This window comes from Prevotella sp. oral taxon 313 (assembly GCF_003043935.1).
GTDB classification, from domain to species: domain Bacteria; phylum Bacteroidota; class Bacteroidia; order Bacteroidales; family Bacteroidaceae; genus Prevotella; species Prevotella jejuni.
The window spans coordinates 692,058-807,400 of sequence record NZ_PYXE01000001.1; the positions used below are offsets into that span (position 1 = coordinate 692,058).

Annotated in this window: 76 protein-coding genes and 1 pseudogene (1 of these 77 only partly in view); 36 read left to right on the top strand and 41 right to left on the bottom strand. The window is 44.8% G+C overall.

Annotated elements, in window-relative coordinates:
* From AXF23_RS02725 to AXF23_RS02735, 3 genes are all read left to right on the top strand, one after another.
* Positions 1 to 2,070: the 3' portion of an endo-beta-N-acetylglucosaminidase gene (locus AXF23_RS02725; protein ID WP_107624209.1), read on the top strand. It extends 1,677 nt beyond the left edge of the window; the window shows 2,070 of its 3,747 coding nt (coding positions 1,678–3,747); the start codon falls outside the window, past its left edge; the stop codon is at positions 2,068 to 2,070.
* A gap of 200 nt (positions 2,071 to 2,270) precedes the next feature.
* Positions 2,271 to 6,050 (top strand): endo-beta-N-acetylglucosaminidase, encoded by a 3,780-nt coding sequence (locus tag AXF23_RS02730; RefSeq protein WP_107624210.1) that lies wholly within the window; start codon positions 2,271 to 2,273, stop codon positions 6,048 to 6,050.
* A 285-nt stretch (positions 6,051 to 6,335) separates the two neighbouring features.
* Positions 6,336 to 6,851, top strand: a complete 516-nt coding sequence (locus AXF23_RS02735) for a HutD family protein (protein ID WP_107624211.1) — start codon at positions 6,336 to 6,338, stop codon at positions 6,849 to 6,851.
* A gap of 1,951 nt (positions 6,852 to 8,802) precedes the next feature.
* Here AXF23_RS02735 and AXF23_RS02745 read toward each other — a convergent pair.
* Both AXF23_RS02745 and AXF23_RS02750 read right to left on the bottom strand, forming a co-directional pair.
* A complete protein-coding gene (locus AXF23_RS02745; protein WP_009010381.1) occupies positions 8,803 to 9,291 on the bottom strand; it encodes an S-ribosylhomocysteine lyase in 489 nt (162 codons plus the stop codon).
* A 255-nt stretch (positions 9,292 to 9,546) separates the two neighbouring features.
* Positions 9,547 to 10,263, bottom strand: a complete 717-nt coding sequence (locus AXF23_RS02750; RefSeq protein WP_107624212.1) for a 5'-methylthioadenosine/adenosylhomocysteine nucleosidase — start codon at positions 10,261 to 10,263, stop codon at positions 9,547 to 9,549.
* A 106-nt stretch (positions 10,264 to 10,369) separates the two neighbouring features.
* Between AXF23_RS02750 and AXF23_RS02755 the strand changes: the two genes are divergently transcribed.
* The 4 genes from AXF23_RS02755 (at position 10,370) to AXF23_RS02780 (ending at position 18,909) form a co-directional block, all read left to right on the top strand.
* Positions 10,370 to 12,874 carry a YfhO family protein gene (locus AXF23_RS02755; protein WP_107624213.1) on the top strand — a complete coding sequence of 835 codons (2,505 nt, stop codon included), beginning with the start codon at positions 10,370 to 10,372 and terminating at the stop codon, positions 12,872 to 12,874.
* A gap of 509 nt (positions 12,875 to 13,383) precedes the next feature.
* Positions 13,384 to 13,896 (top strand): hypothetical protein, encoded by a 513-nt coding sequence (locus AXF23_RS02760; RefSeq protein ID WP_146156727.1) that lies wholly within the window; start codon positions 13,384 to 13,386, stop codon positions 13,894 to 13,896.
* A gap of 1,576 nt (positions 13,897 to 15,472) precedes the next feature.
* Positions 15,473 to 16,345: a sigma-70 family RNA polymerase sigma factor gene (locus tag AXF23_RS02775; RefSeq protein ID WP_009010387.1), complete on the top strand. Its 873-nt coding sequence runs from the start codon at positions 15,473 to 15,475 to the stop codon at positions 16,343 to 16,345.
* A gap of 176 nt (positions 16,346 to 16,521) precedes the next feature.
* Complete coding sequence (locus AXF23_RS02780) at positions 16,522 to 18,909, top strand: TonB-dependent receptor (RefSeq protein ID WP_107624215.1); 2,388 nt, start codon at positions 16,522 to 16,524, stop codon at positions 18,907 to 18,909.
* A gap of 1,535 nt (positions 18,910 to 20,444) precedes the next feature.
* On the opposite strand, the gene AXF23_RS02785 is transcribed toward AXF23_RS02780, so the two are convergent.
* From AXF23_RS02785 to AXF23_RS02805, 5 genes are all read right to left on the bottom strand, one after another.
* Complete coding sequence (locus AXF23_RS02785) at positions 20,445 to 21,992, bottom strand: sulfatase family protein (RefSeq protein WP_009010390.1); 1,548 nt, start codon at positions 21,990 to 21,992, stop codon at positions 20,445 to 20,447.
* Positions 21,993 to 23,192: 1,200 nt separating this feature from the next.
* Entirely contained in the window at positions 23,193 to 23,495 is a 303-nt protein-coding gene (locus AXF23_RS15800) for a hypothetical protein (protein ID WP_146156728.1), read from the bottom strand.
* Between the two features lie 10 nt (positions 23,496 to 23,505).
* On the bottom strand, positions 23,506 to 23,970 hold the full coding sequence (locus AXF23_RS02795) for a hypothetical protein (protein WP_107624216.1): 465 nt from the start codon (positions 23,968 to 23,970) through the stop codon (positions 23,506 to 23,508).
* Positions 23,971 to 25,190: 1,220 nt separating this feature from the next.
* Positions 25,191 to 27,497, bottom strand: a complete 2,307-nt coding sequence (locus tag AXF23_RS02800; RefSeq protein ID WP_233251226.1) for a GEVED domain-containing protein — start codon at positions 27,495 to 27,497, stop codon at positions 25,191 to 25,193.
* A gap of 21 nt (positions 27,498 to 27,518) precedes the next feature.
* A complete protein-coding gene (locus AXF23_RS02805; RefSeq protein ID WP_107624218.1) occupies positions 27,519 to 29,048 on the bottom strand; it encodes an alpha-L-fucosidase in 1,530 nt (509 codons plus the stop codon).
* Positions 29,049 to 30,351: 1,303 nt separating this feature from the next.
* On the opposite strand from AXF23_RS02805, the gene AXF23_RS02810 reads away from it, so the two are divergent.
* Positions 30,352 to 30,828, top strand: coding sequence for a hypothetical protein (locus tag AXF23_RS02810; protein ID WP_107624219.1), 477 nt, complete (start codon positions 30,352 to 30,354; stop codon positions 30,826 to 30,828).
* Positions 30,829 to 31,130: 302 nt separating this feature from the next.
* On the opposite strand, the gene AXF23_RS02815 is transcribed toward AXF23_RS02810, so the two are convergent.
* The 4 genes from AXF23_RS02815 to AXF23_RS02830 form a co-directional block, all read right to left on the bottom strand.
* Positions 31,131 to 32,210 (bottom strand): DUF4876 domain-containing protein, encoded by a 1,080-nt coding sequence (locus tag AXF23_RS02815; protein WP_107624220.1) that lies wholly within the window; start codon positions 32,208 to 32,210, stop codon positions 31,131 to 31,133.
* Positions 32,211 to 32,342: 132 nt separating this feature from the next.
* Positions 32,343 to 33,749 carry a hypothetical protein gene (locus AXF23_RS02820; RefSeq protein ID WP_107624221.1) on the bottom strand — a complete coding sequence of 469 codons (1,407 nt, stop codon included), beginning with the start codon at positions 33,747 to 33,749 and terminating at the stop codon, positions 32,343 to 32,345.
* A 15-nt stretch (positions 33,750 to 33,764) separates the two neighbouring features.
* On the bottom strand, positions 33,765 to 35,222 hold the full coding sequence (locus AXF23_RS02825; protein ID WP_107624222.1) for a hypothetical protein: 1,458 nt from the start codon (positions 35,220 to 35,222) through the stop codon (positions 33,765 to 33,767).
* Between the two features lie 16 nt (positions 35,223 to 35,238).
* The gene (locus AXF23_RS02830; RefSeq protein ID WP_009010398.1) at positions 35,239 to 37,662 is read right to left on the bottom strand and encodes a TonB-dependent receptor; all 2,424 of its coding nucleotides are present in this window, start codon (positions 37,660 to 37,662) and stop codon (positions 35,239 to 35,241) included.
* 1,781 nt (positions 37,663 to 39,443) lie between these two features.
* Between AXF23_RS02830 and AXF23_RS16470 the strand changes: the two genes are divergently transcribed.
* A complete protein-coding gene (locus tag AXF23_RS16470; protein WP_255413676.1) occupies positions 39,444 to 39,575 on the top strand; it encodes a hypothetical protein in 132 nt (43 codons plus the stop codon).
* Between the two features lie 16 nt (positions 39,576 to 39,591).
* On the opposite strand, the gene AXF23_RS02845 is transcribed toward AXF23_RS16470, so the two are convergent.
* Both AXF23_RS02845 and proS read right to left on the bottom strand, forming a co-directional pair.
* On the bottom strand, positions 39,592 to 40,527 hold the full coding sequence (locus AXF23_RS02845) for a hypothetical protein (RefSeq protein ID WP_107624223.1): 936 nt from the start codon (positions 40,525 to 40,527) through the stop codon (positions 39,592 to 39,594).
* Between the two features lie 136 nt (positions 40,528 to 40,663).
* A complete protein-coding gene (gene proS, locus AXF23_RS02850) occupies positions 40,664 to 42,145 on the bottom strand; it encodes a proline--tRNA ligase (protein WP_009010400.1) in 1,482 nt (493 codons plus the stop codon).
* A 377-nt stretch (positions 42,146 to 42,522) separates the two neighbouring features.
* Here proS and AXF23_RS02855 point away from each other — a divergent pair, with 377 nt between their 5' ends.
* Positions 42,523 to 43,200 carry an OmpA family protein gene (locus AXF23_RS02855; RefSeq protein WP_107624224.1) on the top strand — a complete coding sequence of 226 codons (678 nt, stop codon included), beginning with the start codon at positions 42,523 to 42,525 and terminating at the stop codon, positions 43,198 to 43,200.
* A 1,185-nt stretch (positions 43,201 to 44,385) separates the two neighbouring features.
* Here the strand turns inward: AXF23_RS02855 and ettA are convergent.
* The 5 genes from ettA to AXF23_RS02885 form a co-directional block, all read right to left on the bottom strand.
* Positions 44,386 to 46,083, bottom strand: a complete 1,698-nt coding sequence (ettA, locus tag AXF23_RS02865; protein ID WP_089365920.1) for an energy-dependent translational throttle protein EttA — start codon at positions 46,081 to 46,083, stop codon at positions 44,386 to 44,388.
* A 286-nt stretch (positions 46,084 to 46,369) separates the two neighbouring features.
* Entirely contained in the window at positions 46,370 to 47,128 is a 759-nt protein-coding gene (locus AXF23_RS02870) for an NERD domain-containing protein (RefSeq protein ID WP_107624226.1), read from the bottom strand.
* 44 nt (positions 47,129 to 47,172) lie between these two features.
* The gene (locus tag AXF23_RS02875; RefSeq protein ID WP_107624227.1) at positions 47,173 to 47,991 is read right to left on the bottom strand and encodes a KilA-N domain-containing protein; all 819 of its coding nucleotides are present in this window, start codon (positions 47,989 to 47,991) and stop codon (positions 47,173 to 47,175) included.
* Between the two features lie 964 nt (positions 47,992 to 48,955).
* Positions 48,956 to 51,745 (bottom strand): hypothetical protein, encoded by a 2,790-nt coding sequence (locus AXF23_RS02880; RefSeq protein ID WP_107624228.1) that lies wholly within the window; start codon positions 51,743 to 51,745, stop codon positions 48,956 to 48,958.
* Positions 51,746 to 51,778: 33 nt separating this feature from the next.
* Positions 51,779 to 51,967 (bottom strand): hypothetical protein, encoded by a 189-nt coding sequence (locus tag AXF23_RS02885; protein WP_107624229.1) that lies wholly within the window; start codon positions 51,965 to 51,967, stop codon positions 51,779 to 51,781.
* 256 nt (positions 51,968 to 52,223) lie between these two features.
* Here AXF23_RS02885 and AXF23_RS02890 point away from each other — a divergent pair, with 256 nt between their 5' ends.
* Positions 52,224 to 52,463 carry a hypothetical protein gene (locus AXF23_RS02890; protein ID WP_107624230.1) on the top strand — a complete coding sequence of 80 codons (240 nt, stop codon included), beginning with the start codon at positions 52,224 to 52,226 and terminating at the stop codon, positions 52,461 to 52,463.
* Between the two features lie 58 nt (positions 52,464 to 52,521).
* Here AXF23_RS02890 and AXF23_RS02895 read toward each other — a convergent pair whose 3' ends face one another.
* On the bottom strand, positions 52,522 to 53,004 hold the full coding sequence (locus AXF23_RS02895; protein ID WP_107624231.1) for a methylated-DNA--[protein]-cysteine S-methyltransferase: 483 nt from the start codon (positions 53,002 to 53,004) through the stop codon (positions 52,522 to 52,524).
* Between the two features lie 3 nt (positions 53,005 to 53,007).
* Positions 53,008 to 53,676 carry a DUF308 domain-containing protein gene (locus AXF23_RS02900; protein WP_089365929.1) on the bottom strand — a complete coding sequence of 223 codons (669 nt, stop codon included), beginning with the start codon at positions 53,674 to 53,676 and terminating at the stop codon, positions 53,008 to 53,010.
* Between the two features lie 83 nt (positions 53,677 to 53,759).
* Between AXF23_RS02900 and AXF23_RS02905 the strand changes: the two genes are divergently transcribed.
* Positions 53,760 to 54,278 (top strand): histidine phosphatase family protein, encoded by a 519-nt coding sequence (locus AXF23_RS02905; protein ID WP_107624232.1) that lies wholly within the window; start codon positions 53,760 to 53,762, stop codon positions 54,276 to 54,278.
* A gap of 375 nt (positions 54,279 to 54,653) precedes the next feature.
* Here the strand turns inward: AXF23_RS02905 and AXF23_RS02910 are convergent, their stop codons facing one another.
* The 4 genes from AXF23_RS02910 to AXF23_RS02925 all read right to left on the bottom strand — a co-directional run bounded on the left by AXF23_RS02910 (position 54,654) and on the right by AXF23_RS02925 (position 57,361).
* On the bottom strand, positions 54,654 to 55,517 hold the full coding sequence (locus AXF23_RS02910; protein WP_089365931.1) for a hypothetical protein: 864 nt from the start codon (positions 55,515 to 55,517) through the stop codon (positions 54,654 to 54,656).
* A gap of 373 nt (positions 55,518 to 55,890) precedes the next feature.
* Positions 55,891 to 56,826 (bottom strand): HipA domain-containing protein, encoded by a 936-nt coding sequence (locus AXF23_RS02915; protein ID WP_107624233.1) that lies wholly within the window; start codon positions 56,824 to 56,826, stop codon positions 55,891 to 55,893.
* Between the two features lie 17 nt (positions 56,827 to 56,843).
* Positions 56,844 to 57,161, bottom strand: a complete 318-nt coding sequence (locus tag AXF23_RS02920; RefSeq protein WP_107624234.1) for a HipA N-terminal domain-containing protein — start codon at positions 57,159 to 57,161, stop codon at positions 56,844 to 56,846.
* Positions 57,158 to 57,361 carry a helix-turn-helix transcriptional regulator gene (locus tag AXF23_RS02925; RefSeq protein ID WP_042855817.1) on the bottom strand — a complete coding sequence of 68 codons (204 nt, stop codon included), beginning with the start codon at positions 57,359 to 57,361 and terminating at the stop codon, positions 57,158 to 57,160. The genes AXF23_RS02920 and AXF23_RS02925 overlap by 4 nt, the downstream gene beginning before the upstream one ends.
* 620 nt (positions 57,362 to 57,981) lie before the next feature.
* Between AXF23_RS02925 and AXF23_RS02930 the strand changes: the two genes are divergently transcribed.
* Positions 57,982 to 59,577, top strand: a complete 1,596-nt coding sequence (locus AXF23_RS02930) for a capsule assembly Wzi family protein (protein WP_107625775.1) — start codon at positions 57,982 to 57,984, stop codon at positions 59,575 to 59,577.
* Positions 59,578 to 59,611: 34 nt separating this feature from the next.
* Positions 59,612 to 60,061, top strand: coding sequence for a lipocalin-like domain-containing protein (locus AXF23_RS02935; RefSeq protein ID WP_107624235.1), 450 nt, complete (start codon positions 59,612 to 59,614; stop codon positions 60,059 to 60,061).
* 401 nt (positions 60,062 to 60,462) lie between these two features.
* Here the strand turns inward: AXF23_RS02935 and AXF23_RS02940 are convergent, their stop codons facing one another.
* The gene (locus AXF23_RS02940; RefSeq protein ID WP_107624236.1) at positions 60,463 to 61,569 is read right to left on the bottom strand and encodes an MraY family glycosyltransferase; all 1,107 of its coding nucleotides are present in this window, start codon (positions 61,567 to 61,569) and stop codon (positions 60,463 to 60,465) included.
* 247 nt (positions 61,570 to 61,816) lie between these two features.
* Between AXF23_RS02940 and AXF23_RS02945 the strand changes: the two genes are divergently transcribed.
* The 6 genes from AXF23_RS02945 to AXF23_RS02970 all read left to right on the top strand — a co-directional run bounded on the left by AXF23_RS02945 (position 61,817) and on the right by AXF23_RS02970 (position 67,902).
* On the top strand, positions 61,817 to 62,638 hold the full coding sequence (locus AXF23_RS02945; RefSeq protein WP_107624237.1) for a glycosyltransferase: 822 nt from the start codon (positions 61,817 to 61,819) through the stop codon (positions 62,636 to 62,638).
* Between the two features lie 138 nt (positions 62,639 to 62,776).
* Positions 62,777 to 63,829 (top strand): chain-length determining protein, encoded by a 1,053-nt coding sequence (locus AXF23_RS02950; RefSeq protein WP_107624238.1) that lies wholly within the window; start codon positions 62,777 to 62,779, stop codon positions 63,827 to 63,829.
* A 3-nt stretch (positions 63,830 to 63,832) separates the two neighbouring features.
* The gene (locus AXF23_RS02955) at positions 63,833 to 65,146 is read left to right on the top strand and encodes an oligosaccharide flippase family protein (protein WP_107624239.1); all 1,314 of its coding nucleotides are present in this window, start codon (positions 63,833 to 63,835) and stop codon (positions 65,144 to 65,146) included.
* The gene (locus AXF23_RS02960) at positions 65,146 to 66,294 is read left to right on the top strand and encodes a ligase (RefSeq protein ID WP_107624240.1); all 1,149 of its coding nucleotides are present in this window, start codon (positions 65,146 to 65,148) and stop codon (positions 66,292 to 66,294) included. Before AXF23_RS02955 ends, AXF23_RS02960 begins: the two co-directional genes overlap by 1 nt.
* A complete protein-coding gene (locus AXF23_RS02965; RefSeq protein ID WP_107624241.1) occupies positions 66,260 to 67,039 on the top strand; it encodes a glycosyltransferase family 2 protein in 780 nt (259 codons plus the stop codon). The genes AXF23_RS02960 and AXF23_RS02965 overlap by 35 nt, the downstream gene beginning before the upstream one ends.
* The gene (locus AXF23_RS02970; RefSeq protein ID WP_107624242.1) at positions 67,036 to 67,902 is read left to right on the top strand and encodes an alpha-1,2-fucosyltransferase; all 867 of its coding nucleotides are present in this window, start codon (positions 67,036 to 67,038) and stop codon (positions 67,900 to 67,902) included. The genes AXF23_RS02965 and AXF23_RS02970 overlap by 4 nt, the downstream gene beginning before the upstream one ends.
* A 472-nt stretch (positions 67,903 to 68,374) precedes the next feature.
* On the opposite strand, the gene AXF23_RS02975 is transcribed toward AXF23_RS02970, so the two are convergent.
* Together AXF23_RS02975 and AXF23_RS02980 are read right to left on the bottom strand one after the other, a co-directional pair.
* A complete protein-coding gene (locus AXF23_RS02975) occupies positions 68,375 to 70,996 on the bottom strand; it encodes an SLBB domain-containing protein (protein ID WP_107624243.1) in 2,622 nt (873 codons plus the stop codon).
* Between the two features lie 8 nt (positions 70,997 to 71,004).
* Positions 71,005 to 71,625, bottom strand: a complete 621-nt coding sequence (locus AXF23_RS02980) for a sugar transferase (protein ID WP_107624244.1) — start codon at positions 71,623 to 71,625, stop codon at positions 71,005 to 71,007.
* 149 nt (positions 71,626 to 71,774) lie between these two features.
* On the opposite strand from AXF23_RS02980, the gene dinB reads away from it, so the two are divergent.
* The 4 genes from dinB (at position 71,775) to pyk (ending at position 75,806) form a co-directional block, all read left to right on the top strand.
* Positions 71,775 to 72,875, top strand: a complete 1,101-nt coding sequence (gene dinB / locus AXF23_RS02985; RefSeq protein ID WP_107624245.1) for a DNA polymerase IV — start codon at positions 71,775 to 71,777, stop codon at positions 72,873 to 72,875.
* Positions 72,876 to 73,212: 337 nt separating this feature from the next.
* Positions 73,213 to 73,956 (top strand): hypothetical protein, encoded by a 744-nt coding sequence (locus AXF23_RS02990; RefSeq protein WP_107624246.1) that lies wholly within the window; start codon positions 73,213 to 73,215, stop codon positions 73,954 to 73,956.
* A gap of 21 nt (positions 73,957 to 73,977) precedes the next feature.
* Positions 73,978 to 74,322: a hypothetical protein gene (locus AXF23_RS16210; protein ID WP_233251227.1), complete on the top strand. Its 345-nt coding sequence runs from the start codon at positions 73,978 to 73,980 to the stop codon at positions 74,320 to 74,322.
* Between the two features lie 20 nt (positions 74,323 to 74,342).
* Entirely contained in the window at positions 74,343 to 75,806 is a 1,464-nt protein-coding gene (pyk, locus tag AXF23_RS03000; RefSeq protein WP_107624247.1) for a pyruvate kinase, read from the top strand.
* A gap of 832 nt (positions 75,807 to 76,638) precedes the next feature.
* Here pyk and AXF23_RS03005 read toward each other — a convergent pair.
* From AXF23_RS03005 to AXF23_RS03030, 6 genes are all read right to left on the bottom strand, one after another.
* Positions 76,639 to 77,085: an RpiB/LacA/LacB family sugar-phosphate isomerase gene (locus tag AXF23_RS03005; RefSeq protein ID WP_107624248.1), complete on the bottom strand. Its 447-nt coding sequence runs from the start codon at positions 77,083 to 77,085 to the stop codon at positions 76,639 to 76,641.
* Positions 77,086 to 77,148: 63 nt separating this feature from the next.
* Complete coding sequence (locus tag AXF23_RS03010; RefSeq protein ID WP_107624249.1) at positions 77,149 to 79,164, bottom strand: transketolase family protein; 2,016 nt, start codon at positions 79,162 to 79,164, stop codon at positions 77,149 to 77,151.
* Between the two features lie 561 nt (positions 79,165 to 79,725).
* Positions 79,726 to 80,394 carry an NUDIX hydrolase gene (locus tag AXF23_RS03015; protein WP_107624250.1) on the bottom strand — a complete coding sequence of 223 codons (669 nt, stop codon included), beginning with the start codon at positions 80,392 to 80,394 and terminating at the stop codon, positions 79,726 to 79,728.
* A gap of 226 nt (positions 80,395 to 80,620) precedes the next feature.
* Complete coding sequence (galK, locus tag AXF23_RS03020) at positions 80,621 to 81,781, bottom strand: galactokinase (RefSeq protein WP_107624251.1); 1,161 nt, start codon at positions 81,779 to 81,781, stop codon at positions 80,621 to 80,623.
* A 92-nt stretch (positions 81,782 to 81,873) separates the two neighbouring features.
* The gene (locus tag AXF23_RS03025; protein ID WP_107624252.1) at positions 81,874 to 83,157 is read right to left on the bottom strand and encodes an MFS transporter; all 1,284 of its coding nucleotides are present in this window, start codon (positions 83,155 to 83,157) and stop codon (positions 81,874 to 81,876) included.
* A 44-nt stretch (positions 83,158 to 83,201) separates the two neighbouring features.
* Complete coding sequence (locus AXF23_RS03030) at positions 83,202 to 84,293, bottom strand: aldose epimerase family protein (protein WP_107624253.1); 1,092 nt, start codon at positions 84,291 to 84,293, stop codon at positions 83,202 to 83,204.
* A gap of 1,339 nt (positions 84,294 to 85,632) precedes the next feature.
* Between AXF23_RS03030 and AXF23_RS03040 the strand changes: the two genes are divergently transcribed.
* Both AXF23_RS03040 and AXF23_RS03045 read left to right on the top strand, forming a co-directional pair.
* Complete coding sequence (locus AXF23_RS03040) at positions 85,633 to 85,938, top strand: Abi family protein (protein ID WP_370445503.1); 306 nt, start codon at positions 85,633 to 85,635, stop codon at positions 85,936 to 85,938.
* A 501-nt stretch (positions 85,939 to 86,439) separates the two neighbouring features.
* Positions 86,440 to 87,037, top strand: a pseudogene (locus AXF23_RS03045) (hypothetical protein).
* A 288-nt stretch (positions 87,038 to 87,325) separates the two neighbouring features.
* On the opposite strand, the gene AXF23_RS03050 reads toward AXF23_RS03045, so the two are convergent.
* From AXF23_RS03050 to AXF23_RS03070, 5 genes are all read right to left on the bottom strand, one after another.
* On the bottom strand, positions 87,326 to 88,594 hold the full coding sequence (locus AXF23_RS03050; protein WP_107624255.1) for a leucine-rich repeat domain-containing protein: 1,269 nt from the start codon (positions 88,592 to 88,594) through the stop codon (positions 87,326 to 87,328).
* Between the two features lie 302 nt (positions 88,595 to 88,896).
* Complete coding sequence (locus AXF23_RS03055) at positions 88,897 to 90,189, bottom strand: bifunctional folylpolyglutamate synthase/dihydrofolate synthase (RefSeq protein ID WP_107624256.1); 1,293 nt, start codon at positions 90,187 to 90,189, stop codon at positions 88,897 to 88,899.
* Positions 90,190 to 90,430: 241 nt separating this feature from the next.
* On the bottom strand, positions 90,431 to 91,591 hold the full coding sequence (dnaJ, locus tag AXF23_RS03060) for a molecular chaperone DnaJ (RefSeq protein WP_107624257.1): 1,161 nt from the start codon (positions 91,589 to 91,591) through the stop codon (positions 90,431 to 90,433).
* A gap of 6 nt (positions 91,592 to 91,597) precedes the next feature.
* Positions 91,598 to 92,179: a nucleotide exchange factor GrpE gene (locus tag AXF23_RS03065; protein ID WP_107624258.1), complete on the bottom strand. Its 582-nt coding sequence runs from the start codon at positions 92,177 to 92,179 to the stop codon at positions 91,598 to 91,600.
* Between the two features lie 62 nt (positions 92,180 to 92,241).
* Complete coding sequence (locus AXF23_RS03070) at positions 92,242 to 93,858, bottom strand: ABC-F family ATP-binding cassette domain-containing protein (protein ID WP_107624259.1); 1,617 nt, start codon at positions 93,856 to 93,858, stop codon at positions 92,242 to 92,244.
* Positions 93,859 to 94,738: 880 nt separating this feature from the next.
* On the opposite strand from AXF23_RS03070, the gene AXF23_RS03075 reads away from it, so the two are divergent.
* The 4 genes from AXF23_RS03075 to AXF23_RS03090 all read left to right on the top strand — a co-directional run bounded on the left by AXF23_RS03075 (position 94,739) and on the right by AXF23_RS03090 (position 98,988).
* Complete coding sequence (locus tag AXF23_RS03075; RefSeq protein ID WP_107624260.1) at positions 94,739 to 94,963, top strand: hypothetical protein; 225 nt, start codon at positions 94,739 to 94,741, stop codon at positions 94,961 to 94,963.
* Positions 94,964 to 95,016: 53 nt separating this feature from the next.
* Positions 95,017 to 96,564, top strand: coding sequence for a hypothetical protein (locus AXF23_RS03080; RefSeq protein WP_107624261.1), 1,548 nt, complete (start codon positions 95,017 to 95,019; stop codon positions 96,562 to 96,564).
* Positions 96,565 to 97,334: 770 nt separating this feature from the next.
* A complete protein-coding gene (locus AXF23_RS03085) occupies positions 97,335 to 97,958 on the top strand; it encodes a DUF6088 family protein (protein WP_107624262.1) in 624 nt (207 codons plus the stop codon).
* A complete protein-coding gene (locus AXF23_RS03090; RefSeq protein WP_107624263.1) occupies positions 97,951 to 98,988 on the top strand; it encodes a nucleotidyl transferase AbiEii/AbiGii toxin family protein in 1,038 nt (345 codons plus the stop codon). Before AXF23_RS03085 ends, AXF23_RS03090 begins: the two co-directional genes overlap by 8 nt.
* A gap of 958 nt (positions 98,989 to 99,946) precedes the next feature.
* Here AXF23_RS03090 and AXF23_RS03095 read toward each other — a convergent pair.
* The 3 genes from AXF23_RS03095 to AXF23_RS03105 all read right to left on the bottom strand — a co-directional run bounded on the left by AXF23_RS03095 (position 99,947) and on the right by AXF23_RS03105 (position 107,947).
* A complete protein-coding gene (locus AXF23_RS03095) occupies positions 99,947 to 101,299 on the bottom strand; it encodes a TIGR00341 family protein (RefSeq protein ID WP_107624264.1) in 1,353 nt (450 codons plus the stop codon).
* 284 nt (positions 101,300 to 101,583) lie between these two features.
* Entirely contained in the window at positions 101,584 to 103,368 is a 1,785-nt protein-coding gene (gene rpsA / locus AXF23_RS03100) for a 30S ribosomal protein S1 (RefSeq protein WP_107624265.1), read from the bottom strand.
* A 109-nt stretch (positions 103,369 to 103,477) separates the two neighbouring features.
* Positions 103,478 to 107,947 carry a translocation/assembly module TamB domain-containing protein gene (locus tag AXF23_RS03105; RefSeq protein WP_107624266.1) on the bottom strand — a complete coding sequence of 1,490 codons (4,470 nt, stop codon included), beginning with the start codon at positions 107,945 to 107,947 and terminating at the stop codon, positions 103,478 to 103,480.
* A 334-nt stretch (positions 107,948 to 108,281) separates the two neighbouring features.
* Here AXF23_RS03105 and AXF23_RS03110 point away from each other — a divergent pair, with 334 nt between their 5' ends.
* From AXF23_RS03110 to nqrF, 6 genes are all read left to right on the top strand, one after another.
* Positions 108,282 to 109,631: a Na(+)-translocating NADH-quinone reductase subunit A gene (locus AXF23_RS03110; protein WP_107624267.1), complete on the top strand. Its 1,350-nt coding sequence runs from the start codon at positions 108,282 to 108,284 to the stop codon at positions 109,629 to 109,631.
* 191 nt (positions 109,632 to 109,822) lie between these two features.
* Positions 109,823 to 110,974 (top strand): NADH:ubiquinone reductase (Na(+)-transporting) subunit B, encoded by a 1,152-nt coding sequence (locus AXF23_RS03115; protein ID WP_009010462.1) that lies wholly within the window; start codon positions 109,823 to 109,825, stop codon positions 110,972 to 110,974.
* Positions 110,975 to 110,992: 18 nt separating this feature from the next.
* Complete coding sequence (gene nqrC / locus AXF23_RS03120) at positions 110,993 to 111,706, top strand: NADH:ubiquinone reductase (Na(+)-transporting) subunit C (RefSeq protein WP_089365981.1); 714 nt, start codon at positions 110,993 to 110,995, stop codon at positions 111,704 to 111,706.
* A 26-nt stretch (positions 111,707 to 111,732) separates the two neighbouring features.
* Positions 111,733 to 112,362, top strand: a complete 630-nt coding sequence (locus AXF23_RS03125) for an NADH:ubiquinone reductase (Na(+)-transporting) subunit D (protein WP_107624268.1) — start codon at positions 111,733 to 111,735, stop codon at positions 112,360 to 112,362.
* 2 nt (positions 112,363 to 112,364) lie between these two features.
* Positions 112,365 to 112,991, top strand: coding sequence for an NADH:ubiquinone reductase (Na(+)-transporting) subunit E (gene nqrE / locus AXF23_RS03130; RefSeq protein ID WP_009010465.1), 627 nt, complete (start codon positions 112,365 to 112,367; stop codon positions 112,989 to 112,991).
* Between the two features lie 7 nt (positions 112,992 to 112,998).
* Positions 112,999 to 114,267: an NADH:ubiquinone reductase (Na(+)-transporting) subunit F gene (nqrF, locus tag AXF23_RS03135; RefSeq protein WP_009010466.1), complete on the top strand. Its 1,269-nt coding sequence runs from the start codon at positions 112,999 to 113,001 to the stop codon at positions 114,265 to 114,267.
* Positions 114,268 to 115,343: the final 1,076 nt, after the last annotated feature.

Here is a 115,343-nt window from a genome sequence, read left to right on the forward strand (position 1 = left end):
ACACTTGCACTCGTTGCGCTCAAGATGGAGAATGCTGCCGACTTGAATCTCTACCTCGGTGAGTTCTCAATCGTTCGTGGTAGCTTCGATGCTCCAGCACAGCCAATCGATGTAAAGACAACCTTGTTGCACGCTGCAAAGAATGGTGTTGATGCTAAGATTATCTTCAACATGCCTAACACTAAGGGTCAGGGCGAGCCTTGCTACAACACAGACGTGAAGACTTCTCTCTTCAAGCTCTGGGCTAAGCAGGAAGGTAAGGAGCCAATCCTCATGGGTGTAACTACTTCATGGGCAGGTATGTTCTATTCTGTTCCTGTAGACCTTAAGGGTCAGGGTAAGGTGAAGTTTGGTGTATCTGCAGTATCTCTCGATATGAAGAAGGAGAGTGCTATCGCTTGGGGCGAGGATCACGAAATCTTCAATAGCTACGAATATAGCGACGAAATCAAGGCAGACAAGTCTGTTATCAAGCCAAACGAGGCTTTCACTATCGCTTATGTTGACCCACGTCACGAGGCAGGTAACTGGAAGATTGAGCACAATGGTGCAACTGTAGCAAGCAGCAACAATGCTAATGAAATCAAGGTTGAGAATGGTTTGAGCCAGACAGGCTTCTACGATCTCGTTCTTACAGGTGCAGTTAATGAGAATGGTGCACGCGTTAATAAGGAGGTAAGATATGCTAACTACATTCAGATTACTTCTGATGCAGTAGGCGCTGTTCCTCATATCAACAAGCTCACAGCTAACGACAGCGAGACTTCTATCGAGGTTGTTGCTAACAGCGAAGTAACAATGAAGTACGAGGGTAAGAAGGCTGACGGTTCTGGTTCAAGAGGTATCAAGACTCTCGAGAAGCCAGTAGGCGTTAAAGTTTCTGAGCTCGGTTTCAACAGTACAAGCAAGAACAATATGGCATGGTCACTCGCATTCTGGGTTAAGTTCAATGGCTTCACTGGTGGTACTCAGATTATCGATATGCGTGACCCAGGTACAGGCTGGCCACAGAACAACTGGGGTACAATGTGGACTACATACGATCCTAACACAGGTGTTTATGAAGTGACACTCCGTGAGAAGAATGCTGGTGGTGCTAAGGAGTACAAGCAGCGTTGGGAGGTTGACTTCGTTCCAGGTGCTTGGACACACTTTGTATTAGCTATGGAGGGTAATGGTACTACAACCAAACCGATGGTTTATATCAATGGTAAGGCTGCTAAGGCTCATAACTGGGAGTACGATGGTCGTAAGGGCGATGGTATTAATCCAGATGGCTTTGCTAACAATGCTTGGTGGGATAATAATGTCCTCGGTATCAGTCTTGGTCGTGCCGGAGCAGCTGCTATTAATGGTACTGTTGATGATGTTAAGTTCTTCAACAAGGCGCTCACTGCAGCAGAGGCTGCTCACACAATGATGTCTACCGATGCTAATGAGGCTGGTTTGAAGGCTTATTGGGACTTCGAGACTGACGCTGATGCTAACCACTACTTCACAAGCAAGGTGGGCACTGCTAAGTTGGCTCACGGTGAGTTGAAAGCTGGTGAGGGTGAAGGCGTTACAACACTTGTTCCAGATGCTCCAACTTACGATGCAGGTAGCGCATTCGTTTCTGGTACTTTCCAGGTGAAGACTACTGCAGAGTGGACAGCTAAGAAGGCTACTATCGTTTCACAGGATGGTACTGATATGGCTGGTACAGCTAAGTTGAAGTATGCTAAGGCAGGTGACTATGAGGTTACATTGACATTGAAGAACGCACATGGTTCTGACACTCGTACCTTCCAAGTAATCAAGGTGAAGGCTGATCCAACAGGTATCAACGGCACTGAGGCTGCTGACATGAAGGTTTACGCTATCGATCGTGATGTCCTCTTCGACGTTGAGACACCAGGTAACTACCTCGTTCAGGTATTCTCTACCAATGGTCAGATGGTAGCAAGCAAGGCTGTTTCTGTCAATGGTGCAGAGTCTGTACGTCTCCATCTTGGTGCTCAGGGCGTTTACGTTGTGAATGTCAAGAAGGACGGTAAGACCCTCCGTACAGTTAAGTTTATCTGTAAGTAAATAATTCTTTAAGTGCTGGAAGGAGCTAATCTCCTTCTGGCACTTTTTGTTTTATCCTTTTATCTATTAAGAACATTTAATCTTTGAACCCGAAAGCATAGCTAAATAGCATAATTGCTAAACAGAGACAAACCTTATATAGTTATATGCTTATAGCTGTATAAACCTAAAATTATTTATAAACTAAACATTTATTATTCATGAAAAGGATTACTTTATTTGCATCCTTGGCATTGGCAAGCTGTCTCACTGTGAGTGCACAGCGTACGCCAACACATCCATTGGACATCCAGGATGCTAAGTTTGAGAACCTGCCTAACTACCTTGAAGCGTGGCTGAAAGGTGAGATGAAGCAACCACAGGGCGTCAGCGAGATTGACGACCAGTTCTTTATCTCACGTGTTCGTCCACTCGAGCGTATTAAGGATGGCGACTATCAGGTTCATTCAAATGTGAAGCGCGATCGTAAGATGTGTCTGTGGACACCGCTTGACGACCCTACCGCTCAGTGGAAGGCGCTTCCTCGTTATTGCTTTGAGGGCGATAACTTTAGTTTGTGGTCATACATTGACATCCACGGAAACTGGACTTCACCTTGGATTCGTTCTACTGCAGGTCTGACTGACGTTGCTCATAAGAACGGTGTTAGTGTGGGTTGTGTGATGTCTATACCTTACGGCAATACGGTTTACCCAAGTCGATGGAGCTATGACAACTATGGTCGAATTTTATACCAGCTTACTCAGAAGAAGAACGATAAGTTCGTCTATGCAGAGCCATTGGTTCGTATGATGAAGTTTTATGGTATCAATGGTATTGGTTTTAACTCTGAGTTCCATACCAGCTCTTCAGTTATGACACTGTTATCAGACTTCTTTGTGGCATGTCATAAGGAAGCAGAGAAACTCAACTGGAAGTTTGAAGTACATTGGTACGATGGTACAGGTGATGATGGACATATCCACTTTGATGGTGGTTTGGGTTATCATAACCAGAAGATCTTTGGTGATAAGGACAACATTGCTACCGATATGCTCTTTGCTAACTACAACTGGGGTCCAAATCATTTGAGTGGCTCAGTGAGTACAGCTAAGCGTTTGGGTCGTAGTAGCTTCGATTATTATGCAGGCTTTGACATTCAAGGTCGTGGTTTGCGTCAGGCAAGTTGGAGCGCATTGTTAGACAACGATATCTCTATCGGTTTCTGGGGTGCTCACAAGCAGAGTCTTATTCACCAGAGTGCTACCGACAATGGTACATCTGACATTGCTATCCAGAAGACTTATCTGAAGAAGCAGGAGCTTATGTTTAGTGGTGGTTATAACAACCCAGCTTTGTTGCCAGCCATCAATACGGATTGCAATTTGGCTAATGCAAGCTTAAAGAGCTTCCACGGACTTGCTACCTTCCTCACAGCGAAGTCTACTATCCAGCAGGTTCCATTCGTTTCACGCTTTAACCTTGGTAATGGTTTGAGCTTCCGCAAGGATGGTAAGGTTACCTTCAACCACAAGTGGTACAACCTCAACACACAGGATTACATGCCAACATGGCGTTGGTGGATTACTGATGGTGCTGATCAGGTAAACACAGGTAATATCAATAGCCTTGCAAAGGCAGAACTTACCTTCGATGATGCTTACTGGGGTGGTTCATGTTTGTCAATCTCTGGGCAGACAGCATTTTCACGTGTGAAACTCTTTAAGACAATGCTTGAGGTACAGCCAGACTATGAGTTCTCTGTTACCTATAAGACTATCGCAGGCAAGGACACACATGCTAAGTTCTTTGTAGCCCTGAAGGACCACGTCACCGAGTACAAGGAGGTGGCATTGCCAGCTGTTGAGGCAGTAGGCGAGTGGAAGACTTTCAGCGTAAAGGCTTCAGACTTAGGTTTGACTGCTGGTGATAAGGTAGCGATGATGGGACTTGTTGTTGAGAACACTCCAGCTAACTATGAGTTGCGTGTTGGTGAGATGGCACTCCGCGACAATGCAAAAGCCTTCGCTACAGTGGCTCCAACAATCAAGAAGGTTGAGATTCTCCGTGGTCGTTACAACGCTTGTGACTTCAAGATGCAGTATGCTTCTAAGGAAGAATCAGGCTGGGAGAAGACTTATAACGATGAGGTAGGTACATGGTATTATGAAATCTACTTCCAACAGAAAGACCAGCCAGTGCAGTTGCTTACCGCTACAACTTCTTGGGCTGCATACGTTGTTGATGCTCCAATGGTATCAGGTGCTGACAAGCGCGACTGCCGTTTCGGTGTACGTGCCGTATCTCCTGATGGTAAGAAGGGTTCTGACATTGTTTGGTCAGAGTATAAGGAGGTTGCTTACAACCAGCCATTGAGCGATGTCGTTGCTGACCGTCCTGTTATCAAGCCAAACGAAGAGTTCACACTCAAGTATCTTGATGACATGGTTCCTGCCGCTCAGTCATGGAAGTTGAAGAATGCGGTTACTGGTGCTGTTGTTGCTCAGGGCGAAAGCGGTACAAGTGCTAAGTTCACTGTTCCAACAGAGGGTACATACGACCTCGTTGTTATGGATAGCAACGGTAAGGAAGGTGTTATCCGTGGTAAGGTAAAGGTTACTCCAGAGGCTACTGGTGCTGTTCCTCAGATTACCGATATCACTGCTGACAAGACAACAGAAGTGACTGGTAAGAACGTAACTTACACTTACGAGGGTCGTCTCGGTGAGGGCAAGGCGTCACGTGGTCTTGAGATTACCGACCCTAAGATGTTCCGCATCCCTGGTGATGTTCAGCAGGGTAAGTCTTATTCATACGCTCTCTGGTTCAAGGCAGACAAGTTCAGCCATGATAGTCAGGGTACAAACCTTATCAATAAGAACTCTATCCATGACAAGTGGCCACATAACAACTGGGGTGACCTTTGGGTAACTATCCGTCCAGAGTGGCAGGGTCATAGAACGAAGCATGAGGCGAATGAGATTTCGTTCAACACTATGGGTTGGACAGCTCACGATAATCCTTACGAGGACATGATGTCTACTGGTTACAATGTTACTCCTGGTGTATGGAACCATATCGTTGTAACACAGGATGATGGAAATATGCAGAAGATCTACTTCAATGGTCGTAAGGTGGCTGACCACAGCTTCACTGAGTCTAAGCGTCGTGAGGATGTAGTACGTACCGATGGACGTATTGATATCAGTCAGGTAGCTGACATCTTCATCGGTGGTGGTGGTGTCTACAAGAGTGGCTTCAATGGTGTCATTGATGAGGTGCAGGTTTGGAACAGACCACTTACAGACGACGAGGTGTTACAGGCGATGAAGGGCTACAAGGAAGGCGAAGTTCCTGCTGACTTGAAGGCTTACTTTACCTTTGAGGAGGTTGACGGATTGAAGTTTAAGAACCTCGGTACTGCTGGTAGAAACTATGACGGTTCTGTTGTCGTTGTTGCTGGTAGTGGTGGCGAGAACACCTCTGGTGCTTCTTATGTTGACCAAAAGCCAAACAACGATGTATTAGGCTTCCCTGGTGTTGTAGGTACATACGAGATTAAGACTGTTCCTACTTGGACTTTGGGCGATGGTGTTATCTCTTCATCAACTGATAAGACAGCTGTCGTTACCTATGCTGCTCCTGGTAAGAAGAATGTAACCCTGAAGTTGAAGAACGGTTGGGGCGAGGCTGAGAAGACTGTAGAGGAGATTGTTGAGATTACCTCTGAGGCTAACGCTATCGATGCTGTCGATGCTCAGCTTGGCTTCGCTGTTTATCCTAACCCATTCGTTGAGAGCGTAAATCTGCGCTTTGCTGAAAATGGTCGCTACACAATCAACGTTCTCGGTACAACTGGCGCACTCCTCCAGAGCAATAGCTTTGAGGCTGCACAGGGTCAGATAGTAAACGTAGCTATCACTGGCACAAAGGGTATGTACCTCGTTCAGGTGCTTAAGAATGGTAAGGTTTACAAGACCGTGAAGGTTGTGAAGAAGTAGAAAAGCAACCACGACTGGCCCCTCCCCCTTGCCCCTCCCCCATAGGGAGGGGAGTGAAATGTGAGATACCCCAATAATAGGGGATGCGATTCTCCAGTGAACTAATCTTTACTGATAGATGGGAAGTACTGGGAACAACTTGCTTATGAATAGCAGAAAAACATTTCCTGACTAATAGGGGTATCATGCATTCTACTCTCCTTCCTTTGGAGGAGGGGTCGGGGGAGGGGCCGGTTGTGTTTATTTGTGGCTTGTTGTGACTTGTTATTCTCCTTTTATTATATTATGGAAATAATCACTCAATCAAATTACAAGACGACGACGTGGGAGGGTGGGGTCACACGTCAGGTGTTTATATCACCTGCTGATGGTGATTTGTCGGCACGGTGTTTTGACGTGCGTATCTCTTCGGCCATCATTGACAACGTGGAGAGCGAGTTCTCTGATTTCTCTGGTTTCACACGGTATATCCTACCTTTGGAAGGTGAGATTACACTGATAAAAGATAATCAACGTATTGTGCTGTCCCACAATGCTCTGTATGAGTTTGAAGGACACGAACGTGTCTGTTCGGAGAATACGCGAGGAGCAGTGGACTTCAATGTTATTGTGCGCCATGGTGTGACTGTCGATGCTCGTATCTTGTCAGACGAATCCTTCGTTGACAGCCGTCGAACGATCCTCTTTGCCCTTGAGGATTGCTGCGTCAATGCCATTCCCATCCACCGACATGATACTGTCCTCCTCGATGGCCCTTTCTCCTTAGAAGGTAAGGCGGTCGTGGTGAGGGTAGGGGGATAATGTAGCCTTACCCCCAACCCCTCTCCGAATGGCGAGGGGAGTAGTATGTGAGGTTACCCCTACTGGGCTGCTGATAGAAGGAGAAGAAATACTATACGTACACCAAACATGTAGGGGTATCTCGGTGATTACTCCCCTCTCCATTCGGAGAGGGGCTGGGGGTGAGGCCTCTGTTGGCTGTAATGTTCTGTGTTATCGGTTGATTTAATGTCTCTGTGAAACCCTGTGTGTTCTGTTCATCTGTGTTCTTCTGTGAGAGAAAGAACATTTTGAGACTCGCTGGGGAGTTTTTTCTCTCACAGAGCGCACAGAGTTCACTGAGCCTTTTTGCGCACGTTTCGAGCCTACAGAAGGCCTCCGGCATACAGAGTTCACAGAGGCCTTTCAACTAACATTAGCTGTAACGCTCTGTGATATCGGTTGACTTAATGTCTCTGTGAAAGTTTGTGCGTTCTGTTCATTTGTGTTTTTCTGTGAGAAATAGAAAACACCCTCTCTATGAGATGAGACGCATGTAACACGTTGGGGAGTTTTTTCTCTCACGAAGGACTTTTCTTTCTCTCACAGAACTCACAGAGCTAACAGAGCCTTTTTGCGCACAGTTTTGATTCCACAGAAGGCCTCCGGCATACAGAGGTCACAGAGGCCTTTCAACTAAGATTAGCTGTAACGCTCTGTGATATCGGTTGACTTAATGTCTCTGTGGAATGCTGTGTGTTCTGTTCATCTGTGTAAATCTGTGAGAAATAGAAAACACCCTCTCTATGAGATGAGACGCATGTAACATGTTGGGGAGTTTTTCTCTCACGAAGGACTTTTCTTTCTCTCACAGAACTCACAGATTTAACAGAGCCTTTTTGCGCACAGTTTCGAACCCACAGAACGCCTCCGGCATACAGATATCACAGAGCGTTACTGCTATTTTCAATACTAATAAGGGACAACGTAAAGCCTACATCCTTTCCATAGGGGTATCTCGGTAATTATGCCCCTTCGCTTTGCGGGAGGGGAAGGGGGAGGGAGTTAGTATCTTATCTGCGTGTTCCCTCTGTTCTGTGTCATCTGTGAGAGATGGCCCCTAACGACTTGTTGTGTGTTAACTGTGACGGTAGAGAGTCCCATGTGCTTTTCTTGTTTTTATGAAAAACCCTGACAAAATACTATGGAAGAATACTTAATTGATGAGGGGAATATGAATAAGAAAGGAGTCTACAATTGGCAGGAAATCACGGGGTTGTGATGGGGAAAGAAGAGGAGCCCTAATAAGCAGCAAGAGGGGCGTCTTCAAGCAGCAAGAAGGGCGTGTTCTCCATAGGAGAAGGGCGTGTTCTTGACGCATGAGGGGCATGTGTTCGTTAGGAGGGGATGAAAAGAATTTACATTCCCCCTCGTCTGCTACTACTTTTTACGCCTTGTTCTTTGGCTTGGAAGAAGTGCGGAAGCGGGTGTGTTGATAGCCTGCTATTTCCTTTTATATCCTGTTTTTTGGTAGGAAAGGGGTGCGGAAGCGGATGTGTTGATAGCCTGCTATTTCCTTTTATATCCTGCTCTTTGATAAGGAAGGGGTGCGGATGCAGGTGTATTGATAGCCTGCTATTTCCTTTTATATCCTGTTTTTTGGTAGGAAAGGGGGGCGGATGCGGGTGTGTTGATAGCCTGCTATTTCATAGAAACAGCTTGTTTACTCGTTTACTTGTAAACTCCTTTCCTGTTTGAACAATTAACTTGTTAACTCGTCTACTACCCAGTCAACTCGTCAACTGATACCATCAACTCGTTAACTTCTCCGCTTGTTAACTTGTCAACTGACTCTGTCACCTCGCCAACTGATACCGTCACCTCGCTAATTGATACCATTAACTCGTTAACTTGTCTGCTTGTTAACTTGTCAACTGACTCTGTCAACTCGCCAACTGATACCGTCAACTCGCCAACTGACGCAGTCCACCCTTTATTCCTCCTTCTCCGGATAATTGAGATTAGCGTCAGTGATATTATTGAGTACCTCGGTAAGGAATTTTCGTGACTCCCATTTAGCCATGGGGAGGTCGTGAAGGAGGTAGTTACCACAGTCGCGTGGCGCAGCACCAGGGATGTCGCCTTCGAAGTCGGCAACGAACTGGAAGGTGCGACGCATGAGGTCTACGATATCTTTTGAGGCCAAGTCACCACGTAGGATGAGGTAGTTACCCGTCAAGCAACCCATTGGTCCCCAGTAGATAACACGGTCTTTCCACTCGGGATCGTTGCGTAGGAAGGTGGCAGCCAAGTGTTCGATAGCATGGATAGCACCGACATGCAATACTGGTTCTCGGTTTGGTTCTTTCATTCGGATATCGAAGGTAGTAACGGTCTCGTTGCCCACCTCGTCCTTACGACTTACATAAATGCCACGCAGCAGTCGCTCGTGGTCGATGGTGAAGGAAGGAATTTTATTCATTGTCTTTTGTTTTTTGATTCTTAATTTGATTGTTGCTATTGGGCTAATAAGGCTAATGAGGCTAATAGGGCCAATAAGGTTATTGGGCTAATAGGGCCGATGGGGCTAATAGGGCCAATAAGGTTATTGGGCTAATAAGGCTAATGAGGCTAATAGGGCCAATGGGGCTATTGGGCTAATAAGGCTATTGGGCCAATAAGGCTAATAAGGCTAATGAGGCCAATAGGGGCAATAAGGCTAATAACACCCCATCACTCAACACCCATCACCTGCTTCAATCCCCTCTACAAACCGCCTCGTGACCTCGAAGCTACCGTTAGCGATACGCTCCCAGAAGTCGTAGTACTGGCTGGCTTTATGGTCTTTGAGCGGCACATCACTGATGACACGGAAGGAGACGAACGGTGTCTGATAGATATGGCATACCTGCGCAATGGCACAACTCTCCATGTCGACGGCCGTTGCCTCAGGGAAATGCGCCATTATCTCACGCATCTTCTCACGTGAGTTGACAAACCACTCGCCACTTACGGTTAGTCCGGCCTTGATGTGAAGGCCCTCACCGTCCGTCTGACTATTCAGTGACAATGCCCGTTCGATGAGCTTCGAAGGAGCCTTGAAGTGTGCTGGCATACCGATAATCTGACCGTAGGCAACCTCGTTGCCACAGTAGGCATCGTGGTAGGCACACTCCTTCGCCACCACAACATCGGTCACCTCTAACGATGGGTCAGCCCCACCAGCACAGCCACTGGAGATGATTAAGTCGGGATGAAAGCGGTTAATCATCTCGACAGCACCGATGGCTGCGTTCACTTTACCAATGCCACACTGCTGAAGGATGACAGTCTTCTCTCCCAACTGGCCTGAGACGAAGTCTTTATGATTGAAATGCTCCGTCTGAGAATGAGCCAAAATAGCTTTAAGTTGCTCGAACTCTTTGTCCATCGCAACGATGATTCCTATTTTCATAGTGCAAAGGTACGAAAAAGTTATAAGCTGAATATTGTAAGTTATTAGTTTTTTGTATCTTTGCAAACATTATCTTGTACATCCGACAAAAGTAAAATAAATAAGAATGAAAACTTGGAAAAGATATCTACCCGATGTAGTGGTAGTGGTGGTGTTTGCGCTCATCTCATTCGCATACTTCTTTGTTCCCGTCACTCAGGGTAAGATTCTCTATCGCCATGACGCCTCAGCTGGTGTCGGCTCGGCGCAGGAATTGACAGAGTATCAGAACCGTACAGGGGAGACAACACGCTGGACAAACTCTATCTTCGGCGGTATGCCTACCTATCAGATGTCGCCTTCTTACCAGTCGACCGACGGCTTGTCGCAGGTGATGAATGCTTATCACCTGTGGTTACCAGAGAATGTATGGTTCCTCTTTGTCTATCTCTTGGGCTTTTATATCCTCTTGAGAGCCTTCGATTTCCGCCAGTCTCTGGCCGCATTGGGCAGCGTCATGTGGGCTTTCTCGTCCTATTTCCTTATTATCATAGCTGCTGGTCACCTCTGGAAGGTAATGGCTTTGGCCTATCTGCCGCCTATGATAGCGGGTGTAGTACTGGCTTATCGAGGGCGTTACCTGTCTGGTTTCATCGTGACAGCCATCTTCACTGCCTTTGAGGTGAAGGCTAACCATGTGCAGATGACCTATTATTATCTGTTCATCATACTCTTTATGGTCATTGCCTACCTTGTTCAAGCTGTTCGACAGAAGCAGCTTATGGGCTTCCTTAAGGCTACGGGCGTGTTGGCAGTGGCTGCTTTGATTGGTGTATTAATCAATCTCTCAAGCCTTTATCACACCTGGCAGTATCAGAAAGAGAGTATGCGTGGCAAGAGCGAGTTGCTGAAAGCCGATGGAGCCAACCAGACGAGTTCGGGCTTAGACCGTGACTATATCACGCAATGGAGCTACGGTATTGATGAGACAATGACCTTACTTGTGCCCGACGCAAAGGGCGGTGCGAGTGTTCCTCTTAGTAAGAGCGAGACGGCAATGGCTAAGGCTGACCCACAGGTGCAGTCGATGATACCGCAAATCTACGATGCTTTCCCACAATACTTTGGTACACAACCGGGTACGAGCGGCCCTGTCTATGTCGGTGCGTTCGTCCTCTTCCTCTTCATCTTAGGCCTCTTCTTGGTGAAGGGGGCTACGAAATGGGCCCTTGTGGCAGCCACCGTACTGTCTATCCTACTCTCATGGGGACATAACTTCATGGGCTTCACGAACTTCTTCCTCGACTATATACCGATGTATGCAAAGTTCCGAACGGTGGCGAGTATCCTTGTCATTGCCGAATTTACTATCCCTCTCTTGGCTGCCCTGACGTTGAAACGCCTCGTGGACGAGCCCGACCTCTTGGGAAAGAAGATGAAGTATGCTTATATCAGCCTTGCTCTGACAGCTGGTGTGGCCTTCTTAGTGGCTTTGTTCCCCGATATGATGGGTCCGTTTGTGAGCGATCAGGAACGCCAAATGCTTGGTAGTGTGCAGGGAATGGACGCTAACACGGCTGGTACTATCCTTTCTAACATCTCAACGATGCGTGCGGCTATGGTCAGCGCTGACGCTTGGCGTTCGGTTGTCATCATCCTTATCGGCTTTGCCCTACTCTTCGTTTATAAGATGAAGAATCTCCGTGCCGACTATATGGTGGCTGCTTTGTTAGTGCTTTGTCTTGTGGATATGTGGCAGGTGGACAAGCGCTACCTCAATGACGAGATGTTTGTACCGAAGAGCGAACGTGATATGCCACAACAGCCAACGGCTGCTGACACGGAGATAAATAAGGATAAGAGCCTTGACTATCGTGTATTGAATTTCGCTTCGAATACTTTTAACGAGAACGAGACCTCTTACTTCCACAAGAGTATCGGTGGTTATCACCCTGCTAAGCTCCGTCGTTATCAAGAGATGATCGATGCTTACATCGCTCCGGAGATGCAGAAGGCGATGCAGGCCATTGCTGCTACGGGCGGTAACATGCGTGCGGTGGATGGTGTGAAGACCTTCCCTGTGCTGAATATGTTGAATACGAAGTACTTTATCTTACCTTTGCAGGGTGGTCAAACAGCACCTCTACTGAACCCATACGCACAGGGTAACGGCTGGTTTGTCGATAAACTAACCTTTGTCGACGATGCTAATGCGGAGTATGCAGCGGTTGGTAAGATCGATGTACGGCATGAAGCGGTTGCTGATAAGAAGTTTGAAGCAGCGTTAGGACAGGCGAAGGCGAACGACTCAACGGCCTTCGTTAAGCTTGATAAGTATGAACCAAACAACCTGCAGTACACTGTTTCGTCACGCAACGGCGGTGTGGTAGTCTTCTCTGAGGTCTACTACCCTGGTTGGAAGGCAACTATCGATGGTCAGCCTGCCGAGATTGGCCGTGTAAACTATATCCTCCGTGCTGTGAGTGTGAAGCCGGGTAAACACACTGTGGTGCTCGATTTCCACCCAACAAGTATCTCTACCACTGAGACCATCGCCTATATCGCTATCGTGATCTTGCTCCTCGCCATCGCTGGCGCTGGGTATGTAGAGTGGAAGAAGAGGGGGAAATAGCAACCCCAACAGCCAAGGGGGTGGCCCCTCCCCCAACCCCTCCCCCGTAGGGAGGGGAGTGATCACCGAGATACCCCTTAGGTCCTCTTAAGGATTGGAAGGGGTGGGGGTGAACGGTGGTCGGCGATGGGATGAGCGTAGATTGGTGTCGTGATGGCACAAGCAAAGGGTCTGGGGTTGTATATATAATAAGGTATAGGCCTGCAAATCATGTTCAGATAGTGAACTGATGTGGGTCTGGGGCTATATATATAATAAGGTATAGGCTTTCAGCTTACGGTCGGGTAGTGAACTGATGTGGGTCTGGGGCTGTATATATAATAAGGTGGACGCATGTTGCTGGGGCCTGTTGTGGGTTGTATCGGCTGTCGCGTCCACTATAATGAGTTTGCTTCTTGGAGAGGAGTGACGATGAGTCAGGATAATAAATAGATAAGGCGTACTATGGTGTCCTTGTGGGGATTGCAATAAGTAGTACGCCTATTAATAAAATAAACACATTTATGATTATGGATACATATATGTTTCTGATCCCTGTTGTGGCGATTATTATCATTTGTCTAATAGTGCTCTACGCACGTTATGTGGGTAGAAAGAGTAGGGGACGGTATGCTGCTGCGGCAATGCGCTTTATCGAAAAGGACTATCCAGAGATTGACATACGGGATAAACGATACCTGTCAACACGTGTCGACTATAACATCATTAGTCGTCATGTGCCTGTGCTCGTGGTCTATAACAGCCATGAACTGCATCTCGTACCTATCCATGCCTTGGCTATCCCGCCTTTCTATAACATCCGACATAATGATCACCATGCGAAGGACATGGAACATCTGCTCATGGACGACGTGAAAGCGATAGTTCTCGACCGCCGTGGACGACTACATATACAGCGGGAAGAGGGTAACGACATCGTCCTCAAAGTGGGCGAAAACAATGTCTTCCACGAAAATCAACACGAGGAGGCTGTGCACTTCTTGGCTACGTTGAAGAAAGCAGCGGATAAGGTGGTGTTGTAAAAGGGGTGGAAACAGGCGTAGATTGTAGCGGCCCCTCCCCCGGCCCCTCCCCCGTAGGGAGGGGAGTGAAATGTGAGGTTACCCCTATTGGGCTGCTTGCATGGGGCGTGGTGAGGTTTTTCTCTCACGCTGGTGAGTTTTTTCTCTCACAGAGCGCACAGAGTTCACTGAGCAATTTTGCGCACAGTTTCGAGCCCACAGAAGGCCTTCGGCATACAGAGTTCACAGAGCGTTACTGCTAAAGGTGGCTGTAAGGTTCTGTGAAATCGGTTGACTTAATGTCTCTGTGAAACTTTGTGTGTTCTGTTCATCTGTGTTTTTCTGTGAGAAATAGAATGCACCCACTGTATGATACAACACATAAACAACTCGCTGGGGAGTTTTATCTCTCACGCTGGTGAGTTTTTTCTCTCACAGAGCGCACAGAGTTCACTGAGCAATTTTGCGCACAGTTTCGAGCCCACAGAAGGCCTTCGGCATACAGAGTTCACAGAGCGTTACTGCTAAAGGTGGCTGTAAGGTTCTGTGAAATCGGTTGACTTAATGTCTCTGTGAAACTTTGTGTGTTCTGTTCATCTGTGTTTTTCTGTGAGAAATAGAATGCACCCACTGTATGATACAACACATAAACAACTCGCTGGGGAGTTTTATCTCTCACGCTGGTGAGTTTTTTCTCTCACAGAGCGCACAGAGTTCACTGAGCAATTTTGCGCACAGTTTCGAGTCCACAGAACGCCTCCGGCATACAGAGAACACAGAGGCCTCACCCCCAGCCCCTCTCCGAATGGAGAGGGGAGTAGTATGTGAGGTTACCCCTTTTGGCCTGCTACTGATAGCAGATGGGCCGCTAAACATCTGGAGGACATATAGGGGTATCTCGGTGATTACTCCCCTCTCCATTCGGAGAGGGGCTGGGGGGTGAGGCTTCAGAAGGCCTTCGGCATACAGAGTTCACAGAGCGTTACTGCTTTCTTTGGGGTGATGTATGTGAAAGAGGAGAGTTAATAAGATGGTAAATAATCATTACAGCCAACTAAGCTAAACTCCCTCACGTGAGGGCAATAAGGTCCATAGTATCGATTTTTATAACCTTCAAGAAATCAGAAAGTTATGTGTTGCGTTTGAGGACATGCCCTTCTTGCATGAAGAAGACGCCCTTCTTGAACGTTGAAAGGCATGTTCTTGAACGGAGAAGGGCCTCTTCTTGTATCAAACTCGGCTCCCTTTCGATTGTAGAAGGGATTGGTTAGCGAAAAAAAATTACATTTCCTGCTCGCATAATTAGCACACCTGCTGGTGATGACCCCTCCTCCCTCCCCAGCTGTTCAGTTCTACGAGGCACTGCCTCGTAGCCTCCGACCCCTGCTGTCCCTACTCTCGTCGCCTGCTGTTCAGTTCTACGAGGAACTGCCTCGTAGCCCTCCTCTCTCCTTGAAACATATAAAAAAGCATAAAAAAGCACAACTAAACGCACAGAGATTTGGCTATTCACATTTTTATATGTACCTTTGCAAGCCGTATCAACTTAGGATAACGGAATATAGCTATAGTTTTAGGAGGAAATAGTAAACCATTCATGAGACAACTTAAGATTTCAAAAAGTATCACTAACCGTTCCAGTGAGGCACTCGATAAGTACCTTGTTGAGATCGGACGTGAGCCGATGATTACCGTTGACGAGGAGATTGAACTGGCACAGGAAATCCATAAGGGCGGCCGAAAAGGCGAACGCGCGAAGGAGAAACTGATTAAGGCTAACCTCCGTTTCGTCGTCTCTGTGGCTAAACAATACCAACACCAAGGTCTCTCCCTGACCGACCTTATCGACGAGGGAAACATTGGTTTGGTTAAAGCGGCCGAGAAGTTCGATGAGACTCGTGGCTTTAAGTTTATCTCGTATGCTGTCTGGTGGATCCGTCAAAGTATTCTGCAAGCTATCGCTGAGCAGAGCCGTATTGTGCGACTACCGCTCAATCAGGTGGGTGCTATATCTAAGATTAATCAGGTGACGAACGAGTTTGTGCAGCAACACAACCGTCGTCCTTCTATCCACGAGTTGGCTGAGTTGACTGGTATCGACGAGGCTCGCATCCGTCAAAGTCAAAGTGCTGACAACCACCACATGAGTATCGACGCTCCTTTCAGTGATGATGACGATAACTCAATGAGTGATATGCTCTCGTCAGGTGACGACTCTCGCACCGACCGCAGCGTCGATTTCGAGTCTATGTCAGACGACCTTCGGGCCGTTCTACAGAACACTCTTAAGGATAGAGAGATAAAGATTGTCACCGAGTGCTTCGGTATTGGCTGTCAAGAGAAGGGTCTGGAAGAGATTGGAACAGAGATGGGTCTTACCCGTGAGCGTGTTCGCCAGATTCGTGAGAAGGCTATCGAGAAGATTCGTGAGAGCGGTAATGCTCGCGTACTCATGAAGTACTTGGGCTAAGAAAGGCTACAACAAAACATTAATGATAGATGTGGATGTGTCGAATAGGGCGCATCCACTTTTTTTGTTTAGGCTGATGAAGAATCGTGAGGGGCGAAGGGAGCTTTGCAATAAGTCTTTCTCTTCTAAGCGACTGAGTAGGACAATAAAACCAAAACACCATCGTTATATAAGGTATGAAACGTAAGGACATTCAGAAATACATATTACTACTTTTGTTCATCGTGGCTGCTCAGATAGCAGTTGCACAATCATTTACGCTACAAGGGAAGGTTTCTGACAAGGACGGGAACCCTATCGAGTTAGCTTCAGTGATGGTTGTTACGCAAGGAAAACTGTCGATGACCAACCTGAAAGGTGAGTTCAATATGCAACTACAGAGTGAAGACTCTGTGAAGGTGCGCTTTTCTATGATTGGATACAGGACTAAGACGAGGATTCTCGTGCGCCCAAAAGGGAAGCAGACAATGCTCGTTCAGCTTGCTGACGACAACGAACTGCAAGAGGTGGTAGTGCAAGGAAAGACCAAGCAGCACGGTACGACGGAGGAGTTAGACGTTCAGAAGACGAAGCAAGGACCCTCTACTTCAGGCAACGCTGTCGAAGAGTTAGTACAGACACAGGCGGGTGTTTCGACCCACTCTGAACTCTCCTCGCAGTATAACGTGCGTGGAGGAACATTCGACGAGAACTCTGTCTATATCAATAACATAGAGGTGTTCCGCCCTTTCTTAGTGCGAAGTGGACAGCAGGAGGGACTCTCCATCATCAATCCCGACATGGTTGAGAGTATCGGATTCTCAACGGGTGGCTTCGAAGCAAAGTATGGTGACAAGATGAGTTCGGCTTTAGACATCACTTATAAACGGCCGAAGAGGACCGAGGCAACGGTTTCGGCCTCTCTCTTAGGGGCTTCGGCCTACCTCGGACTGGCTGCGAAGAAGTTGACGTGGACCAATGGTGTGCGTTATAAAACTAATCGTTATCTCCTTGGATCACTACAGACAAAGGGCGAATATCGGCCGTCGTTCCTCGATTACCAGACATATCTCTCATGGAAACCCAACAAGCGTTGGCAGGTGGACTTTATCGGTAATATATCAGAAAACCGTTATGACTTTGAGCCAGAAGACCGAGAAACGAACTTTGGAACGCTTCAGAACGTCAAGAAGTTCCGTGTCTACTTCGATGGAAAGGAACGAGACCTCTTCAGAACCTTCTTTGGTTCGTTGGCGATCACACGCCATTTGAGTGCTCACACCGACCTTTCTCTCCTCGCTTCGGCCTTCACAACGAAGGAGCAGGAGCGTTATGACATCCAAGGACAGTACTGGCTCACACAGACGGAGACGTCTGAGAACCTCGGGGTGGGTACGTATATGCAGCATTCCCGCGACTATCTTAATGCGAATGTGCGCAGTTTGAAACTGATGATGCAGCACCGCATGGGTAAACACAGGCTCGAAGGGGCTGTGACTTATAAGCTCGAACGCATCAAGGAGAACTCGGCTGAATATGAATACCGTGACTCGGCAGGGTATAACGTACCGCATACTGGGCGCGACTTAAAGATGATCTATTCGCTTCGGGCTCGTAACGAACTGAATGCGAAACGCTTCGAAAGCTACTTACAAGACACGTGGAACTTCCAAACACGTGACTCTGTTCCGACGTTGTTCACGCTGAACTATGGCGTACGCTTTGCCCATTGGGACTTTAATGGGGAGAGTCTGTTCTCTCCTCGAGCCTCGTTGACGATCACACCGGGCAGGAACCGCAACCTAAGTTTCCGTCTTGCTGGGGGCATCTACTACCAGGCTCCGTTCTATAAGGAGCTCCGCGACACGTCAATCGTCAATGGTGTCACCTACGCAACACTGAACCAGAAGATACGAGCACAGCAGTCTATCCATGCGTTGGCAGGCATGACTTATCGCTTCGAGATGATGGGGCGGCCGTTTAAGTTCACTGCTGAGGCTTATTACAAGGCGCTCTCACGGCTCGTCCCTTACTCGGTCGACAATGTGAAGGTGACTTATTACGGTGAGAACACAGCCTCGGGTCATGCCACAGGTCTCGACCTCAAGCTCTTTGGTGAGTTTGTTCCGGGGGCTGACTCATGGCTGACACTTAGCGTGATGAACACGAGTATGAAATTGAATGGTAAGCGTATTCCACTCCCAACCGACCAACGCTATGCGCTAAACCTATACTTTACAGACTTCTTCCCAGGGACTACACGATGGCGTATGTCGCTCAAATTGGCCTATGCCGACGGTCTGCCGTTCTCTGCACCACACAAGGAACTGGAGAACAACACCTTCCGTGCACCCGCTTATAAGCGTGCCGACATCGGTATGAGCTACCGACTATTAGACAACCATGACGGTCGCAGCAATACAGTCTTTAAGAACATCTGGCTTGGAATAGACTGTTTAAACCTCTTCGGGATAAACAACGTCAACTCATACTACTGGGTTACCGACATCGCCGGACAGCAGTATGCAGTGCCAAACTACCTCACTGGCCGACAAATAAACGGTAGGGTCACTGTGGAGTTTTAGGGGAGAAGGAAGCAAAACAGCACCAGGTGTCGGCCCCTCCCCCGTCCCCTCCCCCAAAGGGAGGGGCGTGATTACCGAGATACCCCCATAGTCTGCAAAACGCTTCGGCCTTTTGTTATTGATATACTCTCATAGTTTGCGCAACGTTTTAGCCTTTTGTTATTGAGAAAATCTCATGGTCTGCGCAACGTCTCAGCCTTATGTTATTGAGAGAGCCTCATAGTCTGCAAAACGTTTCAGCCTTTTGTTATTGAGAAAATCTCATGGTCTGTGCAACGTTTCAGCCTTTTGTTATTGAGAGAGTCTCATGGTCTGCGAAACGTTTCAGCCTTTTGTTATTGAGATACTCTCATAGTCTGCACAACGTTTCAGCCTTTTGTTATTGATAAAACCCCATACTCTACGCAACGTTTCAGCCTTTTGTTATTGAGATACTCTCATAGTCTGAGTAACGTTTCAGCCTTTTGTTACCGATATACTATCATAGTCTATGAAGCGTTTCAGCCTTTTGTTATTGAGAGAGTCTCACGGTTTGAGAAATGTTTTAGCCTTTAGTTACTAAGATACTCTTATTGTCTTCGTAACGTTTTAGTTTTCAGTATATTCTACAAAAGTAATCTGTCTTATTGTTCTCATGCTTTCTCTGCGTACAGTAGGGTATGGGCAGCTTATTATCCTTATATTTTCTTCATCCTTTTAAGACCTGATTAACGAACAAAACACAGCGATTCAATCCACGATATGAGTTGACTAATCCCACCAAAACCCCACCCCCTCCTTTTGTTTTCTCCCTTCTCTCTGTTATTCTCCTTCATCTACATTACACACTCCAATCCCCCTCTACTTTATTTCCCATCCCTTTCACCCTCTGTTACTACCCCCCGTCCTCATGTTACCCTGTCTCCTCTTCCCCTGTTACTATCCCCTGTTCCTTTGTTACTCTGTCTCCTCATACCCTGTCTCTCCTCTCCTCATCCCCTGTTACTACCCCCTGTTCCTTTGTTACTCTGTCTTCTCTTACCCTGTCTCTCCTCTCCTCATCCTCTGTTACTATCCCTCGTTCCTTTGTTACTCTGTCCCCCTTTTACCCTGTCTCCCCTTCCTGTCGTGTAAAGAATGTTTACCTGTCCTTTCCACAGGGGCCTTTACTCTGTCCAAGACAAGGCCTTTCAAGCATGCAGAACATGCCTTTCTTGCCCCTTGAAGACGCCCTTCTTGCCCCTTGAACATGCCCTTCTTGGAGACACGTGTTCAAGTCTTTGATAGTAAGTAGGTTACGATAGTCAGATAAACGGATATGAAGAGCTTTTCTAAGTGGTTCGGTTAACGTGTCTGTAAAGATATTTCATAGTAACAGAACCTTGCGATTTTCATGGAAGAAGAGTCCCCACACAGGCCGTTCCCCCAGTCCTATCCTCGTGTAGAGGGAATGAAAAGACACAAAGAAACCCCTACAAGAGCACTTACACACACATACAGTGCACCGTAAGTCAATCTCTTTGTAGGGGTATCTCAGTAGCGTTAGCGTTCAAGCCTTATAGTCCCTTATTGCGAATAGGGTCATTATACTGCACCTGAAGCTGCAGGAGTTGCTTCTTCAAGTTCTTTGTTAGCTTCTCCGTACCAGGTTTCCCGTAGATATTATGCATCTGTTCAGGGTCTTTCTTTAGGTCGTATAGCTCCCAAGAGTCGATATCGTTGTAGAAATGAATGAGCGTGTATCGCTTCGTACGAATACCATAGTGGCGGCAAACAGAGTGCTCGGCAGGGTATTCGTAGTAGTGATAATAGAGCGACTTGCGCCAGTCTGATGGCTTCTTACCCTCTAACAGAGGTAGGAACGAACGCCCCTGTATATCGGAAGGTATCTTTGCGCCAGCCACATCGAGGAATGTTGGAGCATAATCGATGTTCTGTACCATCTCGTTGATAACGCCATGCTTACCCCCAGGGAAGTAGATCAATAGCGGCGTGCGGAACGACTCCTCATACATAAAACGCTTGTCGAACCATCCATGTTCGCCCATGTAGAACCCCTGATCAGAGGTGTAGACGATCATTGTATTGTCCAGTAAGTTATGTTCACGGAGGTATTCAATGACACGTCCAACGTTACGGTCGACAGAATGAATTACTCGCATGTAGTCGTGCATATAGCGTTGATACTTCCATTCAGCCAGTGCCTTACCAGAGAGTTTATCCTCCTTAAACTTCTTGATGATAGGGTCGTAATAGCTATCCCACTGTGCACGTTGTGAAGGCGACATGCGGTTGTAGTTCGCACGTCCCCATGGTTCAAGTCCTGTAGTAGTATGGATCTCGTTCTCTTTATCGGCCATCTTATTATCGTAGACAAGGTCCATATCCTTGATGATGCTCATCTTCTGCTTCTGAGCAGCAAGTCTTCCAGCATAGTCATCATAGAAGGTTTTAGGCAACGGATAGGTCACGTCGTCATAAAGACGCAAGTCGCAAGTGTCAGGATTCCATACTCTATGAGGCGCTTTATTGTGCATTAGCAGACAGAAAGGCTTTGTCTTATCGCGTTTATGCTCCATCCAGTCTATCGCCATGTCTGCAATAATATTCGTGACATAGCCCGAACGGCGTATTCTCTTCCCATTGCTAAGGAAGTCAGGGTTGTAGTAGTCGCCCTGTCCGATGAGGATGTCCCAGTAATTAAAGCCTGTTGGGAGTGAGGTGAGATGCCATTTTCCAATCATGGCAGTCTGGTAGCCCTGCTTCTGAAGCAGCTTTGGGAAGGTCTGCTGACTACCATCAAAGGTCTTGGTGTTGTCGGTGAAGCCATTAGCATGGCTGTGTTTACCAGTGAGCATACAAGCACGTGAAGGCCCACTAAGCGAGTTTGCGACGAAACTCTCTTGGAACTTCACACCGTTATCAGCCAGCCAATCGATGTTAGGAGTACTGATAAACCGTTTGTCATACGCACTGATCGTCTGATACGAATGGTCATCGCTCATAATGAAAACGATGTTCATCGGTTTCTTCTGTGCCTGCGCAGGAACGACCGCACCCATTGCCAGTGCCCCTGTCAAGCCATATAATACTTTTGTTTGCATATATATAAAGTTGTTTATCTCTACTTGTAGCGGTATAACGCATGCTTCCTTACACCCAAGAAGACAGTAGTAGATTTAGACATAAATGCTTTGATTTAGGTTTACTGGTGCAAATATAACACTTTTTTTATAGTGTACAAAGAGAAAGGAGGTTTTATTCATGATGAGAGGGAAGTGGTGGCCTAACACTGACCCCAGCTGGCCTTGCTCTTTTCCCCAGCTGGCCCCTCCCCCAACCCCTCCCCCGCAGGGAGGGGCGTAGTATGTGAGGTTACCCCTACTGGCCTGCTTGCATGGGGCGTGGTGAGGTCTTTCTCTCACGCTGGTGAGGTTTTTCTCTCACAGAGCGCACAGAGTTCACGGAGCTTTTTGGCGCACATTTCGAGCCCACAGAAGGCCTCCGGCATACAGAGTTCACAGAGCGTTACTGCTAATGTTGGCACGAATAAGGGACAACAAGTAGCCTACATCCTTCTTATAGGGGTATCTCGGTGATCACTCCCCTTCCCTTCGGGGGAGGGGACGGGGGAGGGGCCACTACTTGCTTTGAATGCTGTGTGTTCTGTTCATCTGTGTTATTCTGTGAGAAATAGAACGCACCCACTCTATGAGATGACACACAAACAACTCGGTGGGGAGTTTTTTCTCTCACAGAACTCACAGATTTAACAGAACCTTTTTGCGCACTGTTTCGACTCCACAGAAGGCCTCCGGCATACAGAATTCACAGAACGTTACTGCCAAAGACGGCTGTAAGGTTCTGTGAAATCGGTTGACTTAATGTCTCTGTGGAGACCTGTGTATTCTGTTCTTCTGTGTTCTCTGTGAGAAAGAGAACGCACCCTCTCGATGAGATAAGGCCTATGAGATTCGCTGGGGAGTACCTTCTCTCACAGAGAACACAGAACATTACTGCTATCGGAGGAGGTTAAGTCTTTGAAAGATGATATGCAATGAGCCAATAAAAAAACATTACATTAATTGGCTTCTAACTCCCTTAATAAGGAGGAATAATATCTTCTGCTATGATGTTCGTAAACTACATGAAATCAGAAGGTTATGAGGTGCGTTGGAGAAGGGCCTCTTCAAGGGGCAAGAAGGGCGTGTTCTATAGGCAAGAAGAGCATGTTCTCGAACGTAGAAAGGCATGGTCTTGAAGCTTGAAAAGCATGTGCTGGAAAGAAGGAATGCGAAAGATGTTTACAAGTTTGGACTTGCGTAGTGACAGGTAGGTGCTTGCGTAGTAGCAGGTTGAGTTGAGAGTAGTGACAGATAGGTGCTGAAGTCGTGATAGGTTGGGTTGGGTGTAGTGACAGGTAGGTGCTGAAGTCGTGATAGGTTGAGTTGAGAGTAGTGACAGATAGGTGCTGAAAAAGTGATAGGTTGGATTGGGTGTAGTGGCAAGTAGGTGCTGGCGTAGTGACAAGTTGATGTGGGCGTAGTGACAAGATGGGGCAGGGTAGGGGACAAGTGAGGATAGGACTCGTTGGCTATCAAGGCCATATATTGTGCTCTACCACATGTCGCCTATACCATAGGGCTTTGTTTCGTTGATATTTCTCTCCCATGCTTCCGTTAAGAAGGGATAGACTAAGACGGGTTTGCTGACCAATCTGCCGTCCTTCGTAAGTTGCTTTTCGTCAGCGACAGAGGCCTTGGGGATGTAAATCTTCAGCGGTTGGTCTACGTTAGGGGAAGGCAATGAAAGGAGGTAGACATCCTCTTCTAATAGTTTGCCATCATGGAGTAAGGTGAATTGATAGGATGTGTTCGACTTTAAGGAATCGATGGGCAGCTGGCTTATTGTGGGCGTGTGCCGATAATTAGGGTAGTGTTTACGCACCCATGCAGGGAGCTGCTTGTGGATAAACAGCCAGTCGTTCTCTGTGAGTGGGAGGGGTTGTGGATTTAAGAGCTTATATTTCCCGATAATCTTATAGCCCCTATCCAACCAACTATCGACGACTACGGGACCCATACCGTTCGTGCATACATACGTTGGTCTTGTCGTTTTCCAAACAAGAAAAGCGATAATGAGCGTGCAAAGTATCGACGAAATGAAAAGAAACTTTCGTGGTAATCTATATAAAAACAGCATCGTTTCTGAGATTGATAAGTCTTTTTTAGCTCCTAATTCCTCACTGACCTGAATGGAGAACACATAGAAGAATCGGTACAAAAGGGGGCTGCTCGGTGGCTTGTCATATAGTGAAATCCACTTTGTTAAGCGTTGGAAACAAGCGAAACAGACTGAGCACCGACTTGACAAATGTACGAATAAAATTCGACAATAGCCTTGCTTTGGACCGAATATTTCCTGTCATGGGTGGTCGGAGACGGCCGTCAGTATGCTTGTCAATAAGATGCTCGGAGCGTGAGGGGCATTGTAAAGTAAAAGAAATGGCGAGATAAACGTCTTAAAATCAGCCGATAACGCAGGAAGAAGGCGTACGACAGTAGGGCTGTAGATCTTGATGAACAACATCGTTCAGCCTGTTTATGTGCCCATTCTCACCATCGGTAGCAGATAGACAATCGTCTTTTCGAGCCCATAAGATAGTGGCCCCTCCCCCAACCCCTCCCCCGCAGGGAGGGGCGTAATATGTGAGGTTACCCCTATAGGCCTGCTTGCATACTTTGTAGAAGGTTTTCTCTCACAGAACTCACAGATGTAACAGAACCTTTTGGCGCACAGTTTCGATCTCACAGAAGGCCTCCGGCATACAGAATTCACAGAGCGTTACAGCCATTGTAAATATGAATAAGGAACAACAAAAAGCCTATATCCACTCTATAGGGGTATCTCGGTGATCACGCCCCTTCCCTTCGGGGGAGGGGACGGGGGAGGGGCCAGTTGGGGACGGGGGAGGGGTTTATACCTTTCTTCTGTGTTCCTCCGTGAGAAGCAGACGTTTTTCTGTTTCGTAATAAGAGTTTTATAACTTGTGTAAATACTATAGTTTCATATACATAGAGTACTAAAAAAAGTAGAGTAACACGCTCATCTGTTACTCTACTCTTTCTTAGTTCATCTGTTACTCTGTCTTTCTAATATCCTGCCAGAGCACATATTTTGTCGACTCGTTACCTCGTCTACTCATCAACTGGGTACTTGTTCTCCTGTTACTCTGTCTTTCTATACCCTGTCTGAGCACGTATCTTGTCGGCAGGCCACCCCTGTCCCCCTCTTACTCTGTCTTATTTAATGAGCAACTTCTTACCATTACGGATGACAATACCTCTGTGGTTTTTGCCAACAGAGCGGCCTGTTAGGTCGTAAGTGGTAGTGGCGTCTTGTTGAAGAGTCAGACCGCTAATACCCGTAGAAGTCTTTTTAACTTCTGTAGGAACGAAGGTTGAGCCACCATCCTTACCCCCTGTCCAATAAGCGAGGTTGTTATTAGCGCGATAGTTGAGGCCGTAGCCCTCTGGATTACAGATGTAGAAACCTGCCTCATCATTAGGACTAACATTCAAGAACCAGCCACTTGTGTAGCCTGTAGGAAGTTCGCTTGCTGACTCAAGGGTAGCGTAGGTGAAGCCACCAGCATTACCCGAGCCCTTTGGAGACGCCGACGCAAGCACGTGTGTAGGTCCTACTGCCTTATTAATAAGGTGGAATCCGCCGTAAGGGTCACCTGTCAATGCCCAGAGCGCAGCATCCTTGTCAGTGTCAGACTGGTCTATGAAGTAGACATTCGGAGCGTAGGTTCGTGAAGAGACCCACTTTGGCTGTGAGCTAACCTTTAGGTTATACCAAGTCGTATCAGTAGCTGTTGCAACCTTCATCGGACCCGTCCACACGGCGTTAATACGTACGGTGGCAGGGAGAGAGGTAACGGTCTGTGTATCAGAAGATAGTTCTACGAAATCTCTGTTGAGGCCTTCTGGAATCGTCACCGCCCCCGTCTTGGCACCATTGACAACTGTTGAATATACAAACTCATTGTTGAAATAAACCTCGTAGGTTAAGGTTGTCTTCGCATCTATGAATATTCCTTCAAGCGAAACATCGCCATCAACCATCTCAGCAGGCAGGGTGAAGGTGCCATCTTCATTGAAACGCTCACGTGGAACGAGCTCATCAACATACTGGTAGGTGCCGTGGCTGAGGCTGTCGCCTGTGAGGTTGTAGCCATGACGTACCCTTAATCCATTGAAATTGAACCCGTGTTCGGGCTTCATCTTGATGGTGAAGGGTTGTCCGAATGGTATGCTGAGGTTGTTGAGTTCGGTGTCATCGGCCGCAACAACCTTTCCGTTGAGTGCCCCTTGGGTAATCGTCACATTGTCACCATGCACATTAAGGCGAATGTCCATGGCTCCTCCGCCATTATTAATAATGTGGTTATTAGTCTCGATACTACCTCCTGCATCCGAAGAGTTCCAATCCACCTTGTAACGCATGCGGTAGAAACCATGCTGAAGGTTGTCGGGAAGGGTGAAGGCCGGCATGACGAGCGTGTTACGACCATTGCCTGAAATCTCCGTACCGGCACTGTTAAAGCCGCTGTTCTCGTCAGATGCGGATAGGAAAGAGTAGGCCATCAATTCGTTACCAGCGTCAGGAACAATCTGTCCTGCCTCCACCTTCGGTTCAAAGCGCCCGTTGTTGTTCAGGTCAACATATACATAACTGTGCATCCAAATGCCCTTGTACTGAACAGCCGGGGTGAGTGTCTCGCCCGGTTTGGCCCAGAAAGCCCGCTTGCTGAGGTAGGTGTAGGCTGGAGTAGACGACGAGATGTCGCCATAGACAGCTATGGTTTGGTTGCCGAGGCTGATACCCTTGAGTCCACGATCAGTTCGTGTGCACTTCTGATCTTTGTTATAATTCATCGGATAGTCCTCACGGTTGGTTGTTGTGAAGACCTCGTTGTTCACGACAATATTATCGATATAAGCGAGGAAATCATCTTTAAGACCGTTGGAGTCCTCACAGTCGACTACAACTACAAGACTATGGATGTCAATACCACCTGCCCCTTTGACTGGGAAGACCGCATCTACCCACTTGTTAGGCTCAATCTCCTTTGTAGAGAACTCCCAGAACTGCTCTGTATCAGCACTCTGACCGGGCCGGTCGGTACGTTTTCCGAGTCCGATGAGCATGGTGCGTCCCGCTTTCGGCTTATGTATCATCACATGAACATACTTAGTTTCCTTGGTCAAAGCGAAGGGCTGCTTTAGATCTATGCGTGCACCGAATGTGTTTGAACCGTAGCGTGAACGCTGGAAGCCCAACACCTTGTCTGAAGTGTTCGGTGTTGACTTCAACACATCATCATAGTTTTTATCGATGTTGCTCACCACCTGCACGTTACCTTGCAGTGTTGCGGGCTGTCCGTCATGGCTACGGAAAGGCGACTTCAGCCATGTGTCGTAGACACCAATAGCCTGATAGTCTTGGTTCTCGAAGTCTATTCTAACCTCATCTGTGGTCTGTGCGTGAAGTAATGAGCTGCAGAACAATAGGCCACAAGCTGCTAATATATTCTTTTTCATACTGTTTCTCATGTCAAAGGATTAATAAATGGCAATCTCACTCATAACAGGACAAGCCTTGGAGTCCTTGATGTGTATGCGAATAGCACGTGCTTCATAGCCCGAACCATAGCTGTTTGCGGTGCTTCCATTGAGCGGTATGATGCGCTTATAGCCTATGGTGGTCTGCTTCACCTTATTGGCAAGTGGCTTCCATGTGCTGCCATCGGTGGTGTACTCAACTGAGAAGCTCTTGACACGTTGCCCAAGTCGAACGTACTCTTGTAGTGTCACGTAGCGAACAGTCTGTGGATTGTTCCATTTCAAGGTAAGGGTAACATCCTTCACGTCGTCTTCTGCGGCCCAGTAAGTGTCTGGGTTTTCGTCAATAAGGTTGTTTGCTGCGTAGGAACGGGTTGCCCCATGGGCACGAGTACTGCTTGCCTCGATAGTAGCCGACTTGGCAAGGTTGGTCTGGAAACGGCTCTTTAGCATCTTACCGAACTCTTTCAATCGGCTTACTTGGTCTTGTGGGAGTTTACCACTCCTGTCGGGAGGACAGTTAAGGATGAGTGTTGAGTTGCGACCCACCGTCTCTAAATACATCTGGAACGTGCGTTCTGCCGTCATCGGCTTGCTTTTTTGACTCCAAAACCAGCCAGGGTTTGTAAACTTAGCATCGCTCTCACCAGGCAACCAGAACCATCCGTTCTCCGTACCATACATACCATTACGCTCAGGAGCAACACCTCTATTCTCGTTACACCAGTTGGTCTCGCCTGCCCATCCGTCTTCGTTACCAATCCAACGGGCCTCGCCACCGACACCCCAAAGGATGATGTTCGGGCTAAGCTTGTGTATTGAGTCACGGAGGTTAGGCACGTCATAGTAGGTGGAACGGTCTATGTGGATGGTAGTATTCTTACCTCCATAGTAGCCATCACCGCCGTTAGCACCGTCAAACCACATCTCGAACTGGTCTGACCCATACTTTGCCAACTCAGCACACTGCTTTAAGAAGACGTCCTTCACATAGCTGTCAGTACCGTACTGACCGTTGTTTCTATCCCAAGGCGACACGTAGAAGCCATATTTCATGTGTAGTTCTTGTGCTGCTTTGGCAAATAGTTCGGCAATGTTAACGCCTTGTGCGTTAGGACTCGACGAATGAGATATATTATAATCGGTAGACGCTGTGGGCCATAAACAGAAACCATCATGATGCTTAACGACTGCAATACCACCCTTCATGCCGGCTGCCTGCACAGCCTCCAACCATTGTCTTGGGTCTGGTTTCTCAGTCGGAGCAAAGTTGTTAGGGCTCTCGTTGCCCTTTCCCCACTCCTCATTAACATAGGTATTCATGCCATAATGGAAGAAAGCATAGAACTCTGTCTGCTGCCACTGCCATTGTCTGTCAGAAGGAACAGGGAATACTGGACGCGGCTCGTTCTCTGGGTTCGGAGCAACTTGCGTCTGAAGCGTCATAACGGTAGGGTTCTGAGCATAGCTCGTAGCCGTTGCCGTTAGTGCAAGTGCGGTTAGCACACCGTGTAGAAATCGGTTGTTCATATTAGGTTTATTAGTTATGCAGCACCTTGAATGTTACATTTTTATAAGTATTTGATTGACAATGTATAGTTTAGGTAATATCGTCATTGGGAGTAGCTTACATGCCCCCGTGCTGCTGTATGAAAACATTAAGCCACTCAAAAGATGTCCGCAAATATACAAATTAATTCTTATATTCGTGTCATTAGGACTATAATTTATTCAAGGGGAGGGCAGCCTCACCCCTAAGCCAGCTGGCCCCTCCCCCTTCCCCTCCCCCGAAGGGAGGGGAGTAGTATGTGAGGTTACCCCTACAAAACTGCCAATAAGGAACGACAAAAAGCCTACATCCACTCTATAGGGGTATCTCGGTGATTACGCCCCTTCCCTTCGGGGGAGGGGAAGGGGGAGGGGCCAACTGGTAGTAAGTATGTGAGGTTACCCCTACTGGCCTGCTAACACAGTTCTTGGGTAGTTCTTTCTCTCACAGAGCACACAGAGTTCACGGAGCTTTTTGGCGCATATTTCGAGCCCACAGAAGGCCTCCGGCATACAGAGTTCACAGAGCGTTACTGCTAATGTTGGCACGAATAAGGGACAACAAGTAGCCTATATCCTTCTTATAGGGGTATCTCGGTGATCACTCCCCTTCCCTTCGGGGGAGGGGACGGGGGAGGGGCCACTACTTGCTTTGAATGCTGTGTGTTCTGTTCATCTGTGTTATTCTGTGAGAAAAAGAACATTGTAGGTGTGTGTGGATAGGTTTTTCTCTCACAGAGCACACAGAGTTCACGGAGCTTTTTGGCGCACATTTCGAGCCCACAGAAGGCCTCCGGCATACAGAGTTCACAGAGCGTTACTGCTAAAGGTGGCTGTAAGGTTCTGTGAAATCGGTTGACTTAATGTCTCTGTGAAAGCTTGTGTGTTCTGTTCTTCTGTGTTTTTCTGTGAGAAAAAGAAATGTCCTTCGTGAGGGAAAGAAATATCTATTGCGAGGGAAGAAACAGTAATCAAAGAAATAGGAATTGTAAGGATATTTCGCTAATCACTCTCTTCTCTTTTCGAGGAAACGCTGTTCATGGTTGGAGAAGACGCCCTTCAAGGGTCGAGAACATGCCCTTCTTGCGTGTTGAAGAGGCCCTTTTTGATGCTTGAAGAGTCCCTTCTTTTACGGAGTTCGTAACCTTTTGATTTCGTGTGGGTTATAGACTTGTTTCTTGTGGGGGTGGTGGTGGTTTATAGGTGGACTTTTACATGGATGATGTAAAGAACTTTCTAAACCGCTAAAGACTGCAAATTTGTCGAAAGACTACGAATTACTCGAATGGCACGAATGCTGGATGGGACGAAAGCACATAGTCTTGGAAATAGAAGACTACGAATTACTCGAATGGCACTAATGCTGGATGGGAGGAAAGAACATAGTCTTGAAAATGTAAGACTACGAATTACTCGAATGGCACTAATGCTGGATGGGAGGAAAGAATATAGTCTTAAAAATAGAAGACTACGAATTACTCGAATGGCACTAATGCTGGATGGGAGGAAAGAATATAGTCTTGAAAATGGAAGACTACGAATTACTCGAATGGCACGAAGGGTGGATGGGATGAAAGAACATAGTCTTGAAAATACGAGACTACGAATTACTCGAATGGTACTAATGCTGGGTATGAAGAAAGAACATAGTCTTGAAAATGGAAGACTACGAATTACACGAATTGCACGAAGGGTGGATGGGAGGAAAGAATATAGTCTTGAAAATGTAAGACTACGAATTACACAAATGGAGCGAATGTGAGTTACGAGGATACTTGTGTGGGGGTATCTCGGTGATTACGCCCCTCCCTGCGGGGGAGGGGACGGGGGAGGGGCCAGCTGGGGACGGTGGAGGGGTTAGCAGTCGTTGGTTGGTTGAGGGCTTACCATTTAGTGTGTTATATAGTTTTTATACGCTGTCTTGGTGCTACTTAGCCTCCTTTTCATTATATATACACAATGGGAAAGGCTGCAGCAAGATAGGGTGGACCTAAGATGCTGCAGCCTTATTATCCTTTTTGTGTGTTGTTCTTTTACCTTGTTGACTATTTACTCATGTTGTTATCACTTTATTGGGTTGCCTTTTTCATCCTTTCTTGACAGCGAGGCAACCTTGACTTCAAAGTCGGCAGTGGTGTTGTTGTCGTCAACAAACTTCTTTCCATCCCACTTTCTCACTAAGGCTAAGCCCGAAGAGATAGGGTAGTCGCTTTGTTTCAGACCAGAGAATGAGTTGTCGGTAACGGCGTTGTAGCCCCTGTCTAACTTACTTGGACGCATTTGGAACATACGACGTGGACAGATGGTGATGCAGTCGATGACGCACTCGAAGGGTACTTCTATGGCATAGAAATCGCCGAAAGCGCTACTGGTGACGGTGATGTAATGCAGATAACCCTTGCCGTTCTGAGTGTCGGCATAGTTCTTTTTGAATTCCTCTGGCGTCCAAGGGAGTTTTATCAAGGCTATACCGTTGCTTTCGGACACATGAGAGAATTCATAAGAAGGTCCGATATTACCGCTGGCGTCGGTAGATGTGAGGATAGCACACATATCAGGAACGTCCGGATTGTTCTTCTTTCCAGGGTCATAGTTGATGTTTGTCCATTCAAAGTCGGCTTTGCTCAAATCCAAAAAGGCATTCAATCCGCCATACATACTTAGGTCCTCGCCCTCTAACTCGGCTTCGAACTTAGCTTTATGGTCGATGGCATACTTTGCGACGATGATGGTCTGGCCCGGTTTGACAGGATAGTCATTGCCCTTGCCAGGGAAGTAAGAGATACCAGAAGCACCATAGTAGCGATTGACGAAATCGTCTTTTGGTGCGAACTGAATGGCTCTGCTTGGGTCAATGGCATTGTCACACAAGGCTAATCCGTCAAGGTATTTCACTTCGTCGGTAGGGTTGTATATGGCGATATATTGGTCGTCATTGTACATTTGGTTCTGATTCTTCATACCCCAAGCACGTACATCACGATACCAATAGTGGCCTACATAGAACACTTCCTTTATGATTAAGTGGTCTAACTTAGTCTTAGATGTTGATTGCTTGACGGGCATCTCGTTACGTGTACAGCTACTCATCGCTACAAGTGTTAGGCCGAAGAGTAGGCACGCAGCTATCTTCTTTTGTATCATTTGTTTTCTTCTTTATATGTTTATATAATTGTGAGCAGTGGGAGGGACGGTTGTCACGAAGGGAAAAGATTGTGAGTTACAGACGTCGTGTTACTTCCTTATCGTCGAGACCACCCACTCCCGCTGTCTATGTTACAGGAACCAGTTGCCGAAACCAGAGCCACCACCAATGCCGTGGGTCTGTACATTCTGCGAAGCCTCCAATGCATCTAATGGTGACAGGCCTATCTCATGTCCTAAATAGAAGTAGAGAGGGTCGTTGGGGTCGATGGTTGTTGGGTCAGTATCAAAGCTACTGCAGAAGACCTTGATAGGAATATTAAAGCGGAAGAGCTCCTTCCATTCTGAATCAGCTCCATACTCCTTTGGTTCGTCAGGGTTATAAAACTCTGAACAGATGTAGGGACTGCGGAAGACGTAGGTGGAGTGGCGGCTAAGATACTCGTCCTTCGGTATTAGGGCCTTCTTTCCTTTCGGACACTTCATCACCCTAACCGACAGATAAAACTTGGGTAAGAGATAAGACGGACGTGTGTAATGACCAGTCTCACCCGTCGCTGGGTCCAAACGGCGTGTTATCTCTAATGGCCACTCCTCATGGAGAGCATCGTTCTCATCGGCTTCAATGTCGAAGTTAAAGTGCCCCTTCAGTCCAACACGGTCCTGGTCGTAGGGAGCAACAGCCCAGTCAGCATCCTCACGGGTCAACGGCGGCAGTAGACGTTGGTTGAATAACTCACGCGCACCATCAGCCATTGCGTTATGAATCCACGTGTCTCGGTAGGTATATTCAAATATCTTCGGGGTGCGTTCGGCCCTTTCTTTCCACGTAGTCGTATTTGCGAAGAACGGTGAAGGTACTGGTGTCGTGTCTATCGTACCGCCTTTCTTCCAGTCACCAAACTTGTTCTTCTTCGGTTTCCACGTACCACGGCAGTCCATCACCTCGTAAGGATTACCCTTGTCGTCGACCTCGCTCACCGTAAAGAATATCTGATACTCATCAGAGTGGTCGAGGATATCATCGTTCATCAGCTTTCCCTCCTTATTAAAGAAGTAGAGGCAGAGTCCCCAACGCTTTAGTTTTCCACCGATGATGCGGATGTAGTCGGGGCCAGTCTTGCCATCGCTCTGTTCAAGATACGTCACTGTGCTCTGGCGTTGCACCTCAACAGTAGGCCACTTAGCTGTGTTGTTGCGAATGATAACGAACTCCTCCTGCTTCCAAGGGGCGTTATGGTAAACGAAATTACCGTGCATCATACCGTCACCGTGGGAGTGTCCCTCCTTAAACATAGCCAGACACGTGGCCCAACCATTGAAGGCTCCGTCTGGATCAGGGTTGTTTACCTGCTCAGAGACCTTTATCTTCGACAGACTATCTACATATCTGTCAGCGCCACTACGTGCTAATCCCTTACTCTCTAAGGGGTTCTCGTTATAATCAACATGTACATTGCCAAAGACAAAGTCGTCGCATGAGGCGAAGACAACGGCAAGGCATGATAATAAAAGGATATTCTTAACTATCTTATTCATGTTCCCAATTCGTTATTACATCAATACTACGTTCTGTCTGTACTGTGTGAAGAAGTCTTGTGGACGTGTTAGCATACGCCAGAGCTGTGCCTTGTCGGCAGCAGGATAGAATCGCTTAACATCCTCAAAACACTTGTCTTCACCGTCCTTGGTATTGGCTATCACACGAACAGACAGTGGATAGTCGATATCAAAGCTATCCCAACCGGGTTGTAACTGGTTGAAGTCCCATAGGAAACTATGCTCGCTATTGTTCGTATTGCAGTACTTTGCAGGCTTTTCCGACTCTCCTACGTGCTGCTGTCCTTTGTTAAGAATATGGCAGATGCGCACCTGCAGTTGGAAAGCAATGTCTGACTTGTGGAACTGCATGACGCCCTTAAAGCCCAAGCGGTCTAAGTCTGAGCCGACGTCTAAGCTGCGTTTCTGATGCAGTAAACCCACAGTATGACCATAACGTTGGCGTGGTGCCTCGGTATCTGGGTCGGTGAAGTCATCGTTATAAGCCTCTGTAAAGAGTTTTCCGAGTTCCTCCTCCACTGGATCAGTGTCTCTATACTCGTAGGTAAAGACCTCAGGTGTAATCTTATTCAGCTCCATTGGATCAATAGTCTTGTAGAGATGATAAGTCTTCCCACCAAAGGTAAAAGGCTGCAAAGCCTCTGGCTTACCCGATACCTCAATCGCTCTCCAAGCCAGTTCACTGTTAAACGGTACCTGGTTAAGGCCGAACGTGTAGCCGTCAGGCACATAGATGTTAGAAGTAGAGAACTTTGTAGCTGCATCCATAGCTCCCCCTTGCTCCTTGAAGGTGTATCGGTCATAATAAGTAGGTATTGAAGCCAATGAGCGAGGATAGGCCATTTGCAGTCCTTGAACCGCTTTCTCGTGTCCAGAGGAGGTACTATCAGCCACCAACTTGTCTAAGGAAGCGTTGCCAATACCGAAGAAGTGTTGGTGAACAAGGAGTGTTGCGTTGTCTTCATCAGGCACGTTATAACCTTCCTTGTCCTTCATGAAGGGATAACCAGAGAACTGATGATTGATAAGCATACCGTTCTGATCGTAGTACTTCAGCTCCAATCCATAGTAAATATCGTCTGAAGCAATCACGTCAAAGCAGTCGCGTTCGGTCGTGATGGTCATCTGTCCGTCGTCATCCTTGGCTATATCAATCTCTTGCATGACTGGTATAGAGGTCGAACTACTGACGAGGTGGTAGGTGTTATAGGCTTGGATAGAGTCGTTACCATCAGGTCCTACACCAATCATCCCGCCCTTATAGCCCATTCTCAAGATGGCATGAACGGCATAAATCTGCTCATGTCCCTTCACATCTCGCTCTATAGAGGAAGGAGGGGCTTGTATTATCTTCTTGAAGAAATCGTCAACTTGGTCGTTAGAGCAACTTCCGAAGAGAAGTCCCACTGCTGCCGTGGCAAGTATGAGGCGTATGTCTTTATATAGTTTCATATTCTTTTTCAGCTAATTAGAACTTAAACAATGTGCGTAAAGAGAAGTTTGCGCCACGCTCATGGGCGTAGTATCTGAAGCGGTCGGTGTACTCCTTATAGAGTGCATTGAGTATGTTATCACCGACAATCATAAACTTCAACTCTTTATTCTGCGGCAGTCCGATACGCAGTTCAGCTGTCCCGTTCAGTAGGAAATAGGCTGGTGGCGAGTCAGGAACGAGGTCTTTATCAGGGTCGAAGCGGGTCTGCTTGGTCACATAGATACCTGATAGCGACAGCGACGAACGATACTTCTGTGGCTTCTTCAGCGGCAGCTCGTAGGTAGCAGAGAGCCCGTAACGGTCTGAAGGCATGAAGGGTAGCCAGTCATTGTGGGTTAGGTTGCGTGCAAACATCCATTCTCCCTTACCGACAAAGGTAAGTCCACGTACAGGCTTCACGGTTGCCTCGATATCACCACCATAGAGTTTCACATCGTCTTGGTCGTAGATAAACTTCGGATACTTACCACTTGGGTGGTTATGGAAGCGGTCCTTGCCTTCTCCGATATGGTCGTAGATATAGCTGTTGATGCGTTGGAAGAAGAAGCTGGGCTCTACCGAGAACCAAGTATTCCTATATTTCGTACCTAACACGAGCTTATAACCACGCTCACTGGCAAGGTTCTTATTGCCTACTACCCAATAGGAACCGTCTTGCAAGCCAATGGCATAGAGCTCATTGATATCTGGTGGGCGCCATGACCAACCGATATTTGCACGTGCATCCCACTTGTCACTGAACTGATAGTGGGTAGCCAGGCTCATTGTGAAGTTACTATAGAGTTTGAAATCATCGTAATAGGTGTAGTTGCTGAGGCTGCTGTAGCCATTAACCGACAGTACACGGAAGTCGTAACGCATACCGAGAGCACACTGCAACCTGCCGAACTCTGCCTTATGAAGGAAATATCCGCCCATCGAAAGGGCTGCGAAATTAGGGACGAAAGCCGGCTGCTTCGTACCAGGATAGTTGAAGTTCGTTTGGTAAGTATTTGAGAGACCAGCGTCGGTGGTCATCTTCCATAGTTTCCATTTAGCTTGCCAAAGTACGTCAAACTTATAGGTTTTCAGTATCAAGTCCTGCATTGGGATCCAACTCCACTGTGTCTTCTTTCGGTTCTCGAACTCTTGACGGAGGTTCTCTTGGAACGACAGCGTGAGATTTAGGTGATGGTTGGGGTTAAGCTCCCACTTGAGTTCACCCTTCAACGTCACGTGTTGCGACTGTTGGAACGGTGGTTTGATATCGTAAGAGAAGGGTTTAACAGTCTCTGGGTCAGGTCGTCCGTACTCAAAGCGCTTTATCAACTGTGATAAGTCGGATATCTTACTGGCGTAATAGATGCCGCTTCGCTGATAGTAGATACTTGAGAAGAGCGTTGCTGTCAGTTTTCTTCCTTGCCAACCAGCTAAGGCTGAGAAGCTGATAGTGTTATATCCCGTGTTATTCAACACGTAGTCGGCGGTATGATAGTCGCCTCCTTTGGTGTACATACCGTGTAGGCGCAGGCCAAACTGCTTATAACCAGTCTCAACAGTACCTGATCCACTGAAGCCACGAGCATTGGTGTCGTAGCCTACATTGACGTTTCCGTTGACCTTAATCTTCTTGTTTTCGTAGGGTAGGGGCGCATCGTTTAGGAGTACCACACCACCCATTGCACCGAAGCCATAGCGAATACACTCGGCTCCCTTCACTACTTCTACCATACTCGACCCTGTATAGTCGAGCTCTGGTGCGTGGTCGGCACCCCAACTCTGGCTCTCTAATCGTACACCATTGTTCATCAAGAGGATACGACTACTGTGCATACCTTGAATAACAGGCTTTGCTATCGTGTTTCCTGTACTAATAGAACTGACGCCGGGGATGGTCTCAAGGAGTTTTGCCAATGACGTTGCACCACCTTTCTCTAAGGCTTCTTGACTGATGGCAGACGACTGCTGCAACACTGTCGTGTGCCGTTTCAGGGCTGTAACAGTGACATTATCCAACTGCTTGGAGTCATCCTTTAACTGTAAGGTTATCATGCGACTGTCAGGAACATTAACGACACGGGTCACAGACTTATACCCTACGTAGGTTACCGTCAGTTTTATGCGGTCGGCAGCACGCTTGAGTTTAATCGTACACTTACCATCGATGTCTGTCACCGAGGGGTTTGAAACACCTTCGCAACGTACGACAGCACCGATGAGCGGCTCCTGCGACTGTTCAGAAACAACCCGAACGGTTACAGATGTTTTGACATCTTTGTCCTCATCCTCAACTGTTTCCTGCCCATGCACAGACGTGGCATGGACGTAGGTGGGCGGGAATAAGAACAAAGAACTTAAGAGAGTGGCGGACAGATAGTATCTGACACGCCTTTCATAGTTCACTTTTAATTTGTTCATATATACTCAGATTACAAATAGGTTTTTAATGAGTAGACACTAATCTCTCCCTACTTTCGCAGCAAGAGAACCGAGTCCATATAGTTTACCCAGGCTTAAGACTAAGTCACAGGTGTCTGCAAATAAAGTCAGCCTTGTATCTTCTTTTTTTACGATAAGCGTCTGCAAAGGTATAGAAAATATATATATCGTCCAATACTTACTTTTAATGAATTTGCGAAATCATCATTTTTAGGTAGTTGAAGGGGTAATAGAGACCTCTCCCCCAGCCCCTCTCCGAGTGGAGAGGGGAGTGATTACCGAACACACAGCACTCAAAGCAAGCAGTGGCCCCTCCCCATTTCCCCAGCTGGCCCCTCCCCCTTCCCCTCCCCCAAAGGGAGGGGCGTGATCACCGAGATACCCCTATAAGGAGGGTGCACGCTTCATATTATCCTCTTATTGGCAGTCTTGTAGGGGTAACCTCACATACTACGCCCCTCCCTGCGGGGGAGGGGTTGGGGGAGGGGCCACCTCCTCGTGGGCTCGAACTGTGCGCCAAAAAACTCCGTGAACTCTGTGCGCTCTGTGAGAGAAAAACCTATCCACACACACCTACAATGTTCTTTTTCTCACAGAATAACACAGAATAACAGAACACACAGCATTCAAAGCAAGTAGTGGCCCCTCCCCCTTCCCCTCCCCCAAAGGGAGGGGCGTAATCACCGAGATACCCCTATAAGAAGGATATAGGCTACTTGTTGTCCCTTATTCGTGCCAACATTAGCAGTAACGCTCTGTGAACTCTGTATGCCGGAGGCCTTCTGTGGACTCGAAATGTGCGCCAAAAAACTCCGTGAACTCTGTGTGCTCTGTGAGAGAAAAACCTATCCACACACACCTACAATGTTCTTTTTCTCACAGAATAACACAGAAGAACAGAACACACAGCACTCAAAGCATGTAGTGGCCCCTCCCCCTTCCCCTCCCCCAAAGGGAGGGGCGTAATCACCGAGATACCCCTATAAAAAGGATGTAGGCTTCGTTATGTCCCTTAATGGCAGTCTTGTAGGGGTAACCTCACATATTACGCCCCTCCCTACGGGGGAGGGGTTGGGGGAGGGGCCGTAGTTTGCTCTGTGAGAGAAAGATTTGTTCTATGTGAAAAAGATACGCTAATCAAGCAAACAGGAAATGTCTGGATATTTCACAACTCATATCCGTCTCTTTTCGAGAAAACGCTCTTTTTGAACGAAGAAGACGCCCTTCAACATTCGAGAACATGCCTTTCAAGGAACAAGAACATGCCCTTCTTGATGCAAGAAGGGCATGTTCTTAAACGCTGTTTATAACGTTCTGATTTCATGAAGGTTATAGCGTTGATAGTGGAAGATGCTACGCCTGCCTCATGAGGGTGATTAACGCTATTCGATGTAATGATTTTTTACGACCTAATTAGCTCGTCGAAGAGGGGGAGACGATTACTAATCAGCAATCATCAATAACTCATAAAGGAGAATAAAACACACCGCTAATGAGAGGAAGGGACTAAGGATAATAGTACTAAAAAGTCCACACACTACGCTCGCATATCTATCCTTGTAATAGAAAGGAGCTAAGGAACATGTAGTAAAAAGTCCACACATCACCCTCGCACACCTATCCTTGTAATAGAAAGGAGCTAAGGAACATGTAGTAAAAAGCCCACACACCACCCCTGTACCCTTATCCTCGTAATGGAAAGGAACGAAGATATGTGTAGCAAAAAGGGCACACACTACTCCCGCACACCTATCCACATAATGGAAAGGAACGAAGAAAAAGTGTTGCAAAAAGCCCACACACTACTCCCACACACCTATCCACACCGTGGAAAGGAGCGAAAGGGAGGTGGCGATGAGACAGGCATCACCACCTTATTATATTATATATAGTGTCTGACGAAGCGGATTACTTCCAGCTATGTTCTACTAATTTAGACACGGAGTTAGTAGTCATTACGGCGCCCATCACCTTTGACTTGATAGAAGAACTATACTCTGTGGCCCAGCCAGAAGGGAGTAGACGGGTCGTAATCGTACCGCTACCGTCCATTTTTGTTAGTCCCATCTTCTTCATCATCAACCATCCTTGCTCGAACTTAGCTATCATCGACTCGTCAGAACCCATCAGTTTCATCTTGTCAATGAGGAAGCCTTTCACGTCGTCTTCGCTCATGTTGTTCTGTGTCTTACCTATGATGACAAGCTCGTTAGGCTCCTTAGTCACCTCGTAGGTGACGATTGACTTTATTCCTTGCTGATTGACATCCTCTTTGTCACCTGTCTTTAGCGTCTTACCAAAGAGGTTGAAGAAGGTAGAATGTTCCATTGTCTCAATGAAAGTCTGCTTGGTTAGCATGTTGTTGAGCGACATCGCCATCTTATATTTAGGCAGGCCCTGCTCTAACTGAGGCTTTTCTTTATAGATAGAGTCGATGAACGCCATCACAAGCTTGCTCACACTGGCCTGCACCTCCTCAAAGTTTAGGATGTCGGTCACCTTTCCGTTGGCATCAGTCTTTACTCGCATAGGAACATTACCAAGGTATTGACTCAGCATGTTCCTCGTCTGCAAGGCAGTTGACTGGTCGCCTTCAGTATTAATGTCCTTGGTTATCAATTCGATAACATACCCATCCGCATTGGCCTCCTTCACGGTGATGACGGTGTTACTACTCGTCTTGACCGACTGGTCGCCACCGCCCATAGGTGTTGAGATCTTCGTTTCCGACACAGTCGAATAAGTAGCTTGTTCGCCTTTCTGAAACTTAGCCTTGATGAGTGTCTGAGCGTTTAATGCTGTCAGAGCAAGGAGGAAAACAAAAGTAAGAAGTGACTTTTTCATAATTGATAATGTTTAAGTTAGTTGCTATGAATGTAAGGGCTGATTGGCTCGATAGGCCTTTCTGCCATCCTCTCAAAAGCAAAAACCAGCATTACCGAGGGCTATAAAAACCCTCGACAATGCCAGTTTTCGTTTATTAATATGACCTTGCGATGATGACACGATACTTAGCAGGCTTGCCGCTAACCATGTCGACGCCTGGAGTCTGCTCGAACATATAAGGGACACAACGGATGGTTGCCTGCGTGTCTTCCTTAATCTTCGCCTCAGTCTCCTCTGTTCCGTCCCAGTGACAGAGGAAGAAACCACCGTCCTTCACTCTCTCCTTGAACTCGTCATAGTTCTCACACTCATAGATATGAGCGTCGCGGAAGTCCTTGGCCTTCTTGAAGATATTAGCTTGAATGTCGTCGAGAAGGTTCTTGATGTGCTCTACGATGCCATCAAAACTTAGGCTTTCCTTCTCAAGCGTATCACGACGCATCACCTCAATGGTGTTGTTCTCTAAGTCGCGACCACCCATTGCAAGACGTACAGGTACACCCTTAAGCTCATAGTCAGCGAACTTGAAGCCTGGACGCTTATTATCGGTATCGTCATACTTAACGGTGATTCCCAACTCACGGAGCTGGTCGATGACTGGTTGCAGCTTGGCTGTCAGTTCCTTCAACTGCTCTTCACCCTTGAAGATAGGTACGATAACCACCTGAATAGGCGCAATCTTTGGAGGGAGAACGAGACCGTTATCGTCAGAGTGGGTCATGATGAGCGCACCAATCAATCGAGTACTAACACCCCATGAAGTGGCCCATACATACTCTGGCTTGTTCTCCTTATTAAGGAAGGTGACGTCGAATGACTTTGCAAAGTTCTGTCCCAAGAAATGAGAAGTACCACTTTGAAGGGCCTTACCATCCTGCATCATGGCCTCGATGGTATAGGTATCCAATGCACCCGCAAAGCGTTCTGTCTCGCTCTTAACGCCCTGTACGACAGGAACAGCGAGCCATTTCTCAGCGAAATCAGCATAGACACGCAACATTGTCTGTGCCTCCTTCTCAGCCTCCTCACGTGTTGCATGAGCGGTGTGACCCTCCTGCCATAGGAACTCAGACGTGCGAAGGAATGGACGAGTGCGCATCTCCCAACGCATCACATTACACCACTGGTTGCACATCAACGGCAGATCGCGCCATGAATGTATCCAGTTTTTATAGGTGTTCCAGATGATTGTCTCACTTGTAGGACGTATGATCAGTTCTTCCTCGAGCTTCGCATTAGGGTCTACCTGTACGGCGTTGCCATCTTCAGTAGCCTTCAAGCGATAGTGAGTAACCACGGCACACTCCTTGGCAAAGCCCTTCACGTGTTCAGCCTCACGTGAGAGAAAGCTCTTAGGGATTAACATTGGGAAGTAAGCATTCTGTACTCCGGTCTCCTTAAACATCTTATCAAGCTGCGCTTGTATCTTCTCCCAGATAGCATAACCGTATGGTTTGATAACCATACAACCACGTACAGCAGACTGTTCAATCAAGTCTGCCTTTATTACTAAGTCATTGTACCATTGAGAGTAGTTGTCGGCTCTCTTGGTAAGTTCTTTCAGTTCTTTTGCCATAAATACTTTATTCTATTCTTTTACTTTACTCTTTTAGGGGATTTCCCACGTTGTTATAGGTGTTTCCCTTTTGTCATTATGACGTGAAACACTAACTTTGCACACAGATGCAACTGGGATAAGCGAGCCTACGGGAGTCTTTCTCCCATCTATTTCGGCCAGTCTATCTATTGCGAAAATAATGCAAATGAGTGCAAACGAAGTTTGTTTCTATTTGCCGAGTTGGCTTATTTTCTGCAAAAATACAAAAAAATGTTGGCAATAAGGGCCCTATGGCGTATATTTGTTTAACTTTGCATGAATTAAAATGAATTAAGGCACGGTCGTTGACCATGCTGAATAAGGTAAAAGATAATAGTCATTTAATACGTTTGATTATGAAGAATATGAAGATGATGGCAGCAGGAATGTGTCTCCTCACTGTCGTAAGTTGTCAGACAAAACAAGGTACTGGTTCATTAATCGGTGGCGGTGCTGGTGCAGCATTGGGCGGCATCGTCGGTCAAATAATAGGTCGTAACGGTAAGAGTACAGCTATTGGTGCAGCCATTGGTGGCGCTGTTGGTGCAGGAGCGGGAGCCCTCATCGGTCGTCACATGGACAAGGTAGCACGCGAGGCATCGCAGCAGTTGCCTAATGCACGTGTCGATAAGGTTACTGATGCGAACGGATTAGACTGCGTGAAGGTTACCTTCGACTCAGGTATTCTCTTCCCTCTGAATGGTTCAAACCTAAGTGCTTCGGCCAAGAACGACCTCACGAAGTTTGCTTCCCTCATGCAACGCAACTCTAACTGTGACGTTGCTATACAGGGATATACCGACGCTTCAGGTAATGACAACATCAATGTCCCATTGTCACAGCGTCGTGCTGAAGCTGTGTCATCCTATCTGAAAGGTCGTGGAGTGAGCAGTCGTCAGATCCGTTCAGTACAGGGCTTCGGTAGTGCGAACCCTATTGAGAACAAGACAATCAGCCAGGCTAACCGCCGTGTAGAGGTCTACCTCTATGCATCCTCTGAGATGGTACGTCAGGCAAACAACGGTTCTTTATAAGTAATCAATAGATACAACGGGACAGTCGTCTCTCGTCTGTCCCAATAAACTTTGCTAATAAAATCTTTTCTAAGGGATATTGCCGAGGCAGTATCCCTTTTTCTTGACCAAAAAGGAGGGAGAAAAGGATGAGAGAGGTGGCCCAACTCCAGTCTACAGCTGGCCCCTCCCCCTTCCTCAGCTGGCCCCTCCCCCTTCCCCTCCCCCATAGGGAGGGGCGTAAAATGTGAGGTTACCCCTATCGGTTGGGTGTAGGCTATAAGGCTTATTAGGCTTATTTGCCCCTTATCGGGCCTATTATCATAACTCAACAACACATAGGGCCCCATGCTTATTCCCCACGAATATGTAAAGAGTTTTCGCCATATTTGAATCCAGTATATGCCCTTCATGCTTCAAGAACATGCCCTTCAACGTTCGAGAATATGCCCTTCTTGACCCTTGAAGACGCCTTTCTTGATGCTTGATAAGGCCCTTCTTGCTTCGAGCCTATAAGTGATTGATTTCTTGTTAGTTGCGATTTAGTTTTTTAATCATACCACCTTATATCCGTAAGAGCTTTCTTGTACGTTTTTGTCAGGTTTTTTCAAGAACGCAGGAAATCTATTGGGTATTCTATTTCTCACAGATTTTCACAGAACGTTACAGCCAACAGAGGCCTCACCCCCAGCCCCTCTCCGAATGGAGAGGGGAGTGATCACCGAGATACCCCTCCATGTCCTCCAAATGGTTAGCAGCCCATCTTCTATCATTAGCAGGCCAAAAGGGGTAACCTCACATACTACTCCCCTCTCCATTCGGAGAGGGGCTGGGGGTGAGGCCTCTGTGAACTCTGTATGCCGAAGGCGTTCTGTGGGCTCAAAACGTGCGCAAAAATGCTCTGTAAACTCTGTGGGCTCTGTGAGAGAAAAAAATATCCAACATGAGAGAATGAAATGTCTTCTGTGAGAGAAAAAACTCCCCTGCAACTTTCAAGCATCCTTTCTCTTACAGTGGGTGTGTTCTTTTTCTCACAGAATAACACAGATGAACAGAACACACAAAGTTTCACAGAGACGTTAAGTCAACCGATTTCACAGAACGTTACAGCCAACAGAAGCCTCACCCCCAGCCCCTCTCCGATTGGAGAGGGGAGTGATCACCGAGGTTACCCCTCCTTCGCTGCTTGTGTCGAGATGGGGATATCTACTCTTCCATCAGCTTTCTGTAGCGTCCCTTCTTAATCTCCTCGTTACCAAGGCGGCGTGCTTTATTGATTTCATAATCGGAGAAACCACCCTCGAAGAATACTACCTCACCATTACCCTCAAATGCAAGGATATGCGTACAGATACGGTCAAGGAACCAGCGGTCGTGGCTGATGACTACTGCACAGCCTGCGAAGGCTTCAAGACCCTCCTCCAAAGCACGCAACGTGTTCACGTCGATGTCGTTAGTTGGCTCATCGAGAAGGAGGACATTACCCTCTTGTTTCAATGCCATAGCCAACTGCAAGCGGTTGCGCTCACCTCCTGAGAGGACTGAACAAAGCTTACTTTGGTCGGTTCCAGAGAAGTTGAAGCGTGAGAGATAGGCACGTGAGTTGATGTCACGACCACCCATACGGATGGTGTCGTTGCCCTGTGACACTACGTCATACACCGTCTTATTTGGGTCGATATCCTTATGCTGCTGGTCGACGTATGCCAATTTAACTGTTTCGCCCACCTCGAACGTACCGCCATCGGCCTGTTCTAAGCCCATGATAAGGCGGAAGAGCGTTGTCTTACCAGCTCCGTTAGGACCGATAACACCCACGATACCGTTAGGAGGAAGCATGAAATTGAGGTCGTTGAAGAGCACCTTCTCACCAAAAGCCTTCTTCACATGCTGCGCCTCGATGACCTTGTTGCCCAGACGCGGACCGTTAGGGATGAAGATCTCGAGCTTCTCTTCACGCTGCTTCTGCTCCTCGTTGAGCATCTGCTCGTATGAGTTCAGACGGGCCTTACCCTTGGCTTGACGCGCCTTCGGGGCCATGCGCACCCATTCCAACTCACGTTCTAAGGTCTTACGACGCTTCGAAGCCGACTTCTCCTCCTGCTCCATGCGCTTTGTCTTCTGGTCGAGCCATGATGAGTAGTTGCCCTTCCATGGGATACCCTCACCTCTGTCGAGCTCAAGAATCCACTCGCTAACATCGTCTAAGAAGTATCGGTCGTGCGTTACAGCAATGACTGTTCCCTCATACTGCTGCAGGTGTTGCTCCAACCAGTCGATACTCTCGGCATCAAGGTGGTTGGTTGGCTCATCGAGCAATAGCACGTCTGGCTTCTGAAGGAGCAAGCGGCAGAGTGCAACACGGCGTCGCTCGCCGCCAGAAAGGTTCGTTACAGGGAGGTCGCCCTTAGGACATCGCAGCGCATCCATGGCCCTCTCGAGTCGAGAGTCTATGTTCCAAGCGTCTGTAGCATCGATGATATCCTGCAACTCAGCCTGTCGCTGCATCAGTTTGTCCATCTTGTCAGCATCAGAGTAATACTCCTCCATACCGAACTTCACATTGATGTCGTCGTATTCCTTTAGTGCATCATAGATATGCTGCACCCCTTCCATGACATTCTCTTTGACGGTCTTGGCCTCATCAAGCGGTGGGTCCTGTGGCAGATAACCCACGGTATAACCCGGACTCCACACTACCTCGCCTTGAGTAGGCTCTACCAAGCCTGCTATAATCTTCATTAGCGTAGACTTACCTGCGCCGTTAAGACCGATGATACCTATCTTTGCGCCATAAAAGAACGATAGGTAAATGTTCTTCAGAATCTGTTTTTGGTTCTGTGGGATAATCTTTGAGACCCCAACCATTGAGAAGATAATCTTCTTGTCGTCTACTGTTGCCATTATGTCTTACGTTTGTTTTGTAGGCAAAGATAACTAAAATAATTCATATTGGCAAATAGAGACAGAATAAGAAAAGGATAAAGTAGATGGGTGGGTGGGGCGGTTTAAGACAGAGTAACAGGTGGACAGGTGGGGTGAGTGGGGCGATGTAAGACAGAGTAACAGGTGGACAGGTGGAGACGGAAGGATAGAGAGGGAGAAAAGACAAAGTAACAAAAAGAACAGAAGGTAAAATAACAGAAAGTTAGTGCACTTTGTGAACAACTGAAAAAAGGCACATAATCTTTTATGTTCTTAATGTAAAGCGACAGTTTGGGTAATTGCTACAACCCCAAAAGCTACCGTACCGCCCTTCTCTACGCACAAGAGTACCACCGCAACGAGGACAAACACCTTCCTTAACAGCCATTTTGTATGATGCGATATTAGCTTTTACTTGAGCCTTATGTATCGATACTGTCTCACTTGTCTCAAAGCTGGAATAACTTAATCTAACGATTGCATCTGCCAATATACTTTCTGTAAACACTACCTTCTGATAAGCTTCTATTGTACTAATCAATTCATCTATGTAAACAACATGATGTTTAGAATAATCTCCTAACAGCTCAGCTCTATTTGTAAACACGACAATCGGGATAAAATACTGCATTGGAAAGCCATACAAAGAGTATAAGGCTCGTACATGACTATAGTTTTGTAACAAAGGGTTATAGAACTTATACTTTGTACCAAACATATCCTTAGTCCAATATTGGGCTTTTTCACCACCATAAATCAAGCCACTATAATTCTTTGTCTCAATAACAAATACACCGTAAGGAGATAGGACTACATGGTCTATTTGGGTACTCTTATCATTCTCCAATAGGTATACATCATTGAAGATAGTGTATTCATCTGGTAGTTGCTTAAGTACTTTTGCAACCTTTTTCTCACCATGTCTACCTCTAAATTTAGCTTGCTTGTGAACAATGATTATACGAATGACATAAAGTAAAACCAATATAGTGACGCAAGCAATGATGAAATGTATTGGATTCATCTGTTTTGTACAAGAAAATAATTATTTATTAAGAAAAGAAAAGACTATTGTAAAAGCTCTCGATTACCATTACTTTCAAGAATCTCCATCTGATGTATGGCTATCTTATTTAGTTTTAAGAGCCTCTCTCCTTGTGATATATTATCGTTGATAAGCACCGCATTGATATTTTCCATATTTGATAAGCATATCAATTCATTAACAGAAGCATAGTCACGGATATTCCCTTTCAAATTAGGGTTAGCCTCTCGCCATTGTTTAGCAGTCATTCCAAACATGGCAACATTCAGGACGTCGGCTTCTTCGGCATATATAATGCTTGCTTGGGAAGCCGTAACTTCATTAGGTATAAGATGAGTCTTGATAGCATCTGTGTGTATTCGATAGTTTATCTTAGACAATTCTCTTTTCGCTGTCCAGCCTATCAACTCTTGTTCTTTAGCTTTCAAACGTTGGAACTCCATAATAAGATAAAGCTCAAACTCGACCGAGACCCAATTAGCAAACTTGAAAGCAATATCGCGTTGAGCAAATGTACCACCACCGGCACCACTCTTTGTGAAGATACCGATTGCTGCTGTCAACTCCACCCACCTACTTGGACTCATCGTAAAGGAGTTGCTGCCAGCCTCTGACAATAAGGGGTTGAATTCGACCCCTTTGAAGTTTGGGTTATTAAGCTTCTCCCACAAGCCTAAATACTCAAGTGTGTTCTTTTGTCGCATCCAGTTTTTAACGACGTCTTTAGGCTCTACGGCGTTCTTCTGTCGGGCTATGTCCGTAATACAAATATAGTCAATTCCGTCCTTCGCCATCGTCCTAATGACCGCTTCTTTGACGTAGATTTCACCTTTCTTTACCATAGTATTGTTATTTAACGAATATATCTGCAAAGATAGTATAAATTCTGCAAGACGAAAGAAGAAAAGGGGAAAGAATCACTCGGAGGCTCTTTACGTGGCCTTTTGATAATTCTATAGCATCTTGACGAGTAATATATCTATTGTTGTAGAGATAGTGAAAGATGTCATAAAAGATAACAAAAGGATAACAAATTGTCGTTATTCAGTGCCTTAACTGATTGATATTCTGATTATTATTAGCCTCTTTTGAGTAACTCAGAACCGTTTGGACACATGGTGGGAGAACTCAAAAGTGTGCATGCTAAGCATTAGATAGGAAAGTGTTGGGCATCCTTATAATACGGGGATGGGCTGGGGGTGAGGTCTCTTTTGGTTGTAAGGTTCTGTGTAATCGGTTGACTTAATGTCTCTGTGAAACCCTGTATGTTCTGTTCTTCTGTGTTATTCTGTGAGAAATAGAACGCACCCACTCTATGAGAAAAGAACGCACTTCTTGAGAAATAGAATACGTTTCTGTGAGAAAAAGAATGCTGATTGTTTCTTTAGAGATTGTCAGGATATTTCGCTAATCATTCTCCTCTCTTTTAGAGGAAAGGCCCAACTTGAAGCAAGAAGACGCCCTTCACCATTCGAGAACATGCCCTTCAAGGGTCAAGAAGACGTCCTTCTTGATGCTTGAAAAGGCCCTTCTTTTGTCTATCTTATAACACCTTGATTTACTGATGGTTATTATGACCTGTCTCAGCTCTCATATTCATCCCCCAAGAACGAATATAACAAGATTCTATGTAAAGACTTTTCATAACCAATAAGAGCTAATATCTCTTTCCTAACCTTTATGGTCTGTGAAGTAGAGAGTACGAAAAAAGCTGCATCAAAATAGGGTTCAACCTAATTTGATACAGCTTATTCAAGTAAACTATAGCAAGTACAGCATTACACTGCTTGCTCTGTAGCCTTCATGTTATTTCTCAGCAACAGGTCGAACAGCAAAGCCGTAGGTGCGAATGTTGCGGAAGAGAGGTTTAATTTCAGTTTTATTGAAACCCATAGCACAACCATTGTTGTAATCTTGTGGGTCAGCAGACCAATAATTACCAGATGTTAATGCATCTTTGAGGATTGCATCTTTTGCGTTTCTGAAGCCTGAAGCAGGGAAATAGATACTTTCAGTATGACTACTGTTCACCCAGAATATATGTCCAGAATTTAATTCAAATGTAGCTGGAACATTAGTACCATTAGTCGTACTTGTTGTGAATCCTGAGAAAGCTCCATTCGTTGGAACGTTGAAACCTACTGGACATGGGTCGTAAATAGTCTTAACAACATCAATGTTGTTTGGAGCATTTATGTCACCACGTCGGTTATTATCCATTGACCAGAGATTGTAGAAATAATGTAACCTTGTCACACCATCGTTCTGAGCAATGGTTTCATTAGCGAGAATGTTGGTCGTGAAGAAGTAATTTGGCTTCTGAATCTTGTTGTTCATGTCAATATCTTCTCTACTACTATAGATGATACCCTGTGGAAGAGATGCATCTGTGCCAGGGAAAGCATTGTTGCGTCCCCACTGATAGAGTGTTGTCGTACCAGTTTTCTCTGTAAGTCCTGCATTCTGTGTAATGGTAATTGTAGCATACTGCTTGTCGCCATTATTGCCAATAACCTGCTCTACTTTCACCATAACAGTACGTGGAGTAGAGTAAGAGGTACCAGTCCATTTGGTTGGTTTCCAACCTAAGGTTTCTCTTGTGAAGTCGTAATTCTTTCCTTGATTGTTGGTAACTGTAATTTTATCAAGTGCGTTCTTTGGTGCAAACCACAGATGCCATGACCATAGAATAGTAGTTCCCTTCTTTACAGAGATAACCGCATTGCCGCTCTTAAGATTGCCCTTTTTAACCTCAAACTTGACGAATGCGTTTCCACTTGCATCATGATAAATAGGGCTATTAGCAAGTTCTACAAGGTTGCTCTCATCTGACCAAGTAACCTCTGCACCATCAATACCATTGTTAGCTCCGCCATTTGTCTTTTCAATCCATGGGCTTGTAATCTTGGCACTCTGATGATCTACGAAATTATGGAGAATTACATCCTTAATAGTAGTAGTAGTTCCAAATTGAAGCTTTGTAACTGGTGCGCGACTTATGTATGCATTGCTATTGATCTGACTATTCTTAATAGCATTACCATATACCAATGGAATCATATAATAACCAGGTGCAGAAATGACATAGCAGTTAGCTGTGTTTTGTACAGCTGCAGCACCAGTAGCGTTTGAGAGATTATAGTATGTAGATGGTGTACCCAATGGAGTTGCATCTTGAAGTTCCTTGTTGCGCTGTGCAACGAGGTCTACAATGTCAGTACCCAAGGTAGCTGTAAGCGGTTCAGCAGCTGTTCCACCATTGCTCTGCTCCTTGCTAAGGCTCTTCAACCATGATGGTTTAGTAGTAGTCCATGTCGTTCCGTTGTCTACACTATATCCAACAACCTTCCATGCAACAGCTTGCTTGGTACCATCAGGTGCCTGGCGGTAGCTTTCAATCTGATAAGTAGCTTGCGTCTTGTCGTAGGCAACAGCCGAAGGACTTATTCCGTTGAGTGTATATACCCATGAAGAGTTCTTCTGACTCAGCTTATATGTACGTGTTGTACCTGCCTTCCAAGAGCCTTTGAGAGGTATGGTAATCTTACTGCCATCAGTAAATTCCACCTCAGCATCAACCTTATTGTCAAGGTCCTGTGGTATCATATAGAAGGTGTAGTTGTCCTCCAACTTTGTAGGGTCGGTTATGTTAGAATTACTATACCTGCTTATATCTCTTACAATACTGTTAGCATTCTCGTTGGTTTTATAGTTCACGTTGCTAAGCTTTACGTCTCCTCGTTCTGTGTTCCCGCTATAATCCCATGCAGCACCAGCTCCGTTGAGATTATTAGGGAGTATGTATTTACTCTTCAGTAATACGTTCTTGAGCGTAATATCCTTGATAGTCTTGTCGAATGAGAGGTTTTGTCCCACCGCAAAACGTATGGCTGTCAATGCATGACGGAACTTAAGGTCGGTTCTTGGGGCCTGGAAACGTGTGGCATACTGTACGTTACCGGAGCAAGCAGTCATTAGGTCTACTTGTTGTCTTACGTCTTTATTTACAGTAAACACAATGCTTGGCGCTGCTGTTCCATTTGGTTTGGTAAACGTGATACCATTGCTATTGTTCTTACTCTCAGGGTAGACGGCGTAGAAGCGGCCGTAAGGCTGCAGCCATGACCAAGAGATTGGAGTATAGAGAGTTCCATCTTTCTTTGTCTTCTGCTCTTCGAACCATCCTGTATTAATCGCATTTGCTGCAGTACCACGAACTCCTGTAGATGAGAAGTCGCTGAGGTTTTGTGTAGTAATGATATTTGCACGTGTGCCTGGTTCCTGTTTCACAGGGTTGACACCCTCCACTGTTGTTTCAATTAAGCATAAGTTGAGGTTCTCATTGCCTTGTATCTCTAACTTCTGACCGTCAAGGTCTTTGTTAGTTAAGCCTTGGGTGATAGCTCCACGTGTCATTGCTCCTCCACGAGTAAGTGCTTCTTCCTGTGCATCACCTACGTTAAATTGAACAACAGCACCCTTGTCACCATTGTTGGTGTTCTCTCCCAAATCATCGTCCGCACAAGAGACAGCTGACAAGGTCATACCGCCTACGAACAAAGCAGAGAGTGCATGATAGAGAAAAATATTCTTCATTATTATTTACTTTTTATCTTTTTCCTTATTTAATTATCCTATTAACTCATCATTATCATCGCCAACAACAGGGGTAGGAGGCTCTACAGTGACGGAACCACCCTGACCTCCTCCAGGTTGTACATTAGGGCTTGTGGCCAAGATATAGCTTTCCTCCATGACATTACATACCGATACAGTCGGTTTAAGATAGTTTTGTTTTTTCGTTTTTATTGTTTTCATTTTTTGATAAAATTATCTTGACCCACAGAGATGTGGGCTGTGAAAAAAATAAGACAGAAAGTAGTGGTCATGTATTTATCGTCTTATTCCTAATAAGATAAGACCCAACACGTCGTTACTCAATGCTATTCAATCTTTTTACCTATGATATTTATAATTGTTGCAAAATTATAAATAATATTGTAATTAGTACTCTTTTGTCTTATTTATTTAACTTTTTTTTAGTGCAGCGCCAGTGAGCTTAACGTGCACAAGGATGTTGAAGCAACGAAGAAAAACTGTTATCAAAGAAGCTGTTAAGTCTGATACAGGCTCAAAAGCGCATTGGATAAAGAAGATGGGAAAGGTATGTTTTAGTCGCAAGTGTCACATTGTAATAGGTGGAAAGGGAATGGTACTTGATGAAAAAAGGTCGGTTGACAATGAAGGCAATAGTAAACACCTTAGGAAGACACCTACTTGTAATGGTCTTACTAAGCTGCTAAAAGTTTATTGAAGATTAGGGGTTATGGGAGATGGATGCGTTAAGATATTTCTTGACAGATAAGGGGTGACTACTTGTTCTGCTTTTCTTTATCTAATAACCAGGCTTTTCGGGCCGTTCCACCAGCGTAACCGCCTATCTCTCCGTTACTTGTGATGACTCTATGACAGGGGATAATGAGCATTAAGGGATTGTGGTGGTTGGCGTTGCCAATGGCACGTGCGGCCTTTGGACGGCCTGTTTGTCTTGCTAAATCAGCGTAGGAGAGGGTCTCACCGTAGGGGATCTGTTGTAGCCCCAACCATGTAAGACGCTGAAAGGGAGTACCGTTTAGGCGCAAGGGAAGACGGAACACCTTGCGAGTACCAGCAAAGTATTCTGTTAGTTGGCGGCAGGTTTCAGTCAGGACAGCGTTTTCCTCCGACTTATCCTCCTCCCATGTAGCCATCATTCGTTCGTCAATTGTATCTTCCCAGAGGCAATAGACGACAGCATCCTCCGCCCCAGCAATCAACAGATTGCCGAGGGGTGATGAGTAGCGGCAGTAGTACATGGGTTATTCCTCTACTACCTCAGCATCCTCTATGCCGTCAGTAACCATCTTGTCGCCTGTCACAACCTTTGCAGCCTCAGCCTTATCGTAGGCTTTGCGGACAAGATACATGCGGATAATCAGTACGAACTCTAAGACGCCATAGTACATAAAGGCCCATCCAATAACCTTTAGTGTGAAGAAGAGAGCGTCAGTTTCTATCGGTCTACTGATTAGTAAGATGGCAACAACCATACTGATAGTAGGGAAGATCCACATGTACACGGGGACACGGGCGTACTGGCGCGAGCGAGCAAGGTTCATAAACTGGTTGACAGCACCAAGGATAAGCAGTGCAGAGAGGATATACACCATCCAAGTAGTGAATGTGTTGGGCATGACAGCAAGGATAATACCCAAGACGATACTACCCACGCCCGCAATAGGGAAGGAGGGTGACTTGAGGTCTTCTTCCTCTTGCTGACCCTCTTGCAGCGCAGCCTTGGCAGTCTTCTTGGCCACTTTCTCCTTTTCAAAGTAGTAGACCATACATGCAACGAGTCCTGAGATGAGGAAGAGCACACCCACGGTGATGGTCATCCAAGTCATAGTATCTTCGCGATACTTGACGAGGAGGAAGCCAGTCACTAATACGATAATAGCCCTTACGGCTGAGATTTGAAGTACTTTCATGGTTACAAAAATACAAAATAATCCTTATTTCAAGGGTTAACTACCTGACTTTTTATTATTTTTGCAGTAAGAATGAAGATGTTATGACGATATTGTATCTTGTTAGACATGGTGAGACGGTAGATAATGCCCATCATATTATGCAAGGTCAGACGCCTGGTGAGCTGAATGAGAAGGGTGTTCAACAGGCGAAAGAGCTTGCAGAGCAATTGAAGGATGAGCCGATAGATGCTTTTGTATCAAGCGACTTACATCGAAGTATCCATACTTGTGAACTGATAGCGGCACCGCATGGGCAGGTAGTTGCGACTACTCCGCTGTTGCGAGAGCGTGATTGGGGGTCGTTTACAGGCAAGTATATTCCCGAGTTGGCCAATCTCAATGACCCCTCTCAATGGCCCGATGACATCGAGAGCTTGGACGCCTTGAAGGCTCGTGCTAAGGAGTTCCTTGCATGGGTAGGGCAGGAATATGCAGGAAAGAGGGTGGTTGCCGTGGGACATGGTATCATCAATAAAGCTATCCAAAGCGTTTATTATGACAAGCCGATGAATGAGTTGAGGCCAATGGGCAATGCTGAGGTGAGGAGATTGGCCTTATAGGGCCTCATTGGGCTAATAATCTTATAGGGCTGATGGGCCTTATTGGGCTGATAAGGCTAATAATCTTATAGGGCTGATGGGGCTTATAGGCCTTATAAGGCTAATAATCTTATTGGGCTAATGGGCCATATTGGGCTAATAAGGCCAATACCCAAAAAGCGAAAAGGAGCTTCACATCACGTGAAACTCCTCTTCTTCTTCATTTAAATAACTCTCTTTTTTGTTACATCTCTAATTTGGTCTGAATGCAGTCTATACTCATTGGTTTGCTAACTGCTTTACAATCTTAATACCTTAAAACGTCTAACCTTAAACCTTTTATCTTAGTGCTTAGTATTTAAACCTGATTAAATCAATGTCTATTTATTATTATTATTATCTATGTCCACCGAAAGAACTACCTCCATTTGATATGTTTCCGCCATTTGAACGGCTTCCACCGAAGGAAGGACTTCCGCCACCAAAGCTGTTGCTTGGCGCACTGAATGATCGACTTGGCTCAGTGCTTCTTGTTGCACCACCAAAGCTTCTGTTGCCACCGAAGCTGTTGCCGTAGTTAGGTTGTGTCACCGTCGTACGTGTCGAACTCCCTCGTGGGGCATAGTACTCGTTGTTGCGAGGTCCATCAAAGTTCCATCGTTGTTGATTACCGAAGCTTCTTGGACGGTCGTTCTGGTACGTTGGCCCATTATTATAGTAGTAGTTACCTCCTCTATAGTAGTCACCACGTAAGTAGTTGTCCCTCATTCCGAATCGACTATCACGTCCGTAGAAGATTTCTCTACCGTTATACCAGCTTTGTCCGCCGTTCATACGCCAGCTATGTGCGCCATTGTAAACGTTATAGAACGCTGGTCGTCCGAAATAGTAGTAGTCGCGTCTTGGATAGCGAGCGTAGACTCCGAATCTCCAGTAGCCTCCGTCCCATCTCAAAGGACGGTAGAAATAAGGTGCATCGATGAATGCCCGATATTGCCAATCATAGAGTATATAGCTCAAGTCGACGTTGCGATGCGACCAGTAAATGCCGTAGAGGTCGTCAACAGTATTAACACTCATGAGGTAGTCGAGGTTTATCTCGTAGGCAGCCTCATATTGTGCTTCTGTCAGATTTAGCTCGTAAGCCATCTTATCTGTTAGAAAGAGTGCTTGTATTCGAGCCTGCTCATAACTCATTGCACTTGTTGTTGCAATGCTGACTATGAACGATGCGATGAGGGTTAGTACTATCTTTCTCATAATCGTTACCTTTATTAAGTTCTTATTCAAGTCTTGGAGTGCTCCGAGAAGCGTCCCCTAACTTTCATGATGCAAAGGAACGAATAAAAAAAAGACTATGAAAAGGATTTCCCCTACATGGTGGGGGATTTTTCCTAAACATGTGTTTAGTGTGATAGAAAGGTGTTATTTTTCTACCTTATTATAGTGTTTAGTTTTAATATAAAGCTGCCGTCATCTTTCGATACCCCGTTTAATCGTATGTAAACAAGTTAGCTGTTTGCCTATGAAAGATGTCGGCAATGAAAGGGAGGTTAGTTTTAATGGAGTCACTTTATAAAAGTTTTTGCAAGTAAAGTATCATTTCTAACTAACTTCTAAGTTGTTGCAAATGTTATTCTTGCAAACGACTCAGTCGTGACATGATAAGTTCTTGATATGCTTTCTTCATATTTTCGTCAAGAAAAGAGCTCTGTATGAGGACTTGCCATTTAGGGAGAGCTTTTTGAAGACCGTTTATGAGGCGTAAGACCACACTTTCTTCGAGTCCTATTGTCCTTGCTGTATTTAAGAAATCAGCCACACGCAGTTTTGTTTTTCGCCCAGAAAGAGGCAGCGCTAATTCTTCTTTGTCCTTAGGATTTACTATCGTAGTATTGAGAAGGTCGTATGCTGGAGCCAACAGATAATCCTTCTCGGGACGGTAAAGGGAGAAGTTCTTTAGGTGCATATCATTGTTACCTGTAACAAAGCAGTAAAGCAATAACTGCATGTAGTTCGTTAAGTCGAGCTTGGGTGTGCTACTATATTTCGTTATAGTCCTTGCTATCTGTTCATACGAGCTTTTATACTTATATTCTGTAGGGTGTAATGTCAATTGACACATATCCTCCATATCTATCTTCTCCCCATTTTTTGTTCGGTCAATACGCTTGGTTATATACCCCAGCTTGCCGTCAGACAGTCGAATCAGGCTGTGAGGCACAACCTTTATCTTTGCTGCTTCTGCAAGGTGCATGGTTAAGTCTTCGTTTTCGGGTAGCTGTGGGTAGGCTTCTGTCTGGGGTTTAAAGATATAATCTCCCCATAGGCCCACAATTGTAAGACGATTACAACCATCATGTTTATTGAGGTTTAAGGATAGTTTAGGCTGGACACCAGTTAAAGAAGTTTGCGCACGGATAACCTGTTCAGCCAATTGATTGAGGTCGTCGTGCTTATATTCTAATATAGGTGCATCTTTTGTGCCAAAGAACTTACGTGCACAATTGGGGTGAAAGTCTCTCTGACCTTCTTCTAATCGTTGGTAGCAATACAGGCATTTACACATTACATATCACCTCCTAATTATTGTTTTGGTACGACACTAACAGAACCTATGCACTCTTTACAGCATAACAACAATAATGACATGCGGTCAAGTACACTTATGTCTGTGTTGCGAAGTGCCACGTCAAGCAACCAACCTTCAGGTATAAGTCCGTCAAAAAAAGGGAATAATACGGGACTTACAAACGGTTCCGTTTGTAGTGGCAATGTCAGACTAATAGGTTGAGCATCTTCTCTAACGAGATACATCTCATCATAACAGAATCGGTATTCACCGTCATCTTCTGTCAGAATACCAGCAAAGAGGCCTTTTCGGTAGATTTCTGCTTGTTTCATTGTTTCTTGGTTGGCGTAAGTTCGTAGTTAAACAAATCGAGGAGCTGGTTCACCTTATCCATCTTTAGCGTTTGTTTTCCTTGCTCTAAATTGCGAACAAAGCACAGTCCTACACCAGACTTCATGGCAAGGTCTTCTTGTGTAAGTCCATATTCTTTACGCAAGGCCTTGACAACCATCGATAATTTAGTTCGTTCCATATTAATTATATTACTTCGGATGTAAAGGTACAAGTTTTTCCTTAAATTATATCATAACGAATATAAAAAAGCAAGATAATAATGTTTTTATATGCTTTCGACTATAAAAAGGGGCGTAAAACAGCGTGGTTACGGGTCTTGTAAGTGGCTTTTTGGATGCTAAAGGAGGGCGAACAGATAGTGTGGTCATGGGCGGCAGTATTCGGAAGGGGCCGTTTTGGAATTTCTTTTCATGAAGAAAAATATTTTTTTTCATGATAATAAATAATTATTTTCATGAAAATAATTCGACGACAACGGCGTCTTTGGTGAAGGAGAAAACGCTGAGAGCTGTTGTGGACTGTGTTATTTGGACTCGGAAAGCTTACTTTCTACGGTGCAGTACTTTGTTTTTTACGTTCGGAAAGCTTGTTTTCTAAGTTGCAGTATTTTATTAAAAACATTCTAACACTTTGTTATTCAGATTACACGACAGAATGGCATACGGGATAACAGCTAATTATTTACATTCAGCAGGCGTGTTGTCTATATTATAATAATGTGTATTCACTTGCAGAGAATTAAGTTGGCTAATCGTCTTTTTTTTATTATCTTTGTGGCTGATATTAACTTTTATAATGATGAAGAAGTTACTTTCAACCTTGGTAGGCATGTTGATAGCATCGACAATGCAGGCTCAGTATCAAGAGCCCGTACGTCGCGACACGTCAAGGTTGCAGCCATTAAAGGGCTTAGAATATAAGGTGGAGATGCAGGGGAGCCTTGCCAAAGGGCGAACACCCCTCTGGCTCAATGCCAATAAATACGGACTGAGTTCGCTGGAGACGGCGAACGGCTATGTGCGGGGCGGTATAGAGCGACCTCTGCAGACGGACGAGGGGAGGAAATTCGGCTTAGGCTATGGCTTAGACGTTGTACTGCCTATTAACTATACGAGTAAGGCTATTATTCAGCAAGCCTACGTCGAGGGACGATGGTGGCACGGAACACTGACCATTGGAGCGAAGGAAGAGCCGATGGAACTCAAGAATAATGAACTCAGTTCGGGCTCGCAAACGTTGGGAATTAATGCCCGCCCAGTCCCACAGGTGCGTTTGGCACTGGCAGACTATTGGACACTACCGTTTGCGAATGGCTGGTTGCACATGAAAGGACACGTCGCCTACGGAATGACAACCGACCAGAATTGGCAGCACGACTTCACTGCTAAGCAATCGAAATATACCGACCGAGTGCTCTATCATTCAAAGGCAGGCTATCTGAAGATAGGTAACGAAGAGGTGTTCTGTCCGTGGTCATTAGAAATGGGATTGGAGATGGTGAGCCTTTTCGGTGGTACCTCTTATCTCTCAGATGGGCATGGCGGTATGCAGAAGATAGAGAATGGGAAAGGACTGCGAGCCTATTGGCATGCCTTTCTACCAGGTGGAGCCGACAATGGCGAGACCACCTATCAGAATGTACAGGGCGACCAGTTAGGCAGTTGGGTGATGCGTCTGAACTATGATGGCGACTGGAGCGGTTTTTCCCTCTATGCCGATAAGTTCTTCGAAGACCATTCTGCCATGCTTCAGCTCGACTATGACGGCTATGGCGAGGGTAGTGAGTGGATGGAGAAGAAGCAGCGTCGCTATCTGATCTACGATTTCAAAGACTGGATGTTAGGCTTTGAATATCGTTATAAACCCGATAACTGGCTGAACAACATCGTCGTTGAGTATCTTTACTCAAAGTATCAGAGTGGACCGATATACCATGATCACACCATAACGGTGGCCGACCATATCGGAGGAAAGGACAACTACTATAATCATTATATCCTTCCTGGCTATCAGCATTGGGGCCAAGCGATGGGAAACCCGCTCTATCGGTCGCCTATCTACAATGAGGATGGGACCATCTACTTTAAGGACAACCGCTTTGTGGGCTTCCATGTAGGAATGAGCGGGCACCCTTCTGAGTGCTTCAAGTGGCGTTTCCTCGGTACATGGCAGGAGGGCTTGGGTACTTACGAACAGCCTTACACGAAGAGACGACACAACGTCAGTCTGATGGGGGAGGCCACTTACACGCTACGAGGGCAACGACTGCCAGCATGGATGCGCAACACTGATGTGCGGATGGGTGTCGGCGCCGACTTTGGGTCAATCCTTGATGGGAATAACTACGGACTGCAATTGACCATTGCGAAGCGTGGTCTCTTGGGAAAGCGGTAGTCTGCTGATTATGAATAAAGTAAGAAAAAAGAAAATGAAAAGAATAAAGATATTATCTTTCGTCCTACCTCTATTAATGCTGCTATGCTCCTCTTGTTCGTTAGAGACCGATAACGACGCAGGCAGATTAGAGGGTATGTGGCATTTGGTCAGTGTCGAGACGATCAGTACAGGAGTAACGGAGGACTTGAGTGAACAGGTTGTCTTCTGGTCGTTTCAAGCCAAACTCTTACAGATGGAGGATAAGACAGGACAGATCAATAGCTATCTCTATCGTTTTCGCATTGATAACGACCAACTGAGACTGTCGTCTCCTTACCTCTTCGACCGTGAGAATGGCGACCATCCCTTGACTGCTTATGAAGCGACATTGGGTCGTTATGGCATTAAGAGTCTTACTCCCACGTTCCGTATTGAGAGGGTTGACAGGCGTAAGTTGGTGATAAATGACGGTACGGTAAGGCTCTACTTCGATAAATTCTAAGGGATAGTCGAAGGCTGAATACGGTAGATAATCGACGAAGCAATAGTAGTCTGCGATGCTCGTAAGCAATGATAATGGTGTCTCTCTGTACTCTTCAATCTGTTTGCGGAGGGCTGGAGGATAACGTGTTGAGGCTTGATGCCTGTTTTGTTAATGTCTGATACATAATGTGTTAAGACTCGATATAGGATGTGTGGAGGTTTAACATGCGGGCTGTGGAGAGCGGTTATGTCGTAAGATGTTGCAGTCATAGGAGTATGCAGACGGATAGTAATCGAAAGAGACGAGTTTTTTAACGGTCATGAGAATAAAACGAGAAAAGGTAGGCCTGCGCCTACCTTTCTGCGTATAGAGAATAATGTCCTGTTCTGATTACTACCGTTTCTTTCCATCCTCCGCATTTACTCCGTAAACGGCAGTGCTCCCCTCCTTCTGATAAAGGAGTCGAGTGTGTAATGGAAGGCGATGTAGATAACGACATCTATCGCAATAATCCATGTCACAAGCAAGTGATTGAAGAGCGACAGATTGATGATGATAAAGAGAAAGGACAGTGCAATAACACTAATCAACGTCTGATGCTGAGTTAGTCCTGCACGTATCAACTTATGGTGGATATGGTTCTTATCCGCTCTGAAAATCGGCTTGTGGTGCAATAATCGTACGATGATAACCCTGAAAACATCAAAGGTTGGTACGATAAGTAAGGTGACGGAGAGGAGTGTAGCCCCCTTCTGATAAGGCATGACATGAGGGTTATACATACAGAACTTAATCAGTAGTACGCCAAGGATATAGCCAAGCGTCAAGCTACCAGAGTCGCCCATGAATATCTTTTGGTTCTTCTCCTGCTTTCCCCAGATGTTATGATAGAGGAAAGGCACCAAGACTCCCATCAAGCCAGCGATGAGGATGCAGTAAACCCATATATGTTCGCGATGGAAAACATAGAAAAGACCCGACAAGGCAATGAGCGTCAAGCTGGCAGAAAGGCCGTCGATGCCATCAATCAGATTGATAGCATTCATGATAAAGACCAGTACTCCAACGGTGATCACCATCCCCACGAGTGCTGGTATCTCATAGATGCCCAAGAAACCATAGAGGTTATTGATGTAAAGATAGGACATCGGCAACAGACTGGCAACCGCTATCTGTACAAGAAGTTTCAGCTTAGCCCTCACACCAAAGATGTCATCGAGTACGCCTGTTATATAGATAACGGTGATACCCACGCCAAAGAAGACGCTCCATGGGCTAATCCCAATCTTACTCCCTGTACTGGTATAAACCCACGTCAGCAGGGCCACGAGTGTAGCCACCAGCATACTCGGCATGAACGAGACGCCCCCTAAGCGTGGAATAGCATTCTTGTGTATTTTTCTGGCATCTGGTGTGTCATATAACTTCCGCTTTTTACAAAACGAGAGTATCTGTGGTATCATAACGAAACCACAGGTCGCACTCATGGCAAAAGCAAAGAAGCTGATTAAAGTGTATGTCGACATATCATTTGTAATCTTGTGTTTAATAAAACTCAATAATTGTGATAATATTGTATTCGAGTATTAGAAAAAGTAGAATAAATATCTTCTAATAATTGTTTTTACGAAATCTTCTTACCATGAATGGTTGTTTGTTATTTTCTTTTTGTACATTTGTAGCTAAAGAATACTAATGGAGTCGTTGTAAGGCTTAGGCTGTGAACGGTTCTTTTAAGTATTTTTTGTAAAATACATCTTAGATATCAATGTGATGGAACGTATTGACATATCAGTTTTAATGGCCGTTTATAAGAAAGATAATCCTGCTTTCCTTCGTGAGAGTTTAGAGAGTATCTTTACGCAGACTGTGGAGGCTGGTGAGGTTGTTCTATTAGAGGATGGACCCTTGACAGAGGCGTTGTATGATGTTATAAAGTTATATCAGTCAAAATATCCGGCGTTAAGAGTGGTGGCGTATTCCGTGAATCGTGGGTTAGGAAAGACCTTAAATGATGGGTTACAGTTATGTAAATACGATATTGTAGCTCGTATGGATGCGGATGATATATGCAAGTCTAATAGATTTGAAACAGAGTATAAGTGGCTTAAGACACATGAAGACTATGATGTGATAGGCTCTTGGGTTGATGAGTTTACCAAGGATAAGACGCAAGTCAGGTCGATAAGGAAAGTGCCTGAACAGTACGAAGATATAAAGAAGTATGCTCGTTATAGATGTCCAGTTAATCATCCGACAGTGATGTATAGGAAGGCTGCAGTGCAGGCAGTAGGAGGCTATCTCACAGAGTATTTCCCTGAAGATTATTTCCTTTGGTTGCGAATGTTAAAGAACGGCTGTAAGTTTCATAATATTCAGCAGTCTTTGTTGTGGTTCCGATATTCAGAAGAGACCGTGGCAAAGCGTGGTGGCTGGTCTTATGCTTGTGATGAGGTACGCATATTGGTAAGAATGCTGAAGATGGGGTACATCCCCTTTCATATATTCTGCCAAAGTGTTGTTATTCGATTCACCACTCGCATAATGCCTTTACCTATCCGTCAGCGCCTATATAATCTGATAAGAAAGACATAAGACAGCCTTATTGAGTAAACAAGGAGGGCGTCAATGACATCCACAAAGAGTTAGCACAATAAAACAGCTAACAATGCGTTACTATTTAGATGTTACAGTTAATGGTTAAAGATAAATACAGAATAAATTATAGATTCAATGGAAGACAATAAGAAGGAGAGTGTTGCAGTCAGTTCCTTTCTCAAGAAGCTCAAGCATGATTGGCTACGTTATCTAATCGTGTTTGTCGTTGCTTTGATAGGTTCTATCTTAGTGATTCTACCTGTCCCACGCTATTATAAGTGTGACATATCACTTGCTCCGGAGATGGATAATACTGAGAACGGGGGGAAACTAAGCTCTATTGCCTCTTCCTTTGGCGTAGATCTTGGTGATGTAGCATCTGGTAATGCCTTGCAACCCAGTCTTTATCCAGACTTGATGAAGTCGAATGAGTTTATAAAGAGTCTGCTACAGATTCCTGTAGAGACAAAAGATGGGTCGGTGAAGGCAAGTTACTATGATTATCTTTACAGTCATCAGAAAGACTCACCATACGGTAAGGCAATCGGATGGATAGCGAAGACGTTTGGTGATAGCGATAGTCTTACCACTGCAACAGAGCCTGTTAACCCCTTTATGCTCAATAAGAAGCAAGACGAAATATTCTCAAAGATAAAGGGAAACATTGCATGTGACATTGATATCAAGACTGGTCTGATAACGATTTCGGTGGAAGATCAAGACCCATTGATTAGTGCAACGATAGCTGACTCGGTACGAGCTAAACTACAGGACTTCATCACCAACTATAAAACCAACAAGATGAAGAATGACGTGAAGTACTATACAAAGTTGGTAGCAGAGGCAAAGAAGAAATATGAAGCCGCCCGTCAGAAGTATGCAACCTTCTCTGATGCCAATCAAGATGTTATCTTGCAAGAGCTTCAGTCACAGCGTGATGATTTAGAGAATGATATGCAGTTGAAGTTTAATGCATATAGTGCGCTGAGCACACAACTACAGAATGCACAGGCAAAGTTACAGGAGCATACCCCTTCCTTTACCATTGTTCAGAGCGCATCAGTGCCTGTCAAGCCCGCAGGACCTAAGCGAATGGCCTTTGTCTTCATTGTTGTTTTCCTCAGTATGATGGTTACGTTCGTTGTATGTAACTTCTCATTGTTGTTTGGTGGAGCAAAGGGCGAATAGTTGATGATAACAGTTAAGGATATAATAACGCGTATCAACTCGTCTTCTATATCTCGAAGAATGGGGAAGGGACTGGTATGGTCGTTTACAGGGACGGCTTTAGCGAAGTTCCTTACCTTAGTCGTTGGTATCATCTGTGCCCATATCTTGCAGAAAGAGGCATACGGAGAGTTCTCTATGGTGCGCTCCACTATTAATATGTTCATCGTCCTTGGCTCTGCAGGCTTAGGTGTTACGTCAACGAAGTATATAGCAGAATATAGGGAGAATCAGGCTGATAAGATTCCAGCTGTCTATGCTGCAACAAACTGCTTTGGCCTTTTAATGGCTATCATCACGGCAATCCTGATACTGTTAGGTGCACCGTTCATTGCGAATAATATCCTTCACCATGCAAGTATTGTGCTACCAGTAAGGGTAGGAGCGGTGTTGTTGTTCTTTTCTATCATCAATGGCGTACAGAACGGAGCCTTGATGGGCTTCGAGAACTTTAAGGCTATTGCTATTAACACACTGTTGGGTAGTATCTTGGAGTCGGTCTTGACCATCCTCGGCGCTTATTATTTTGGGGTAAATGGAGCTGTACTTGGTTTCGGGATGGGTTTCATCTTGATTTTTGTTATGAACCATCTCTCCATTAATAAGAATTTCTCTGCTATACAGATAAAGAAGTTAAGCATAAAGAACCTCCGTCTGAAGGATTTCTCTATCTTGTACACTTACAGTCTGCCAGCGGCACTCTCTTCCCTGCTTATTGCTCCTTCCTTCTGGTTGATACGTTCTATACTTGTTAGGACAGATGGCTTCCGTGAGCTTGCAGTGTTTGAAGCAGCCGACCAATGGAAGGTTATTATCTTGTTCATTCCCACTGCCTTTAGTCAAATAGTTCTTCCTATCCTGTCCAGTCTACATAAGGAAAAGACCTCCTTTGTGTCTACTTTGAAGTATAATATGCTGATAGTAGGAGTTACGGCATTGTTATTGGCAATAGGCGTGATGCTTTTCGGTGGTTTTATCATGCGCCTGTATGGTACGACCTATAACAATTCAGCCCCCTTACAGATACTGGCTATCTCAACAATCTTCTCTGCTTTAGCTAACGTTCTTGAGATGGCTGTATATAGCTTAGGCAAGATGTGGCAATGTTTTGGTATCAATGTCGTGTGGGCAATATTGATGATAGGATGCACCTACATCCTTTGTCAGAGAGGTAGTGGGGCTAATGGGCTTTCTATGGCAGTATTAGTTTCCTATATCGTGTCCTTCTTCATGTTCTTAGTTTACACATTCTTTGTTGTTAGGAAGGAGGTAAAGTGATGTCAGAGAAGGTACGTTATACGTTGTTTGCACTCTTTCTTTTCCTTACACAGATACTGGGTACGGGTATTGTTCCTATGGGGTTATTTGCCCTTTCGTTGTTAATGATACTCTCGCCCACCACCTTCTTAAGAAATCTAAGGTACACTCCAATTTTCTTTCTGTTTATTTGTCTATCCTTGGGAGTCGGGATCTATTTCGCATTATGCAATGGTCTGAAGTCTTGGAATATAGCTTATTGGGGACAGTTCTATTTCCTTTGCATCCTTCTCATGGGTGTTAAGGATAAGAAATCGTGCTTGGAGGCATTGCGCATCTTCGTCTTTATCATCTTTATCCTTGACTTTGGCACTAATCTCTTATTCCTTGTAGGAGTGAATGTACCATGGACTGAACTGCCACCAGTGCGCCCTGGCGAGGCACTTGCACGTTTCCCAGGTTTTAAGGGAAATGCCTTATATTCGGGAAGTGTCACCTTCGTGAGTGCTTGCTATATGCTTAATCAGAAGAAGGTGAATAAGCTTGTCTTCTACATAGGACTTGCGTCGATGGTAGGCAACCTTATCTTATCTGGTTCTTATCGCTATCTTATCATCGGAGCGGTTGTTGCAACGATGTATTACCTACGTTTGTATAGAAGTAAGATAATGATGATCGGGATGTATGTGTCAAGTATTATCGTTGTGTTTATGGCAACACTTGTCACGATGTTCTCTAATCTAAGTAACTTCTATCGGGCGTTTATTTGGTTCCATTTCATAAAGGAGATAGGCAAAGACCCATGGATAGGACATGGCTTCTTCAATATCCATTTGGATGAAAACCAAGACTTTAGTACACCTTCTCATTTGATAGCTAATGGCGTGACCGAGTCATGTATCCTAACTATTGGCTATAGCTTTGGTGTCATAGTATTGTTATTTTTCCTCGTAAGTATTGTCAAGACATTATTAAGATATAAGGCATACCGACGTTATTCAGTAGAGTTAGGATTGTTTATCGGTCTAACCTTGGACCTTTTCTGGGGTGGAAGTTTCGATAACACCTATACCTTTGCGTTATTGTTATTGAGTTGGTATCTGATTAATGAGACTGCTTGTAAAAGAGAACTGAATGAAGACATTCACGATAATAATACCGACGTATAATAATCTCGACCTTTTCAAGAGTGCGTATAGTTCTGTATGTAAGCAGGACTTCAAGGACTATGAGATTGTAGTAGTAGATGATTCCGAAGATTCATCTATATCGGATTACGTGTCAATGGTCAATGATTCATTTCTTGTTTATCGGCATCATGTGCCCTCAGCAGGTGCTGTTAATAATTGGAATAGTGGCTTACAGTTAGCAAGTGGTAGGTTTGTTATTGTGTTACATCACGATGAGGCTTTCGAAGAAGACGATTATCTGACTTCATTAAATGAGCATTTCCAAATGGGATACGACGTAGTTGTGACTCGTGTAAAAGTATTCAATGGTGGAGAACTTAAGCCTAATGTATTCTCAGAAGCTGTGATGAGGCTCTTCACAGGCTTTCCTTCGCTCCTTTTCCTTTGTAATGTCATCGGTCCTTGCTCTTGTGTCGCTTTTAGACGAGAGCATCTAACCTACTTTGACAGCCGACTCCACTGGCTTGTGGATGTTGATTGGTATTATCGTCTACTAAAGGGAAGGCACAGGACGTTCGTAGACAGTCTTCATGTTGACTCTTTTAATGATCATGACGATAAGATAACTAACCGGATAGATATCAAGCAAACCGAGGTAGAAGATATCTCTGTTCTTAGTTCAAAGTATAAGTATCGCCTACTGCTAAGATGTTGCTTGTGGGTCAATAAGGTCGTTATGCACTCTAATCTGAAATGTATAATAAAGAAAATAATGCGCAAATGAAGATAGTAAAGATATTAGGTGGCTTAGGCAATCAGATGTTTCAGTATGCTCTATACCTCTCCCTGCAAGAGTCATTCCCAAAGGAGCGGGTGGCGCTCGACCTTTCTTGCTTCCATGGCTATCACCTACATAATGGTTTCGAACTGGAGCGTATCTTCTCATTGACCGCACAGAAGGCGTCTGCGGCAGCTATCATGCGCATTGCCTATTACTACCCCAACTATCTTTTATGGCGTATTGGCAAACGTCTTCTACCTCGTCGTAAGACAATGTGCTTGGAGAGTTCTACCTTTCGCTATGATGAGTCGGTGTTGACAAGAGAAGGAGACAGATACTTCGATGGCTATTGGCAGGATGAAAGATACTTTGTAGCGTGTCGGGAGAAGGTCTTGAAAGCCTTTACTTTCCCAGCATTTAAGCGCACAGAGAACCTATCTTTGCTAAGGAAATTAGATAAGAACAGCGTTGCAATACACGTGAGGCGAGGCGATTATATAGGTAATCAACTTTATCAAGGTATTTGCGATCTCGACTATTATCGGGCTGCGATTGAGAAGATGTGTACGTATGTCACGCCTTCCATGTTTTGTATCTTTAGTAATGACATAGCATGGTGTCAGACGCATCTTCAGCCTTATCTGAAGGCTCCAGTAATCTATGTGACATGGAACACAGGAACAGAGAGCTATCGAGATATGCAGTTAATGTCGTGTTGTGCACATAACATCATTGCAAACTCTTCTTTCTCATGGTGGGGCGCATGGCTCAATCAGAATAGCGCAAAGGTTGTTATCGCTCCTAAACGATGGTTGAATATGGACAACTGCCAGTTCCCCTTACCAGCGTCTTGGGTTAAGATATAATCTACAAGAGCATCAATATTTTTTGATAGGTTTGCTTTCTACAGGCTACTCATTGCTTGTATGTCATAGTGTCTACTATTAACAGCAAAGCAAACTACCCTTTTCTTTTATTGTCCGGAGGCCTCGGACAAGTTGTCCGAACGCTTCGGACATGTTGTCCGGAGCCTCCGGACAAGTCATGTGAATGATGAATATCAATAGCGTGAAGCCTTTACTCGGTATTAATAAGGTATGATGTATCGTACTACTTATCCTTATAACGCTGACAGAAATTGGTTGACAAAAATCTTCATCCCCTTTGTCTGTGTAGGATAGGGGGCTTGAGAGGATTTGTTCTCTTGCCAACCTATCTCTTTAGCGTATTATTGTCAGATTAATGAAAAACGGTAGATCAGTATGTATTATACTGGTCTACCGTTTCTCTATCAGTGCCTATTGTGACAGCAAAATAGCTGCCATACCCTTTCACCTCTTACTTTATCAAGTTTGCAATCGTAGCTATGACGGCTGCGATGCTGGCAGCACTTGAGCCGACACTGAGGGTTTCAGCAAGGCTCATGCGACTTTGTATCTTTGTAGGAACAATGATCTCGCAGCCAGGACGTACCTTGGCATTGTGGCCAACCTTTGCTAACATACCGTTCATGTATAGGATATAGGTGTTACTCTTCTTGGCATCGCTGGCAAAACCACCGGCTTGATCGATATAGTAAGCAACACTCTTACCCTCAACATAACCGACAGAGTTAGGGAACATAACGGCACCATTGATCTTAACCGTACCATTGTATTGTGGAATAACAATGCGGTCGCCCTCACGAAGGACGATATCTGCATCGCTTCCAGGCTCTGCAATCGCTTTATCTAACTCTATACCAACAGGGTAGACATCAGGTACTTGGAATTTCTCCTCTAACTTCTTGTTGTTATCTTGTATCGCTTGAAGCACACCAGCATCCTTTGTTCTGATGGCTAAGTCCATCATGTTCTTGCGTTGTTGGTCTAATTGCATCTTATAAGCACTCTCCATTCGTAGGCGTTCGGATGGGGTAGGGCGTCGTTCTAAGCGTGCTCCTTTGATATAACCCAGCTCTGTTGCACCGCCTGCAGCCTTATAGATGTCGCTAAGGCGCATCTTTCTTGAGGTCAGTGTGTAGTTTCCTGCGAACACCACCTCGCCTTCTATGCTCACATTCTGTTGGTCGGTCGTACCCGGACTCTTGCGTACATAGACCTCATCGTAGGGTTCAAGAACGAAGCCCGGAGCACCATCAATGACGAAGCCATCGCGCAATGAGAAGGAGTAAGTGCGTGCGATGATAGAGTCAGGGGTAAGTGCTTGCGGATTGGTGATACGTCGTGACACATCCACCTTAACTGTGGAAGCAGTCTGTTTCAGGCCACCTGCCTGCAAGATAAAGTCTTCTAACGACTCATTATCAGCATATTGATAGATACCCGGATAGAGCACCTCGCCATGAATAGTTATCGTTCGCTGCTCTTGTGCATCGGTGCGAGTAGGAATAAACAGTACATCCTCGTTTTGTAACGGTATGTCGGCAACACGTCCGGTGAGGATACCATCTACGTCGACAGAGATAACCTCGAGTGTACGGTCGGCCTTTCTACGGTGTAAGACGGCGTGTGGCGCAAAGGCCACCTCGGTCAGTCCGTCTGCAGCCTCAATCAGTCCACGCACACTATTGATGCGTCCTCCAACCTCGTACATGCCCGGACGGAACACAGCACCCTTGATTTCGACCATGTTCTCATACCTTGGAATGACTGAGTCAACGCTGATGGAGTCCTCATCGGCCACTCGGAAGCTACGCATATCAAACTCGTTGACATTAAAGATAGAGTATTGACGACCCGTCTTCCTGCGTACCCGGACCGAACGGGTGTAGGCATCGCCAGCGAAACCACCTGCATAACTAATCAAGGTACCCAAGCTCTCGCCTCGTTTCATCTCATAGAACATTGGTCGTTTGACCTTTCCACTCACTTGAGCGAGCATCTCGTAGGGACCAACGACGATGACGTCATTGTCTGCTAAGCGTACGTTACCACTCAGATGGCCTCGACGAAGGAAATCGTAGACGTCGACTGTGCTAATCAGCGTTCCTCCTCTATACACCTTAATATTACGTAGTGTACCCAAGTCTCCGATACCTCCCGCCATATAAAGGGCATTGAAGACAGTGGCAAAGGCAGATAGTGTATAGGTACCAGGGGTCTTCACCTCACCAACCACGTTGACCATGATAGTATGGGTCTGCCCAACAGAGAGGCGGATGTTCGAACTGCTGTATCGTTTACCTATCTTTTCACGGATACGATTATTAGCTTGAGCGACCGTCAGTCCGCTTACCTGAATAGGTCCGAAGCCTTCCAAGGTGACGTAACCATCTGGGGCAACGGTCGTCTGGTAGGATTTCTGCGATGCACCATACACGTCGATAAACACAGCATCACCCGGTCCTATGCGATAGTTACGTGGTAGTGCCATGTTCATATTAGGTTCGAAGGACAGACTCTTATTGTTGAAGATGTCACGCCCCCACACCTTCTTGCGGTTCCTACTGAGTTGTTTCAGAAGGTTCTCATACATTGCTGCGGTGTCTTGCGGCATCCAGTCGTTCATCTCGGCTTGCATCTTCAGATACTCACCATCGTTCTCATCGTAAGTGTTTGCCCATGAGCGGTTAGGCGAAATGCGTCCTTCAGAATATCGACCCACCTCCTGTTCGTTGGCGTCATAGTCGTTGAGCGTTGCATCAGCTATCTGTCGCTTACTCTTTCCAGGCGTTGTTTGTCCGTTGTTCGTACGACTGCGGTCGGCTGTTGTCCCTTCCTTTGTAGCCCCGAAAGCAGCATTTCCTTTCTGCATCTTCTCGTATAAGTTCCTGACACGGCGTATCTGCGAGATGTCAACACCACTCTGCATGAGCTTGGTGACAATCTGCGACTGTGGAGTACCTTTCTTATGCTCTTTCTGCACAAAGTCCATAACCTGCGTATCGGTCATTGACGACTGTGCAAACCCATTGAGGGAACATAATGCGAGTAATACAAATAGAATATATTTCTTCATTGTCTTGTTTAGAATTTCTTACCTGTAAGGATGTTGACGACCGTTTTAACGATGATTGTAAAGTCGAGCCATAGCGTCCGATGTTCTAAGTAATGGATGTCCATCTCCATACGTTTGAGCATCTTCTCCATCGTGTCTGTATAGCCATTATAGAGTGTTGCCTCCGACGTTAAACCTGGTTTCATCTCATAGATGAGCTGATAGCGGTCGGTATGTCTTAGTATTTTGTCGATAAAATACTTACGTTCAGGACGCGGTCCCACGAATGACATGTCGCCTCTGAGCACATTCCATAGCTGTGGCAGTTCGTCTAAGTGATGGCCACGCAGGAACTGTTCCAATCGAGTAGAGTTCGAACTGTCGCATTTAGCAACCAGTTGTGGGCCCTCTTCCTCCACGATGCTGCTCATAGTTCGGAACTTAAAGATAGCAAACGGACGACCTTTATATCCAATGCGTATCTGTCGGAAGAAGATTGGTCCGTTGCTTTGATAAGTAATCAGAATACTGATGACGAGAAATAAGGGCGAACAGAGGGCCAGGCCGATGAGGGCACCAATAATGTCAAAGGCACGCTTCATTCTGTGTTGAAGCTTCCCCATGGCATCAAGACTCCCTTTCTCTTTCATTGTTTCTTCCTACTTTTAGTCCTTTATTGTTATAATAACTCTATTTTTGTAATTTTGTTGCAAAGGTACAGTATTTTATTTATTTTTCACTTAGAAATGCTTATCTTTCCCTTTGTCGTCGTAACTTTGTAAGGGAAAACGAGCTGAATATGCGTAAAATAATCCATATTGACATGGATGCTTTCTTTGCTTCTGTGGAGCAGAGGGACAATCCGGAATTGCGAGGCAAGCCTATTGCGGTTGGCTTCGACGGACCACGTGGCGTGGTGTCTACGGCCAGCTATGAGGCACGCCCATACGGTGTACACTCAGCTATGTCTATGGCTCAGGCGAAGCGGAGGTGCCCACAGCTCATAGTTGTCCCTACTCATTTCGAGAAATATAAGGAGGTTTCACAACAAATCCACGCTGTCTTCCATGAATACACAGACTTAGTAGAGCCGATATCACTGGATGAAGCGTTCTTGGATGTTACCGACAACAAAAAGGGGATTGAGCTGGCGGTTGATATCGCTAAGGAGATTAAGCAGAAAATACTTGAGCGTACGTCGTTGACGGCTTCTGCTGGGGTTAGTTTCAACAAGCTATTGGCGAAGATAGCATCTGATATGCGCAAGCCGAACGGTATCTTTACGGTGCATCCCGACCGTGCGCTCGATTTCATTGGGAGCTTACCAGTGGAGAAACTATGGGGTGTCGGACCGAAGACTGCTAATAGGATGCATGAGATGGGGGTGTTCACGGGAGCACAGCTGCGGCGCATCTCGTTCGAACATCTCGTACAGGTGTTTGGTAAGATGGGGCGTGTTTATTACGACTTCTCACGGGGTATTGACAATCGACCAGTCGTTGTTGCCTACGAACGTAAGTCAGTAGGATGCGAGCGCACGTTCCTTGAGGATTTACACATAGACACGAAGATTATCATCGAACTCTATCATATTGTCTTGGAATTGGTTGAACGCATTGAACGAAAGGATTTTAGCGGGCGGACACTCACCTTGAAACTGAAGTGGGATGCGACGACTCAGATAACACGAAGCCTTACACAAGAGAAGGTGTTACGGACGAAAGACGACATTCTGCCGCTTGCCAAACGACTACTGAAGGATACGGAGTATCATGACCGACCCATCCGTCTGATGGGACTCTCGGTCTCTTCGCCTGAAACAAACGATAAAGAGGGACAAAACCGACCGCAATGGGTGGAGGGTTTCCTGCCTTTCAGCGACGATAAACACAAGAGATAACAGACTGCTGAAAGTCATTGGGGAACAAGGCAGAACTTTCCTTGCCGAATTATCATCATGAAAAAAAAGAATTATTATCATGAAAAAAAATATTTATTGTCGTGAAAAGAAATATTTTTCTTCATGAAAAGAAATTAAGACGGTCGGTCTTCTGTCATGGAATACTAAGTTAGATGCTAATCGAAAGTTCGTTAACTTGCCCTTAGAATATTGCTTAAAACATTTCCAAATATCAAAGAAAAGTATTAAATTTGCACTTGATAATCTGGCGTATAACGCCAAGGATATGTTTTGTCCTTTGTTCTCTTTAATCATTATTATTAAGAAGTCATAGCGTATGCAATATAATGTAACGTGTAACAAATGCAATCGCACATTTACTATTACGGCTAATGGTGGCGAGAGTTTACAGTGTACTTGTCCTTATTGTGGGCAGTCGTTGTTTGTCAACTTGCCTTCACAGGTAAGCCCTGTGTCCCCTGTTGCACAGCAACCTATCAATGATCAGCATGACAGCGGGAACCAAAATTCAATGCAAAAAATACTTCTTACGATTCTGATTGTACTTATCTTAGGTGGCTTGGCCGTCTTTGGTTTTATCTACTGGCAGAACGAGAAGGAGGCTGCCCAGATGGAGTTGCAGGCACAAAGGAAGGCTCATTCAGACTCGTTGATGCAGGTGCGTGCACAGATGGAGGCTCAAGAAGCAGCCGTACAAAAGCAGAATGAGAAGCGGAAGGGGATATGTAGTTTCCTAACATCGTTCTATCAGAAGGCCGTTCTGGTAGATGATGCTGACGCAAACTTCTATAGTCGTTACCTTACCGACTACTGTCGTCGAATCGTCTTCGGTGTGCCTGATGGTTATGATGCGGATGTTGAAGAGTCGACGATGTGGTGGGGAGCCTTCGGAAACACTGCTACCGAGCCCGACCTCTCACAGCTTTTGCGCAATCTGACAGTGGTTCCTATAGATGACAACTGGTATAAGGTAAGACTGTCACAAGATGGAGAAACGGAGTATCGTCAGGTGAAGGTGCTATCGCAAGATGGTCATATCCTCATTGACGACATAAGATAATAAAGACGAAAGGAGGTTAGAATGCAATTTCAGATAGCTTGCAAACATTGTCATCGTCCCTTTGTTATTCAGTCGGAGGGTGGCAACACGCTAAGATGTAATTGCCCCTATTGTGGTGAGAGTATGACGGTGGCCACCCCACAGATGGGTGCCCCAGATGGCAGTCGGGCTGAGACGACGGCCACAGTGAGCCACGTACAAGTGGAGCGGGATAACATGAACGTACAAGCCAGACCTACGGTGGAGCGAAAACCATCGAAGGGTGGACTGGGAAAGAAGGTAACAATCATCTTTGTTGGCTTCTTGTTATTCGTTATTCTCATGTCGTCACTCTTATATATAATATTCTCAGCGATGTCAAATTAAACTTTTACACACTCAAATTTATGAAACAGACAAAGATAGTATGTTCTATTAGCGACCGTCACTGTGATGTTGACTTCCTAAGAAAGCTGTTCTTCTCAGGTATGAACGTTGTGCGTATGAATACAGCTCATGCCAGTCAAGAGGGTATCAGACAGATTATTCGCAACACAAGGGCTGTGTCGCAACACTTAGCCTTGCTCATTGATACCAAGGGACCAGAGGTGAGAACGACCGCATTGGACGAGCCTATTCATTATAAAGTAGGCGATATGGTTAAGATCATTGGCCGTCCTGAGATGGACACAACCAAGGACATCATTAATGTCTCTTATCCTGACTTCGCTCGTGATGTGAAGGTTGGCGACCACGTCTTATTTGATGACGGTGCATTAGACATGCTTGTTGTTGAAAGCGATGGCCCAATGCTGATCGCACAGGTGCAGAATGAGGGCGATCTTGGCTCTCGTAAGAGTGTGAACGTACCGGGTGAACATATCGAACTCCCTGCCCTTACGGAGAAAGACAAGAGTAATATCTTGTTGGCAATAGAGGAGGATATCGACTTTATTGCCCATTCTTTCGTTCGCTCAGCGGCTGATGTTCTTGAAGTACAGAAGATACTTGACGAGCATAACTCTGATATTAAGATTATCTCAAAGATTGAGAATCAAGAGGGTGTAGACAATATCGACGAGATTATCGATGCTTCTTACGGTATCATGATTGCACGTGGTGACTTGGGTATCGAGGTTCCTATCGAGCAGATTCCTGGTATTCAGCGTAGTATCATTGACAAGTGTATCTTGAAGAAGAAGCCTGTTATCGTGGCTACTCAGATGCTTCATACGATGATTAATAACCCTCGTCCTACACGTGCTGAGGTTACCGATATTGCAAACGCTATCTATAGTCACACCGATGCACTGATGTTAAGCGGTGAGACAGCAAGCGGTAAGTATCCTGTTGAGGCTGTTCAGACGATGGCTCGTATTGCGGAAGCGGCAGAGCAGGACGCTCATAAGCGTGGACACATCACTGTGCCGATGATTAATCAGAATGATCAGCGTGAGTTCTTGTCACGAAGTGCTATCGAGGCTACCGAGCAGTTGGGTGTTAAGGGTATCATCACCGACAGCGAGACGGGTCAGACGGCTCGCAATCTTGCTGCCTTCCGTGGTCCACACCCTGTGTTGGCTATCTGCTATAAGGACAAGGTACAGCGCTGGTTGAACCTTAGCTATGGTGTTATTGCTGTCTATCAGCATCGCCATAAGTCTAATGAAGAGATGTTTACAGCCGCTTTGCGTATGCTTCGTCAGAAGGGTTACATCGAGTTAGAAGATAAGATAGCCTACCTCTCTGGTACGTTTGGCAATGGTGGCGGCACTACTTTCCTTGAGATAAACAAGGTGGGTGATGTCTTCGCACGCAAGTATCGCTTCCATCTCCCAGAGGGTGTGAATACGGGTGAGGAAGAGGCTTAATGCTTCTTGAGCCTTAACAAAAGGATTTATCATGGTCGTTCCTGTCTTGGAGCGACCATTTTTCGTATTATACAAACGGTGGATACAGTTGGTGGAAAGGGCTTTGTGAGGGCTTGAGCGATAGGGGAATATAAAATGAAGAAGCCTTCGTTGATGGGTTTATGTTGTTGACTTTCTGTTAAAATTAGCTTTTAGCGGTTGGTGATAGTACTGTTAGTTATGGGTAGATAGTACTATCAGTAATGAAAATGCAATACTATTAAGGGAGAGGAGATAATGTTCTTAGTTTGGGAGGATGCTTCTTTCAAGTGAAGAAGATAATCCTTTCAATTCGGAAAGGTTAGTCTTTTTAGGGTAAAATGATAGTGATTTCAATGTGGCAAGAGCGTGTTATTTATTCGGAAAGGTTATCCTTTTATATGAAGCTGATAGTGCTATCGGTCCGGAAAGGCCAGTCTTTTAGATGTAGTCGATAGTGCTATCGGCTCGAAAGGATGGTGTTATCAATTCGGGAAGATTATTCTTTTAGGTGAAGCTGATAGTGCTATCGGTCCGGGAAGGGTAGTCTTTTAGATGTAGTCGATAGTGCTATCGGCTCGAAAGGATGGTGTTATCAATTTGGAAAGGCCATTTTTTTAGGTGAAGCTGATAGTGTTCTTAATCTGGAAGGATTGTGCTGTCAAAACGGGAAGGAGGTGCTTCTAAGTGGAGGCAGAGCCAGCCATTAATAAAGAAAGGTAAGGACTAAAATAAACAAAGGTGCCAGAAGAATTTCTGAACACCTTTGTCATAATGCAACTTATATAATTTTTTTTCCCTTGATGGGCTAATCCTAATCGTGTTGAAGAGGTATCTTCTTAACACGACGTTCGTGTCTTCCACCTTCAAAGCTGGCTTTGAAGAAGGCGTCGAGTATCTTTTCGGCTGTCTTATTGTCGATAAATCGACCAGGGAGGACGATGACATTCGCATCATTATGCTGTCGAGTCAACTCGGCAACATCCTTGTTCCATACCAAGCCAGCACGTACGCCTTGGTGTTTATTAAGTGTTATGGCCATTCCTTCACCGCTACCACAGATCGCAATAGCCGGGTACACCTCACCACTCTCTACGGCTTCAGCCAATGGGTGAGCATAGTCAGGATAGTCGCAACTTAAGTCACTATTACAGCCAAAATCCTTATATGCATACTTGTGGTTCTCCAAATACTGGATTACGAACTGCTTTAATGGATAGCCTGCGTGGTCGCAGGCAACTCCTACTGTCTTAATTTCCATAAGCTGTTTAGGTTTTATGAGTCCCTTACTGCCGTGAGGAAGAAGGGACGTCTGGTTAAACGTTTATGCTAAAAACTCTTTTACTTGCTTATATACGTTCTCGGCTGTGAAGCCCAACTTCTCGTCTAACACCTTATAAGGAGCTGAGAAACCGAAGCTGTTGAGGCCATATACCTTGCCATTAGCACCCACCAAGCCCTCAAGGGTCACTGGGAGACCTGCTGTAAGACCAAATATCTTTGCGTCTCTTGGCAGGATCTGCTCTTGATACTCCTTGCTTTGGCGACGGAAGAGACCCTCTGATGGAGCACTCACAACACGTACCTTAATGCCGTCTTTGCGTAGTAACTCAGCACCTTCAACGCAGGTTGATACCTCAGAGCCGCTTGCAACGAGGATAACATCAAACTGTTCGTCAGAGCCAGTGACGATGTATGCACCCTTGCGAGTCAACTGGTAGTCTGTTCCCTCTGGTAGGCTCTTCACATTCTGACGTGAGAAGATGAGCGCTGTTGGCGTGTCCATGTTCTCCATAGCCATCTGCCAACATACGGTGGCAGCGTCACTGTCGGCTGGACGAAGCACTCGTACTGAGTCTTGGCCAGCATGGTTCTGCAGCTTCTCCATCAAGCGTATCTGTGCTTCCTGCTCCACTGGCTCATGCGTAGGACCGTCTTCACCAACACGGAAAGCGTCGTGGCTCCATACAAACTTAACTGGTGTCTGCATGAGGGCAGCCATGCGGATGGCTGGTTTCATATAGTCGGAGAAGACAAAGAACGTTCCCATTGCAGTGATAACACCACCATGTAGCATCATACCGATACACATACAGGCCATTGCCAACTCACTAACGCCTGCTTGGAAGAAGGCTCCACTGAAATCATCACGTGTGAATGCGTGTGTCTTATTTAGGAAACCATCAGTCTTATCAGAGTTGCTTAGGTCGGCAGATGATACGATCATGTTAGGAACCTGCTCTGCAATGACACCGAGACAAGCTGCTGATCCATTGCGGGTAGGGATGTCACGCTTTTGTACAAGTCCACTCCAATCAATCTTTGGAGCCTTATTAGAGAACCACTCGTGCATCTGTTCTGCCTTCTTAGGGTTCTCTTTTGCCCATAACTCTTCGGCTGCATGACGCTCAGCAACAATCTTTCTGAGTTCTGCGGCACGGTCGTCATAGAGCTTCTGTACCTCTGGGAATATCTTGAATGGGTCCTCTAAGTCACCACCAAGGTTCTTTACTGTATTTATGTAGGCGTCACCACCCAATGGTGCACCATGTGTCTTAATACTGTTTTCGTAGCTACTGCCGTCTGCTTGCAGTGCTCCCTTCGCCATAACAGTCCTACCGATAATGAGCGTAGGGCGGTCTTCCTCCTTATTAGCAGCTACCAATGCTTCACGGATAGCGTCTGCGTTGTTGCCATCAATCTCCAGTACGTTCCATCCCCAAGCACGGTATTTCATGCCGGTGTCTTCGTCCATGACGTCTCCACATTCAGTAGAAAGCTGAATGTTATTAGCGTCATAAAACATAATAAGGTTGTTGAGTCCTAAGTTACCAGCTAATCGTCCTACCTCTGCACTAATGCCTTCTTGAACGCCACCGTCAGAGATAAAGGCGTAAATCTTGTGTTGCATCATGGTATGACCAAGCCTTGCTTCGAGGAACTTCTCGGCTACTGCTGCACCAGCAGCGTATGCGTGGCCTTGTCCCAATGGTCCTGAAGAGTTCTCAATGCCATGTTTAATGTCTCTCTCAGGATGACCTGGCGTGACAGACCCCCATTGGCGGAATTGCTTAATATCGTCAACAGTGAACTTTCTCTGTAGTGTCAGTGCAGCGTAGAGCATTGGCGACATGTGACCTGGGTCGAGATAGAAACGGTCACGGCCTGCCCATTCAGGTTGATCAGGGTCAAAGATGAGAAATTCAGAGAATAAAACGTTGATAAAGTCGGCGCCACCCATAGCGCCACCAGGGTGCCCTGACTTTGCTTTTTCAACCATTGACACTGCGAGAAGTCTGATGTTATCCGCGGCTTGGTCCATCAATTGCTTGTCATTCATAAATAGATTGGATTTTTGAAATTATAATGCAAATATAAAGATAAATATGGATACATCAAAATAATAAACTTACTATTTTCTCAAAATATTGAAAATTGCCTAAACGTAGGTATTTGTCTTACTTTGTTTCGTTGGTGTTTAGTTGTCTTGCGCTTGGTTTGTTGGTTTGCTGTCTTTGCTTGTGTAATATTCTGCTTAGCTTTGAACGCCGTCTTATCATTGGTTTTTTCTGTGTGTTTTAAGGTCTTATTATGTTTGTGTATAGTTGTTCTTTACTTTGAGGTGGGACTGTATAGAGGGTTTGTTAACGTCTTCTTTCGTCGTAGGAATAGTCGTAAAGGGTCGGTAATGTCCTATCATTGAATGGAGTAGGGCATTCGCAGGATTCTTCTCGTAGCCGATGACGCATAAAAGAAGGCCTTAGGGCGTATGTGGTTGATGGATAGTAAGATAACAAAAAGGGCACATCAGAATATAGATCCATAACGTTTCTACATTCGATATACCCTTTGTAAAAATGGTTTTAGTAGGATTCTTCTATCAATCCCCTATTATAATAGGTTATAGTGAGGCCTCAGCATAAATTTCTTTATTGATACGATACAACGCAGCACCACGTTTGCTTGTCACCTTATCAATAAGGTCTGTCTTCTCAATAAAGTCTATCTGCTTGATACGCTTGCGGAAATTACGTTTATCAATCTCAACTCCTAAGATCGCTTCGTGTACGTTCTGCAGCTGTGTGAGGGTGAATAGCTCTGGGAGAAGATTAAATCCAAGAGGGTCTTTGTTGATGAGTTTGCGAAGTTGACTTAATGCTATCTGTACCATCTCGATATGGTCACCATATAAGTCGGGTAGGTTGTTGACATCAACCCACTGCAAGTCATTCTTCTCTAAGAGCTTACGGTCGTAGTCAGAGACATTGATAAGTGCGCAATAAGCGATTGAGATAACACGGTCACCAGGGTCACGATCGGTCTCACCGAAGGCTCCCACCTGTCGCATATAGATGTTATTGATGCCAGTACATTGGTATAAGACTCTGTTAGCAGCCTCTTTCAAGCTCTCATCCTCTCTAACGAAGCCGCCATAGAGAGAGAGTTTTCCGCTGTAAGGTTCGACTACACGCTTACCAACGAGTAGTTGTAACTTCTTGTTTTCAAATCCCAATACGATGCAATCGACTGAAACTAATAGTTTAGGTTCTCCTTTGTAGTATTTGTTCATATTTTAGGTTTTGTTTAGAGATGTTTATTGTTTTGATGTTTGTTGGTTGTGTTGGAGTATCTCTTTGTTGTGCAAAGGTGATAGTTTAAGGTTATGTCTTGTGTTAAATACTTGGTATTCTTCTTTTCCTTAGTTCTTAGATAAGGGCCGAGCAGTAGGCTTGTTCGGCCCTATGTCTAATATTGTATTTGCGGGGAGTGACACCTCGTGAGATGCCACCCAGTCATTAGCAAACCTTGTGAGAGCCGTCGCTGATAACCACAGGATAAACCTCTGGTGCGTGACCATACTTCGCATTGAATTTCTCAGTCACGTCAGCAATGAACTTATCGTACACGTTGTCCTTAACAAGGTTGATGGTACAACCACCGAAACCACCGCCCATAATGCGCGAGCCAGTCACACCATTCTCCTTAGCAACGTCGTTGAGGAAGTCGAGTTCTTCACAGCTTACCTCATACTCCTTGCTGAGTCCGTGATGTGTCTCGTACATCTTCTGGCCAACAGTCTCATAGTCGCCAGCAACGAGGGCGTCGCAAACAGCGAGGACACGCTCCTTCTCACCGAGAACAAAGTGTGCACGCTTGTAGTCCTCAGCACTAACCACATCCTTGACAGCCTCTAAATCGTCCCAATTAGCATCACGTAATGTCTCGAACTTCCTGTCTGGGAAATGCTTAGCCATAGCTGCAACAACATTCTCACAGCTTCTGCGACGGTCGTTGTATGGGCTACCAACGAGTTCGTGCTTTACCTTTGAGTTAACAAGAACGAGCTTGTAACCCTCTGGATTGAATGGGAAGTACTCGAATTCACGGCTGCGGCAATCGAGGCGCATCAGCTTACCTTTCTGTCCGAAGACGCTTGCGAACTGGTCCATGATACCACAGTTCACACCGATATACTTGTGTTCTGTAGCCTGACCAGCGAGTGCGATGTCCCACTTTGATATCTTATTATCAGCAAACAAGTCGTTCAATGCGCATCCGAAGCAGCTCTCCATAGCGGCAGAAGAACTCATACCTGCACCGAGAGGAACGTCGCCAGCGAAAGCAATATTGAATCCCTTTACGTCGACACCAAGTGCCTTGAACTCCTGTACCATACCATAGATGAAGTGTGCCCATGTCGCACGTGGTCCTTCTGGGTCGTCAACCTTGAACTCTACACGGTCCTTGAGGTCGATTGAGTAGCACATAATAGTATTTGTACCGTTAGGACGAACCTCCGCCATGACGCCCTTGTCTACTGCACCAGGGAATACGAAGCCACCGTTATAGTCGGTATGCTCGCCAATAAGGTTAATACGTCCTGGTGAGAAATAAATGTTTCCAGTCTGGCCGTCGAAGTGCTTTACAAAACGACTTCTTACAAATTCTATGTCCATGTTAGTAATGTTTTTAATTGATAGTTTGGGTTTTATGTTTATATATCAATATAATGGCAAGCACCATGCCTGCCATTATAAAAGATGTCTGTTTAAGCCTTCTTTGAAGGATGTGAGCCAATCAAAGCATAGAAGAGCATGTAGGCTAACATGCCAACGATAATCCAGTAGCTCTGGATGTCGCCTACCTTTGTTGCCATGAGGTTCTGAATGAATGGCATGACGCCACCACCTACGACCATTGTCATGAAGAGACCAGAGGCTGTAGCGGTGTACTTACCAAGACCTTCTGTCGCAAGGTTGAAGATTACACCCCACATAACAGAGGTACAGATACCGCAAAGAATGATGAACAACACCTTTGTTGGCACCTCTACATGGTCGAATGTGCTCTCTGCAAGGTTAGGGATTGAAAGGCTCATCTTCACGTCCTCTGGCATAAAGATTGCCACGAGCAAGAGGAGAAGGGCTACGGCAGAAGTAACGGTCAGCTGCATACGAGATGAAACCTTGCCACTGATGAAGGCACTAACGAAGCGTCCAACGAGCATCAACATCCAATAAACACCTGCAATAAGACCTGCTGTGGCAGCACTACCGAGTACACCACCATTTGCAACTGGCTCACTGAGGTAGAAGAGGAGCTGTCCTGGGATACCTACCTCGATACCTACATAGAAGAAGATGGCGATGATTCCGAGCTTCAACTGGCGATAATGCAAAGCCTCCTTGACACCACCAAGGACGTCGGTCTTCTCTGTCTCTGGCTCTGTCAGCTGTGTAAACCAAACGATAACGAATGATACTGCGAAGATAATCAGTGCTATCAGCAACAAAGGTCTTACTGCGTTGAGCGATGTATCCTTTGTTATCTCACCAATCAGAGAGCCTGCGAACATTGGAGTCAGCGTTGCTGCGAGTGAGTTCAACGAACCACCTGTCTGGATAAGTTGGTTACCACGGTTACCACCACCGCCAAGAAGGTTCAACATTGGGTTTACAACGGTATTCAAGATACATACGCAGAAACCGCAAACGAAGGCTCCGAGCAAGTAAACAATGTAGGTGATGATAGCGTTTCCGTCCATCGCACTTGAGCAGAACTGTATTCCGATACCTACTAAACCAAGTGCTAAGGCAACAAGAGCAGTCTTCTTATATCCGTATTTCGAAATCATCAAACCTGCAGGAATACCCATGAAGAGGTAGGCCAAGAAGTTCATCATGTTACCCATCATACCTGCCCATTCGTAGTGCTGCTTCCATATTGTGCCGAATGGGGCGGCCATGTTGGTAACGAAAGCGATCATTGCAAATAGGAACATCATGGTGATAATGGCCACCAAAGTTCCTTTTTTGTTAGTTTGATTTTCCATCTTTTGTATTACTGTTTTTTATTAATTATTCCGCTGTTAGTATTCTACTTCTCTACACCAAACTTATAGATTGTCTTCTGTGTGTACTCCTTACATGGCTCTAAGATGACCGATGGGAAATAAGGATGGTTTGGACTGTCTGGGAAATGTTGTGCTTCAAAGCAGATAGCACTGCGACGTGGGAAGGTTGCACCATGCTGACCTTTATAGCCGTCGGCCCAGTTGTGTGTATAGACCTGTACGCCAGGTTCGGTTGTAAAGACTTCCATCGTTCGGCCACTCTTAGGTTCTTTGATGCGCGCAGCGAACGACAACTCGCCTTCCTCCTTCTTGTTAAGAACGAAACAATGGTCGTAACCTGCGCCATGCTTAATCTGTTCGTGGTCGGCGTCGATGTCCTTGCCCACTGCCTTTGGTTCACGGAAGTCGAATGGAGTTCCTGCTACCTTCAAGATCTCACCTGTCGGGATAGAAGTCTCGTCGATAGGGAGGTAGAAATCTGCGTTAATCTGACATTCTAAGTCGTCAACTGTTGGTGTTGGATTAGCTATACCAGCCAATGAGAAGAAGCCATGACTTGTAAGATTGATGATGGTCTTCTTGTTTGTCTTTGCTGAGTACTTGATAATAAGCTCGTTATCATCAGAGAAGGAATAGGCTACCCATACCTCAACCTCGCCTGTGTAACCTTCCTCACCGTATGAAGAAATGTATTTCAATACGACAGCGTGGTCGTTAACTTGTACTGCATCCCACACCTTAGCATTGAAGCCCTTCTTACCACCATGGAGTGAGTTAGGACCATTATTGATAGCCAGTTTATACTCTTTCCCGTTCAATTGGAAGCGACCTTTGGCTATACGGTTGCCATAACGACCAATGAGTGTAGAAAGATAAGGCTCTGGCGAGCTGATTACCTCTTGTATATTGTCATGTCCTTGGATGATATTAGCCATGTTACCGTCCCTGTCAGGAACCATAATAGCAACAATCGCACCACCGTAATTAGTGACTGCAACCTCATTACCCTTGGCATTTCTGAGTACGTATAGATCAGTCTTCTTACCGTCTATTGTCGTTTGGAAGTCTTCTTTCTTCAGTCCACACGCGTAGTGTGTCTCTTCGGTATTTACCATGATGTTTCTGTTTTTAGTTACTTATCAAGGTTTGCAAAGTAAATAAAAATAAACGAAAACTGCAAACTTAACCCTGAAAATAATAGTGTATGGTGTGTTAAAAACAATTAACATTGCGTCTTTTGTGTCCTTGAAGGGAGTAATAAATGTAGGCTTTTTCTGCTTTCTTTTTTCTTTATTAGTGGTGTAATCCGTATCAAATAACCGTGGCGTGCATGCGAAATAACTTTACAATGATAGAAGCGAAAACCTTCTCTTTATCCCGCTGATAGTGTTTTCTTGTCGAGTTGTAACTATCAAGTAATCAAACGGTTAAACTGCAGCTTAGGAGAAGGTGCCTTTCAAGTGTCAAGAAGGGCGTGTTCTTGGGTGTTGAAGGGCGTCTTCTGCAAGGAAGAAAGGCCTTGTTTAGAACGTAGATAAGCCTATCCTACCATCCAGCATACAATATTTCTTTACAAACTTTCTGCCTGCCATGTCTCCTGCTCAGTCTTTCCATCCCTTTTCCTATCCGTTTTACAACGTACGAGTGAGGGTTTTCCTGTTCCGTTCCATGTATTGCCATCCCTTTTCCTGTCCGTGTTGCAGTGTAAAAGAGTGGTTGTTCATGTTTCGTTCCTCGTATTGTCATCCCTTTTCCTGTCCGTTTTACTACGCTCGAGTGAGGGTTTTCCCGTTCCGTTCCTCGTATTGTCATCCCTTTTTCTGTACGTATAGCGGAGTAGGAGTGTGGGTTTTCATGTTTCGTTCTTATTATTCTTATCTATTTTCCTGTTCGTATAGTTGTGTACGAGTATCGCTATTTTCGCTGTCTTCTTGGCTTTGCTAATTGGGCTCGTCGGTGTAAATAACAAGTCTGTCTACCTTTGATATTCTATAAGCATTCCCAATGTTTGTAAGTTATATGTGCTCTGTTGTATCTTATTGCAGCGTCAATAGCAGCACAATTCCCCTTCGTCTTCTATATAGCAATGCACATCCTACGGATGTCCTATTACCTTTTAAGTTTATTTCTTAGACAATTCTCTCCGCTCAATCGGCTACTTAGAACCCACTAAAAGTTCTTCTCTTAATTTTCTTTGAACTTAAGTATGATATTAGTTCTTTCTTGTTTTGCGAGTATAATATTCTGGTTTTATATTTATAAAAGGGTAAATGAGTACGGTCAAGATGTATATTATATATGTTGTTTTTCATGAAAAAGCCAAAAATGAACCCTTTAAGTGCATTTTATTAATAAAGACTTGGATTATTCAATTAATTCTTCTATCTTTGCAATGCTAGAACCCGCCAAGCCTCTCAACGATGCTCAAATGTGCGGGTCGTTTTTTATTATATCATGATATCACATACAGTACCTTTTGGCAAAGGCTATACAGCAGCTCGAGACCTCGTTTCTTTGTTGCAAGAAAGAGGCCTTTTTGTCTCAAATACATCAAGAGCTGAGCATTTCTTAGAGCATATCGGCTATTATCGCCTGTCTGCTTATATGTATCCATTACTAAAGATACCAAAGAACCTCCACCTTTATAAAGAAGGAGCAACATTCGAACAAGTCATGATGCTGTACCGTTTTGACAAAAAGCTCCGCGTGTTCTTGTTTAATGAACTCGAAAAAATAGAGGTCTTCAGGATTTTGGAGTGATAAGGTTTGCCACTTGTGTTTAGAGTTTGAAGTAATGTCACACGGAGACACGGAGAGAACGGAGGATTATTAAATACAAAGCTATAGTAGTAACGGAGGCGCCGTCGGTGCATAGAGCAACGGAGCTTATTTGCCAATTCTATTAGCAATTTATATACAAAGTGTTTATCCCAAAAGAGTTACCAGAAATCTGTACGCTACACCTCCGTCGCTCTTTGTGCCCTCGGCACCTCCGTGACATTGCGTTACCTCCGTCCCCTCCGTGACTCTGTGTGCCTTATATGTAAGAGTTTTAGTTTATCACTCCATATTTCGGATGAGTCATCATTAAGAATAATTAATGTACAAAAGTATGTTGTATAAGGTGGAAAAACTATCTTTACGCTTAATTTATTCACAGATTGATAAAGGCGGGAAAGTTATATATAGAGATTGAGGCAGCTCCAAAGCCAACTATTACTCCAATGTCAAATCAGTTTAGGTTTAAAATATAACAGTAGCATGAAGAGATTAGCATTATATTTCGTAGGTCTGGTTTGCATACTTTGTAATTGTACAGCGCAGACGGTATCATCGGCGGCAAAAGATAATTCACAACAAAATCAGAATAAGCAACTGCAACAAAACGTCAAAGGGCAGAAGTCTACACCAACTTACAGCATTATATCTGTAGAAAACACTTATAAACTTCGATGGACAGGTAAGGCTTTTACTGGTCTACACAAAGACAAAGCAAATACATGGCTTATCAAAGCTGTGGTGAAAGGGTTGGATGCCAAGTGGCTTAAACATCCTTTTTCGATCACAACAAAAGATGTATGGCTGCTTAAAGACAGTCTACAGAAAGATGGTAGTAGCAATCGTTGCCTTGGAGTCTGCAGAGGCGAGATGGAGTTTTCATGTCATCAACAAGGAGTATTTCATGATAGAAGAATGCGAGGCTCCCTTGTATGCTGTTCCATATTTTATAAACGGCAGAGTCTACATTATTTGTCTTACACCTTCATTTCAAATCAAAGGAGATGAGATGTACCCCACTATTGATAGAAAAGAGCTGCAAGAAAAGGTATTGATTCCACTGATGCAGTCTTTCAAATAGCATATTTGTAGTGCTTATCAAAGATCTTCTCTTGTTTTTTCTTTGAATTTAATCATATATTACTCTCCTTTTCGTTTTTCAAATATAACTCTTTGTATTGATATTTATTAGAAAGTAAATGAAAAAGCAGCAAATGATTGCTCACTTGCTGCTCTATAGTAATAAGGTTTTCTGTATAAGCCATCGAAGTTTTCCTTGTAAGTTTCTGTTCCTACTCTTATTTCTTTGTCAGATGAACATACAACAAGTAAAAATATATGGTGTGGCTTAGGAAAACCATTGTGTCCATTATTTAATGATTATCTTTTTACCATTGACGATATAAACACCCTTAGGCAAAGCATTAATTTCGTCAGTGCTTGCTTTACTTAGCCGTCTTGTTCCATCTATTGTATAGACATCAGCAAGTCCTGCTTTATTATAAACAGTGTTTGTAATGCCAGTAGTACTACCTTCTATTAAGGAAAAATCTTCCCATTGGTATGCTTGTTTATATGCGTCAAGACTATTCTTAGGAACAATAAGTTTACATTTAGATGTATTTATGTAGAAAAAAACACCTGATTCACAGGTTGGAGGTACGACTGCCTCACTTGAAATCTGTGTTATATTGGTACATTTGTTAAATGCGAATTCTCCTATAGTCTTAACACTATTTCCGATATTTACTTTTTGTAGGTTGGTGCAATCGCTAAAAGCTTCGCTACCTATTGTCGTAACACTATTAGGAATGGTTACAGAAGTTAGAGAACTGCAACCCATGAAAGCATTGTCGCCAATTGTAGTAACACTATTTGGAATGGTTACAGAGGTTAGAGAGCTACAAATACTGAAAGCCCAAACTCCTATTGTCGTAACACTATTGGGAATGGTTACAGAAGTTAGAGAGCTGCAACCGCTGAAAGCCCAACCTCCTATTGTCGTAACACTATTGGGAATGGTTACAGAAGTTAGAGAGCTGCAATTGTCGAAAGTATACTCTCTAATTGTCGTAACACTATTTGGAATGGTTACAGAAGTTATAGAGCTACAATCGCTGAAAGCCCAACCTCCTATTGTCGTAACACTATTGGGAATGGTTACAGAAGTTAGAGAGCTACAACCGTTGAAAGCATTGTCGCCAATTGTTGTAACACTATTGGGAATGGTTACAGAAGTTAGAGAGCTACAACCGTTGAAAGCATTGTCGCCAATTGTTGTAACACTATTGGGAATGGTTACAGAAGTTAGAGAACTACAATTGCTGAAAGCATATTCCTTAATTGTCGTAACACTATTGGGAATGGTTATAGAGGTTAGAGAACTGCAATAGCTAAAAGCATACTCTCCAATTGTCGTAACACTATCACCTACTATAATTCGTTTAACACCAAAGTATCTCCATGGTGCACTGTTGTATGGAACTGAATAATCATACATTTCCCCTTTTCCTGTAATGGTTAAAACTCCATCATCAGTAAGGTGCCATTTTAGATTAGGTCCACAAGTACCAGAGCTTTCTGCTTTAGCTGATAAGCCCATGAGTAGGGCTATTAACAAGATGTAAATTTGTTTCATGTTAGTATTTTTATATAAATAATACTTTTTTGATTTACGGAAGATTAAACACAAAGATAAACAAAATTTATTATAAAATGTTTTTCTATAAGAAGTTTATGTAATATTTTGCTTTTTTCAAGATAGTTATTGTTGAGAGATGGTCGTGAAATTATGAAAATCAATTTTCCTGTCACTTCTATCACTTCTTATATGCTTATAATATATTGAGTATAAGCACATAAGAGGAAGTGTTAAAAGTGACAGCAAACTGAAATTAAACTTTATGTCGTGATATGGGGTTAATGGAGAAGGGACTTTTGCTACTTCTTTTGTAGGCTTGTCAGCAAGTCAGCAACCACGTAGCTGGAGCCACCAACGAAGATGAAATCGGATTGGGCGGCATCATGAAGGGCGGCTTGGTAGGCTTCGAGGACGGTTGGGAAGACCTTTCCGTGCAGGTCGTAGTCGTCGGCTGTTGCGGCAACCTTCTCTGCTGGGAAGGCACGATGCGTACTCGGTTGAGTCCAGTAGTAGATAGCATCGTCAGGTAACATAGCCATGACGGTATGTAGGTCTTTATCATCCACCATTCCAAAGACAATGCGCTTCTGCGTACATTGCTGACGGTTGATTTGTTGGGAGAGGTAAGTCCATCCTCCAGCATTATGTCCTGTGTCGCAGATAACCAATGGATTCGTTTGAAGTCTCTGCCATCTACCCATCAAGCCTGTCAGTTCGCAGACGTTGGCAAAGCCTTTGGCGATACTTTCAGCGTTCTTGATGACACCTTTATTATATAGCTGCATGACAGCAGTGAGCACCGTATTAGCATTCTTCTCTTGGTAGCTACCACCCAATTCGCCCACGATGTTGCCAAAGAAACGAGTCTGATAAGCGATACCACCATCAGGGTTAGGATGAGAAGAAAGCACAGTAGGGATGTCTTCAGCAAAGACAATGAGTGCATCTTCTTTCTGTGCTTTAGCCTTGAAAACAATCTGCGTCTCTGGTACAGCCTCTCCAATAACGACAGGTACACGATGTTTGATGACGCCAGCCTTCTCTGCTGCGATTGCTGCGAGCGTATTCCCGAGGAACTGGGTGTGGTCGAGTGATATATTGGTGATAATCGATAAGATAGGAGTGATGATATTCGTGCAATCGAGTCTACCACCTAAGCCCACTTCGATAATGGCGATGTCTACCTTTTGCTCAGCAAAGTACTTGAAAGCCAAGGCCGTTGTGAGTTCAAAGAAAGAAGGGTGGAGCGGCTCGAAGAAGCTGCGCTCCTGTTCAACAAAGTCGATAACCTCCTGTTCAGAAATCATTTCTTCATTGATTCTGATACGTTCGCGGAAGTCAACGAGGTGAGGACTGGTATAGAGCCCGACCTTATATCCTTCAGCTTGGAGTATGGCTGCTAAGGTGTGGGAGCATGAACCTTTTCCGTTGGTTCCTGCAACATGAATAGAAAGGAAGTGGGTATGTGGATGTCCAAAGTGTTCGTCTAATGCTTTTGTCGTCTCAAGTCCCTCTTTGTAAGCGGATGCGCCTACATGTTCAAAGACGGGAGTGCTGTTGAATAGATATTCTACTGTTTCTTGGTAGGTCATAGTGGGTGATGGGTGATGGGTGTTGGGTGATAGGTGTTGGGTGTTGATGAATTGCGATGATAGGATGATGAAGGGTGATGATAGGTGATGAAATGATTTAGCCCCATTAGCTTAAGAAATCTAATGGGGCATATAATCATTATCTCAATTCTATTTGTAAACTCATTGCTTATTAAAGACTCGTTCACTTGTCAACTCATTTAACTTATTTACTCGTAAACTCGTTCACTCGTCAACTTCTTCAACAAAACAACTTCTTAAAGTTCTCAAAGATAGAACGTTTGGTAGAGTTGTCACCACGGAAGTTTTCGCTATCGCGTAACTGTTCGATTAGCTTCTTCTCTTCCTTGTTCAGTTCCTTAGGGACATAGATGCTGATATGAACCACCAAGTCGCCTGTACCACTACCATAACCTTGTACTGCAGGAAGTCCTTTACCACGTAGGCGGAGTGTCTTACCAGGTTGTGTACCGGGTTCAATCTTAATCTTTACATTGCTACCGTCGATGGTTGGGATATCAACCTGCCCACCTAATGTAGCTGTTGGGAAGTCGAGAAGGAGATTATAGATGACATTCTGTCCGTCACGAACGAAGGTATCGTTAGGTTCCTCTTCGATATACACTTGTATATTACCAGCCACACCATTGTGTCTACCAGCGTTACCCTTGCCAGGAACATTGACCACCATACCTTCAGCAACACCTGCTGGGATCTTGATTTCGACAACCTCCTCGCCCTTGACAACGCCTTCGCCTTGACAATGAGTACATTTGTTCTTGATAATCGTACCCTCACCATTACATACGTGACAAGTGGTCTGGGTCTGCATCATACCAAAGATACTCTGTTGTGTACGGATTTCAACACCCGAACCATGGCAGTTAGGACAAGTCTCTGTGCCACTTCCTGCCTCAGCACCAGACCCATGGCAGTGTTCACAAGCCACGTCTTTACGTACCTTGAACTTCTTAGTAACACCTGTCGCAACCTCTTGCAATGAGAGACGAACCTTCAAACGGAGGTCACTACCACGGAACTTAGGTGCATGACCGCCCCCTCCGAAGCCACCGAAGCCTCCACCATGTCCACCGAACACATCGCCAAACATAGAGAAGATATCGTCCATAGAGAAACCACCAGCTCCACCGAAGGGATTACCACCACCAAAGCCACCACCAAGAGCGTCAAAGCCAAACTGGTCATACTGCTGTCTCTTCTGTGGATCATGTAGTACGTCGTAGGCTTCAGCAGCCTCTTTAAACTTCGCTTCAGCCTCAGCATCACCCGGATTGCGGTCTGGGTGATACTTAATAGCCAGCTTTCTATAAGCCTTCTTTATCTCGTCTTCAGAGGCACTTCTGCTTATTTCGAGTACCTCGTAGTAATCTCTCTTCTCCATTGTTGTTTATTGTCCTACAGCTACTTTAGCGTGACGTATCACCTTATCGTTGAGCGTATAACCTGTTTGTACGCAGTCGATAACCTTCCCTTTCTTGTCGTCGCCCATACCAGGAACCATGGCTATAGCTTCATGGTAGTCGACATCAAAGTCGGCATCGTCGGTCTTAATCTTATGTACACCAAGTGTCTCTAAGGCTTTCACAAACTTCTTGTAGATGAGTTCAAAGCCCTCTTTGATAGCCTGTGGGTCTTCTGTCTTATCTGCAGTGGCACGTTCAAAGTCGTCAAGGATAGGTAGGATAGCTGCAACGGTCTTCTCACTTCCATTGAGAATCAGTTCCGACTTCTCCTTCAACGTACGTTTCTTGTAGTTATCAAACTCTGCCACTAAGCGGATATACTTATCCTTCCACTGCTCAGCTTCAGCCTGTGCAGCTGTCAAGGGGTCATGTTCTTCCTCTGTAGAAGCCTCCTCTTCGTTGGCTTCTACCTCTTTCTGCGTGTCAGCTTCATGCTGAGTTGCCTCTTCATTGTTCAACTCCAGCTCTTCGCCTTCAACCTTTATATTTTTCTCTTTCTTATTCATAATTTTATTGCACTATTTGTCATGGCATACCCTTGCAAATAGTATGCCATGTTTTGACAATCTTAGTACATTCCTGCTTTTTGCTCCTTAATCTGCTCATCATGGATGTAGTCATCGTAGCTCATCAGCTTGTCGATGGTACCCTTTGGAGTCAACTCAATGATACGATCAGCCACGGTGTTAATAAACTCATGGTCGTGTGAACTGAAGAGGATATTACCCTTGAAGCCAATCAGGTTGTTATTAAACGCCTGAATACTCTCCAAGTCAAGGTGGTTGGTTGGCGTATCAAGAATCAAGCAGTTGGCATTCTGAAGCTGCATACGTGCAATCATACAACGCATCTTCTCACCTCCAGAGAGTACGTTCACCTTCTTCTCAACCTCTTCCTGCTTGAACAACATACGACCCAAGAAGCCCTTCATAGCCACTTCGTTACCTGGTCCGAACTGTGACAACCAGTCAACGAGGTTCAAATCGCAATCGAAGAACTCGGTATTATCCAATGGGAGATAAGCCGTAGTGATTGTCACACCCCAGTTATACGTACCAGCATCTGGCTCACGATTACCATTGATAATCTCGAAGAGCGCAGTCATAGCCTTTGAGTTGCGAGAGAGGAAGACAACCTTCTGTCCCTTCTCAATATTGAAGTTCACATTATCGAAGAGTACTGTTCCATCCTCATCAACAGCCTTCAAGTTCTCAACCTCAAGAATCTGATTACCTGGCTCACGCTCCATAGAGAAGATAATACCCGGATATTTACGGCTTGATGGACGAATCTCCTCTACGTTCAGACGCTCCAACATCTTCTTACGTGATGTTGTCTGCTTACTCTTAGCCACATTGGCAGAGAAACGGCGGATGAATTCCTCCAACTGTTTCTTCTTCTCCTCAGCCTTCATCTTCTGGTTCTGAGCCTGACGTAAAGCCAACTGTGAACTCTCGTACCAGAAAGAGTAGTTACCCGCAAAGACGGTCACCTTACCAAAGTCGATATCAATCGTCTGTGTGCTGACTGAGTCGAGGAAGTGACGGTCGTGCGATACCACCAAAACTGTCTGATGCTCATCAATCTCACCGAGATAGTCCTCTAACCACTCAACAGTCTCAAGGTCAAGGTCGTTGGTAGGCTCATCGAGTAGCAAGTTCTCTGGCTTACCAAAGAGTGCCTTAGCCAACATCACACGCACCTTCTCAGTGTTAGAGAGCTGTGACATCTGCTTCTCATGTAGGTCGTCTTTGATACCGAGGTTCTGAAGCAACTGTGCAGCATTGCTTTCTGCCTCCCATCCATTCATCTCAGCAAACTTCAACTCTAAGTCGGCAGCACGGTTACCATCCTCTTCTGTCATCTCTGGTTTGGCGTAAAGTTCCTCACGCTCTTTCATGTTCTGCCAAAGTGATTCATGTCCCATGAGGACTGTGTCCATAACCTTATACTCGTCATACTTAAAGTGGTCCTGTTCCAACACAGACAGACGCTCACCTGGGCCTAACTCTACTGTACCCTTATTTGGCTCTAAGTCGCCAGAAATGGCACGTAATAAAGTTGATTTACCAGCGCCATTAGCACCAATGACTCCGTAAATATTACCTGGTGTAAACTTTAGATTAACGTCCTTGTATAGAACTCTCTTGCCGAATTGGATAGCAAGGTTTGAAAGTGTAATCATCTTTTTCTAATACCTTATTATATAATAATTTGGCTGCAAAGGTACGATATTTATTTCAAACAACAAAGAAACAAGGATATAGAAGCTCATGTTCTTTCCTCATTGTGCTACTCGTTTCTGTCCTTACGACGACTCGCCTTTTCCCTTTTTTATGGCTTTGTAAATTCGATTGGAAAGTCTCGAAATAAGGACTGAAAACCAGTCTTGAATAAAGGGGATGATTACGCATATATTACAAGAAAAGTTTTATTTTGTTTTGCTGTCACTTTTAACATTTGACGTAACTGCTCTGTAAATTAGAGAGTTAAGTCTTCAAGATAGATGACAGGAGTGACAGCAAATTTTATTTTGCCCGAATTGCTTTACTTTTGAAACCTTCTTCATACATGATTAGGGATGGACTAAAACACTCAAAACGCAAGAGGCTTTTCTCTATCAGTGTTCATAGAGAATGTCTTTGGACTGCGGAGGGGTGGAGCCCGACAAGAGACAGTGAGGTTGCGACATCACGTAAGACGGTAGACAATTGAGGGGTAGAGAAACAACAAGGAGTTTTGTCGCTTTTTATTCAAAGTCTTGTGAGATTAAAAGGATTTCATTATCTTTGCAACTGATAAAATTCAAATTAATTACTAAAGGATGTAATCAGGGGATAAAACCATTAGAGAATGTGTACCACCTTATATTATATAAGGTACGGAGGCAATGAGATGCTGCGTAAGGTTCTTTAATTAGGATAACGTAGACTGTTATAAAACCCATTCTAATTCACCCTCATACTCTCACTTTACCCATGTGAGTGTAAATACCTTTCGTCCTGTCAGTAGTGAAAGTATATTATTAAAATAAGTATTCAGTATAGTATATTATACAACACGTTATGAAACATAATACGAATAAAGCAACTTATAAGAAACCCTATACCGTGATGATGTGCGTTAGCAACGAGACATATTTGTTAGATACTTCGTTTAACAGTCAGCACAAGCCCGGTCGTCATAAGTCTGGACCTCAGGCATCTAATGCAAAGCAAGGCTTTGACTGGTATGACGACGATGATGAGGTCGCATCAGACAAGGGTACTACTTCGTTATGGAGTGACTAATCTAAGGAGAGTGTATATAATTAAGTAATTAGCATAAAAGGGCAATATAAATAATGAGAAAACATAATTTTAAGGTGCGCCTACTGTCATTCATAGCATTGTGCGGCATTGTGATGGCATTTACCGCTTGTTCTAATGAAGATGTGGCACAAGGTTCTGTAGAGACAAACACGGCGAACAACGATAATCTAACAACATTCGTAACAGGCAACCCAGCAACTCGTACCTCACTCAACTATGATGATGGTGCTTTCTTCTGGGAGTCTGGTGACTATATCTATGTGAAGGATGACAATGGAACATGGCACAAGAGTAGCAATGCTCCAACGGAGAAGACGGCCAGCTTCAAGTTCAAAGTGCCTGGTAAGTACACTGATCACACATCCTATAAGGTGTATTACCCTGGCAAACAAGGCAATAACAACAGCGTAACCATCTCTTCCTCACAGCTTCAGAAGACCCCTAACAGCACCGCTCATATTGGTGAGGCAGGCGACTGTGGTACGGCTGATGCGACAGGTGGCAACGGTGTGTTCAATTTCCGTCTCGACCATCAAGCGGCCATCCTCGTGTTTCAGCCGTTTACAGAGAATGATGCTGTAAAGAACTGTTATCTGACTAAGATAGAGGTGACCTCCGATAATGACATCACTAATACTTATACTCTTGACACAACGTCAGGTGAGTTGACAGGCTCTGGTAGCGGTAAGACGATTACAGTGACTACCAAGGGAGATGGCTCCTATGCCCAAGGTTTCCCTTTGAAAACCAGTGCTGCGAACGTAGCAACGAATGGTACGTATGTCGTGATACGCCCTGGCACACATGCCCTGACCGTTCGTTATTGGATAAAAGACTATGTTACGCAGGTTGAGGGAGCTGTTACTAAGACCTACCCAGCGTTCGACTACGAGAAGAACGACTACTATGATATGACGGCCAACCTCAATGTAACTGATTATGACGGTAGGAAATATTATATGTGGGACGCTAAGAATAATTACTGGAATGGTCATGAGTGGAACTCTGCTGCCCCTTGGCAGCCTGTGCTAACGGGTAAGGACAACTCAAACTACCCTAAGTCTGATAGTGATAGTTACTATCGTAGCACTGAAGGATTGGGACGTGATGACGCAAAGTATTCTTGTAAGAATATGCCTAATGCTAATGAGTTAGCGTGGTATGCTGAGAAAGGAGATGCTCGCTGGGACGGCGAACGTATTTGGACAACTATGGGACATCTGTACAAAGGTGGTATGTGGGTTAAAAACAAAGCATTTATTAAATTAACAGAATCCTTTTCCGAAAGTTATGGTCCTGGATTTTATGGTGATATGAGGGAAAATTGGGGTATGATAAGTAAGTCAGTAACACAAGGTGCACCTGTGGGTTTCTTTGCGGAACGTTATTTCTTCCTCCCAGCATTAGGCTTCTATAGTGGTGGTTATTTGTGTGAAATAGGTGAGAAAGGTTGCTACTGGTCGTCAAGTGCTGGCAATAACAATGGTAACTGCGGTTATATGTTAGAATTCGATAAGAATACTGTTTCTGTTAATACAACTAGTAGTGAAGTTGGATACTTTGTAATGGAATTTGAATAACCTGCTTCTTAACTCTTTTCTTTAAGAATTTCCTTTCTTAAAGTTATGGGTTTGAGAACATAACCTTGCCAATGCACGTCCTGTATAGAGTTGTTTTTGGACAACTCTGTGATGTGGGATGTCGTTGGCAAGGTTTGTTTTGTGTAATCAAATTATGATAATACGATGTTGTTGCAGCTTATTTCAGAGGATAGGAACGGAGTCTTTTGTCAGACTATTTCGTTTCTTGTCTTTCAGAATACGCCTAACTCGTTTCTGAAAGGTGCTTGATTAGCTTACACCTAACCCTTGAAAATAAAGATAATCTTATGCTGATGGAAACCACTTGATAGTGAGGAGGAAACGTCAAGATTAACATAGAATTTTTCTATTCGTACAGAGTTATAATATACATATTTATGTAGTAGTCCATTTCCTAAAGTATTATCCGATTTTGATGTTGATAATATTGGATGGCTCAAGAAGTTATCTATTGCGAACAATGTCTGTCAGAAATGAGGAAACCGGCATCTTTACAGTCGTCGACATTCCCATTTAGCAATATGGTTAAGTGATGGTTATATTTCCTTTCTATATCGGTTATAATATGCTACATGCTATTACTATTGAATATTTTCCCATAAAACATACTGTTGACCATTATATTCTTAGCTCTGCAAAGTGCCATTCTGAAATCGAATGGAAATGATAAGGCCATAAAAAAAATACGTCGAAGAATTTGGAAATATGGTAAATACTCGTTATTTTTGCATAAATAACCGACTTAATGTATGTTAATAAGCGATAATGAAAAGAAGGTTGTTGATATTCTAAGGGGCCGTATTGATGAAGCTGACACTGGTACGTTGTTCTTTAACAATAGCTTCCCAGAATACAACGATGAGTATGTTGGCAAAGTCTTATCGGATTTTGTCCGGCAGGGATTATTGTTAAGACTATCTCGTGGTATATACCTGAAAGCGAAGAAAACCAAATTCGGTATAGTTTACCCTACTACTGAGGAGTTTGCTCATGCGATTGCAGAAAGAGACAATGCGGAGATTCTCCCGACAGGAAGTACGGCGTTGAATATGCTCGGACTGTCAGAACAAGTGACTATGTCTCCCGTCTTTCTTACCAGTGGGTCTGCAAGAAAAGTCAAATGTGGCAATAGGACTATCACTTTCAAAAGGGGAGTACCTAAGAACTTTGCCTTGAAAGGACAGGTTACTCGCCTTTTGGTACAAGCAATGAAGGCTATTGGAGAACGAAACTATAATAATGAGTGGGAAAGCGCAATTAGTGTAATACTAAGTAGATATCCAGAGGACAAAACCATGACGGATGATCTAAAGGTTATGCCTACATGGATAAGACGAAGCATTATAAAGATTTTAAATAGCAAGCATGAGTAGTTGGCAAAGTCATAGTAATGACGAACGCATAGCAATGATACAGTCGGTCGCCTTGAAAAACAGTATCGAAGATAATGCCGTAGAGAAAGATTGGTGGGTAACAGTAGTTCTCAAGGCATTGTTCAATACGTCGTGTGGGAAGTGGCTTCTTTTCAAAGGAGGAACTTCGTTGAGTAAAGGATGGAACCTCATCAACCGCTTCAGTGAAGATATAGACATTTCCCTTGACAGGAAATTCTTTGAGAGTGTCCTTAACTTGACATTTGCAAAGTGCGAAAACAACAATCAGGTAAAGAAACTAAGGAAAGCATCACGTGACTATATTCATGGGAAACTTTCTGCAGAACTTTCTGCAGAACTCTTTAAAATGGGAGTCAAAGGGTATTCTGTTCAGAATGAAACAATCGCTGGGGTACCTCCAAGACCTATAGACCATGATAGTGATCCGACTGTATTTTTTGTCAATTATCAAAGCATATTGCCGTCTAGTATGCGGCTTATTGATACGAGAGTTAAAATAGAAATAAGTTATCTGTCTATGTCTGAGCCTCATGAATATTGTGAAATTCACTCTCTTATCTTCGATAAGTTCCCTGAAGAGGATGATGAAATGACCGCATCAATTAAGACTGTAACGCCATCAAGAACATTTTTGGAAAAGGCATTGCTACTTAATGAAGAGCTTCAAAAGAAGGAACCGAGATCCCTACGTATGTCTCGACATCTTTATGATTTGGATAGATTGATGGATACGGAATTTGCCCAGAAAGCATTGAATGATGGTAAACTCTACAAGGCGATTGTAGAACATCGTCGTCGGTTTTATCATTTGGGATATGTGGACTATGATAAAGATTATCCCACTATGATTAATTTTATCCCCCAAAATGAACTAATGAAGGCTTATCGTCTTGATTACGAATCAAATATGGTAGATGGCTATATATATGGTAAAGCAAAAGCCTTCGACGAGTTGATGGATAGGATGGAGAAATTACTTCAACATTTCAGACAGATTGTAATATCTTAGCGTAAGAGTTTTTTAGTATTTGTCGTAGGTGTTGTGATATCACATGAAGTGTTTTCCATAGAATAGGTTGGCAATCTTCTCTTTAAGACAGTGGATCATTCGTCAAAAAGAATGTTTTAGTCGTAATTTTTGTTATATAACTCCAATATATAATATCATCACTCCTAACTCAAGAGACTCACCTTGTTTATTCGCTTTATCTTTAAGAAATTCATTTGTAAAAGTTTAGAACTTGAGAATATAACCTCGCCAACGCACATCCTGCATAGAGTCATTATCGGACAACTCTGTGATGTGGGATGTCGTTGGCAAGGTTTGTTTTGTTTATTCGAATCATGATAATATGGTGTTGTCGCATCTTGTTTCAGAGGGTAGGAACGGAGTCTTTTGTCAGAATATTTCGTTTCTTGTTTTTCAGTATACGCCTAACTCGTTTCTGAAAGGTGCTTGATTAGCTTGCAGAAGACGCTTTTTAAGTATCAAGAAGGGCGTCTTCTTAGGCCTTGAAGGGCGTCTTCTTGAAGCGATGTTGTAATGCTTTGAAATTCAGAAGATTATAGATTAATTTTGAACTTTGTGTATCTGTTGTCTTAAGGAATGGTATGTTGTTGTTTTGTAAAGATATTTCTTAGTTCTATTATATTATCAACAACAGCTGTAACGCTCTGTGTAAGCTGTTGGACGAAGGCCGTTAAAAGCCTCACCCCCAGCCCCTCTCCGAATGGAGAGGGGAGTGATCACCGAGTTACCCCTATATATTCTCCTATTTTGAGCAGCCCTGTATGGGTAACCTCACATACTACTCCCCTCTCCATTCGGAGAGGGGCCGGGGGTGAGGCCAGTAGGGGCTGGGGGTGAGGCCCCCTGTGCGCTACCTCTCCCTACAAGCCTGTTACGCATAAAAAAAATACCAAACCCGTGATGGTTTGGTACTTCTTACTCTTGTATTGTACTATTATTATGGTAAAATAATTAGTTCAAGGCTATCAGATTTGACTTTCACTTTGAGCCAGTCATAAAGCTGTTTTCTGTTGTCTTTGGCAAGTGTCTTGTTTGTTTTGACTATAGCCACGATGTGACTTTTAATTGAAGCAGAATCAACGAAAGACTCAGATGCTTTTGAAAGCATAATACTCTTTGCCGAGGGGCATACGACTTTAAGTTCTTCTTTCATGTCGTTTGCAAGTACTGGATAACGTGTATAAGAAGTTAGTTCCTTCTTTAGCACATCGTTGTTATATGCAAGTTCTTGCCATTCAGCCGTATTTTTTTCTCCTACCATCAACTGACCTTTATTCTTGTGCTGTAGGAGTAATAAGCTATCAGAGTTAGATCCTTGTATCACCTTTAGTACGTAGCCATCAAGCTGATAATTAGTCATCGTTTTTTGTGCTTTAGCTATCGAATCAGTTGATATCGGATTGCCCACCGCTACCACATGGAGGGTTTTGGTTTTTAGGTCGTATTGGTGTGAGAGAATGTTTGTTCCGCTATAATTAAGTTCCTTTGTAACGAAATTCTCTATGTTATTTTCAAATACACTTTGCTTAATGATGTTCCATGTCATGTAGCTTGCAGGGATAATTGTGATAATGATAATGCTGACGATGTAAAAATTTACTCGTCTCATTTGTTCACGATTGATAAACTGCTTTCTATGAAAATGCAGAAAGCGTACACCAAGACAGGTTGTAAAAGCAATGAAAACAGTATTGATGAAATAAAGGTAAAATGCCCCAAGGAAGTAGGATGTGTTTTGTACGGCAAGTCCATAACCTGCTGTACAAAGGGGTGGCATTAAGGCTGTGGCAATGGCAACACCCGGCACCACGTTGTTTCTTCCTTTTGTTGACATAGCTAAGAATCCAGCAGCACCACCAAAAAGAGCTATCAATACGTCATAAAGTGTAGGCGATGTGCGTGCTAAGAGTTCGGATTGAGCATCCGTGATAGGTGAAAGTGTAAAGTAGATTGCTGCAGTAACAACGCTAATGAACGTACTTACCAAATAGTTTTTTATGGACTGTTTGAACAAGTCCAAGTCAGCAATTCCAAGAGCTAATCCCATACCGATGATTGGTCCCATCAGTGGAGAGATGAGCATAGCACCAATAATTACTGCTGTTGAATTGACATTTAAGCCTAAGGATGCAATAAATACGGCAAAGATAAGTATCCAGAGATTAGAACCTTGAAAGTTGATGCCATTAGTTATTTGTTTAATAACATATTTTTCGCCGTCTTTGTCAGGTAAGACATTGAAATAACTCTTAATTATCTGCCATAAAGTTTGATTGTTATTTTCCTGCATTTTGTTTTTTTTGCAAAGATACTGAATTTAAAGGAAAGTTTCAAGCAGTTTCTTGATTAACAATTAGGGAGTGAACTGGTATTTGTGAGCGTACATTCTTTTCGTTTCACATAAGAACAAGATTGGTAAAGATAAGGCTCCGTTGTAGTGTACAGCCGATATGCAATTACGATAGTCCTATATATGAATAGGTGTTCTGATCAACAAAGTGCTAAGAGAATAAAAAAAAGAGTACCAAGAAAACTTGATACTCTTTTTATTTATGTTAGATTTTAGTGCGCAAATTACTTGCCACCTTCCATCTTCTTCTTCAAGTCAGCAAGTACGCCGAGGTCACCGAGAGATGTACCTGCAGCAACGTTGTTGATAGCAGCAGCGTCACCCTTTGGCTTGCCTGGAGCTGCTGGACGCTGGCGACGTGGCTCTTCCTTCACCTCCTCGAATGTACGAGAGTGAGAGAGGATGATGCGCTTAGTGTCCTTAACGAACTCGATTACCATGAATGGGAGAACCTCACCAAGCTGAGCCTGTGTACCGTCTAACTTAACGAGGTGCTTTGGAGTAGCAAAACCTTCGCCACCCTCAGCGAGAGAGATTACAGCACCCTTGTCCATAGCCTCGGTGATCTTACCCTCATGTACAGAACCTGGAGTGTAGATCTTCTCGTACTCATCCCATGGATTAGACTCAAGCTGCTTGTGACCAAGGCTCAAGCGACGATTCTCCTTATCGATTTCGAGGACAACAACCTCAATCTCAGAACCCTGTGAAGTGAACTCAGATGGGTGCTTAACCTTCTTTGTCCAAGAGAGGTCGCTGATGTGGATAAGACCGTCAACACCTTCCTCAAGCTCTACGAAGATACCGAAGTTAGTGAAATTACGAACCTTAGCAACGTGCTTAGAACCAACAGGATACTTCACTTCGATAGTCTCCCATGGGTCTTCCTTAAGCTGCTTGATGCCGAGAGACATCTTACGCTCGTCGCGGTCGAGTGTGAGGATAACTGCCTCAACCTCATCGCCCACCTTCATGAACTCCTGTGCTGAACGCAAGTGCTGGCTCCAGCTCATCTCAGAAACGTGGATCAAGCCCTCAACACCAGGCTGAATCTCTACGAAAGCACCGTAGTCAGCCATAACAACTACCTTACCCTTAACGTGATCGCCAACCTTAAGGTTAGGATCCAAAGAATCCCAAGGGTGCTGAGTGAGCTGCTTGATACCAAGAGCGATACGCTTCTTCTCCTCATCAAAGTCGAGGATAACAACGTTGATCTTCTGGTCGAGTGCTACCACCTCATGTGGATCACTTACGCGACCCCATGATAGGTCTGTGATATGAACGAGTCCGTCAACACCACCGAGGTCAACGAATACACCGTAAGAGGTGATGTTCTTGACAGTACCCTCAAGGATCTGACCCTTCTCAAGATGAGAGATAATCTCCTTGCGCTGTGCTTCGAGCTCAGCCTCGATAAGTGCTTTGTGAGAAACGACTACGTTACGGAACTCCTGGTTAATCTTAACCACCTTGAACTCCATAGTCTTACCAACGAATACATCGTAGTCGCGTATAGGGTGAACGTCAATCTGGCTGCCAGGAAGGAATGCCTCGATACCAAATACATCAACGATCATACCGCCCTTAGTGCGGCTCTTGATGTAACCCTGGATAACCTCGTCGTTCTCCAAAGCCTTGTTGATGTTCTCCCAACTCTTCTGTAGGCGAGCCTTCTTATGAGAGAGTACGAGCTGACCACGCTTGTCTTCCTGGTTCTCTACATACACCTCTACCTTATCGCCAGGCTTGAGATCTGGGTTGTAACGGAATTCAGAAGCAGGGATAATACCATCGCTCTTGTAGCCGATGTTAACAACTACTTCCTTCTTGTCAACTGAAATAACAGTACCTTCAACTACTTGGTGCTCCTGGATCTTGTTAAGAGTTTCGTCGTAGGCCTTGGTAAGATCGTTCTTACTTGCCTCAGCGTGTGAGCCGTTCTCGAACTCATCCCAGTTGAAGTCAGCTAAAGGCTGTACATTCTGGACGTCTTTGAAATTTGTCATAAAGTGTTTAATAAAATAATTTAATTAATAAAGTTCGACTTTATATTACCTTTAATATGGGCATAATCTGCCCAAATCGGGCACAAAGTTACGAATAATATTCTGTATATTAGTGCTTTTGCTTCTGTTTTTTTGTTTTTTTCTTTCTACTTCCGAAAATATCGCTCAATCGGTTGAAGTCCTTCTTTAGAATCAAGCCTATACCTTGCGTTGTCAGTGAGTTACGTGTGAAATAGCGGTCGTTGGTCTGGTTGTAAACATGGAAGGCTACGTTTCCGCTTGGGAAGAGGAGATAACGGATGTCGAAGTCGCCTATGAAGGACGATTTATTCTTGGCTACATTGTTGCGATAACCGAACTGTCCGTTGAAGAGCAGACGGTTGTTAAGCATACTTCCTGACAACATTCCTTCGTATTCGGCATTGTCGAAGCCTTCATTACCTGTGGCAATGTTGGCACCAAAGTTCCAATTGTTGTCTTTTACAACATTAGACAGTACGGTGTTGATTTGCTGTGAAATCGTACCGGAGAGGAGGCTCTGCATGGCAAGAGAAGTGCTACTTGGTGCCTCGCTGTTACGTGCTGTACTGTTGTTGTTGCTTTGTGGATAGAATCGTCCAACAGCCAGTAAGTAAAGTACTTGCTGGTTAAGTTCTTGCTCGGAGTTGAGGATTGAGCGTATCATCTGTTGTGCGTCAGGCGAGAGGGTAGGGAGGTCGAGTCCGAAGGAAACGGTCGGTGCACCTGGTGTTCCTTCAATGTTTAGTAGGCAGTTCACCTTTGTGTTATTGGCAGTGAACGACCTACCCATCCCGAGGTCGCCCAGGGGAACGGAGTTGATGATGTAGTTGGCCTTCAGATTAAGCGCCGCATTGAAGGGGTCGCCACCGAAGGCTATCGTAGAACCGGGCTGGAAGACAAACTGTTTCTTTATGATGTTCTGAATGGTAAGGTTATACTGTCCATAGTCCACATAGTAGTTTCCGAAGAGATTGAACGCTCCCTTATTATAATAGGTGGCCCGAATCATACCCGTTCCGTTCAGTCGGATGTTGTCGCCAGTGGCGTCATCGAGGAGAACGCCGAGTGTGAGGTTCGGATTAGCATGTACGAGGAAATTGATATGTAGGTCGCTTGGTATGTTGTTAAAGTGGTAGGCCTCCTCCTTCTTGTGCGTAGGCTTAGCTGCATGAAGGAGCGAGTCAGGCACTTCAGGAATCAACACCTGCGTACTATCCTTCGGTAGGTTAATCCATCGAATAAAGTTATTTGTACCCGCATCATTGGTTGATGAGGCATTATAAGTTATAAAGGTGTTCTTATCAGGTTCCATGTCTATGTTGATAGACGTTTCCCCTGGGTGTCCTTTTATATTACATTTACCAGTTCCATAAACGACACCCCAGAAGGAATCCTTCCCTTGTCTCTTAGGGAAGTTATAGGTCAGGAGGTTCTGAGCCTGTATATTGATATCGTAAGAGAGGTTGGTGAGGTTCTTATGATATAATCCTCCTGTGACAATGCCGATGTGTCCTTGTGGGTCGGTGATAGTATCTTTCTCAAGGATAATCTCATTTGGGATAATTCGGACACGAGCGTTACGCATCTTATAGGCAACGGCAGTAGGCTTCACGAAGACGCTACCATCCACCATCATATCACCTTCGAGATTGATGGCGCTAAGGGGTCCGACGACCTTACACCAGCCATTTCCCTGTGCTTCTATATTGTCCATAAAAGAGCCGCAGAACGTCTTGAGGAAATAAAGGTGGGTGTTATGGGCAAAGATAGGGAGGTTAATATAACTCTTCTTGATGTCTACATAGCCGTTGATATCAGTATGTGCGCCATCGTCAGCATCAGCATGAGCATCGATATTAATCTTCCCCTCCTTGTCATTATAGTTCGCTTCAGCGTAGAGCGTACCCATATCTCCGTTCTCAAACTTAAAGTCTTGCACCTCAAGTTTCGCTTGCATCTGTAGATGATGGAAGAAGGATTTGATAGAAGCCACGCCTGAAGCGGTACCAGCAAACTCAACACTGTGGAAGTTGACGAGTTTGAGGATATACGGAACATTGATGTCCTTGAAGCTAACAAGGATAGAATCGTTCTGATTACCAGAGGTTTGTCCGTTGGCAATGATATGCTGGTTGCGGTTAGAAAGCTCGAAGTGTTCAATGTTAAGATTGTTCCTATGATAGGAGATATCAGACGGTTGCACCTGTAAGGCTATCGAATCGAAATTGATGGTAGAGGGGTTAAGATGCAAGTGGGTCACTAAGTCGCCATTACGACGGGAGAATGAAGCCACGCTATTGACGTCGCCATGTACGGAAGAGAGTCCTGGGATACGGAAAGAGATGTCTGAACTGATAGTGTTATCAGCAATAAGACCCTGTGCATTGATGAGTAGATGCGGTCCCTTCTCACCCTCACGTTCGCCAGAGATGGTCGTGTGTAACCCTTGTGGTCCACTCGTTATGTTCAGGATAAGGTTCTGAATATGTTGCTCCGCGTAGGTAATGTTCGGTGCATCAATATGTAAGTCGATTTCGTTTTGACGCTCCCTTACCATTCCTGTCAACCTTATGGCATGAGAAGAGGAGAGGCTTGTCTTAAGCAACTGATTGATAATCTTGGTGTCAGCTAAGCGCAGAGCAAAGGCATAGTTAGCCCTTCCTGTGATAGCATTAAACCGTGAAGGCGTGTGGAAAAAACTTGGGAGATAATGTCCCAAGATACGCCTTACGCTTTCTGGTATCTGTGCGTAATCGTACAGTCCAGCGAGGTGTAGCTCTCCAAAGTCGGTTTGAGCATCAAGAGACTTACCTAAGAGGCCGTTGTGAGTCTTGATACTTAACTTATTCAAGGAGATGTTCTGTCCTTCTCCTGTCATAGCGAAGTTGTTGACATCCAGGTTACCTATGATATCATTCAGGCTTGTCCCTTGTCCTTTAATCTTAGAAGTAAAGGAGATAGTCCTATTCCCTAAGGCCTCTGTAAGCTGTAGTTTGTGTAAGTTGACAGCATCCGCAATAATAGAGATGTCGGTAGAGAGTTTCCCCTTATGTTGTATGAACGCCATGACGTTAGCAGCTTTTCCATCGATATCCAGTCTGCCGTTAGGGTCGTTGATAGCTGCCTTTCCTGTGAAGATATCGTTTTTATAGCTTCCGTCAAGGTGTATGTTCTTGTAGGTGTAACCCTTATAATAAAAGGAGGAGATGTCACCCTTGGCAACGATATGGGATAGGTCGGTGTTGCCCTCGACCCTGATATTCGTACTCAAGTTGCCAAAGTCTTTATTGTCAAGTACTTTCGCAATATTTAGACCCGTTGTGTTGATGGTCCCTTGGATGTTCTTTCCGTGAACAACCGTGGATAGACGAAGGGCTCCAGCATCTGTCTTTAGCTGTCCTTTGGCTATGTACTTCCCTGCAGTATGGGCAAAGGTACCATGGTAGTAGACGTTGCCTATGTTGTTCAATACCTTAGGAAGCGGTTTATGGGTTAGCTTAGCAACAGTCTGAAGGGTATTGCTACTAATTTTTAAGGGCGAGAAAGAGAAATCCCAAGTGGGCTTCTTTTGTAGGTTGCTGACCCATCCTTTGGCTCTTATTTGCGTTGAGAGGGATTGGTCAGAGATGTTAATTTGTTTTACCTTTATCGACCGACTTGTCCCTTGAATATCTAAGGATGCTGTGTAGCTTGCTGTTAATGCCTTAAGCTCGGGGAATATTGACGTGAAATCAGAAGGCTGAATGAGTGCCTTAAAGTTCTTGATGTCGTATCGTAAAGAGTTGATATCAAGCTTCTTATTGTTCAATTTATAGGAGGTTTGTAAGGTGCTTAATCCAATCTTACTATTGGTGCTGTTGAACACAAAGTCACGCAACGTGGCTTGCTGTTGATTGGCTTTTAAGTCGAAAGCCAACTGCTTCACCTCTAATCCCGCAGCCTCCTTGAAAGACAAAGTACGAAGGTCAACCCACACACTTGTGTCATTCAGCTTGTGAAGAATGAGATATGACGAGATGTCACTGAGGTTGATATGGTTCAAGTTCAGCTGGTTAGGCGTGGATGGGGAGTCTAAACAGTCATACTTAATACGGCCATGTCGGATGACAAGACTATTGATTGACAGGTGCAGAGGGGTGTGACGTGTAGTGTCTTTCGATGCTAATGAGTCTAATGCAAATTGATAGTTTGGTTTGGAATCCTTGCTTTTCTTGTATAGTTCTGCTTGTAAACCAAATACTTGAGCAGACGAGATGTTTATTTCTCCCGTCCGTAGAAGATGAAGGAGATCGACTCTCGCACCGACACGTGATGCCGATAACATCTTCTTGTGACTTTGGTCATAGATGAGAATATCGTCCAATACAAAGCGATTGATAAAGCCTAAATCAATGCGCCCAACACGTACTTCTGTTCCTAACTTGTTGCCTGCTGCGTCACTAACCTGCTGTGCAAGGAAAGTCTGTACTGCTGGTATATGCAGCAGTACGATAATGGTTATGTAAAGACCCGCTATGGTCCATATAACCCATCGTATAATAGTTCTAAGTTTCTTCAATGCGTCTACAAAACTACAAAAAAACCGTTTTATACTGAAATTATTATATATAAATGTGCCAAATCTGCTTAATTTTTGCTACATTTGCACAAGATAAGCTACGTTTGGCAAAGTTAAGTGACCCTTCTTTGCCCTCGTTTGCATTATTTAAGCACAAGATAAGCTACGCTCGGCAAAGTTAAAGTGACCTTCCTTTGCCCTCGCTTGCATTATTAAAAGCTAAGGCTAAGTTTCGTACAGCAAGACAAAGGGATGAGTAACGCTATGTTTTGTTTAGCTTGTTAAGCATTGAAAAAGATTAAATAGAAATAATTAAAAACGCATTATCATTGTTATGGCAAATGTAATTAAGTTACGAAAGGGCTTAGACATTAACCTTACAGGACGCGCTCAGGAACAAATGTTACCTATGATTTCACCAACGGAATACGCTGTTGTTCCTGATGATTTCCCAGGGCTAACACCGAAGGTGACAGTTCGAGAAGGGGATCATGTCCGAGCTGGTGACCCGTTGTTTGTTGACAAAGGGTGCACTGAGGTTAGCTTTGCTTCTCCTGTTAGTGGTACGGTAACAGCCGTTGAACGCGGAGAAAGACGTAAAGTGTTACGTGTGAAGATTGCTCCTGATGCGCAGCAAGAATATGCTGACTTTGGTGTAAAAGATGTTGCTGGCTTAACTGCTGACAACGTCAAGGAGTCTTTGCTTCAAGCGGGATTGTTCGGTTATATCAACCAACTTCCCTACGCTGTTGCGACACGTCCTGACACTGCTCCTAAGGCTATCTTCGTGTCTGCTCTTCGTGATAAACCTTTACAGGGTGACTTCGAATATGAGTTAAATGGGCAGGAGAAGGATTTCCAGACGGGGCTTACTGCACTTTCTAAGATTGCTAAGGTCTATTTAGGGATTGGTGCTAAGCAGACAGAAACGGCGTTGACCGCTGCAAAGGATGTGGAGGTAACCGTTTTCGACGGACCTTGTCCAGCAGGTAATGTGGGTGTACAAGTAAATCACATCGACCCAGTCAATAAGGGAGAAGTGGTTTGGACCGTTGACCCAACAGCTGTGATCTTCTTCGGACGATTGTTCAATACTGGTAAAGTAAACCTCACTCGTCGTGTTGCCATAGCAGGTAGTATGGTGAAGCAGACGGGTTATGTCGATGTACTCGTAGGAACTCCTTTAAGTCTAATCTTGGCAGGTAACATAGCTGATGGCTGTCATGTTCGTATCCTCAATGGTAACCCTCTCACTGGTGTCATTGCCAATGACGAGTCTGTTATAGGGGCACATACATCCGAGGTAACGTTAATCCCAGAGGGTGACGACGTACATGAGATGTTCGGTTGGATGCTTCCTCGTTTCAAAGACTTCTCTACTTCTCGCAGTTACTTCACTTGGTTGCAGGGTAAGAAGGCTTATAACCTCGACGCACGACTCAAAGGTGGTGAGCGTCACATGATTATGAGTGGTGAGTACGACCGTGTTCTACCAATGGATATCTATGGTGAATACCTCATTAAGTCTATTCTCTCAGGCAATATCGACAGCCAGGAGCAGTTGGGTATCTATGAGGTTAGCCCAGAAGACTTCGCCCTCGCTGAGTTCGTAGACAGTTCTAAGCTACCATTGCAGAAGATTGTGCGTGAAGGCTTGGACATCCTTAGAAAAGAGAATGCATAGGGGTCATGAGCCCACAATAACTTTAACTATAGTTTCAAACAACGTTTCTTAGAATGTTATCAACGGTCAGTCAATCGGCAGTTATGGACCAGAAAGTACGTAATCCGAGTCTGACGAGAATCTTACAGAGGCTTTGTGACAATTTTAGAGACAGAAACTTTGGACTTTAAGAACCCTATAATAAAAGTATTATGAGTTTAAGAAATTATCTCGATAAGATACGCCCAAACTTTGAGGAGGGCGGAAAGCTTCACGCTTTCAAGAGTGTCTTCGATGGTTTCGAGACGTTCCTTTATGTTCCTAACGAGACATCAAAGAGCGGAACTTCTATCCATGACGCTATTGACTCGAAGCGAATAATGAGTATAGTAGTACTTTCGTTGGTACCTGCTATGCTCTTCGGTATGTATAATATCGGCTATCAGAACGCATTAGCAGCTGGTAAGTTGGCTGATGCTACCTGCTGGGGAATGTTCCTCTATGGTATGCTTGCGTTGTTGCCAAAAATCCTTGTATCTTACATTGTCGGCTTAGGTATTGAGTTCGCTTGGGCACAATGGAAAGGTGAGGAGATTCAGGAAGGTTATCTTGTATCAGGTATTCTGATACCATTGATTATCCCTGTGACCACACCTCTTTGGATTCTTGTGCTTGCAGTGGCCTTTGCTGTTATCTTCACAAAGGAGATCTTTGGTGGAACAGGTATGAATATCTTTAACGTAGCATTAGCTGCACGTGCCTTCCTCTTCTTCTCTTATCCAAGTAAGATGACTGGTGACAGTATCTGGGTGGCAAAGGATGCTATCTTCGGACTTGGTTACACCTTGCCTGATGGCTTCACTATGGCAACCCCATTGGGTGAGATTGCACAAGGGACAACGGTGAACACGCCTATCTGCGATATGGTAGTAGGACTCATCCCAGGCTCTGTTGGCGAGACCTCTGTTATCGCTATCGCTATCGGAGCAGTTATCCTTCTGTGGACGAACATCGCCAGTTGGAAGACAATGTTCAGTGTTTTCCTTGGTGGAACAGTGATGGGACTTCTTTTCCAGTCAACTGGTGCAACGCCAATCCACTGGTATGAGCACCTTGTCTTGGGTGGTTTCTGTTTCGGAGCAGTCTTTATGGCAACCGACCCAGTGACCTCTGCTCGTACAGAGACAGGTAAGTGGGTATATGGTTTCTTCATCGGTGCGATGGCTATCATCATCCGTGTGTTAAACCCAGGTTACCCAGAGGGTATGATGCTTGCCATCCTCTTTGGTAATATGTTTGCCCCCCTCATCGACTACTGTGTAGTTCAGTCAAACATCAGCAAGCGCGCTAAGCGTGCTAAATAAATAAGGAGGACGATGAAAATGAAAACTAATAGTAATTCTTATACAATTATCTATTCTGCCATCCTCGTGCTGATTGTAGCCTTTTTGCTTGCTTTTGTGTTCCAAGCATTGAAGCCTATGCAGGATGCTAACGTACAGCTTGATCAGCAGAAGCAAATTCTCTTTGCGCTCAATCAGGACCGTAATATGAGCAACGAAGAAGCTGTTGAACTCTGGAAGAAGATTATCGTGGCCGATGACATTATCGATGCTAATGGTAAGGTAGTTAAGGCTGGTAAGCAGGGTGGCGTTGATGCTGGTTTTAAGTTGAATAGTAAGGATGCCAAGGAGGGCAAACTTGCCTTGTTCCGCTGTAAGGTAAACGGTGAAGATAAGTATGTTATCCCTGTTTATGGTAATGGCCTCTGGGGACCAATCAATGGTTTTATCGCCATCAATGGAGATAAGAAAACCGTCTTTGGAGCCTACTTCAATCATGAGAGCGAGACTGCTGGTCTGGGTGCCGAAATCAAGGACAACAAGGCATGGCAGGATTTGTTCAAGGGTAAGCACCTCTTCTCTGGCAACGACACAAAGAAGATTGCCCTTTCTGTAGAGAAGAAGGTTGAAGACCCATCGACACAGGTTGATGCCGTGACAGGCGCTACGCTTACCAGTAACGGTGTGACAGAAATGTTCCATGCAGACAAGGGTGGACTTCAACCTTACGTCAAATTCCTGAACAGCAAATAACATTCTAATCTTTAGAACATAAGAATATGGATTTATTCTCAAAGCAAAATAGAGAGGTGTTCAGCAACCCTTTGAATTTGGACAACCCTATCATGGTCCAAGTCCTCGGTATCTGTTCTGCCCTTGCCGTTACTTCACAGCTGAAGCCGGCGATTGTGATGGGACTTGCCGTTACTATTATCACGGCATTCTCAAATGTTATTATTTCATTAATCCGCAACACCATCCCTAATCGTATTCGTATTATCGTACAGTTAGTGGTTGTGGCTGCGTTGGTAACGATTGTTAGTCAGATTCTTAAGGCGGTAGCTTACGATGTGAGTGTAGAGCTTTCTGTCTACGTAGGACTTATCATTACCAACTGTATCCTTATGGGACGTCTTGAGGCGTTTGCCATGACCAATAAGCCATGGCCAAGTTTCCTCGATGGCGTCGGCAATGGTTTAGGTTACGCTATGATACTTGTTATCGTGGGTGCTATCCGTGAGTTCTTCGGTCGTGGCTCATTGCTCGGCTTCAAGATTTTGCCACAGAGCTTCTATCATGCGGGTTATATGGACAACGGAATGATGTCAATGCCTGCCATGGCACTCATCCTCTTGGGTTGTGTTATTTGGGTTCATCGTGCTTATTTCTATAAAGAAGACAAGAAGTAATTATGGAACATCTTATTAGTTTATTCTTCCGGTCCATCTTTGTGGACAACATGATATTTGCGTTCTTCCTCGGTATGTGTTCTTACTTGGCCGTTTCTAAGAGCGTGAAGACATCATTGGGTCTTGGTGTTGCTGTGACTTTCGTTTTGCTTGTGACCACACCTCTCAACTATCTCTTGCTGACTAAGGTCCTTGGACCAGACTGTCTTGCAGAGGGAGTCGACCTTACTTATCTTAGTTTTATCCTCTTTATTGCCGTCATTGCAGGTATCGTGCAGATTGTGGAGATGGCTGTCGAGAAGTTCTCACCATCCCTTTACGGCGCATTGGGTATCTTCTTGCCGTTGATAGCCGTTAACTGTGCTATCATGGGTGCTTCCCTCTTTATGCAACAGCGTATAGGACTCGACCCAGCAAGCACCCAGTATATCGGAACTGTATGGGATGCACTTGTCTATGGCACTGGTTCTGGTCTCGGCTGGACACTGGCCATCGTGGCAATGGGTGCTATTCGTGAGAAGATGGAGTATTCTGATGTACCAAAGCCTTTACAGGGTCTTGGTATTACATTTATTACTGTAGGACTGATGGCAATGGCTATGATGTGCTTCTCAGGACTTAAAATTTAAGTAAACAATGGGACAATTCATAACAATAAGTATTGTGGTATTCCTTATCACCATCCTCGTGTTGGTGATTCTCCTATTGGTGTCTAAGAAGTATCTTAGCCCAAGTGGAAAGGTGAAATTAACTATTAATGGTGATAAGGAGATGACCGTCGATCAGGGTAGCTCGGTATTGTCTACGCTGAATGAGAACGGTGTCTTCCTCCCTTCTGCCTGTGGTGGTAAGGGTAGCTGTGGGCAGTGTAAGTTGCAGGTAGTAGAAGGCGGCGGTGAGATTCTCGACTCTGAGCGTCCTCACTTTAGCCGTAAAGAGATCAAAGACCACTGGCGCTTGGGTTGTCAGTGTAAGGTGAAGGGTGATATGTCACTCAAGGTTCCTGAGTCTGTCATGGGCGTTAAGGAGTGGGAGTGTACTGTTATCTCTAATAAGAATGTGTCAAGTTTTATCAAGGAGTTCAAGGTTGCCTTGCCTCCTGGCGAACACATGGACTTCATCCCAGGCTCTTATGCACAGATTTCTATCCCTGCCTACGACTGCATCGACTATGATAAGGACTTCGATAAGAACGATATCGGGGAGGAATACCTCGGTCCTTGGAAGCAATTTAATCTCCTTTCTTTGAAGGGAAAGAACCCAGAGCCAACTGTTCGTGCATACTCTATGGCGAACTATCCGGCTGAGGGTGATATCATCACACTGACTGTTCGTATTGCTACACCACCATTTCTGCCACGTCCGCAGGTTGGTTTCCAGAACGTACCGACTGGTATCGGTTCTACCTATATCTTCTCTCTTAAGGAGGGTGATAAGGTAATGATGAGCGGTCCTTACGGTGATTTCCATCCTAACTTCACCTCTGGTAAGGAGATGATATGGATTGGTGGTGGTGCTGGTATGGCGCCTTTGCGTGCGCAGATTATGCACATGACGAAGACACTCCATACTCGTGACCGTGAGATGCACTTCTTCTATGGTGCGCGATCACTCAGTGAGGCGTTCTTCCTTGAGGATTTCTGGGAGCTTGAGAAGGAGTATCCTAACTTCCATTTCCACCTCTCTCTCGACCGTCCAGACCCTAAGGCTGATGAGGCTGGAGTAAAGTATTACACTGGCTTTGCAGTTAACTGTATCCGTGATGAGTATCTTAAGAATCATGAAGCACCTGAGGACTGTGAGTACTATCTCTGTGGACCTCCAATGCTCATCAAGACTGTGACTGATTATCTTGATAGTATTGGTGTTGATCAGGATGCTATTATGTACGATAACTTCGGATAATCCAATCTTATCAATCATATTCAGCGAGGTTCCTTGTGGGGTTCCTCGCTTTTTTTGTTGCTTTGTTCGATGCGTGGGGGTGGTCGAAATAGATGTAAAAAATCCTTACATCTCTTCAAGTAATGCACCCTTGGGATAAGGGTGTCATGTCCTTTCTTATCATGTCTGCAACCTACACGGAATCAGAAGGTTACGGATAGCGTTTGAGAACACACCTTTCTTGCCTCAAGAAGGGCGTCTTCTTGCTTCAATAAGAGCATGTTTTCGTTTCAAGAATGGCATGTTCTTCAATGTAGAAGAGCCTCTCTACGATAGGAGAGGTGGGTGGTTTTGTGAAATAGCTTTACACTTTCTGTCCTCAAAAGGTATCACTGAAACTAGTGGCCCCTCCCCCTTCCCCAGCTGGCCCCTCCCCCTTCCCCTCCCCCGAAGGGAAGGGGAGTGATCACCGAGATACCCCTATAAGAAGGATGTAGGCTTTGCGTTGTTCCTTATTAGTATCTACAATTGCTGAAACGTTCTGTGAATTCTGTATGCCGGAGGCATTCTGTGGAATCGAAACTGTGCGCAAAAGGGTTCTGTTAAATCTGTGAGTTCTGTGAGAGAAAATGCACCCTACGACTTTTGCATACGTGCGCTCTGTGAGAGAAAAGCCTCCCCCAACTGCTCTCAAACATTCTTTTTCTCACAGAATAACACAGATGAACAGAACACACAGCATTTCACAGAGCCCTTGCGGGCGGCAGAACTCACAGAACCTTACAGCCAATTTTAGCAGAAACGCTCTGTGTTCTCTGTATGCCGAAGGCGTTCTGTGGGCTCGAAATGTGCGCCAAAAAGCTCCGTGAACTCTGTGCGCTCTGTGAGAGAAAAAATTTCCAATGAACAAACGCATGCGCCAAAAACGCTCTGTTAAATCTGTGAGTTCTGTGAGAGATAATACATCCCAGTGATTTGCTTGGGTGTCATCTCATAGCGAGGGTGCGTACTTTTTCTCACAGAATAACACAGATGAACAGAACACACAGCATTTCACAGAGCCCTTGCGGGCGGCAGAACTCACAGAACATTACAGC

Bases quoted from the DNA above. Each gene is read 5' to 3' on its own strand.
- AXF23_RS02775 (WP_009010387.1), top strand. From the start codon at position 15,473: ATGAGACAACTTAAGATTTCAAAAAGTATCACTAACCGTTCCAGTGAG.
- AXF23_RS02925 (WP_042855817.1), bottom strand. From the start codon at position 57,361: ATGGAACGAACTAAATTATCGATGGTTGTCAAGGCCTTGCGTAAAGAA.
- AXF23_RS03125 (WP_107624268.1), top strand. From the start codon at position 111,733: ATGGATTTATTCTCAAAGCAAAATAGAGAGGTGTTCAGCAACCCTTTG.
- AXF23_RS03085 (WP_107624262.1), top strand. From the start codon at position 97,335: ATGTTAATAAGCGATAATGAAAAGAAGGTTGTTGATATTCTAAGGGGC.
- AXF23_RS02900 (WP_089365929.1), bottom strand. From the start codon at position 53,676: ATGAAAGTACTTCAAATCTCAGCCGTAAGGGCTATTATCGTATTAGTG.
- AXF23_RS02975 (WP_107624243.1), bottom strand. From the start codon at position 70,996: ATGAAGAAATATATTCTATTTGTATTACTCGCATTATGTTCCCTCAAT.
- AXF23_RS02920 (WP_107624234.1), bottom strand. From the start codon at position 57,161: ATGAAACAAGCAGAAATCTACCGAAAAGGCCTCTTTGCTGGTATTCTG.
- AXF23_RS03080 (WP_107624261.1), top strand. From the start codon at position 95,017: ATGAGAAAACATAATTTTAAGGTGCGCCTACTGTCATTCATAGCATTG.
- dinB (WP_107624245.1), top strand. From the start codon at position 71,775: ATGCGTAAAATAATCCATATTGACATGGATGCTTTCTTTGCTTCTGTG.
- AXF23_RS02750 (WP_107624212.1), bottom strand. From the start codon at position 10,263: ATGAAAATAGGAATCATCGTTGCGATGGACAAAGAGTTCGAGCAACTT.
- dnaJ (WP_107624257.1), bottom strand. From the start codon at position 91,591: ATGGAGAAGAGAGATTACTACGAGGTACTCGAAATAAGCAGAAGTGCC.
- ettA (WP_089365920.1), bottom strand. From the start codon at position 46,083: ATGGCAACAGTAGACGACAAGAAGATTATCTTCTCAATGGTTGGGGTC.
- AXF23_RS02855 (WP_107624224.1), top strand. From the start codon at position 42,523: ATGAAGAATATGAAGATGATGGCAGCAGGAATGTGTCTCCTCACTGTC.
- AXF23_RS03050 (WP_107624255.1), bottom strand. From the start codon at position 88,594: ATGAAACAAATTTACATCTTGTTAATAGCCCTACTCATGGGCTTATCA.
- AXF23_RS02950 (WP_107624238.1), top strand. From the start codon at position 62,777: ATGGAAGACAATAAGAAGGAGAGTGTTGCAGTCAGTTCCTTTCTCAAG.
- AXF23_RS02830 (WP_009010398.1), bottom strand. From the start codon at position 37,662: ATGAACAAATTAAAAGTGAACTATGAAAGGCGTGTCAGATACTATCTG.
- AXF23_RS16210 (WP_233251227.1), top strand. From the start codon at position 73,978: ATGCAATTTCAGATAGCTTGCAAACATTGTCATCGTCCCTTTGTTATT.
- AXF23_RS03110 (WP_107624267.1), top strand. From the start codon at position 108,282: ATGGCAAATGTAATTAAGTTACGAAAGGGCTTAGACATTAACCTTACA.
- nqrF (WP_009010466.1), top strand. From the start codon at position 112,999: ATGGGACAATTCATAACAATAAGTATTGTGGTATTCCTTATCACCATC.
- AXF23_RS02890 (WP_107624230.1), top strand. From the start codon at position 52,224: ATGTTGAAGCAACGAAGAAAAACTGTTATCAAAGAAGCTGTTAAGTCT.
- AXF23_RS02965 (WP_107624241.1), top strand. From the start codon at position 66,260: ATGAAGACATTCACGATAATAATACCGACGTATAATAATCTCGACCTT.
- AXF23_RS02885 (WP_107624229.1), bottom strand. From the start codon at position 51,967: ATGAAAACAATAAAAACGAAAAAACAAAACTATCTTAAACCGACTGTA.
- AXF23_RS02825 (WP_107624222.1), bottom strand. From the start codon at position 35,222: ATGAAACTATATAAAGACATACGCCTCATACTTGCCACGGCAGCAGTG.
- AXF23_RS02940 (WP_107624236.1), bottom strand. From the start codon at position 61,569: ATGTCGACATACACTTTAATCAGCTTCTTTGCTTTTGCCATGAGTGCG.
- AXF23_RS03090 (WP_107624263.1), top strand. From the start codon at position 97,951: ATGAGTAGTTGGCAAAGTCATAGTAATGACGAACGCATAGCAATGATA.
- AXF23_RS03055 (WP_107624256.1), bottom strand. From the start codon at position 90,189: ATGACCTACCAAGAAACAGTAGAATATCTATTCAACAGCACTCCCGTC.
- AXF23_RS02745 (WP_009010381.1), bottom strand. From the start codon at position 9,291: ATGAATAAAATTCCTTCCTTCACCATCGACCACGAGCGACTGCTGCGT.
- AXF23_RS03010 (WP_107624249.1), bottom strand. From the start codon at position 79,164: ATGAATGACAAGCAATTGATGGACCAAGCCGCGGATAACATCAGACTT.
- nqrC (WP_089365981.1), top strand. From the start codon at position 110,993: ATGAAAACTAATAGTAATTCTTATACAATTATCTATTCTGCCATCCTC.
- nqrE (WP_009010465.1), top strand. From the start codon at position 112,365: ATGGAACATCTTATTAGTTTATTCTTCCGGTCCATCTTTGTGGACAAC.
- pyk (WP_107624247.1), top strand. From the start codon at position 74,343: ATGAAACAGACAAAGATAGTATGTTCTATTAGCGACCGTCACTGTGAT.
- AXF23_RS02780 (WP_107624215.1), top strand. From the start codon at position 16,522: ATGAAACGTAAGGACATTCAGAAATACATATTACTACTTTTGTTCATC.
- AXF23_RS02875 (WP_107624227.1), bottom strand. From the start codon at position 47,991: ATGGTAAAGAAAGGTGAAATCTACGTCAAAGAAGCGGTCATTAGGACG.
- AXF23_RS15800 (WP_146156728.1), bottom strand. From the start codon at position 23,495: ATGGCCTTGATAGCCAACGAGTCCTATCCTCACTTGTCCCCTACCCTG.
- AXF23_RS02815 (WP_107624220.1), bottom strand. From the start codon at position 32,210: ATGATACAAAAGAAGATAGCTGCGTGCCTACTCTTCGGCCTAACACTT.
- AXF23_RS02760 (WP_146156727.1), top strand. From the start codon at position 13,384: ATGGATACATATATGTTTCTGATCCCTGTTGTGGCGATTATTATCATT.
- galK (WP_107624251.1), bottom strand. From the start codon at position 81,781: ATGGACATAGAATTTGTAAGAAGTCGTTTTGTAAAGCACTTCGACGGC.
- AXF23_RS02805 (WP_107624218.1), bottom strand. From the start codon at position 29,048: ATGAACAACCGATTTCTACACGGTGTGCTAACCGCACTTGCACTAACG.
- AXF23_RS02800 (WP_233251226.1), bottom strand. From the start codon at position 27,497: ATGAAAAAGAATATATTAGCAGCTTGTGGCCTATTGTTCTGCAGCTCA.
- AXF23_RS03065 (WP_107624258.1), bottom strand. From the start codon at position 92,179: ATGAATAAGAAAGAGAAAAATATAAAGGTTGAAGGCGAAGAGCTGGAG.
- AXF23_RS02820 (WP_107624221.1), bottom strand. From the start codon at position 33,749: ATGAATAAGATAGTTAAGAATATCCTTTTATTATCATGCCTTGCCGTT.
- AXF23_RS02735 (WP_107624211.1), top strand. From the start codon at position 6,336: ATGGAAATAATCACTCAATCAAATTACAAGACGACGACGTGGGAGGGT.
- AXF23_RS16470 (WP_255413676.1), top strand. From the start codon at position 39,444: ATGGAAAGGAACGAAGAAAAAGTGTTGCAAAAAGCCCACACACTACTC.
- AXF23_RS02980 (WP_107624244.1), bottom strand. From the start codon at position 71,625: ATGAAAGAGAAAGGGAGTCTTGATGCCATGGGGAAGCTTCAACACAGA.
- AXF23_RS02795 (WP_107624216.1), bottom strand. From the start codon at position 23,970: ATGGGTCCCGTAGTCGTCGATAGTTGGTTGGATAGGGGCTATAAGATT.
- AXF23_RS02880 (WP_107624228.1), bottom strand. From the start codon at position 51,745: ATGAAGAATATTTTTCTCTATCATGCACTCTCTGCTTTGTTCGTAGGC.
- AXF23_RS02870 (WP_107624226.1), bottom strand. From the start codon at position 47,128: ATGAATCCAATACATTTCATCATTGCTTGCGTCACTATATTGGTTTTA.
- AXF23_RS02910 (WP_089365931.1), bottom strand. From the start codon at position 55,517: ATGAGAAAGATAGTACTAACCCTCATCGCATCGTTCATAGTCAGCATT.
- AXF23_RS03025 (WP_107624252.1), bottom strand. From the start codon at position 83,157: ATGGAAAATCAAACTAACAAAAAAGGAACTTTGGTGGCCATTATCACC.
- AXF23_RS02945 (WP_107624237.1), top strand. From the start codon at position 61,817: ATGGAACGTATTGACATATCAGTTTTAATGGCCGTTTATAAGAAAGAT.
- AXF23_RS02845 (WP_107624223.1), bottom strand. From the start codon at position 40,527: ATGAAAAAGTCACTTCTTACTTTTGTTTTCCTCCTTGCTCTGACAGCA.
- AXF23_RS03040 (WP_370445503.1), top strand. From the start codon at position 85,633: ATGATATCACATACAGTACCTTTTGGCAAAGGCTATACAGCAGCTCGA.
- AXF23_RS03115 (WP_009010462.1), top strand. From the start codon at position 109,823: ATGAGTTTAAGAAATTATCTCGATAAGATACGCCCAAACTTTGAGGAG.
- AXF23_RS02990 (WP_107624246.1), top strand. From the start codon at position 73,213: ATGCAATATAATGTAACGTGTAACAAATGCAATCGCACATTTACTATT.
- AXF23_RS03095 (WP_107624264.1), bottom strand. From the start codon at position 101,299: ATGCAGGAAAATAACAATCAAACTTTATGGCAGATAATTAAGAGTTAT.
- AXF23_RS02755 (WP_107624213.1), top strand. From the start codon at position 10,370: ATGAAAACTTGGAAAAGATATCTACCCGATGTAGTGGTAGTGGTGGTG.
- AXF23_RS03005 (WP_107624248.1), bottom strand. From the start codon at position 77,085: ATGGAAATTAAGACAGTAGGAGTTGCCTGCGACCACGCAGGCTATCCA.
- AXF23_RS02730 (WP_107624210.1), top strand. From the start codon at position 2,271: ATGAAAAGGATTACTTTATTTGCATCCTTGGCATTGGCAAGCTGTCTC.
- AXF23_RS02955 (WP_107624239.1), top strand. From the start codon at position 63,833: ATGATAACAGTTAAGGATATAATAACGCGTATCAACTCGTCTTCTATA.
- AXF23_RS02970 (WP_107624242.1), top strand. From the start codon at position 67,036: ATGAAGATAGTAAAGATATTAGGTGGCTTAGGCAATCAGATGTTTCAG.
- AXF23_RS02810 (WP_107624219.1), top strand. From the start codon at position 30,352: ATGGCACGAATGCTGGATGGGACGAAAGCACATAGTCTTGGAAATAGA.
- AXF23_RS03075 (WP_107624260.1), top strand. From the start codon at position 94,739: ATGAAACATAATACGAATAAAGCAACTTATAAGAAACCCTATACCGTG.
- AXF23_RS02785 (WP_009010390.1), bottom strand. From the start codon at position 21,992: ATGCAAACAAAAGTATTATATGGCTTGACAGGGGCACTGGCAATGGGT.
- AXF23_RS02935 (WP_107624235.1), top strand. From the start codon at position 59,612: ATGAAAAGAATAAAGATATTATCTTTCGTCCTACCTCTATTAATGCTG.
- AXF23_RS03030 (WP_107624253.1), bottom strand. From the start codon at position 84,293: ATGGTAAATACCGAAGAGACACACTACGCGTGTGGACTGAAGAAAGAA.
- AXF23_RS02905 (WP_107624232.1), top strand. From the start codon at position 53,760: ATGACGATATTGTATCTTGTTAGACATGGTGAGACGGTAGATAATGCC.
- AXF23_RS03070 (WP_107624259.1), bottom strand. From the start codon at position 93,858: ATGATTACACTTTCAAACCTTGCTATCCAATTCGGCAAGAGAGTTCTA.
- AXF23_RS02930 (WP_107625775.1), top strand. From the start codon at position 57,982: ATGAAGAAGTTACTTTCAACCTTGGTAGGCATGTTGATAGCATCGACA.
- rpsA (WP_107624265.1), bottom strand. From the start codon at position 103,368: ATGACAAATTTCAAAGACGTCCAGAATGTACAGCCTTTAGCTGACTTC.
- AXF23_RS02960 (WP_107624240.1), top strand. From the start codon at position 65,146: ATGTCAGAGAAGGTACGTTATACGTTGTTTGCACTCTTTCTTTTCCTT.
- AXF23_RS03015 (WP_107624250.1), bottom strand. From the start codon at position 80,394: ATGAACAAATACTACAAAGGAGAACCTAAACTATTAGTTTCAGTCGAT.
- AXF23_RS02895 (WP_107624231.1), bottom strand. From the start codon at position 53,004: ATGTACTACTGCCGCTACTCATCACCCCTCGGCAATCTGTTGATTGCT.
- proS (WP_009010400.1), bottom strand. From the start codon at position 42,145: ATGGCAAAAGAACTGAAAGAACTTACCAAGAGAGCCGACAACTACTCT.
- AXF23_RS02915 (WP_107624233.1), bottom strand. From the start codon at position 56,826: ATGTGTAAATGCCTGTATTGCTACCAACGATTAGAAGAAGGTCAGAGA.